105 protein-coding genes, 1 tRNA gene and 1 riboswitch (2 of these 107 cut by a window edge) are annotated in these 115,343 nt (G+C 44.8%); of the genes, 47 read left to right on the top strand and 59 right to left on the bottom strand.

All coding sequences use genetic code 11. The annotated features are described in order from the left end of the window. The 6 genes from recG to gmk all read right to left on the bottom strand — a co-directional run. Window positions 1–755: the 5' portion of an ATP-dependent DNA helicase RecG gene (gene recG / locus ACM0P2_RS00785; RefSeq protein ID WP_159118266.1), read on the bottom strand. Its footprint begins 1,318 nt before the window's first position; 755 of the gene's 2,073 nt are visible here — the first part of the coding sequence; the start codon lies at window positions 753–755; its stop codon lies off the left edge, out of view. A 185-nt stretch (window positions 756–940) separates the two neighbouring features. Then, window positions 941–1,648, bottom strand: coding sequence for a tRNA (guanosine(18)-2'-O)-methyltransferase TrmH (gene trmH, locus ACM0P2_RS00780; protein ID WP_159118267.1), 708 nt, complete (start codon window positions 1,646–1,648; stop codon window positions 941–943). 3 nt (window positions 1,649–1,651) lie between these two features. Beyond that, window positions 1,652–2,038, bottom strand: a complete 387-nt coding sequence (locus ACM0P2_RS00775; RefSeq protein WP_014975316.1) for a RidA family protein — start codon at window positions 2,036–2,038, stop codon at window positions 1,652–1,654. A 24-nt stretch (window positions 2,039–2,062) separates the two neighbouring features. Next, complete coding sequence (gene spoT / locus ACM0P2_RS00770) at window positions 2,063–4,174, bottom strand: bifunctional GTP diphosphokinase/guanosine-3',5'-bis pyrophosphate 3'-pyrophosphohydrolase (protein WP_105929872.1); 2,112 nt, start codon at window positions 4,172–4,174, stop codon at window positions 2,063–2,065. 151 nt (window positions 4,175–4,325) lie between these two features. Next, window positions 4,326–4,598, bottom strand: coding sequence for a DNA-directed RNA polymerase subunit omega (gene rpoZ, locus ACM0P2_RS00765; RefSeq protein ID WP_105929871.1), 273 nt, complete (start codon window positions 4,596–4,598; stop codon window positions 4,326–4,328). A gap of 170 nt (window positions 4,599–4,768) precedes the next feature. After that, the gene (gene gmk / locus ACM0P2_RS00760; RefSeq protein ID WP_105929870.1) at window positions 4,769–5,410 is read right to left on the bottom strand and encodes a guanylate kinase; all 642 of its coding nucleotides are present in this window, start codon (window positions 5,408–5,410) and stop codon (window positions 4,769–4,771) included. A gap of 283 nt (window positions 5,411–5,693) precedes the next feature. Here gmk and ACM0P2_RS00755 point away from each other — a divergent pair, with 283 nt between their 5' ends. Then, window positions 5,694–6,365 carry an alpha/beta hydrolase gene (locus ACM0P2_RS00755; protein WP_159118268.1) on the top strand — a complete coding sequence of 224 codons (672 nt, stop codon included), beginning with the start codon at window positions 5,694–5,696 and terminating at the stop codon, window positions 6,363–6,365. A 2-nt stretch (window positions 6,366–6,367) separates the two neighbouring features. On the opposite strand, the gene ACM0P2_RS00750 is transcribed toward ACM0P2_RS00755, so the two are convergent. Further along, window positions 6,368–7,429 carry a GGDEF domain-containing protein gene (locus tag ACM0P2_RS00750; protein WP_159118269.1) on the bottom strand — a complete coding sequence of 354 codons (1,062 nt, stop codon included), beginning with the start codon at window positions 7,427–7,429 and terminating at the stop codon, window positions 6,368–6,370. A 195-nt stretch (window positions 7,430–7,624) separates the two neighbouring features. On the opposite strand from ACM0P2_RS00750, the gene hemC reads away from it, so the two are divergent. From hemC to ACM0P2_RS00695, 11 genes are all read left to right on the top strand, one after another. Further along, window positions 7,625–8,563, top strand: coding sequence for a hydroxymethylbilane synthase (gene hemC, locus ACM0P2_RS00745; protein WP_159118270.1), 939 nt, complete (start codon window positions 7,625–7,627; stop codon window positions 8,561–8,563). Window positions 8,564–8,664: 101 nt separating this feature from the next. Continuing rightward, window positions 8,665–9,396 carry a uroporphyrinogen-III synthase gene (locus tag ACM0P2_RS00740; protein WP_159118271.1) on the top strand — a complete coding sequence of 244 codons (732 nt, stop codon included), beginning with the start codon at window positions 8,665–8,667 and terminating at the stop codon, window positions 9,394–9,396. Continuing rightward, the gene (locus tag ACM0P2_RS00735; RefSeq protein WP_159118272.1) at window positions 9,397–10,569 is read left to right on the top strand and encodes a uroporphyrinogen-III C-methyltransferase; all 1,173 of its coding nucleotides are present in this window, start codon (window positions 9,397–9,399) and stop codon (window positions 10,567–10,569) included. It abuts the gene before it with no gap. Further along, window positions 10,566–11,741 (top strand): heme biosynthesis HemY N-terminal domain-containing protein, encoded by a 1,176-nt coding sequence (locus ACM0P2_RS00730; protein ID WP_159118273.1) that lies wholly within the window; start codon window positions 10,566–10,568, stop codon window positions 11,739–11,741. Before ACM0P2_RS00735 ends, ACM0P2_RS00730 begins: the two co-directional genes overlap by 4 nt. Before the next feature lie 150 nt (window positions 11,742–11,891). Further along, a riboswitch (TPP riboswitch) is annotated at window positions 11,892–12,003 on the top strand. Between the two features lie 252 nt (window positions 12,004–12,255). After that, the gene (gene thiC, locus ACM0P2_RS00725) at window positions 12,256–14,172 is read left to right on the top strand and encodes a phosphomethylpyrimidine synthase ThiC (protein ID WP_159118274.1); all 1,917 of its coding nucleotides are present in this window, start codon (window positions 12,256–12,258) and stop codon (window positions 14,170–14,172) included. Further along, the gene (thiE, locus tag ACM0P2_RS00720) at window positions 14,169–15,728 is read left to right on the top strand and encodes a thiamine phosphate synthase (RefSeq protein WP_419227118.1); all 1,560 of its coding nucleotides are present in this window, start codon (window positions 14,169–14,171) and stop codon (window positions 15,726–15,728) included. The genes thiC and thiE overlap by 4 nt, the downstream gene beginning before the upstream one ends. After that, a complete protein-coding gene (locus tag ACM0P2_RS00715; protein ID WP_236547090.1) occupies window positions 15,721–16,560 on the top strand; it encodes a HesA/MoeB/ThiF family protein in 840 nt (279 codons plus the stop codon). Before thiE ends, ACM0P2_RS00715 begins: the two co-directional genes overlap by 8 nt. Next, window positions 16,547–16,756 carry a sulfur carrier protein ThiS gene (gene thiS, locus ACM0P2_RS00710; protein WP_159118276.1) on the top strand — a complete coding sequence of 70 codons (210 nt, stop codon included), beginning with the start codon at window positions 16,547–16,549 and terminating at the stop codon, window positions 16,754–16,756. Before ACM0P2_RS00715 ends, thiS begins: the two co-directional genes overlap by 14 nt. Before the next feature lies 1 nt (window position 16,757). Further along, window positions 16,758–17,528 (top strand): thiazole synthase, encoded by a 771-nt coding sequence (locus ACM0P2_RS00705; RefSeq protein WP_159118277.1) that lies wholly within the window; start codon window positions 16,758–16,760, stop codon window positions 17,526–17,528. Next, window positions 17,525–18,658 carry a 2-iminoacetate synthase ThiH gene (gene thiH / locus ACM0P2_RS00700; RefSeq protein ID WP_159118278.1) on the top strand — a complete coding sequence of 378 codons (1,134 nt, stop codon included), beginning with the start codon at window positions 17,525–17,527 and terminating at the stop codon, window positions 18,656–18,658. The genes ACM0P2_RS00705 and thiH overlap by 4 nt, the downstream gene beginning before the upstream one ends. A 230-nt stretch (window positions 18,659–18,888) precedes the next feature. Further along, window positions 18,889–20,115, top strand: a complete 1,227-nt coding sequence (locus ACM0P2_RS00695; RefSeq protein ID WP_159118279.1) for a threonine/serine ThrE exporter family protein — start codon at window positions 18,889–18,891, stop codon at window positions 20,113–20,115. 105 nt (window positions 20,116–20,220) lie between these two features. Here ACM0P2_RS00695 and ACM0P2_RS00690 read toward each other — a convergent pair whose 3' ends face one another. From ACM0P2_RS00690 to ACM0P2_RS00675, 4 genes are all read right to left on the bottom strand, one after another. Continuing rightward, window positions 20,221–21,333 carry a DUF697 domain-containing protein gene (locus ACM0P2_RS00690; protein ID WP_419227117.1) on the bottom strand — a complete coding sequence of 371 codons (1,113 nt, stop codon included), beginning with the start codon at window positions 21,331–21,333 and terminating at the stop codon, window positions 20,221–20,223. Next, window positions 21,330–22,721, bottom strand: a complete 1,392-nt coding sequence (locus ACM0P2_RS00685; protein ID WP_159118281.1) for a YcjX family protein — start codon at window positions 22,719–22,721, stop codon at window positions 21,330–21,332. Before ACM0P2_RS00685 ends, ACM0P2_RS00690 begins: the two co-directional genes overlap by 4 nt. Window positions 22,722–22,933: 212 nt before the next feature. Next, window positions 22,934–23,695: an MBL fold metallo-hydrolase gene (locus ACM0P2_RS00680; protein WP_159118282.1), complete on the bottom strand. Its 762-nt coding sequence runs from the start codon at window positions 23,693–23,695 to the stop codon at window positions 22,934–22,936. A gap of 167 nt (window positions 23,696–23,862) precedes the next feature. Then, entirely contained in the window at window positions 23,863–24,786 is a 924-nt protein-coding gene (locus tag ACM0P2_RS00675) for a LysR family transcriptional regulator (protein WP_159118283.1), read from the bottom strand. Window positions 24,787–25,019: 233 nt separating this feature from the next. On the opposite strand from ACM0P2_RS00675, the gene ACM0P2_RS00670 reads away from it, so the two are divergent. Beyond that, a complete protein-coding gene (locus ACM0P2_RS00670) occupies window positions 25,020–26,240 on the top strand; it encodes an acyl-CoA dehydrogenase family protein (protein ID WP_159118284.1) in 1,221 nt (406 codons plus the stop codon). 67 nt (window positions 26,241–26,307) lie between these two features. On the opposite strand, the gene ACM0P2_RS00665 is transcribed toward ACM0P2_RS00670, so the two are convergent. From ACM0P2_RS00665 to ACM0P2_RS00650, 4 genes are all read right to left on the bottom strand, one after another. Next, window positions 26,308–26,826 carry a hypothetical protein gene (locus ACM0P2_RS00665; RefSeq protein ID WP_159118285.1) on the bottom strand — a complete coding sequence of 173 codons (519 nt, stop codon included), beginning with the start codon at window positions 26,824–26,826 and terminating at the stop codon, window positions 26,308–26,310. 148 nt (window positions 26,827–26,974) lie between these two features. Further along, window positions 26,975–29,701 (bottom strand): TonB-dependent receptor plug domain-containing protein, encoded by a 2,727-nt coding sequence (locus ACM0P2_RS00660; protein WP_236547091.1) that lies wholly within the window; start codon window positions 29,699–29,701, stop codon window positions 26,975–26,977. 289 nt (window positions 29,702–29,990) lie between these two features. Further along, entirely contained in the window at window positions 29,991–31,712 is a 1,722-nt protein-coding gene (locus ACM0P2_RS00655; protein ID WP_159118286.1) for an amidohydrolase, read from the bottom strand. Window positions 31,713–31,901: 189 nt separating this feature from the next. Beyond that, window positions 31,902–32,414, bottom strand: coding sequence for a hypothetical protein (locus tag ACM0P2_RS00650; RefSeq protein WP_419227116.1), 513 nt, complete (start codon window positions 32,412–32,414; stop codon window positions 31,902–31,904). 322 nt (window positions 32,415–32,736) lie between these two features. On the opposite strand from ACM0P2_RS00650, the gene ACM0P2_RS00645 reads away from it, so the two are divergent. Then, window positions 32,737–33,273, top strand: a complete 537-nt coding sequence (locus tag ACM0P2_RS00645; protein WP_173359561.1) for a heme NO-binding domain-containing protein — start codon at window positions 32,737–32,739, stop codon at window positions 33,271–33,273. Window positions 33,274–33,281: 8 nt separating this feature from the next. Next, on the top strand, window positions 33,282–34,547 hold the full coding sequence (locus ACM0P2_RS00640) for a sensor histidine kinase (RefSeq protein ID WP_159118289.1): 1,266 nt from the start codon (window positions 33,282–33,284) through the stop codon (window positions 34,545–34,547). A gap of 101 nt (window positions 34,548–34,648) precedes the next feature. Here the strand turns inward: ACM0P2_RS00640 and ACM0P2_RS00635 are convergent, their stop codons facing one another. The 4 genes from ACM0P2_RS00635 to ACM0P2_RS00620 all read right to left on the bottom strand — a co-directional run bounded on the left by ACM0P2_RS00635 (window position 34,649) and on the right by ACM0P2_RS00620 (window position 41,801). Then, entirely contained in the window at window positions 34,649–36,742 is a 2,094-nt protein-coding gene (locus ACM0P2_RS00635) for a TonB-dependent siderophore receptor (protein ID WP_419227115.1), read from the bottom strand. Between the two features lie 149 nt (window positions 36,743–36,891). Then, entirely contained in the window at window positions 36,892–38,013 is a 1,122-nt protein-coding gene (locus ACM0P2_RS00630) for an ABC transporter permease (protein ID WP_419227114.1), read from the bottom strand. Window positions 38,014–38,016: 3 nt separating this feature from the next. After that, entirely contained in the window at window positions 38,017–40,749 is a 2,733-nt protein-coding gene (gene rbbA, locus ACM0P2_RS00625) for a ribosome-associated ATPase/putative transporter RbbA (RefSeq protein ID WP_159118292.1), read from the bottom strand. Beyond that, a complete protein-coding gene (locus tag ACM0P2_RS00620; RefSeq protein WP_159118293.1) occupies window positions 40,749–41,801 on the bottom strand; it encodes an HlyD family secretion protein in 1,053 nt (350 codons plus the stop codon). The genes rbbA and ACM0P2_RS00620 overlap by 1 nt, the downstream gene beginning before the upstream one ends. Before the next feature lie 189 nt (window positions 41,802–41,990). Between ACM0P2_RS00620 and ACM0P2_RS00615 the strand changes: the two genes are divergently transcribed. The 4 genes from ACM0P2_RS00615 to ACM0P2_RS00600 all read left to right on the top strand — a co-directional run bounded on the left by ACM0P2_RS00615 (window position 41,991) and on the right by ACM0P2_RS00600 (window position 48,168). Further along, window positions 41,991–42,593: a class I SAM-dependent methyltransferase gene (locus ACM0P2_RS00615; protein WP_419227113.1), complete on the top strand. Its 603-nt coding sequence runs from the start codon at window positions 41,991–41,993 to the stop codon at window positions 42,591–42,593. Further along, window positions 42,593–45,889: a DUF3427 domain-containing protein gene (locus tag ACM0P2_RS00610; RefSeq protein ID WP_419227112.1), complete on the top strand. Its 3,297-nt coding sequence runs from the start codon at window positions 42,593–42,595 to the stop codon at window positions 45,887–45,889. Before ACM0P2_RS00615 ends, ACM0P2_RS00610 begins: the two co-directional genes overlap by 1 nt. A gap of 90 nt (window positions 45,890–45,979) precedes the next feature. Next, entirely contained in the window at window positions 45,980–46,738 is a 759-nt protein-coding gene (locus tag ACM0P2_RS00605) for a restriction endonuclease (RefSeq protein ID WP_419227111.1), read from the top strand. Window positions 46,739–46,935: 197 nt separating this feature from the next. Further along, the gene (locus ACM0P2_RS00600; protein WP_419227110.1) at window positions 46,936–48,168 is read left to right on the top strand and encodes a tyrosine-type recombinase/integrase; all 1,233 of its coding nucleotides are present in this window, start codon (window positions 46,936–46,938) and stop codon (window positions 48,166–48,168) included. Here ACM0P2_RS00600 and ACM0P2_RS00595 read toward each other — a convergent pair. Continuing rightward, entirely contained in the window at window positions 48,163–49,116 is a 954-nt protein-coding gene (locus ACM0P2_RS00595; RefSeq protein ID WP_419227109.1) for a hypothetical protein, read from the bottom strand. The genes ACM0P2_RS00600 and ACM0P2_RS00595 overlap by 6 nt on opposite strands. Window positions 49,117–49,172: 56 nt before the next feature. Further along, the gene (locus tag ACM0P2_RS00590) at window positions 49,173–49,580 is read right to left on the bottom strand and encodes a hypothetical protein (protein WP_419227108.1); all 408 of its coding nucleotides are present in this window, start codon (window positions 49,578–49,580) and stop codon (window positions 49,173–49,175) included. 177 nt (window positions 49,581–49,757) lie between these two features. Between ACM0P2_RS00590 and ACM0P2_RS00585 the strand changes: the two genes are divergently transcribed. The 6 genes from ACM0P2_RS00585 (at window position 49,758) to ACM0P2_RS00560 (ending at window position 56,210) form a co-directional block, all read left to right on the top strand. Then, the gene (locus ACM0P2_RS00585; RefSeq protein ID WP_419227107.1) at window positions 49,758–50,552 is read left to right on the top strand and encodes a hypothetical protein; all 795 of its coding nucleotides are present in this window, start codon (window positions 49,758–49,760) and stop codon (window positions 50,550–50,552) included. Window positions 50,553–50,630: 78 nt separating this feature from the next. Further along, the gene (locus ACM0P2_RS00580) at window positions 50,631–50,867 is read left to right on the top strand and encodes a helix-turn-helix transcriptional regulator (RefSeq protein WP_419227106.1); all 237 of its coding nucleotides are present in this window, start codon (window positions 50,631–50,633) and stop codon (window positions 50,865–50,867) included. Then, a complete protein-coding gene (locus ACM0P2_RS00575; protein ID WP_419227105.1) occupies window positions 50,867–51,151 on the top strand; it encodes a hypothetical protein in 285 nt (94 codons plus the stop codon). The genes ACM0P2_RS00580 and ACM0P2_RS00575 overlap by 1 nt, the downstream gene beginning before the upstream one ends. Beyond that, a complete protein-coding gene (locus ACM0P2_RS00570) occupies window positions 51,138–52,778 on the top strand; it encodes a replication endonuclease (protein ID WP_419227104.1) in 1,641 nt (546 codons plus the stop codon). Before ACM0P2_RS00575 ends, ACM0P2_RS00570 begins: the two co-directional genes overlap by 14 nt. Before the next feature lie 137 nt (window positions 52,779–52,915). After that, complete coding sequence (locus tag ACM0P2_RS00565; RefSeq protein ID WP_419227103.1) at window positions 52,916–54,025, top strand: AAA family ATPase; 1,110 nt, start codon at window positions 52,916–52,918, stop codon at window positions 54,023–54,025. Continuing rightward, entirely contained in the window at window positions 54,018–56,210 is a 2,193-nt protein-coding gene (locus ACM0P2_RS00560; RefSeq protein WP_419227102.1) for a S8 family peptidase, read from the top strand. Before ACM0P2_RS00565 ends, ACM0P2_RS00560 begins: the two co-directional genes overlap by 8 nt. A 193-nt stretch (window positions 56,211–56,403) precedes the next feature. Here the strand turns inward: ACM0P2_RS00560 and ACM0P2_RS00555 are convergent, their stop codons facing one another. After that, window positions 56,404–57,399, bottom strand: coding sequence for a restriction endonuclease (locus ACM0P2_RS00555; RefSeq protein ID WP_419227101.1), 996 nt, complete (start codon window positions 57,397–57,399; stop codon window positions 56,404–56,406). A 244-nt stretch (window positions 57,400–57,643) separates the two neighbouring features. Between ACM0P2_RS00555 and ACM0P2_RS00550 the strand changes: the two genes are divergently transcribed. Further along, a complete protein-coding gene (locus ACM0P2_RS00550) occupies window positions 57,644–57,892 on the top strand; it encodes a DUF2960 family protein (RefSeq protein ID WP_419227100.1) in 249 nt (82 codons plus the stop codon). A gap of 60 nt (window positions 57,893–57,952) precedes the next feature. Here ACM0P2_RS00550 and ACM0P2_RS00545 read toward each other — a convergent pair whose 3' ends face one another. The 6 genes from ACM0P2_RS00545 to ACM0P2_RS00520 form a co-directional block, all read right to left on the bottom strand. Then, entirely contained in the window at window positions 57,953–58,582 is a 630-nt protein-coding gene (locus ACM0P2_RS00545) for a hypothetical protein (RefSeq protein WP_419227099.1), read from the bottom strand. 204 nt (window positions 58,583–58,786) lie between these two features. Next, window positions 58,787–60,556: a BCCT family transporter gene (locus ACM0P2_RS00540; protein WP_173359578.1), complete on the bottom strand. Its 1,770-nt coding sequence runs from the start codon at window positions 60,554–60,556 to the stop codon at window positions 58,787–58,789. Window positions 60,557–60,758: 202 nt separating this feature from the next. Next, complete coding sequence (locus tag ACM0P2_RS00535; protein ID WP_159118311.1) at window positions 60,759–61,076, bottom strand: DUF3240 family protein; 318 nt, start codon at window positions 61,074–61,076, stop codon at window positions 60,759–60,761. Beyond that, window positions 61,069–64,137, bottom strand: a complete 3,069-nt coding sequence (locus ACM0P2_RS00530; RefSeq protein WP_419227098.1) for an efflux RND transporter permease subunit — start codon at window positions 64,135–64,137, stop codon at window positions 61,069–61,071. The genes ACM0P2_RS00535 and ACM0P2_RS00530 overlap by 8 nt, the downstream gene beginning before the upstream one ends. Next, the gene (locus ACM0P2_RS00525; protein ID WP_419227097.1) at window positions 64,134–65,153 is read right to left on the bottom strand and encodes a hypothetical protein; all 1,020 of its coding nucleotides are present in this window, start codon (window positions 65,151–65,153) and stop codon (window positions 64,134–64,136) included. Before ACM0P2_RS00525 ends, ACM0P2_RS00530 begins: the two co-directional genes overlap by 4 nt. Next, window positions 65,150–66,340 carry a hypothetical protein gene (locus ACM0P2_RS00520; protein ID WP_419227096.1) on the bottom strand — a complete coding sequence of 397 codons (1,191 nt, stop codon included), beginning with the start codon at window positions 66,338–66,340 and terminating at the stop codon, window positions 65,150–65,152. Before ACM0P2_RS00520 ends, ACM0P2_RS00525 begins: the two co-directional genes overlap by 4 nt. A 104-nt stretch (window positions 66,341–66,444) precedes the next feature. On the opposite strand from ACM0P2_RS00520, the gene ACM0P2_RS00515 reads away from it, so the two are divergent. Then, window positions 66,445–66,954, top strand: a complete 510-nt coding sequence (locus ACM0P2_RS00515) for a helix-turn-helix transcriptional regulator (protein WP_015065878.1) — start codon at window positions 66,445–66,447, stop codon at window positions 66,952–66,954. Window positions 66,955–67,074: 120 nt separating this feature from the next. On the opposite strand, the gene ACM0P2_RS00510 is transcribed toward ACM0P2_RS00515, so the two are convergent. Next, a complete protein-coding gene (locus ACM0P2_RS00510) occupies window positions 67,075–67,518 on the bottom strand; it encodes a hypothetical protein (RefSeq protein ID WP_159118315.1) in 444 nt (147 codons plus the stop codon). A 137-nt stretch (window positions 67,519–67,655) separates the two neighbouring features. Between ACM0P2_RS00510 and ACM0P2_RS00505 the strand changes: the two genes are divergently transcribed. The 9 genes from ACM0P2_RS00505 (at window position 67,656) to ACM0P2_RS00465 (ending at window position 76,859) form a co-directional block, all read left to right on the top strand. Further along, complete coding sequence (locus tag ACM0P2_RS00505; RefSeq protein ID WP_159118316.1) at window positions 67,656–68,306, top strand: peroxiredoxin; 651 nt, start codon at window positions 67,656–67,658, stop codon at window positions 68,304–68,306. 62 nt (window positions 68,307–68,368) lie between these two features. Further along, window positions 68,369–69,232, top strand: coding sequence for an MBL fold metallo-hydrolase (locus tag ACM0P2_RS00500; RefSeq protein WP_159118317.1), 864 nt, complete (start codon window positions 68,369–68,371; stop codon window positions 69,230–69,232). Between the two features lie 8 nt (window positions 69,233–69,240). Beyond that, complete coding sequence (locus ACM0P2_RS00495) at window positions 69,241–69,636, top strand: rhodanese-like domain-containing protein (protein ID WP_159118318.1); 396 nt, start codon at window positions 69,241–69,243, stop codon at window positions 69,634–69,636. A gap of 48 nt (window positions 69,637–69,684) precedes the next feature. Beyond that, complete coding sequence (locus ACM0P2_RS00490) at window positions 69,685–70,092, top strand: hypothetical protein (RefSeq protein ID WP_419227095.1); 408 nt, start codon at window positions 69,685–69,687, stop codon at window positions 70,090–70,092. Beyond that, on the top strand, window positions 70,071–70,937 hold the full coding sequence (locus ACM0P2_RS00485; protein WP_419227094.1) for an alginate export family protein: 867 nt from the start codon (window positions 70,071–70,073) through the stop codon (window positions 70,935–70,937). The genes ACM0P2_RS00490 and ACM0P2_RS00485 overlap by 22 nt, the downstream gene beginning before the upstream one ends. A 154-nt stretch (window positions 70,938–71,091) precedes the next feature. Beyond that, complete coding sequence (locus tag ACM0P2_RS00480; RefSeq protein WP_159118320.1) at window positions 71,092–72,489, top strand: cytochrome ubiquinol oxidase subunit I; 1,398 nt, start codon at window positions 71,092–71,094, stop codon at window positions 72,487–72,489. Between the two features lie 2 nt (window positions 72,490–72,491). Further along, window positions 72,492–73,493, top strand: a complete 1,002-nt coding sequence (gene cydB / locus ACM0P2_RS00475; RefSeq protein WP_173359585.1) for a cytochrome d ubiquinol oxidase subunit II — start codon at window positions 72,492–72,494, stop codon at window positions 73,491–73,493. Between the two features lie 2 nt (window positions 73,494–73,495). Further along, a complete protein-coding gene (gene cydD, locus ACM0P2_RS00470) occupies window positions 73,496–75,187 on the top strand; it encodes a thiol reductant ABC exporter subunit CydD (RefSeq protein WP_419227093.1) in 1,692 nt (563 codons plus the stop codon). Window positions 75,188–75,194: 7 nt separating this feature from the next. Then, on the top strand, window positions 75,195–76,859 hold the full coding sequence (locus tag ACM0P2_RS00465; RefSeq protein ID WP_159118323.1) for an amino acid ABC transporter ATP-binding/permease protein: 1,665 nt from the start codon (window positions 75,195–75,197) through the stop codon (window positions 76,857–76,859). 32 nt (window positions 76,860–76,891) lie between these two features. Here the strand turns inward: ACM0P2_RS00465 and ACM0P2_RS00460 are convergent, their stop codons facing one another. From ACM0P2_RS00460 to ACM0P2_RS00440, 5 genes are all read right to left on the bottom strand, one after another. Continuing rightward, a complete protein-coding gene (locus ACM0P2_RS00460) occupies window positions 76,892–77,428 on the bottom strand; it encodes a DUF2938 family protein (protein ID WP_419227092.1) in 537 nt (178 codons plus the stop codon). A gap of 6 nt (window positions 77,429–77,434) precedes the next feature. Further along, window positions 77,435–79,513: a TonB-dependent receptor gene (locus ACM0P2_RS00455; RefSeq protein ID WP_419227091.1), complete on the bottom strand. Its 2,079-nt coding sequence runs from the start codon at window positions 79,511–79,513 to the stop codon at window positions 77,435–77,437. Between the two features lie 410 nt (window positions 79,514–79,923). Next, window positions 79,924–81,597, bottom strand: a complete 1,674-nt coding sequence (locus ACM0P2_RS00450; RefSeq protein ID WP_159118326.1) for a bifunctional protein tyrosine phosphatase family protein/NAD(P)/FAD-dependent oxidoreductase — start codon at window positions 81,595–81,597, stop codon at window positions 79,924–79,926. A gap of 11 nt (window positions 81,598–81,608) precedes the next feature. Beyond that, window positions 81,609–82,463: an MBL fold metallo-hydrolase gene (locus ACM0P2_RS00445; protein ID WP_419227090.1), complete on the bottom strand. Its 855-nt coding sequence runs from the start codon at window positions 82,461–82,463 to the stop codon at window positions 81,609–81,611. A 10-nt stretch (window positions 82,464–82,473) separates the two neighbouring features. Then, window positions 82,474–83,274: a sulfite exporter TauE/SafE family protein gene (locus ACM0P2_RS00440; RefSeq protein WP_159118328.1), complete on the bottom strand. Its 801-nt coding sequence runs from the start codon at window positions 83,272–83,274 to the stop codon at window positions 82,474–82,476. Between the two features lie 129 nt (window positions 83,275–83,403). Here ACM0P2_RS00440 and ACM0P2_RS00435 point away from each other — a divergent pair, with 129 nt between their 5' ends. From ACM0P2_RS00435 to ACM0P2_RS00425, 3 genes are all read left to right on the top strand, one after another. Then, entirely contained in the window at window positions 83,404–83,856 is a 453-nt protein-coding gene (locus tag ACM0P2_RS00435; protein ID WP_171337007.1) for an RrF2 family transcriptional regulator, read from the top strand. Between the two features lie 85 nt (window positions 83,857–83,941). Continuing rightward, window positions 83,942–84,370 carry a YeeE/YedE family protein gene (locus ACM0P2_RS00430; RefSeq protein WP_419227089.1) on the top strand — a complete coding sequence of 143 codons (429 nt, stop codon included), beginning with the start codon at window positions 83,942–83,944 and terminating at the stop codon, window positions 84,368–84,370. Window positions 84,371–84,390: 20 nt separating this feature from the next. After that, on the top strand, window positions 84,391–84,810 hold the full coding sequence (locus tag ACM0P2_RS00425; RefSeq protein ID WP_419227088.1) for a DUF6691 family protein: 420 nt from the start codon (window positions 84,391–84,393) through the stop codon (window positions 84,808–84,810). A 111-nt stretch (window positions 84,811–84,921) separates the two neighbouring features. Here the strand turns inward: ACM0P2_RS00425 and nhaC are convergent, their stop codons facing one another. Next, window positions 84,922–86,328, bottom strand: coding sequence for a Na+/H+ antiporter NhaC (gene nhaC / locus ACM0P2_RS00420; protein ID WP_159118332.1), 1,407 nt, complete (start codon window positions 86,326–86,328; stop codon window positions 84,922–84,924). A gap of 317 nt (window positions 86,329–86,645) precedes the next feature. Between nhaC and ACM0P2_RS00415 the strand changes: the two genes are divergently transcribed. Further along, window positions 86,646–86,825, top strand: a complete 180-nt coding sequence (locus ACM0P2_RS00415) for a hypothetical protein (protein WP_159118333.1) — start codon at window positions 86,646–86,648, stop codon at window positions 86,823–86,825. Window positions 86,826–86,892: 67 nt separating this feature from the next. Here ACM0P2_RS00415 and ACM0P2_RS00410 read toward each other — a convergent pair whose 3' ends face one another. The 3 genes from ACM0P2_RS00410 to ACM0P2_RS00400 form a co-directional block, all read right to left on the bottom strand. Further along, window positions 86,893–88,104 carry a type II toxin-antitoxin system HipA family toxin gene (locus tag ACM0P2_RS00410; RefSeq protein WP_159118334.1) on the bottom strand — a complete coding sequence of 404 codons (1,212 nt, stop codon included), beginning with the start codon at window positions 88,102–88,104 and terminating at the stop codon, window positions 86,893–86,895. Further along, window positions 88,094–88,342 (bottom strand): helix-turn-helix transcriptional regulator, encoded by a 249-nt coding sequence (locus ACM0P2_RS00405; RefSeq protein ID WP_159118335.1) that lies wholly within the window; start codon window positions 88,340–88,342, stop codon window positions 88,094–88,096. The genes ACM0P2_RS00410 and ACM0P2_RS00405 overlap by 11 nt, the downstream gene beginning before the upstream one ends. A 434-nt stretch (window positions 88,343–88,776) precedes the next feature. Continuing rightward, window positions 88,777–88,853: transfer RNA gene (locus ACM0P2_RS00400), tRNA-Arg, on the bottom strand. Window positions 88,854–89,117: 264 nt separating this feature from the next. On the opposite strand from ACM0P2_RS00400, the gene ACM0P2_RS00395 reads away from it, so the two are divergent. Both ACM0P2_RS00395 and ACM0P2_RS00390 read left to right on the top strand, forming a co-directional pair. After that, on the top strand, window positions 89,118–89,525 hold the full coding sequence (locus ACM0P2_RS00395; RefSeq protein ID WP_159118336.1) for a c-type cytochrome: 408 nt from the start codon (window positions 89,118–89,120) through the stop codon (window positions 89,523–89,525). A gap of 103 nt (window positions 89,526–89,628) precedes the next feature. Continuing rightward, window positions 89,629–92,229 carry an EAL domain-containing protein gene (locus ACM0P2_RS00390; RefSeq protein WP_419227087.1) on the top strand — a complete coding sequence of 867 codons (2,601 nt, stop codon included), beginning with the start codon at window positions 89,629–89,631 and terminating at the stop codon, window positions 92,227–92,229. A gap of 76 nt (window positions 92,230–92,305) precedes the next feature. On the opposite strand, the gene rep is transcribed toward ACM0P2_RS00390, so the two are convergent. After that, entirely contained in the window at window positions 92,306–94,321 is a 2,016-nt protein-coding gene (gene rep, locus ACM0P2_RS00385; protein ID WP_419227086.1) for a DNA helicase Rep, read from the bottom strand. A 111-nt stretch (window positions 94,322–94,432) separates the two neighbouring features. On the opposite strand from rep, the gene ubiK reads away from it, so the two are divergent. Beyond that, window positions 94,433–94,684 carry a ubiquinone biosynthesis accessory factor UbiK gene (ubiK, locus tag ACM0P2_RS00380; RefSeq protein ID WP_105929834.1) on the top strand — a complete coding sequence of 84 codons (252 nt, stop codon included), beginning with the start codon at window positions 94,433–94,435 and terminating at the stop codon, window positions 94,682–94,684. A gap of 120 nt (window positions 94,685–94,804) precedes the next feature. Here the strand turns inward: ubiK and ACM0P2_RS00375 are convergent, their stop codons facing one another. The 4 genes from ACM0P2_RS00375 to ACM0P2_RS00360 form a co-directional block, all read right to left on the bottom strand. Further along, window positions 94,805–95,110, bottom strand: a complete 306-nt coding sequence (locus ACM0P2_RS00375; protein ID WP_105929833.1) for a helix-turn-helix domain-containing protein — start codon at window positions 95,108–95,110, stop codon at window positions 94,805–94,807. 1 nt (window position 95,111) lies between these two features. After that, on the bottom strand, window positions 95,112–95,414 hold the full coding sequence (locus ACM0P2_RS00370; RefSeq protein WP_419227085.1) for a type II toxin-antitoxin system RelE/ParE family toxin: 303 nt from the start codon (window positions 95,412–95,414) through the stop codon (window positions 95,112–95,114). Window positions 95,415–95,710: 296 nt separating this feature from the next. Further along, complete coding sequence (gene ubiA, locus ACM0P2_RS00365) at window positions 95,711–96,568, bottom strand: 4-hydroxybenzoate octaprenyltransferase (protein WP_159118339.1); 858 nt, start codon at window positions 96,566–96,568, stop codon at window positions 95,711–95,713. Beyond that, the gene (locus ACM0P2_RS00360; RefSeq protein WP_419227084.1) at window positions 96,565–97,134 is read right to left on the bottom strand and encodes a chorismate--pyruvate lyase family protein; all 570 of its coding nucleotides are present in this window, start codon (window positions 97,132–97,134) and stop codon (window positions 96,565–96,567) included. Before ACM0P2_RS00360 ends, ubiA begins: the two co-directional genes overlap by 4 nt. A 147-nt stretch (window positions 97,135–97,281) precedes the next feature. Between ACM0P2_RS00360 and ACM0P2_RS00355 the strand changes: the two genes are divergently transcribed. Beyond that, window positions 97,282–97,695, top strand: coding sequence for a flagellar basal body-associated protein FliL (locus tag ACM0P2_RS00355; RefSeq protein WP_159118341.1), 414 nt, complete (start codon window positions 97,282–97,284; stop codon window positions 97,693–97,695). Window positions 97,696–97,943: 248 nt separating this feature from the next. On the opposite strand, the gene glpG is transcribed toward ACM0P2_RS00355, so the two are convergent. The 8 genes from glpG to ACM0P2_RS00315 form a co-directional block, all read right to left on the bottom strand. Then, complete coding sequence (gene glpG / locus ACM0P2_RS00350) at window positions 97,944–98,807, bottom strand: rhomboid family intramembrane serine protease GlpG (protein ID WP_159118342.1); 864 nt, start codon at window positions 98,805–98,807, stop codon at window positions 97,944–97,946. 145 nt (window positions 98,808–98,952) lie between these two features. Beyond that, window positions 98,953–99,264, bottom strand: coding sequence for a thiosulfate sulfurtransferase GlpE (gene glpE, locus ACM0P2_RS00345; protein WP_159118343.1), 312 nt, complete (start codon window positions 99,262–99,264; stop codon window positions 98,953–98,955). Further along, entirely contained in the window at window positions 99,264–100,289 is a 1,026-nt protein-coding gene (gene tdh / locus ACM0P2_RS00340) for an L-threonine 3-dehydrogenase (RefSeq protein WP_105929827.1), read from the bottom strand. The genes glpE and tdh overlap by 1 nt, the downstream gene beginning before the upstream one ends. After that, on the bottom strand, window positions 100,286–101,482 hold the full coding sequence (locus ACM0P2_RS00335; RefSeq protein ID WP_105929826.1) for a glycine C-acetyltransferase: 1,197 nt from the start codon (window positions 101,480–101,482) through the stop codon (window positions 100,286–100,288). Before ACM0P2_RS00335 ends, tdh begins: the two co-directional genes overlap by 4 nt. A gap of 151 nt (window positions 101,483–101,633) precedes the next feature. Then, window positions 101,634–104,078 carry a putative bifunctional diguanylate cyclase/phosphodiesterase gene (locus ACM0P2_RS00330; protein WP_419227083.1) on the bottom strand — a complete coding sequence of 815 codons (2,445 nt, stop codon included), beginning with the start codon at window positions 104,076–104,078 and terminating at the stop codon, window positions 101,634–101,636. Window positions 104,079–104,086: 8 nt separating this feature from the next. Then, window positions 104,087–105,262, bottom strand: a complete 1,176-nt coding sequence (locus tag ACM0P2_RS00325) for a hypothetical protein (RefSeq protein WP_173359598.1) — start codon at window positions 105,260–105,262, stop codon at window positions 104,087–104,089. After that, window positions 105,262–105,732, bottom strand: coding sequence for a hypothetical protein (locus ACM0P2_RS00320; RefSeq protein ID WP_159118346.1), 471 nt, complete (start codon window positions 105,730–105,732; stop codon window positions 105,262–105,264). Before ACM0P2_RS00320 ends, ACM0P2_RS00325 begins: the two co-directional genes overlap by 1 nt. 89 nt (window positions 105,733–105,821) lie before the next feature. Continuing rightward, window positions 105,822–106,826 (bottom strand): glycosyltransferase family 9 protein, encoded by a 1,005-nt coding sequence (locus ACM0P2_RS00315; RefSeq protein ID WP_159118347.1) that lies wholly within the window; start codon window positions 106,824–106,826, stop codon window positions 105,822–105,824. Window positions 106,827–106,919: 93 nt separating this feature from the next. On the opposite strand from ACM0P2_RS00315, the gene ACM0P2_RS00310 reads away from it, so the two are divergent. Together ACM0P2_RS00310 and coaD are read left to right on the top strand one after the other, a co-directional pair. After that, window positions 106,920–107,645 (top strand): 3-deoxy-D-manno-octulosonic acid kinase, encoded by a 726-nt coding sequence (locus ACM0P2_RS00310; RefSeq protein ID WP_419227082.1) that lies wholly within the window; start codon window positions 106,920–106,922, stop codon window positions 107,643–107,645. Between the two features lie 108 nt (window positions 107,646–107,753). Continuing rightward, complete coding sequence (gene coaD, locus ACM0P2_RS00305; protein WP_105929820.1) at window positions 107,754–108,242, top strand: pantetheine-phosphate adenylyltransferase; 489 nt, start codon at window positions 107,754–107,756, stop codon at window positions 108,240–108,242. 11 nt (window positions 108,243–108,253) lie between these two features. Here the strand turns inward: coaD and mutM are convergent, their stop codons facing one another. From mutM to rpmB, 4 genes are all read right to left on the bottom strand, one after another. Continuing rightward, window positions 108,254–109,063, bottom strand: coding sequence for a bifunctional DNA-formamidopyrimidine glycosylase/DNA-(apurinic or apyrimidinic site) lyase (gene mutM / locus ACM0P2_RS00300; protein ID WP_159118349.1), 810 nt, complete (start codon window positions 109,061–109,063; stop codon window positions 108,254–108,256). Then, a complete protein-coding gene (locus ACM0P2_RS00295) occupies window positions 109,064–109,528 on the bottom strand; it encodes a hypothetical protein (RefSeq protein ID WP_159118350.1) in 465 nt (154 codons plus the stop codon). Window positions 109,529–109,791: 263 nt separating this feature from the next. After that, window positions 109,792–109,947, bottom strand: a complete 156-nt coding sequence (gene rpmG / locus ACM0P2_RS00290; RefSeq protein WP_012516577.1) for a 50S ribosomal protein L33 — start codon at window positions 109,945–109,947, stop codon at window positions 109,792–109,794. A gap of 11 nt (window positions 109,948–109,958) precedes the next feature. Beyond that, entirely contained in the window at window positions 109,959–110,195 is a 237-nt protein-coding gene (gene rpmB / locus ACM0P2_RS00285) for a 50S ribosomal protein L28 (protein ID WP_012516576.1), read from the bottom strand. Between the two features lie 383 nt (window positions 110,196–110,578). Between rpmB and ACM0P2_RS00280 the strand changes: the two genes are divergently transcribed. After that, on the top strand, window positions 110,579–111,370 hold the full coding sequence (locus ACM0P2_RS00280) for a glycosyltransferase family 25 protein (protein WP_159118351.1): 792 nt from the start codon (window positions 110,579–110,581) through the stop codon (window positions 111,368–111,370). A gap of 33 nt (window positions 111,371–111,403) precedes the next feature. Here ACM0P2_RS00280 and ACM0P2_RS00275 read toward each other — a convergent pair whose 3' ends face one another. The 4 genes from ACM0P2_RS00275 to ACM0P2_RS00260 form a co-directional block, all read right to left on the bottom strand. Next, the gene (locus ACM0P2_RS00275) at window positions 111,404–113,506 is read right to left on the bottom strand and encodes a YjbH domain-containing protein (protein WP_159118352.1); all 2,103 of its coding nucleotides are present in this window, start codon (window positions 113,504–113,506) and stop codon (window positions 111,404–111,406) included. Beyond that, complete coding sequence (locus tag ACM0P2_RS00270) at window positions 113,503–114,252, bottom strand: capsule biosynthesis GfcC family protein (RefSeq protein ID WP_419227081.1); 750 nt, start codon at window positions 114,250–114,252, stop codon at window positions 113,503–113,505. Before ACM0P2_RS00270 ends, ACM0P2_RS00275 begins: the two co-directional genes overlap by 4 nt. Next, window positions 114,252–114,941, bottom strand: a complete 690-nt coding sequence (locus ACM0P2_RS00265) for a YjbF family lipoprotein (RefSeq protein WP_159118354.1) — start codon at window positions 114,939–114,941, stop codon at window positions 114,252–114,254. Before ACM0P2_RS00265 ends, ACM0P2_RS00270 begins: the two co-directional genes overlap by 1 nt. A gap of 92 nt (window positions 114,942–115,033) precedes the next feature. After that, window positions 115,034–115,343, bottom strand: partial view of a hypothetical protein gene (locus ACM0P2_RS00260; RefSeq protein WP_159118355.1) — the 3' portion only. Its footprint extends 50 nt past the window's final position; 310 of the gene's 360 nt are visible here — the last part of the coding sequence; its start codon lies beyond the right edge, outside the window; the stop codon is at window positions 115,034–115,036.

Below are 115,343 nucleotides of genomic sequence, written 5' to 3'. Positions count from 1 at the left end.
TGATTCACTTGAATGGGAATACCGGGCTGAGCGTCAGACAGCTTACGCACTTTAAGCACGCTCAAGTGATGCGACAGTAGCTCTTCTAATATCAACCGATACTGAGCAGGGTGAAGCCCCTCTTCCATCTCATGTACGTCTACATCAGGTGGCGGACGATGCACTAAATGCAGAGCTTCGTTGAGGCTTATCTGCTCGTCATAAATGCCTTCAGGTAATAAATCTGCAAGTGCGCCTTTATCTAACAGCGCTAACGCTTGGTCGGTTAAATTGCGAAGGGTTAACTGCTTAACCCCGTCGGTAGTGGGGTAAACCGGCGTAAGCGACTCTTCGGTAGGTGGAGCATCCTCATCAACCAATTTAAATTCTGGGTGCATCATTTCAATGCCCCATTTCCCGGTGCGCACTTCACCAAAGCAGCGCACTGTGTTACCTGGTGTCATCATCGACCGCTGTACAGCACCGAAGTGAAAAAAACGCAGCGTAATAGTGCCCGTGCCGTCGCTTAGCTTAACCACTAACATGCGCTTTTTACCATACTGGATATCGGCGCTCATTACCTCGCCCTGCACGCTAACGTGAGTAAAGGGGCGACATTCGGCCACACTGTATATACGAGTTCTATCTTCGTAGCGATGTGGCAGATGAAACAAGATATCTTGAAGGGTAAACAAGCCAATTTTGTTGAGCTTTTCTGCCACCTTTGCGCCTACGCCTTTAAGCGCAGTTATGGGTGTAGTGGCCAGTGCTTGCATCAAGCGACATCCTTCTTTTAAACATTGCTTGCTTAAACGCTTTAAAGCTCAAGCAAATGTTATTCAACGTGTTATTGGATAGGAAGTGTAAAGGATTGTTGAGGGGTTGGCGAGTACGCTTTAGGCCAGTTTGTTAGGCTGGCCCCTATACAAGTGAGAGCAAAAGTAAAAGCAAAACCAGTGACTTAGTCAACTTCTAGTGCGTTTGCTTCTGCCTGGGTGATTTGCATCTCTTTCCACCAGTTTTCATCGGCATCAACTTCGCCCAATGAATTGATAGGAGGCAAAGGCAAACCCTTTCTCTGACATAGTTTGTATAAACGGGGATAGCCGTTTTGAAAAGCCAATGCCTGACATTCTTCTTCCGGCAACTGCTGGGTGCTATACATACCGGCAATAGTGCGCTGGCGCTGAGCCTCGTAAAGTACGAGAGCGGCTGCCACTGAAACGTTCAACGACTGCACCATGCCCATCATAGGTATAACAATGTCATGGTCGGCCATAGCCTTTGCTTCATCCGTTGCGCCATACTTCTCTTGACCAAACAAGATTGCTGTAGGCTTGGTATAGTCGATATCACGAAAATCTACCGCAGTCTCAGATAAATGAGTGACCAACACCTGCATGCCTTGGCCTTTTAGTTCAGCCATCGCATCGTTGATATTGTCGTGGTTGGTTTGGCGCACCCACTGCTGGCTCCCCATAGCCGTACCGCGACGAAACTGGTATTTCTTTTCCCAAACGGTATGAACGCGATGAATGCCTACCGCATCACACGTTCTTACTACCGCCGAAACGTTATGCGGCTTGTGCACATTTTCAAGGCAAACCGTAAGATCGGTTTGCCTTCTTTCCAGCACCTGTCTCATGCGCTGGTAACGCTCAGGTGACATGGCTTACTCCGGTAATTCCATTACACCGTCAATTTCAATTTGCGCACCTTTAGGCAGCGCTGAAACTTGAACGGCAGCACGCGCTGGGTAAGGTTTCGTGAAGTAACGGCTCATGATCTCATTAACCGTTGCAAAATGACCAAGGTCGATAAGGAAGATGTTCACTTTCACCAAATCGTTCGTTGTGCCGCCCGCCGCGTCACACACCGCTTTGATATTTTCAAAAACTTGAACAGCTTGCGCTTCAAAATCATCGGATACCATTTCCATGGTTTCAGCAACCAGCGGGATTTGGCCTGAAAGGTAAACAGTAGTACCCGCTTTTACCGCTTGGCTGTAAGTACCAATAGCAGCAGGTGCCTTATCGGTCTGAATAATAGACTTAGACATAGTAGTTCCTAAATAGTGTAGTAATTAGTGTCGAGATTGACTATGACGAGACACTTTCTGAACTTCCGGCATGGTGCGTATTTTCTTCATCACGCGCGCCAAGTGAACACGATTGTGAGTGGTAAGTTCAAGGTCGATAAAGTAGATGTTACTCTCTTTTTCTTCAGTTTGCAGGCCAATGATATTGGAATCGCACCCTGAAATGGTGTTCGTTAATGTTGCCAGTGTCCCTTGATGGTTAAACAATTCAATGCGAAGCGACGCCTTAAATTCACCTTGTGGATTATCGTCCCACTGCATGGGCAGTACGCGCTGAGGCTCTTCACGTGTTAGTTTGCGAATATTATTACACCCAATTTGGTGAATAGTCATACCGCGACCTGGGCTTAAAACCGCTACAATTTCATCGTCTGGAATAGGATGGCAACAACGAGAATAATGAACAAGCAGGCCTTCGGTACCCCTAATAGCAACATTGCCTTTCTTATCTGATAAATCAGTTGTGCTCTCGCCAAGTAAACGACGAGCGACAATAGCGCTCAATTCGTTGCCAAGCCCTATATCAACAAGTAAATCATCAAAACTGTCGTGTTTAGTCTCTGCAACAACCCGTTCGATATCTTCGTTCGGAATATCATCTAGCTTAACGCTTCCTAACGCATGGCGAAGAAGGCGGTTCCCCATGTTGACCGCTTCTTGAGAATGCTGTTTACGCAGATACTGACGAATACGCGTACGCGCACGAGCACTTACTACAAAGTTAAGCCAGTTCGCATTCGGTTTTGCTTTAGGGGAAGTAATGATTTCAACGGTTTGACCGTTCTCTAGCGGCTTGCTCAAGCTAAAGTTTCTGCGTTCTACACGTACACCTACACAGGTATTACCAACATCAGAGTGAACTGCATAGGCAAAATCGACGGCAGTTGCACCAGTTGGTAATTCAATAATACGGCCGTCTGGTGTGAAAACATAAATTTCATCGGGGAAAAGGTCGGTTTTCACCGATTCGATGAATTCAAAAGACGAACTGGCCGATTGCTGAAGTTCAAGCAAACTTTGCATCCACTTGCGTGCGCGAAGCTGCGCAGTAGTGCCATTGTCGCCTGGCTCTTTATAAAGCCAATGTGCGGCTACCCCTTTGTCAGCCATTTGGTCCATTTCCTGTGTTCGAATTTGAATTTCAACAGGAATTCCGTGGGGTCCAATCAATGATGTATGTAGCGACTGATAACCGTTAGTTCGGGGGATCGCAATGTAATCTTTGAAACGATTTTCAATGGGTTTATAAAGCCCATGCATAGCACCGAGTGCGCGATAACAGTTATCTACCGAATCCACCACTATGCGAAATGCGTAAATATCCATTACCTCGTTGAACATCAGTTCTTTGTTTTTCATCTTGCGGTAAATGGAATACAGGTGCTTCTCACGCCCTAGCACGTTCGAGTCGATTTCGTAGGCGTCTAAGCGGGTATTAAGCTCTTCACGGATATTTTCGATGATTTCTTTGCGATTACCACGCGCTTGTCGAACTGCCGATTTTAGGGCGCGATGGCGCATCGGATACATGGCTTGGAAACCCAGGTCTTCTAGCTCGTTTTTAATATCGTGTATACCCAATCGATGGGCTATCGGCGCGTAAATCTCTAAGGTTTCAAGAGCGATACGTCTACGCTTATCTGGACGCAGCGAACCCAGAGTGCGCATATTGTGCGTGCGGTCAGCAAGTTTGATGAGAATAACCCTGATGTCTTGCACCATGGCCATCATCATTTTACGAAAGTTTTCGGCTTGCGCTTCTTGTTTGGTACTAAACGCTAGCTTATCTAGCTTACTTACGCCCTCAACCAGTTCTGCAACGGTATCACCAAAGGCTTCAGCCAAGTCTTCTTTGCTGTAATGGGTGTCTTCGATAACATCATGAAGCAGCGCCGCCATGATCGTTTCATGATCAAGGTGCATATCCGCCAGAATACCAGCAACAGCAACAGGGTGTGTAATATAAGGGTCGCCACTTGAGCGCATTTGTCCATCGTGCGCTTCTTGCGCAAGCACAAAAGAATCCTGAACCAGCTGCACGCGCTCGGCCGGCAAGTACTCTAAAACTTTCTGCTTTAAACCTTCAAACAAATACACAGCGAAGCGTTACCCTAATCACTTTTACAAAACGTTATAACACTAAGAATACGTTTTATTGTGCAATAAGCCAATACACCAAAAGCAAAGCGCCAGTGCTTTTTTCAAAGCACTGGCGCCAAATTACAGCTAAAACCGTTGAAAGTAAGTTTTACTGATCAGATAAAATGTTCGCAACAGAGGCAAACTCAGCGTGTTCTTGCTGTTCTTGAGCTTGAAGATCCGCTTGTTCTAGCGTAGCAGCAGTCACTAAACCTTCTTCAATTTCGCGAAGTGCTGTCACAGTTGGCTTATCGTTTTGAACGTCAACCATAGGATCTTTTCCTCCAGTGGCAATTTGACGTGCACGGCGTGCAGCAACAAGCACTAGGTCAAAGCGGTTACCAATTTTATCTACGGCATCTTCTACAGTTACGCGAGCCATGTATTTCTCCGGAAATTAGGTTGAGCAATTTATTCAAAAAACGGCCGCGTAGTATACACAAACACACTGCGCGATCCTAGTGTTTTGTTTGAAATTGAAGCAGTCAGATCTAGGCGGCGTATTGCTGATCTTAAGGCCTTCAAGCAAACGCCATACACGATATGGTAAACCTACGCGTTACCCAGTAGTTCGTCTAATAGCACTTGATGTCGCATTTGCTGTTTCATTGTGCGAAGGCGTCGTGCTGTAACGATAGACTCTAAGTCATTTAACGCGGTAGCAAAATCGTCGTTAATAATTACACTATCGAACTCGTTAAAATGCGACATTTCAGCCACCGCTTGTGCCATACGGCCCGCGATGACCTCTTCAGAATCTTGCCCGCGACTATTTAAACGCTGCTCTAGCACCTCTAATGATGGAGGTAAGATAAATATCCCGCAAGTATCTGGCATAAGTGCTTTAACTTGGCGTGCGCCCTGCCAATCGATATCTAGAAACACATCTATTCCGCGGTGCAACGTCTGCTCGATAGTCACGCGAGATGTGCCGTAGTAGTTACCGAAGACTTCCGCATACTCGAAGAATACGCCTTGCTCAATAAGCGCTTCAAACTGCTCACGACTGACAAAGTGATAGTGGACGCCATCAACTTCACCTGGACGAGGTTGACGCGTGGTATGAGACACAGACACCTGCATAGGCGCGCTTTCATTGCCTTCGTACTTTTCCATTAGTGCCTTTATAAGGCTTGATTTTCCTGCTCCAGACGGAGCTGCAAGAATGAATAAGTTGCCAAGTAGTGAAGCCATAGGATATTAAAATTTATCAAAATGTGGTGATTTCAGGTGGCAATGATAGCATATTAAGCCATTGCGCCGTAACTCTGATTATTCAGTTTATCCATCAATGGAAGATGTATACCTTCGTTTAAATCGAAGTACGGTAGTAGCAAAATAACTAAAAATAATAAGTTTTTACATGGTTGGGTCAGAATCATAACTCTGCCGCCACCATTCGTAGAAACATAGAGATTGCCTGTGAGAAAGGAAAACCATTGGTGATAAAGCAACAAACTTAACTAGGAAATAAAGAATGACTCAGCAACTTCTGCCGTGCGTTGAGATTAATCCATCTGCTGCGCCCGATGCCTGTGTTATCTGGCTTCATGGCCTTGGCGATTCAGGTCACGGTTTTGCTCCTATCGTGCCAGAACTTAAACTTCCCGAATCTTTGTCCGTTAAGTTTCTTTTTCCCCATGCCCCAGAACGCCCTATCACTATTAACAACGGTATGCGTATGCGAGCTTGGTACGATATTAAGTCATTAGACTTCGAAAGCCGCGCAGATTTAGAAGGTGTTAAAGCATCAGCAGAGCAAGTTGAACAGCTCATAAAAGCGCAGATTGAAAGCGGCATACCATCAGAACGCATCATACTTGCTGGGTTTTCACAAGGGGGAGTTATCGCGCTTCATTTGGCGCCTAGGTTTGCACACAAACTTGCCGGTGTACTTGCGCTCTCTACTTATATGTGTGAGCCGTCATTGTTAAGTAATGAAGCAAAAGATATCAATCGCGACACACCGATTATGATGGCTCACGGCGAACAAGATGAAGTAGTGCCTGTGTTCATGGGAAATGCAGCGTTTAAAACGCTAAGCGAATGCGGATTTAATGCCACGTGGCAAACCTATACCATGCAACACAATGTGTGCATGCAAGAACTTAACGATATTAGCGCGTGGCTTCAAACCCGTTTGAAATAGGGCTACTCGACAACGCGGTTTCTACCTCCGTTTTTAGCTTTGTAGAGGTTGTCGTCTGCCTGCTTTAAGCATGCATGCAAGCTGGTGTCAGTGAGTGCGGTCGCTACACCAAAGCTTGCTGTAATAGGGTGATTGATGTCACCCTCTACAAAGGGGTTGGCCTCAATCGCTTTTCTCATTTTTTCAGCTAACTTTACGGCTTGACTAAGTGATGCATGGGGAAAGAGCACTAAAAACTCTTCGCCGCCTGTTCTTGCAACAACGTCGGTCGCTCTAACGGTTTCTTTCATCAAGCTGGCAAGGTGAATCAACACCTCGTCGCCTATATCGTGACCGTAGGTGTCATTAATCTTTTTAAAGTAATCGATATCAACCACTACAGCGCTCAACGGAAAGTATGCTGCTGGGTCTTGCATCGCCTTTTCAAAAAACACTGCTTCAAGAAAACGCCTGTTGGGTAATTTTGTTAGCGGATCGGTGTTCGCCTGACGCATTCTTTCAAAATTCTCACGTAGCATTTCTTTACGGCTTTGATGCCAAAAATTTTCGCCTATAAATGCCACGCAAATGAAACAGAATGTTGCAATCAGAAAGCGTGAAACATGCTCGTCGGGATAGACTGCCAGAATATGGTTTTGGTTATAAAGCATGAAAATGGCTATCCCCACCGTAATCGCTACGTAGGCCAAGGCAGGTTTAAATTGCACCACGACAATCTGAACGAAAAGCAAAGGGAAGATAAAATAGAGGCCCGTATTATTAAGCCCGCCCGTGTAAATTAAGCCGTTTATCGTAAACATCACCACAAGCCCGGCAATGTAGTAAAAGATATCTGCGCGCGGAAATATGTGAGAAAGCATGACATTCGCGTACACAAACGCAGCAGACCCCGCTAGCATGCCCACTAAAAGTGGGTTATCCGTACCCACGTTGAGCCACGCCATGAAGGCCATAATTGTGCCGCCTACATAGGAAATGAAGTATAAGGTTGCTCTTCTGCGTTTCCTTTCTGCTTGATCTTGCTGGGCGCCTTTAAGAAGCTGCCTCAGCGATGCATTATCCATAAAAGAATGCTCTCCATAATTGCTCAAATACTTCGTGACAGTTCCTAGCATAGACTGTTTACTTACTAATAACAAAGAAGAAAACTACTGCTATTTTCAAACATTAATTCAGAAAATGCGTATACTACGAGTATCTCGTATGACGTTCAGTGATACGTCGCTTTAGTTCATCTTTTTTACTAGTTTGGAATAATCATGAGTCACCTCAACACCACCCGCACCGTTCGAATTGCTACTAGAAAAAGTGCGCTAGCACTTTGGCAAGCAGAGTATGTGAAGGCTAAATTGTTGGAGCATTATCCCTCAATGACTGTTGAGCTTGTTCCCATGAGTACGCAGGGCGACAAAATATTAGATACGCCTTTGGCAAAAATTGGCGGTAAAGGCTTGTTTATAAAAGAGCTTGAAATTGCCATGCTTGAAGGTCGCGCTGATATTGCCGTGCATTCAATGAAAGATGTACCTGTAGCGTTTCCAGATGGATTTGGTTTGCATGCCATATGCGAGCGTGAAAACCCGTTCGATGCCTTCGTATCCAATCATCACGACAGTCTAGACGCCCTGCCCCAAGGTGCGGTGGTTGGCACATCAAGCCTTCGCAGACAGTGTCAAATTCGCAAACACCGTCCTGACCTTGTCATTAAAGACCTGCGCGGCAATGTAAATACTCGTTTAGCAAAACTGGATGCTGGTGAGTATGACGCCATCATATTGGCCTCAGCTGGTCTTATACGCCTTGAAATGGAATCTCGAATTCGCATGCCGTTACCGGCGGATATTTCATTACCCGCAGTGGGGCAAGGTGCAGTAGGGATCGAATGCCGCAACGATGACGAAGAGCTAATCGCTTTACTTCAAGCCTTAAACCACGTCGACACTAATACCCGAGTTACGGCAGAACGCGCCATGAACGAGCGACTAGAAGGCGGATGTCAAGTACCGATTGGTAGCTTTGCTACACTTGATGGTGACGTGCTAACGCTAACCGGCATGGTAGGTAAACCAGACGGCACTGAGCTTCTTTTTGCCTCAGCGACAGCGTCTAGAAAAAACGCCAAGGACATAGGTGTTGAAGTTGCTGAAGCCCTTCTAGAACAAGGTGCAGGAGAAATTCTTAAGGCGCTTTACAACTAAAGCGCTTTTTACTCACATTGGGAAGCTATGTTTAATTTGCCCATGCGCTGTTTTATTTCGCGCGGTATGGCGAAAACCAAAAAGGATGAAGCTTCGTTTACATGCTACTGTTTACTCGCCCCTTACCGAAATTAAAAGCCAGTGCGATAGCTTTTGAAAAAGCTGGCTTAGATGCCGTGGGCATAGCCACCTCAGATATTACGCCGGTTTCTTCAGAAAGTAGCGCTGCCGCTGAATTTCTGCGGAATAACCCCGTTAATGTGGTAGTAGTGACCAGCGTATACGCAGTTAAATCTGCAGTAACAGGCCTTAATAAAGCGTTTGATAACCCACCGCTCATTGTGGCAGTGGGCGATGCGACATTGCGTAAACTACAATCTGAGCTAGACGTATTTCCGCTAGATAAAATTGTTACGCCTGACGTTCATACATCGGAAGGTATATTGGCAATGCATCAACTCAATGAGGCAAACTGTCAACAGGTCGTTATTATTAAAGGCGAAGGTGGGCGAAGTGCAATTGCCGACGGATTAAACGAACGAGGAATTCTAGTAAATTGCTTTAACGTTTATAAGAGAGAGCTACTTAGCCGTCCAATTTACACAAAACGGTGGAAAATGAGCGACGTTAGCGGCATTATCGCTACAAGCGAAGCAATGGCACTACAGCTGATAGCACACTATGGTGACGCATTATTCGACTTTCCATGGTTAACAGTAAGTAGTCGTATTGCCAACACCCTGACTGTTAAAGGTATTAAAAAGGTTGGCGTTTGTCAGCGAGCCACCGATCAGGCGCTCATCGCCTGGGTAAAGGATAACTGGGAGTATTAAATGGCCAATAATAACGAAAATAGCCCACAAGTAGAGGAACGCGTAAACGTGGATGCTGAAAAAGAAGTAATTGAGTCTTCTGCCACACAGAGCGAATCGACAAAGTCTGGCGCTAAGCAAAAGAAATCATCAGGCAATGGCCTATTATGGTTCGTTGTAATCATCCTATTTTTAATTGTGTTGGGCATGGCTGGCGCTGGTTATTGGTATTATATGCAGCAGCAATCGGCAAGCGCTGACTCTGCCACTACCCAGCAAAGTAACGCGACTAAATTGAACGCCATTGAACGTGAGCGCGCAGACATTTTAGCGACGCTACAAGACGTAGCGCGAACAAACCAAACCTTACAAAGCACTGTGGACGAACTGAAAACGCAGAACGAACAACTCTCTCTGCAAGCTGAGTCTACACTGCAGCAACTTAACAATATGGAAGGTCGCCGCCCCGCAGACTGGTTAATAGCCGAAGCCGACTATTTAGTGCGTATGGCAGGCAGAAAGCTGTGGCTGGAAAACGACGTACGCACCGCCATTTTACTTCTTGTTAATGCAGATAAGCGCTTAAAGTCTTTAGCAGACCCTTCGGTACTGCCTGTTCGCGCAAGCCTAGCGGAAGACATTCAAACACTGCAGCAGCTTAACCCTGTCTCTCAGAGTTCGGTCGCCCTTGCGCTTACCGGCATGATGGCACAAATTGACAAGCTTCCCCTTGATACCTTTGAAAAACCAGAGGACGCGAGCGCCGAAGACACCACCTTGTCGGAATCTGCTGACGATTGGCAAGACAACCTTGCTAAAGTATGGCGCTCTTTGGTTAATGATTTCTTAACCGTTAAAACCATTGAGGGCCCTATTGAGCCAGTACTTTCTTTAGAAGCGCAATTTTTAGCGAAAGAGCAGCTTCGACTGCAGCTCATGCACGCACAAACTGCCGCGCTTCAAGGCGATGCAGGCTTATATAATCAATCACTGCAATATGCCCAAACGCTAATTATCGAAAAATACGATACAGAAAAAAGCCAAGTGACCGGCTTTGTAGAAGCGCTACAAAATCTTATTGCCACTGACATTTCCCGTCCTATTCCTACTGAGCTGGCCTCGCAAAAGCCTTTAGAGCGTTTGCTAGATAGCCGTGTTAAACAGGTATTTGGACAAGGAGCAAGCGCACTATGAAATGGTTAGCTATTGCCCTTGCGGTATTAGCCGCATTCGTTGTTGCACTCATTGTTGGACCAATGCTACTTGGCGATAAAGGTTACGTGCTTATTTCTCTTGGCAGTACTGCCATTGAAATGACGGTAATCAGCTTTTGTATTTTGGTGATTGGTGCCGTTATCGCTTGGTATGTACTATCGAAACTTATTGTGTGGGCGTTAAGCCTGATAACGGGCTCTCACAAGTGGTTTGGTACACTGGGTGAGCGCAAGCGCAAACGCGCTTTTTATGATGGCCTTCACGCTATGGCGTCTGGTGATTTCGACAGCGCTCAAAAGTCGTTAAGCAAAACTACAAACGGAGATTTTGAAGGCGTTAACTATTTAGCATCAGCTCAAATTGCTCTTGCTAATAATGACCTGTCTAAGGCCCGTTATTTCTTAGTACAGGCCTCTGATTTCCCCAACGCAAGAGTAGCCGCTACAGTCATGCACGCCCGTGTCGATATGGCCGAAGAGAAATACGACGCGGCCCTTGAAAAGCTTGATGAACTTGAAGAAAAAGAGCGCGAGAACAAGCAAGTTGTTCAGCTTAAAGCGCGTATTCTTGCCAAGCTGGGTAAGTGGCAAGTATTGCAAGACAATCTTTCTGCCTGGCGCAAGGCGCTACCTAAAGACGATTACACAGCGTGGAGCCAGCGTATTGCCAAAGGTAAATTTGCAGAAATTGCCAGTAAGCAAGGTGCTGTTGAGCTTAAATCATATTGGGATACGCTGCCGCGCAAACTGCGTCACGACGATGCATATCGCGCTGCGTATGTTCAGCAGTTACTTGACCAAGGCATGCATGCAGACGCGCAGCAACTGTTGGTTGAATGGCAAAAACGTGGCCCGAATAGCACCTTGTTCCCGCTGTTCACGCAGCTTAATATTCCTGATGCATCGCCGTCATTACGTTTGTTAGAAAGCTGGATTAAACAAGACGACCAAAATGTTGAACTGTACTCAACACTAGGCCAAGTTGCGTTTAACTCAGGCGACGATGTGTTGGCTGAAAAAGCCTTGCTTAAAGCGACAAAAATGAAATCGCGCAAAGAAGACTTGCTGTTGCTTTCTGCTATCAGTGAGCGCCAACAAGATACAGCTACAGCCCTTCAGCTTTATAAAGAGGGTCAGCAGTTAGCTGGTTAGATGACGTTTCATTTAACTTAGCTGGTAGTACTTGTATTATGTGTAAAATTGAAGATATAGTAAAAAGGAACAGTAAATTCGTGCTCCAAACTTGCGTTTAAAAACGCTCAGTTTTAGTGAGCAGACCTTGTTTTAAGCGCGAATAAAATAAATTACTTGTCGGAGTGCTTCACTGGTAATCCAGTAAGCTGAGACCGCGAAAGTGGGATCCGTAGAACCTGATCAGGCTAATACCTGCGAAGGGAACAAGAAAATGCAATGCACACAGTGCCTACAACACTGTTGCTCGTTTGTGTAATAAAGTGAGTGATGAAAAAGTTAGGATAGGTTAAGCGTAGAAAGCGAACGCAGACAGCGGCGCAAGCATCTAGGCTAAAGCAACGATAACGCTCATCACACAATTGTTATTACCCTCGAGTTGAAAGCTGGGTTTAAAACCTTAACCCTCGCACATTGTATTCTCCTTCACTCCTGACAAGCATTTTTAAACCTAAACTCAAAAGGCCAAAATGCTATGTCGAACAGACGCGAACAGCGCCAACAGGCGCAACAATTCATCAACGAGCTAGCAGGCGAAGCTTACCCCAATTCCACACGCCATTACGAAAATGGAAGCCGAGATGACATCCGCGTTGCCATGCGCCTTATTCATCAGCACGACAGCTTAGTCGGTGGCACCGAAGACAACCCTATTTTAACACCAAACCCGCCGATTCCCGTGTACGACACTTCCGGCCCCTACGGCGACCCCGACGAAAACATTGATGTTCACAAAGGCTTAGCGCCTTTGCGCAAAGCGTGGATTGAAGAGCGTGGCGATACCCATGCTCTTGATGGTGTTTCATCACATTTTGCTAAAGCGCGTGAAAACGACATTTTTACCGAAGATTTTCGCTTTATACGCAACCGCAAACCGTTAAAAGCGAAAGCGGGCAAAAACGTAACGCAACTGCACTACGCCAGAAAGGGCATTATTACCCCTGAAATGGAATACATTGCCATTCGCGAAAATATGGGTCGCCAAGCAATTAAAGATGCAGAACTTACGCAGCAACACAAAGGCGAACACTTTGGCGCAAATTTACCCGAGACTATAACCTCCGAATTTGTGCGTCAGGAAGTGGCTGCAGGGCGCGCCATTATTCCGTGCAATATTAATCATCCTGAGCTAGAGCCAATGATTATTGGCCGCAACTTCTTGGTGAAAATTAACGCCAACATTGGTAACTCAGCGGTGACCTCTTCCATTGAAGAAGAGGTAGAAAAGCTGGTGTGGTCGACCCGCTGGGGCGCCGACACAATAATGGATTTATCCACCGGCAGAAACATTCACGAAACCCGCGAGTGGCTTCTGCGAAATAGTCCGGTTCCACTTGGCACCGTGCCCATTTATCAGGCCCTTGAGAAAGTAAACGGCGTTGCCGAAGACCTCACATGGGAGATGTTTAAAGACACGCTTATCGAGCAGGCCGAGCAAGGGGTGGATTATTTCACCATTCATGCTGGTGTACTGCTTGAGTACGTGCACCTTACGGCAAAACGAGTTACCGGAATTGTATCTCGCGGCGGGTCAATTATGGCGAAATGGTGCTTAAGTCACCACCAGCAAAGCTTTTTATACGAGCACTTTCGCGATATCTGTGAAATTTGCGCCAAGTACGATGTGGCATTATCGTTAGGAGATGGCCTGCGCCCGGGCAGCGTTGCCGATGCTAACGACGACGCACAGTTCTCTGAGTTACGAACCCTTGGAGAACTGACAAAAATTGCGTGGGAATACGATGTTCAGGTAATGATTGAAGGCCCCGGGCATGTGCCAATGCACATGATTAAAGAGAACATGGAAGAGCAATTAAAGCACTGCCATGAAGCGCCTTTCTATACCCTTGGCCCCTTAACTACGGATATCGCACCGGGCTACGACCACTTCACATCCGGCATTGGTGCCGCCATGATTGGTTGGTTCGGCTGCGCTATGCTCTGCTATGTAACACCTAAAGAGCACTTAGGTCTTCCCAATAAAGAAGATGTAAAACAAGGCCTAATCACCTACAAAATCGCCGCTCATGCCGCTGATTTGGCCAAAGGTCACCCAGGTGCACAAATTCGCGACAACGCCATGTCGAAAGCGCGCTTTGAATTTAGATGGGAAGATCAATTCAACTTAGCCTTAGACCCGCATACGGCTCGTGCCTATCACGATGAAACCCTTCCTCAGGCTTCCGGCAAGGTTGCTCACTTTTGTTCAATGTGCGGTCCTAAGTTCTGCAGCATGAAAATTTCCCAAGAGGTACGGGATGTCGCTAAGCAGGCGGAACATCATGCGCATGAAGAAGAAAAGGAAAAAGGCATGAAAGACATGGCAAACGCGTTCAATGAATCTGGCGCTGAACTCTATCATACCGCCGACAGCAAGGTTGAATTGCCATGACAGACAACGCTTTGCAGCAAACGGCGGTTAAACAGCCAGTTGTATGGTGTATAGGCGGCATAGACTCTAGTGGCGGCGCGGGTATAACCCGCGACGCCATTACCCTTGCCGACTTAAAGGTTCACGCCTGCGTTATTACTACACAGGCCACGGCGCAGTCAAACACGGTGATGCTTAGTAAAGAAAGCATGACGGTCTCGGCGCTGAATCAGCAGTGGCAGGTGCTAAGTGAAAGTACTCAAGCTAGCGCCATAAAAATAGGGGCTATTGCTAACGATGAGCAGGCGTTATTACTGTGTGCCCGCATTCAATCTCTGGCTATGCCACGACCGTTTGTCGTATGGGACCCGGTATTGCGCACCTCATCAGGTGGAAAGTTAAGTGAGCTCTCTGAACCAGTGGTAGAAGCACTTTTAAACACCGTAGACTTGGTTACCCCTAATACCCAAGAGCTTTCCTGGTTAACTAATATGCCAGTAAAGACCGATGATAGCCTGCGCGCGGCGGCATACCAGCTTATTGAAAACGGCGCACACGCTGTTTATGTGAAAGGTGGGCACGCAAGTTGGCAAACACAAGCATGTGATACTTTTGTGAGCCCAACACAAACTATACAGCTCACTCAGCCAAGAAAAAACACTGGCAAGCTTCGCGGTACAGGGTGCATGTTAGCCAGTGCTATTGCTGCATTTGTTGTACATGATTACTGTATTGAGGATGCGCTCACCCTGGCAAACGCTTATGTTAGCCAGATCAGAAGCGACTCTTGCTCAAGCTCAGCACATACGCCTGCTTTTGGGCGTTGCGTTGGCTTTCTGCGTAATCCAGCGAGCTTCCCTTTAGTAAAATTTTCTCCTCGAGAACCACTGGCAACGCAAACCTTTTCATTAGACGCAGAAAAAACGCCTCTGCCTCAAAGCAATACAGTAATAAGCCCTTTCAAAACCCTTACCCAAACGCATCTAGGTTTATATCCTGTGGTCGATAGCGTTGAGTGGATAGAACGATTATTACCTACCGACACTAATATCATTCAGCTTCGTGTAAAACAGGGAACACAAGAAAACATTCGCCAGCAGATAAAAGAGGCAATAGCACTCACAAAGCACACACACTGCCAATTATTCATTAACGATTATTGGGAGCTGGCTATTGAGCTAGGTGCTTTCGGTGTGCATTTAGGGCAAGAAGATATCGATACCGCCGATTTGCACGCTATTCGAAAGGCTGGTACCAGGCTGGGTATCTCAACCCATGGCTTTGCAGAAATTCAGCGAGTGCGACAACTGAAGCCATCATATATCGCACTTGGGCACATATTTCCTACCAATACCAAAGAAATGCCTTCTAAACCGCAAGGCATAGAACGCTTATCCAAATACGTTGAACTCTGTGAAGGCATTCCTACCGTTGCTATAGGTGGTATTAACCTAGCGCGCATTGCCGATGTAGCTAAAACAGGAGTTAGCGGCATAGCGGTAGTCAGTGCGATTACCCAAGTCGATGATCCCCTACACGCGTTTTATGCTTTGTCTAAGGAGGCGGGTTTTGCATAGCCATTCATTCACCCAGACCACTGCTTACTCGGCAGGCCAAACCGTTAGCCATATAGCAGGCCAAGTATTTGAGCACTCATTAAACACGCAAGACATAAGGCGCTACAGCAGACAACTCATGCTTGATAGCGTTGAAGATGAGGGACAAGCAAAGCTTGCCAGCTCCCATGCAGTGGTAATTGGCCTTGGCGGATTAGGTAGCTTAGTCGCCCGGTATTTAGCTGGGGCCGGTGTAGGAACCATTACATTAGTTGACGGCGACACCGTAGATATAAGTAATCTGCAGCGCCAAGTGACTTACAATGAAATGCACCTTGGCGAGCTTAAAGCCAAATCGCTATTTAATGAATTACGCAAAGTTGACTCCAAACTTAACATCATATTTAAAAGCATTTACGCTGATAGTAAGAACTTACCAACATTAATTTCTACTGCCGATTGCGTACTTGATTGTACCGATAACATCGAAACGCGTAAGCACATTAATGCCGTTACCCATCGTGCTTCTATTCCGCTTTTTATTGCGGCGGCAAGCGGACTACGCTGGCAGGCATTGAACTTACCTCAAAACAACAAACGCATCGGTTGTTACGCCTGTCTTGTTGAACACATAGACGTGCGCGAAGACTGCCTAAGCAAAGGCGTGCTAGGCCCAGTAGTAGGTATGGCCGCCTGCCATCAAGCTACACAGGCTTTGCTGTATTTAGCTAAAAGATTCAACGCCGACATAAAGTGGGGCCATTACCTAACCGGGAATGCCAGTCAAGGCTCGCTCCAAAGCTTCATACTTCCCCCTTCTTCAACCTGTGAGGTATGCCATGACCCAAATTAAGGTAAATGTGAACAATCATCCTTTAACCGTGATTGCACCCATCTCGTTAAGCGAACTCATTGCGCTTAAGCAAATTGACGTAGACGGCACTGCCATCGCTAAAAATGCGGCCATCGTGAGCAAACGAGAGTGGCCGACTACTTACCTCAACGACAACGACACCGTTGATATCTTTACCTTAGTGGCAGGAGGCTAATATGCTAACGCTAGCAAACCACACGTTTACATCACGTCTTTTAACCGGTACGGGGAAATTTAGTAACGCCACCATCATGAAAAATGCGGTGGCTGCCGCACAAAGCAATATCGTTACGCTAGCCATGAAACGCGTAGCGAGCAGCAGCGGGCAAGACCAAACGTTAAAAGCACTTCGAGAATTAGGAGTGACTTTATTACCTAATACATCTGGGGCTAAAAATGCACAAGAAGCTGTGTTTGCGGCTGAGCTTTCCTACGAAGCATTAGGTAGCCCTTGGATAAAGCTCGAAATTCATCCTGATCAGCGTTATCTATTGCCCGACCCTATCGAAACGCTTAAAGCCGCTGAGATTTTGGCAAAAAAAGGGTTTCACGTCTTACCCTATTGCGGCGCAGACCCTGTTTTATGCAAGCGATTAGAAGATGTAGGCTGCGCCGCGGTTATGCCCTTAGGCGCACCTATTGGGAGTAATCAGGGTTTACAAACCAAACCTTTCTTACAGATTATTGTTGAGCAGGCGTCAATTCCTGTAATTGTTGATGCTGGAATAGGAAAGCCCAGTGAAGCCATGGCTGCCATGGAAATGGGCGTAGATGCCGTACTGGTAAATACCGCCATCGCCACCGCCCAAAACCCTGTGGCCATGGCAGAAGCCTTTGCCAGTGCGGTGGAAACGGGCCGAAAAGCGTTTGAAGCAGGGCTTGGCGCAACGTTTAATCAAGCACAAGCTTCCAGCCCATTAACTGCATTTTTGGAGCCGGCGGTATGAAGGTAGCGCAAGCGCTAATTCAGCAGGATTTGTCGCATTTAGCTTTGTCGATAAACAGTAAAACCGACAGTGATGTAGAGCGAGCGTTAAACGCTAATACACTATCGCTAGACGACTTTATGGCATTGATTTCCCCCGCTGGCGTACCCTATCTTGAAGCCATGGCAAGTCGTGCGCAGGCGCTTACCCGCCATCGCTTTGGCAATACTATGCAGCTTTTTGTGCCTTTGTACCTGTCGAACCTATGTGCCAATGAATGTACCTACTGCGGCTTTACCATGAGCAATAAAATAAAGCGCAAAACCCTATCTATAAGTGAAGTGCTTACCGAAATTGAAGCCATTAATGATATGGGATTTTCCCAGGTGTTACTGGTGACTGGTGAACATGAAACTAAAGTGGGCATGGACTATTTCGAACGAACCCTGAGCGCTATTCGTGACAAGGTAAGCTACCTTATGATGGAAGTGCAGCCGCTAAAAAGGGAGCAATACGAAACCCTGAAATACCAGGGGTTAGATGCTGTTTTAGTGTATCAGGAAACCTATTCGCCACAGCATTACGCCAGCTTCCACACCCGGGGTAAAAAACAGGATTTTTTATGGCGCTTAGAAGCCAGCGATCGTATAGGGCAAGCCGGTATAGATAAGATAGGTATAGGTGCGCTACTTGGTTTAGGTGACTGGCGGGTTGATAGTGCTATGACCGCTCTTCACGGCAAGTTGATACAACAGCACTATTGGCAAAGCCGCGTGTCTATTGCCTTTCCTAGGCTTCGAAGTTGTGAGGGTAACGATACTGGCGGTAACGCACTTACCAATAGCAAGCTACCTAATGAACGTGACTTGCTTCAGCTGATTTGCGCCCACCGATTGTTTAATCAACAAGCTGAACTATCGCTTTCTACCCGCGAATCGGCCGCATTTCGAGACGGCGTAATGCCGCTGGGGATAACATCAATGAGTGCAGCTTCCCAAACGCAGCCAGGCGGCTATAGCGAGCCTTCACAGGCGTTAAATCAGTTTGATATAGACGACAACCGTTCGGTATCAGACGTGGTAAACGCGATTGCAGCGAGAGGATTAGAGCCCGTTTGGAAAGATTGGATGCCCTTTAAAGCCCGCGCCTAGCCGTTCAACTCTGTTTGAATACATGCATGCAAAGCGCAATAAAATGGCAGCTTTGCAATCGGTTAAACGATTAGTTTTTTTAAGGCAAAATAAATAAAAAATTTGTTTTGCTTTCCCGTAAAACCCTCCGTAGAATCCGCACAAATTTTAGCCAGACCCTTTTCTTATGCGTCTGGCTTTTTTGTCTTATTTATCTCATATTAAAGTTATCAAAACTTAAGGGCAGTGCGTTGGATACCGTTGAATTTATTCAAATTCGTAGATTTATAGTGAAGCTAGGAAAAATGCTGCACAAGTACGGTACCCCTGCGTTCCGTCTTGAAGCTTACCTTGGTGAAGTCGCCAAATATTTGGGCGTCCACGCTTCATTTATTTCAACGCCCACGTCACTAACTTTTGTTATCTGGAGCGACCGTCACGAAGACGAATACAATCATGCGGCCCGTTTGTTACCTGGCGATCTAGACATGAATGCATTATCCCTCACCGACGAACTAGCCAGCGAACTCCTATCGGGCAAATTAACACTAAGTGAAGCAGACAAGCGTTTAGACGAAATTGACGCCATGGGTAGCCCCTACGGGAAATGGGTAACCGGCATAGCCTTTGCCATGGCTACTGGTGCATTTGCCATGCTGATGGGAGCTAGTTGGAGTGAAATTGGCTGGTCGGGCGCGCTGGGTATTGTGGCCTATTTATGGACCTTATGGGCACAGCAGTCTAAACGCGTAAACTTAATGCTAGAGCCAGTTACCGCATTTGTAGGCGGTATTCTTGCCTGCGCTATCGGTCAGTACGTTGACCCAGGCATCAACATTCCGCTGGTTGTGCTTTCATCGGTCATTGTGTTTGTGCCAGGTCTTGCCCTAACCATGGGCCTTGCAGAGCTGTCATCCCGTAATATGGTGTCGGGTACCGCCCGCACCATGGACGCTATCATGCAGCTGTTTAAATTGTACTTTGGCGCGTTTCTGGGTGTATCTGTGGGCTTTAGCGCGTTCGGTGAAAACGTGTATACGCCAGCAGAATCATTGCCTTACTGGGCAACGTGGCTCGCGGTATTCTTACTGTGTATTGCCCTAGTTGCGATATTCAGAACGCGTATTAAACATATTCCTTGGGCGCTGGCAGCCGCGTTTATTGCCTACAGCGCTACCGCATGGAGCTCAGATTACATGAGCCCGGGGCTAGGTGCATTCGTGGGTGCATTCGCATTAGGTATTTTTGCTAATGCGTTCACTCGCATTGCCAACCAACCAGCTACCATTGTTGCCATGCACGGGCTTATCGTGTTGGTGCCGGGGTCTAAAACCTATATTGGTTTGAACTCGTTTATGACCGGCCAAGACTTCGTGAAGGCCGATCATTTAGGCCAGGAAGTGTTTCTTATTTTTATGTCGCTAGTAGCGGGGCTTATTTTTGCTAACGTGGTTGTACCCACTAAAAAGGCGCTATAACACTGTTACGACAGCGAGTAGATTTCGCGCTAAATTACGTAATGCACCACTGGCAGTTAGGATGCACAACGTCCATAGCGCAGCCTAACAAATGGTAAAGTCGCGCTACTTAAGCAGCTTAATTAGCGCACGCCCTAAACGGGCGTTAAGTGCGCCTGCTGCTATGGCTTCGGCCGAGTTTTCCATAAACTTGGCCGACAAGCTGCCACCAATTTGATTGGCAACTTCATCGGTAGCCAAGTCAAATACGCCCTGCGCCGCAATGTTTTGAGCCAGCACTTTTAGCAACTTCCAGTTTCCTGCTGTGCTCGGTCTGAGCCCATATACACGGGCCATACGGCGAATGGTTCGAAAGCTAATCCAAATCACAGCAAAGGTTTGAATAAGGTTGTTTGGGCTAATAAACGCTAGGCTTCCAGCCGTTACCGACTCTTTATTGAGTACCTTATGGGCCTTTTCCTGAACAGGTTTTAACACCGTATCTTCGTAAAGACCAAGCCGTTCTGGCCCTGTCATATCGTCTTGAAGTTGCTGTTTATAGCGGTCGAAGCAGTGCGCTGCGTAAGAGCCCCGGGAAAAGCGTTTTCCGTGCTGACTTAACACCCGGTCTATTTTTTGTGGTGAAGTTTCATTTCGCTTATTAGCCAGCAAATTTCGGATAACACCAGCATCTTCCATCGCCGTATTCACTTGCTTGTAGCCGCGCCACTCTTTGAAACTTAAAAAGCTAAAACAGCTAACAAACCCCACCAGTAGCGCACCTAATACGCCTGTTCCAATGGGATGGTCAGAAACGTTAGCAGCAAGGGTGGTATAGGCTTCAAATACAAAAAAGCCAATTAACGAAACAACACCAAACCCCAAGGTTGCCGCACCTAAAGAAATGCCATCTTTATTTACATCTACTTTCCACACGTCTTCACTAACTTGCTGTGGAAGCTTGGTCTTAGGCTGTGCAATATCTAAGGTTTGTGTTTTTACCTTAGTTTTGTACTGCGGTTTATTCACGGAGCCTGATTTGTGCATTGGCTCGCCATCTTGATAATCATTACCGTCATCAGCAGTTGTTTCATTTAGCTGCTCATCGTACTTATCACGTTGTTGAGACACGTGTTCCGAATAAGCCGTGCCGTCTTGCTCGCCAAACCCATTATTTTTAAGTGTAGACGGGCGCGTAGGCTCTGGGCTTTCATCAAATTTATAAGGTTTATCGCTCATTCTTGCTCTCCTTTGCCCAGTAAAAACTGAAGCAGTCTGTCTACGCCCTTACCCGCTAAAATACGCGCCTTAAAATCGTTGGGCACAGTCACATCAGGTACTGGAAAATGGCTGCCTTCTTCCATTTCTTTCAGCGTGCTTGGAATGGGTTCAAACATAGATTCGACATAGCGGCCATCGGTGTCTTGATAGCGAATAGCATCTTCGTTACTGCCATCATCGGTCACTTGCATGCTAGATACTAAAAAGTGTTCGAATTGAATAGGCTTATCATCGAACCGGGCTCTGGCCCCTTCAGTAATTTGGGTAAGTAAACTGAGTAAGTTTGCACGCTGACTTACTGGCACGAGATCTGACTTGGTCGCTACAAACGCCACTTTGCCTATTTGTTCTTTTTTCAGCACATTGCGCGAAAACCACGTGCTTTGCCCGTACACAAAAGTGTCGGCCAAATGGCTTAAAGTTTCCTTTAACTGATACAAGTGCTGCCTGCTGTGGTTAAGCCCTTCAAACAAATCCACCAGAATAATTTGCTTATCGGTTTCCTTAAAAATGGACTGTTTTAACGGCGTTAACCATCGACTTTGAAACTTCGAAAAATGCTTATCAAAAATTTTAAACCATGGGTGCGATACATCACTGGTAATGCTAGACGGTAGTGGCGTGAAACCAAACGCCTGCCAGTCGAAATCGCTCGACTCTAATAAAAAGCTGCCTGGCTGAAGTAGTGATATACCGTTCGCTTTGGCGTCAATAAGGTAATCCCGATAGGCGTTAACGAGTAGCTTAATACGCTGCTCTGTAGGCTCTTGCTCGAAATCGAATTGATTAACATACGCTTTCCACTGACTGGCAAAATACTGCTGGGGCCCGCTGCTTAACTGCGCCCACGCAGAGTCTGACCAATGGGCGTAGGTTTTACTTAGCATAGGAATATCGGTCACCCATTCCCCTGGGTAATCGATAAACTCAAACACTACATCGCTATGAGGCAGTACATGACGTTTTAGCGAGGCTGTTTCTTTAAGTCGTACTACTAGTTTAAAACCAAATGCTTCTTCGGTAGCTTTCGGCCACTGGCCGTTTTCAAGATCAGTAATATTCTGCAAATGAGGAAAGGGTTTATAGCCTTCAATGGGCTCTATTCGCATGTCTAGCACTTGAGAAGGCGGTAAATAACGTAGTAGGGGCAAACACGCATAGCCTTCTTCACTGCGGCTTTTTAGCATAGTGATAAGGCTGGTAAACAGCATGGACTTACCGCTTCGGCTAAGCCCGGTAATAGTGAACCGGTGGGTTTCTTTATTAAACGCACTACTTAGCTTGTCGCCAGTTAGCGACGCCATTGCCCGAGTTTTGTCAAAAAGCGTAGCGATATTCTTTTGCATTATTTTTGTTTGCTGCCTTTGCAGTTCCTGTTCCCTTAAACCTATAGCTTAAAAATAACGTTCTGAGAGCGCGCCTTTCGCTTGATTGCTCTCACTTCACTGCTCTCACCTAATTTTAGGTACGACCTAAAGAGTAATGTGGTTATTAAGAGGTAAAAGCAAGGGCAGTGCCAGCTAAGTTATCACTGTGAAACAAAAAACGCGTTGTTTATTTAATGCTCGCGGGTTTGGTTGAAGAGCTTTTTCTTTATGCGATTTTTACTGGAATGCCAGTGATTCTTTGGCTTGCGCGGTGCATTTTCGATAACGTGTTCAAAATCGATATCTGATTTTTTGGTGGGCGGAACGTGGGCGCAAAAGAATGTATCAATTTGTGACTGCGCCAGCCTTTTCAAGCTTTCACGGTATTGATTCGGATGACACAACGGATACGGTGGAACGAGTTCGCCCTTCACCTGCACCAGCACGTCAGCAATGTAAGCCTGCTGCGTAGGAATGTGCGCAAGGGTTAAATCATGATCGGTGTGACCCGGCGTGTAGATTACTTGCCAGTCGGGAAAACCAGGCAACGTTTGGTTGTCTTTGAGCGTCATGTCTGGCGCTAAAATTGGGTTATACCAAATGGGCATTCTTGGTTTGCCAATACGATTTGCCACCCACCAGGTTAACAGCAAATCGATACCGTGAGCAGTACGCCCTGCAAAACCAGCGTACCAATTGACCGCTTTAGGATGAGACGCCACTTGCGCGCCTGTGCGCTGACGCAACTTAATAGCACCACCTGCGTGATCGGGATGCATGTGGGTAACCACAATAAGCTTTAAGTCAGTTAACGGTCGGCCCAAGGTTTGGGTAATGTATTTGCACACATTGTCTGCGTCGGCTCGGCTACAGCCATCAAGCAACAGCAAGCCATTGCTGTCTTCAACAAGATAAATATGCTGTATGTAGCCTGATAATGTATGAATTTTCATTACTGCTTCCTGTTCACCAGTACGTGCGAGCTTACCAACAGTGACAACTGCTGCAACTGTGAATTTGTTCTCTAGGCGCTTTTTGATACACGGTTACATAGCGTATTACACCCGTTTACTACTGGCAGCGGGTTAGAGCTCATAATTACACCAAATCCTATCAGAACCTATCTGGTAAGACCAGATTCAGCGAACAAGTGTAGCATTAAATCGCGAAGCCACATCAGCCCAGGTTCGCCTTCTTGCTGGCTATGCCAGTAAAGGTGCGTTTCCAGTGCAGGTATTTGATAAGGCAGCTTAGTGCTTATCAGTTTATCGTCGCTTACTGCATCGGCTACAGAACCCGGCAAGGTTAATAGCGCTTCTGTATTAGCCACCACATCTGCTGCCGCCCGGTAATTTTGGCAACGCCATAAAGAGGGCCGACTTACGCCTAATTGTTGCAGCGCAATTTCTTCTACCGACGCGCCTTTAGCGCGGTTAGATACTGTAATATGACGTGCAGCCACGTACTTTTTCTTATCTAAATTCTGCGCTAAGGGGTTTTGCTTATTCATAAGCACCTTGTAGGTATCCCGACGTAATAGAGAATGGGAAATTGGTGCTGCAACGGCGCGGCCAATATCAATAACTAAGTGAAGGTTTCGGTTGGTTAAATCAGCCAGCATGGTGTCACGATGTAAGCGAGTGCTTACTATTTCGATATTAGGCGCCTGTTTTTCAAGGGTAGAGAGTAAAACTGGCAACACACCTAATTCTAACGACTCTTGCATGGCGATAACAAAGCGCTGATGGCTGTGTAACGGGTTGAAGTCAGCAAACTCCCCTAGCGCTTTTCGAATATCGCTCAAGGCTTTCAATATAGCGGGGGCTAAACGTTCGCAGGCTGCAGTGGGCAGCATACTTTGCTTTTCTTTTACAAAAAGCGAGTCGCCTAAAATATCCCGAAACCGGCGCATGGCATGGCTAACTGCCGACGGCGTAATGTGCAGCGCTTCAGCCACCCGGGTCATGTTTCTATGCTGCCAAAGGGCTTCAAACACCTTCAGCAAATTCAAATCGAGCTTTTCAAATTGTCTGTTTTCAAGCATTCGCCAAACCATGAATAAAATTCACACCATTTAAGGATTATATTTCATTTCATTCACTGAGCAAGTTTCTCTAGTATGAGCCTAACGAAGTACATTCGCGCGCCCTATTCGATGATCACAGTACATGGTTTTGCGCGCTTGGATAAACAACCCGACCATGTGATGCGAAACTCAAATACGCTGTTTCTAAGCATTACAAACGAAAGCGAACAATATAAAGATAAAGGTACCCTATGGATTTCTCACATAACGACAAAACCAAAGCCTTATTAGAAAAACTTGATAACTTCATTGCTGAACATATCGCGCCAATTGAAAATGAAGTTTACGACTTTCATCATAAAGAAAATAATCACGGCGATTGGAAAAACTGGAAGCTACACCCTGGCACCGAGGCACTTAAAGCCAAAGCACGTGAAGCAGGCTTAGCGAATTTATTCTTACCCGATGCTAAGCTAGGCCAAGGCCTGACTACGCTGGAATATGCGCCGATGGCTGAGCGCATGGGGAAATACCTCTTTGCCCCTGAAATATTTAACTGTAATGCACCTGACACCGGCAACATGGAAGTGCTGTATCACTTTGGTAGCGATGCACAAAAAGAAACGTGGCTAACACCATTACTGGCTGGCGAGATCCGCTCGGTATTTGGCATGACCGAACCTGATGTTGCTTCGTCTGATGCGACCAACATGGCCGCCACCATCATTGAAGATGGTGACGATGTCGTTATTAACGGCAAGAAGTGGTGGTCGACAGGCCTAGGCCATCCTAACGCGGCATTCACGATATTCATGGGTCTTAGCAACCCAGAAAATGACAAGCACAGCCGCCACAGTATGGTAATAGTGCCGCTAGACACACCCGGAATTACTATAAAGCGTATGCTAGATGCCTACGGCGATTATGATGCGCCATACGGCCATGGCGAAATGCACTTTGATAATGTTCGTGTAAGTAAAGACAACATTATAATGGGTTTAGGCAAAGGATTTGCGATAGCACAAGGTCGCTTAGGCCCAGGCCGCATTCACCACTGTATGCGCGCTATCGGCATGGCCGAAAAAGCATTAGAGCTAGCGCTTAAACGCGGTCACGAACGGGTTGCTTTTGGTAAGCCCATCATCCGTTTAGGAGGTAACCTAGAGCGCGTTGCTGATGCTCGCATGGCAATAGAGCAAGCGCGATTACTTACCCTTCACGCAGCATGGAAAATAGATAATTTAGGCGTTAAACACGCTATGACAGAGATCTCAGCCATTAAAGTGGTTGTGCCGAACATGCTGCAAAGCGTGGTGGATATGGCACTGCAAATTCACGGCGGCGCAGGTATGTGTAGCGACTTCCCACTAGCACGCTTTGCGGCTGGCGCAAGAGCCCTTCGCTTAGCTGATGGCCCAGACGAAGTGCACAAAGGCATGGTGTCGCGCCTAGAGCTTAAAAAATATCAGTAATAAAAACTAACACAAAAAAATGCGGCTTAATGCCGCATTTTTTATAGTTTCGAAGAAGCGCAAAGAACTAGTTGCCCTCTTTGCGCTGCTCAATGCGCTGATGCAGCGCGTCTAGCTTTCTGAAGCTGTCAAACAGTTCTGGGTGTGTGGCAACGAGCGCGGCAACATGCTCAAAAGCTTCTTCTCGCGTGTCGTTAGTAAGAAAACGAATATCATCGTCGCTAGGTAAGCGATTGAGTTCGATACCCGGGACTGTAGAAGAGGTTTGAATCTTCATGGCGCGAAAGTCTTTCACATAGCGGGGCTCACAGCTTTTACGGGCAATTTTGCTTCCAATGGACTTTTGATATTTGCAGATAACATCGAATTTCGCAGTTTCATTGATACTGTTGTACAGTTCTAAGAATTCGAAGCGCTGATTATCGAATGCTCTTTTTAATTGCGGTGTAGTCTTTTGGCCGAATACTTCAATTTTTTCAACGCGTTCTTTATCGTTTTGCGCGGCTACCTGAAAGCTTGCTGCAAGCGCTAGCGACAGCGCAGCTGTTTTTATGGCATGAAGCCCGTATTTACGTAGGTTTATCATAGTTAACTTCCTCGTTGTTTTACTTGTACATTTCTCAACTTAGCACTTGGATAAATTTCAGTCAAAAAAAACCGCTTCTTATAACAAGAAGCGGTATTCAATTTTGTTTATAAACTAGTTAGTTAGCTTTTTATCTGGCTAAAATGGCTTAGTAAGTATAACGTGCCTGCACGTACCACATACCACCATTGAAACCAAACGGACTAGCTTCTGAGTAAAGCTGACCTAAGCTTCCCGCACTTGGATTTTCTTCTGGATATTCGTCGAACAGGTTGTTCACACCAATAACAAGGTCGAGATTTTCGCTGTAAGAGTATTTAGCTTCAACGTCTATCAAGATAGCCGCATCAATACCGTCTACACCGTTACCTGTGTCGTCCCAACCTCCGTAGTAGTTAGCGCGAACTAGAGTGCGAAGTGCGCCTTGCGTGTGCGTCCAAGAAATATTACCGCGAAGGTTTGGCAGTAAGTCTTCAATAGCTGCAACACGACCTTCACCGATAGGGTTAAGTGTACCTACATCGTCTACTTCGGTTTCGTTGTAGTTTGCCGCTAGCGTAATACGTGAGTTACCTTCCCATAAATCGAAACTGTAGTTACCTACAATGTCGATACCGCGTGTAGTAGTGTCAAAGCTGTTCGAGAAGAAACGGAACTGCGACAAATCATCAAGACCAATAAAGTCTGAACGGTCGATAATACCCGACGCATCAAGCTCGGTAAGCGCTTCAGATACGGTTGCGTAGTTTGTACCGCCACCGGCGAAGTTAAGCGCATCTAGGAAGTTTACGTTGGCACCTAGCGCAACACGGTTTTCCATTTCGATGTTGTAGAAATCGATGGTCCAGCTCATGTCTGCCACATCAATTGATGCACCGAATGAGAAGTTCACCGCTTCCTCTGGCCCTAGGTCTGGACGACCGTTGCCTTGGCTTTCAATGAAGTCAGCCGCTAGTTGACCTGCCGCCGATGACAATGGCAGTGTACCTTGGTCAATCAATACGCCGTTCACGTTTTGCGTTGTAACGTTAGTAATGCTTGCCTGCCCCGCTGTTGGCGCGTGGAAACCGGTTGAGTACGCTCCGCGTAAACGGAAGTCGTCAGTTACGTGGAAAATACCCGCAAGTTTAAAGTCAGTGGTATCACCGAATTCGCTGAAGTCTTCACGACGCAGGGCTGCTTGTAGGGTAAGTTGCTCTGTTACGTCGGCTTCCAAGTCAATGTAAACCGCGTTACTGTCTTGCGACGAGCTAGTATCACGAGGGAAACCACCAAAACCGTTCGAGCTAGATGAGAAGCCTTGGCTTGCTAGCGGACCAAGCGCATAAGACGCTTCATCACCGGCAAATAAGTCAAACTCTTCTTTACGGTATTCTGCACCAAACGCAACGTTTAAGTCAGACGCTAAACCTACATCAACACCGTACACAAAGTTAAGGTTAACTAGTGTTTCGGTTTGCTCTTGACCACCAGGTACAAAATCACGCGGAGTAGCTGGGCCTAAAGATGCGTTAATGGTGTTCTTAATGAAGAAATCTGTGCGGTTAGAGCCACGCTGCGCACTGAAGTCGTAGCCTAAGCCGTTACCTACTTCTAAATCGCCACGCACACCTACCGTAAACGCCATGTCTTCGTTATCGCCACCAAAGCGCGGCACAAAGCCGGTAGGAATGGTTTCAATAAACGAGAAACAGTTATCGTCGGCTTGAACCTGAGCAAGGAAAGATGGGTCAGGGAATACATTACCATTACCGCCAATTGGAATACCGTCGATACAGCTTCCACCTACACCTACGCCGTCAAGGTCGCCTACAAGCACTGAGTGTACACCGTCTGGATCTTCTAAACCCGTTAGAGGGTCAACCAGTGGGCCTGCATATACACCACCGCGCTGGCTGCCCTCGGTTACCGGGTTACGGTAGAAGAAACCGCCGGTTACTGTACGCTTGCCGTAGTTACCGAATAAGTACAGCTCGGCTTTGTCGTTTAACTCGTATGCTGAGTTAATAAACACTTTATAGTCGTCTTCTACGTCTGGCTGGCCCCAGTACTGTGGCACTTCATTGGTGTAGGTGTTAATGGTCGAAAAATCTGCCTGAGTTAAGTAACCCGCATCAACCATGCCCTGCACGTCGTTACGTACTACTGAGCGCACAGTACCTTCAACGTCACGAATTTCACCTGTGATGTTTACAAAGCCATCTGCGCCTAGCGAGAAACCAGCGTTAGCAGAAATGGTGTAGTTGTCACCATCGCCTTCATAGGTAGAGCCATAGTTTGCACGGAACTCAAAACCTTCATCGTCATCGCGGAGCAAGAAGTTAAGCACACCTGCGATAGCGTCTGAACCGTACTGTGACGATGCACCGTCACGTAGTACTTCTACTTGCTTCAGGGCGAGTGATGGAATTGCCGAAATATCAACACCCTGCGCCCCATCAGAAATACCGCCACCAAGGAAAGAAATGATAGAGCCACGGTGACGGCGCTTACCGTTTACCAGTACCAACACGTTATCTGGCGACAGACCACGCATGTTAGCCGGGCGCACAATGGTAGCCGCATCACTGATTGGCTGTGTGTTTACATCGAACGACGGTACATTCGTACGCAACATATCTTGCACGTCGCTTGACGAGTTCTGGCGGAATTCCTCACCCGTAATAACATCTACCGGTACTGGCGAGTCGGCTGCAGAGCGGTTGCTCATGCGTGTACCCGTTACAATAATATTTTCAAAATCTTCTGCTTTCTCTTCCGCTTCTTGTGCAAAAGCAGGTGCTGACATTGCCGCAAAAAACGGTAATGAACTAGCAATAATGGCTGAGGTTATTCGATTAAGTTTTTTCCCTTTAGGAAAGTTACCTTGATCCAATGTGTTTCTCCTTCAAGACTTGTGGTTTTTTAAGCGTTTTAAGGTTTTTGATTATTTTTATTATTGGCGTAGGCAACACTTATTAGCGGTTGTTGAATAGAATGTGATACAACCAAACTAATATGCATCTTTAAATTAGAATAAATTCACTAAAAAATACACCTTATTCAGATAATTATCACTCATTAGACGAATATTATATTAGCCTTTAGGATAAAAGAACGCTTTGTTATTAAGAGGAGCGCAGAAAGTGCCGCACGCAACAGCATGCAGCGCTTATAAGAACAGATTAATTATTGGTAAGATTTTGAAAGACTACCTTGCCGTTTACCACCGTCATTACAACGTTGGCCTTCAAAATATCGCTAGGTTCTGCTGTCATAAAATTAGTGTCGAAAACGGAAAAGTCGGCATATTTGCCCACTTCAATAGAGCCTAAATTATCTTCTTGAAACGACGCATAGGCAGGCCATAGGGTGAACATGCGAAGCGCATCTTCCCGAGATAACGACAATTCTGGGTGCCAACCTTTATCTTGCGTACCGTTAAGCCTACTACGGGTAATAGCTGCGTAAAACTCAATGCGTGGGTCGCCCACTTCAACTGGCGCGTCTGATCCGCCTACCAAGATCACACCTTTATTCACCAGCGATTTCCAAGGGTAAGCGTATTCTAAGCGGCTGTAGCCCAAACGGCTTGGCGCAAAGTTTAAGTCACCTATGGCATGACTTGGCTGCATTGATGCCACAATATTCATGTCTGCCAGTCTGTCTTGCTGATTGGGTGGAATAATTTGCGCGTGCTCTAAGCGCCAGCGCAGATCATCTGATTTCCACTGGGCGGTGGGCAACGCCTTCCACGCCTCTTCGTACCAATTAAGCGTTGAATATAATGCGCGATCGCCAATAACGTGGGTCATTACTTGAAAGCCCTGCTTTAACGCCTGTTCCAACACGGGCATAAGCTCAGCTTTTGTGGTGCGGTTCATAAAACCGCTATGATCAGCATCGCTGTAAGGCGCAAGAAGCGCAGCACCACGAGAACCTAAGGTGCCGTCGATAAACACCTTTATCCCATTTAAATAAAACAGCCCTTGTGCAAGCGTTTCAGTGCCATTTTGAAAAAGCTTATCAGACTCGCTAATAGGTATGGCAATATAAACCCGGTGCAGCATTTCGTCATCGTTGGCCAGTTGCTTTAACTGCTGAACCTCTCGCCACTTCATGCCAGCGTCGTGGGTTGCCGTCCACCCTTGCGACACATTTACCTGCATACCGCGCTTTAAATTTTCTTGTATATATTGATTGGACTCGGGGGGTAAAATATTTCTAAAGAAGTCCATTGCCGTTGCCAAAACATAGCCGGTAGGCGTGCCATCGTTATAGCGTTCAAACTTACCGCCTTCAGGGTCGGGGGTGTTTTTGGTGACACCCGCAAGGGCCAACGCTTTTGAGTTTACCACGGCTGAAACACCGTCGGCGCGGGGCATAAACAGCGGCTTTTTTTGAGTGAACGCATCGAGGTCGGCAGCGGTTAGAAAACGTTGTTCATCTTGCCACTCGCGCTCTATCCACCCGCGACCTAATACCCATTCACCTTCTGGCACGGTTTGAGCAAAGGCTTTAATTTCAGCCACTGTGGCCTTTAACGTAGGTATACCGAACAAACTGAGGGTGCGCGTGCGTTTGCCTACCCCTTCAAGATGCTGATGGCTGTCGGTAAAGCCAGGGAAAAGCGTGCTGCCCTGTAAATCAATGCGTTTTTCAGCACCGCAGTGCCACGGCGCGGCGTCAGCATCTTTGCCCACAAACGCAATACGCCCGTCTTTAACTGCAACCACTTCGGCCTGCCAATTCTTATCGTCAGCCGTATAGATAACACCGTTATGAAATACCACATCAGAACTGATGCAGGTTTCCGTCGCTTGCGCTAAACAAACGTGAGATACACAGACTGTAGTGGCAATAAACCCTTTGAGTATTGTGCGCGATAGCGCGGTTGAAAACGTCATGTTCGCCTACTTTATTCCTCGTTGCATTTATCAGTAGATAAACGCTAAATGCGGCCAGATAAGTGAACATGCGCTTGATAAACACACGTCATTAAAAGTCCTTTTTTATGGGGTATCAAGACACTAGCAACTGCATTAATTTTAATCAAGGCAGTTGCTTGGTTTGCGAAAAAATAACGATGGTGTTTATTAGTTATCGGCTTCGCTGCGCGCTTTAATTCGCTCATGAAGCGCATCTAATTTCATAAAACTGTCTAGCAGCTTTTGGTTGGTTGCCACTAGAGCAGCAACATGTTGATAAGCTTCTTCCCGAGTATCTTTCGTTAAAAAGCGCAGAGTGTCGTCGTTGGGCAGGCGATTAAAATCAATGCCTGGCTGAGTAGACCAGGTTTGAACCGTTAACGCCCGAAAATCAATCATGTATCTGGGTTCGCATAACTTGCGCGCAATTTGGCTGCCAGTAAATTTGCGCCATTTACAAATTACGTCGAACTGGGCATCCGTATTAACGGAATTGTATAACTCAATAAAGGCCATTTGCTGCTTTTTAAACGCGCGCTTTAATTGAGGCGTAGCTTTCTCGCCCTGCACGTCAATAGTTTCCACAGACTGCATATCGGGTTGAGCAAATACCGCCGAATTCATGGTTAGACTTAAAACGGCTGTACCAAAGAGCAAAGACACTTTTTTCAATGATTGCATGACGTTTTCCTTAATAAGTCTCACTTTCATAACAGTAGTCATTGGTTAATTTGCAATCAAATTAATTAAGGTTAAGTCTGCGGTTTTCCATATCCATATTTTAAAACGCTGCGGAATATAAATCGTCTACACTTTTGCTCTAAAACTTTTTGTTTTAATCTCTTTATCTTAAACTTTTTACCTCAAGGCTTTGGGTCCATAACGCAATAAGTACATAAAAAAACGGCGTAATTTTTAATAAAACGCGTCGCTCTCTCGCAGTTTCTGAACCCTGTGCTATGTTTTTTCATAGGTAGTGTAAAGGAGATGCCCCGTGTACGGCATGATAAACAAATTTATATCCACAACAGTGATTAATCGATACGGCCAATCTGCATGGGATGAAATAAAAACATCCTTGGGAGATTACGAGTCGACCTTTCTAGAAGTGCAGCCATATAGCGATGAAGTGACGTTCGGTATTGTTGGTGCTTCTGTTGAGCATTTAAACGTAGACTTAGCCGTATTTCTTCGTCAAATGGGAGAAGACTGGGTAAAAGAAACATCGCAAGGCAGCTACAAAGAAATGTATTCGCTGGTCTCAGGCGGCGCATTTGAATTTATTTCCAACTTAAACAACATGCACCAAGTAATTTCAGCGCAGCTGGAAGAGCTAGTGCCTCCATCGTTTTTATGCGAGAAAAACGACGATGGCAGCATCACTATCCATTATCACTCATCACGAGACGGCCTCGAGCCTTTTGTGGAAGGCCTGTTAATGGGTGTGTGCGAACACTTTAATCAGCCGGCAACAGTCTCAACCGTTAAACTGCGAGACGAAAACAACCCGTTTAGCACCTTTCGCATCGACTTTAAATGAGCTAGCCAGTGCAATCACAAACGTTTCAATTAGATTTAAATGACAAGCTCAACATTGTTAATTTCAGTAATGCGTTTGGCAAAGTATGCCCTGAGCTTACGGTAAACGCGCCGTTTTCAGAGCTGTTTAAGCTTGTGGCACCACAGCTGCCTTTAAGCACCCAAATTATAAAAATGTTCAACGGGCAGCTAATTACTCTTTGCCCCATTAGCAGCCCCTCCTTTGTTTTTGGTGGCGCGTTCTACGAAGTAGAAGACAACTATTGCTTTATCGGTTATCCGCAGCTAACCAACATGGGGCAGCTGTCGAAAATGAACTTGGCGTTAAACGACTTTGTGCATCACGACCCCATCAACTTTTACATTGGCACGCTTCAGCTAAAAGAAAGCATGTATCAGGAAATGATACAGCTTAATGACGAGTTAAAAGCTAGCGCAAAACATTTAGAGAAATTGGTAGAACAGCGCACACAGGAGCTATTGCATGCAGAGAAAATGGCGTCGCTTGGTGTGCTGGCAGCTGGAGTAGCCCATGAAATAAATAACCCGATAGGCTTCTTGTTAAGCAACTTAAATACGCTAAAAAGCTATATGGACGATATCGCTCCGCTTCTTACCAAGCTTAACAACTTGCCGGACAAAGAAAAGGAGCAACTCGATACGCTCACCAACATATCGGTGAACTGGGATAACATTGATTTCATTTGCGAAGATATAGGGCCTTTAATCGACCAAAGTATTGATGGCAGTAAACGGGTAAGTAAAACCGTAGCGGGGCTGAAAAACTTTGCCCATCCGTCAGACTCAAAACAAGAAGTCATGTCGGTTCAGCAGGCTATCGATTTAACCCTGTCGCTACTTAATAACGAGCTAAGGCACAATGTAACCCTTCACTATGAACGGGAAAACGATGTATATATCACCGGCAATTTAACCGAACTAAGCCAAGTTTTTATTAACCTTGTAATGAACGCTACCCAGGCAGTAGAAAAAGACGGCGTTATTTCAATTAAAACTGAAGAACTTGAGAATTCGGTAAAAATTTACATCGCCGACAATGGCTGCGGTATTTCATCAGATAACCTACCCAAGCTATTTCAGCCATTTTTTACAACAAAGGAAGTAGGCTCAGGCACAGGACTGGGTTTAGCCATTAGCCACGGCATTATTGAAAATCACAATGGCAGTATTTCAGTGGAAAGTAAGGAAGGCGTGGGCACCACGTTTACTATTGAACTACCGCTTGCGGATAGCCAAGCAATAGCAGAAAGTTAACTGGCGACGCCTTCGTCACAATCGTTAATGAATGAAGAAGGCACAATACGCCCACCGCATTACGCTAAAACACGCATTAACACGGCGGGCGTATAGCGTAATTAAAACGTATACGACGCACTTAGCTGGGCGTTAATACCCGCGCCGTAATAACCCACGGTATGCAGGCTATTAATGTACTTCTTATCGAAGATATTGTTGATGTTCATGCGAACGGTGAGGTCTTCAGTAAACGCACGTGATGCATACACATTCCCCAAGAAATACGCACCTTGCTCAACGTTGTAATCCACATTACTTATTTCAGACTGCCAGCGACCACCAAAGCCTACTTCCACCTCTGGTGCTTGGGGAATGGTATACCCTAGCTGGAACGTAACCACGTCGCGCGGTGCCCATAAGTTAGCATCATTACCCTGCTCGTCTTCCACATCAATATTGGTGTAAGACGCATTAGCACGCAAAGCATCGGTTACCTGCCCGGCCACTTCAATTTCAAAACCGTTAGACTCTACCGACACGCCTTTGTAGTAAAACTGAAGCGTATCTGGGTTAGTGCCTGCGTAAGCTGCCAAGTTATCTTGCTCTGCAGTAAAGTAAGCAAACGTGGTTAATAAACGGTCGTCGAACCACTGGGCTTTCACGCCGGCCTCAAAGTTTTGGCCTTTGGTTGGGTCTAGGTACTGGCCGTTAATGTCGTACTGCTCTTGCGGCTGATACACGTCTGAATAGCTCACATACGCGTTAATATCTTCAGTTACCGCATAGGTAGCACCCACATAAGGGCTGGCTTCGCTTTCTGAGTTATCGATAACCGCACCAGCGTTTTGCCCTGTACGTTCAAAATCAATAGCGTTAAAGCCAGCAATAATATGCATTTCATCGGTAATGCTAAAACGGGCTGAACCGAAGTAACGAGTTAGGGTTTGTTCAATGTTTGAATACTCGGAAGCCGCCAGCCACTCTGGCTCGGCAATCGCATCTAGCGCATAAGGGAACGCTGGTGTGGGGCCGTAAGCAGGGGTAGTAGCATAATCAAAGGCGTGAACGAAAGACACGTCATCGCTGGTAGCGTGGCTTACCCCAAAGTTTACTTCGTGATTACGACCAAATAGGGAAAAGTCACCAAATACACGGCCTTCAACAAGATGAGAATCGCGCTCTGAGTCGTAACGACCCGGCCAGCCAACCAGGCCTAATCCAGTATCTTTATCAATAGCGCCATAGGCGTAAAACAGTTTGCTTTGATCTTCAAAGTCGCGGTAGTTATAGCTAAGCAGCAATTGCCAATCGTTATCGAATACGTAGTCTAGCTCTACAAAGGCATTGGTGGTTTCCGTATCCCACTTCGTCCACTCTTGAGACGTGGTATCGCTAATGTCCCACTCGGCTTGGGTGCCATCAGTGTAGTTAAACACTAGCCCGCCCCAGGTGTTGCCGTCGGTATTCGCATCTTGGTAAGACAACCCAAACGTTACGGTAGCGTTGTCGGTCAACTGGCCGTCGATAACACCGTACACAAAGCTGCGATCGTTTTCCAGGCCATCTATGTGCGACTCTTTATCTTCAACGCTTGCTACTACACGGGCTGCCCAGCTGCCATCTTCGGTAAGCAGCATTGAATAGTCGCCCTGAACGCGCTTAAAGTTATACGAGCCAATGCTTGCACCAATTTCGCCACCTTCTTCGTTGGTGGGGCGCTTGCGCACATAGTTAATGGTACCCGACGCATTACCCACACCGGTTAACAGGCCGTTGGCACCACGAATAACTTCAATTTCTTCATAGCCGTAGGCTTCCACAGCACCGGTAACAATGCCCCAGTCGTTCGGCAGGCCCACGCCGTCTATTTGCGTGTTTTTAATTTCAAAACCACGGGCGGTGTAGTTAGTACGGTTGGTTTCCCACTCTTCTACGTTAATACCCGGCGCAAGCTTTAGCGCATCATTAATATTAAACGCACCAAACGACTGCATTAAGTCTTCAGAAAGAATACTAATAGACTGCGGCGTTTCGCTTATTTCCATGGTTAAGCCCGTTGCCCCACGGCTAACGCGGTTTTGACGAACGCCAACAATACGAATTTTTTCAACGTCTGCTTCTTTAGCTTCTACCGTATCGCTTTGCGTAGTTTGCGCATTTACCGACAATGCAAACGCGATAGGCGTTAGTGCAAATAAACTGCTTAATTTCATGGTGTTCTCTGCTATTGGTTTTGAAGGGTTTGTATGTTTTCGGGGCAGGAGTATAAAACAGCTTAAACTTAATTTAAATGATAATTATTACTATTTACACTGAAAATGGAACAACAAAACAGAGATGGATCCAAAACTAGATAACGCTTCTAAGCCATACTACCAATGGTGCTTTTAAATCTTTTAAGCGCTATGAAATAAAACGCGCAACCAATGGCTAAAAGCGTCAATAACTGAGGATATATAACGCTAACGCCCGCCCCTCGATACAATACCCCTTGGGAAGCCATTACGAAGTGCGTATTGGGCATTAGCAACATTGCGTATTGAATGAATTCAGGCATGCTTTCTCTTGGTGTTACACCACCAGAAAGCAACTGTAGAGGAAGTAATACTAAGATAAGTAACAATCCGAACTGGGGCATAGATCGCGCAATAGTGGCCATAAAAATGCCCATACTCGATACGGCAAACAACTGTAAAGCAGCAGCCACCATGAAAAGCCATATTTCGCCATTGATTGGTACGGCGAGAACCCACTGAATGATTAGATACACCGAAAGCAAGGTAGTAACCCACACAACTACCCCCGAGGCCAACAGCTTAGAAAGCATAATTTCACTGTCTGACACTGGCATAGCTAACAGGTGCTCTATAGTACCGCGCTCTTTCTCTCGAATAAGCGCAGCCCCAGACAAAATTATGGCTATCATTGTTACAGCATTAATAAGCTCCATAACAGAACCAAACCAAAAGCTTTCAAGCGCGGGGTTAAATCTGGCTCGCATGATCAATTCGACAGGATAAACAGTGTCAGACTTGTAACCCTGTATATAAGCATTTACTTCATCGGTGATTATTTCGGTAATATAAGCATTGCCGGTAAACGCCTGACTGATACGTGTGGCATCAACGTTAATCTGAACGTCGGGTTCTATGCCAGCCATTATGTCTTTTTCAAATTCAGGGGGAATGGTAACCACAAAGGTATACTTACCAGTGTCTAAATACGTGTCGGCTTCATTGCTTTCAATAACATCTGGCGCTAGAAAATAGGGAGGGTAAAAAGCATCTATCACTCGATTAGATATTTGCGAATTGTCGTGATCGACAAAAGCAATGGGCGCATTGTGCAAAGATTCGGGTACCGCAGTAGCTGCTGTGTAAATGTTTACCGTAAACACATAAATAATAAGGATAAGCATGGCCGGGTCGCGCCATAAACTCCAAAGTTCTTTTATACTCAACTGGGCTACATTTTTAATTTCCACGGTTTAGCGCTCCTGCTTGCGTAACAAAACAGTGGCAAGCCACAGTGTAACTGGAATAGAAATAGCAATGGCAAACACTGCAAAATCAAGCGTACCAAAGCCTAACCCTTTGCTGAATATTCCCCTGCTAGCAGTTAAAAAATAACTAATGGGATGAAGCTCTCCTATTACGCGCCCTGCCCCTTCTAAGGCAGAAACTGGCGTTATCATGCCTGCAAACTGCACAGCCGGAACCATGGTGCCGATGGTGGTAAGCAAAATGGCGGCAATTTGACTGTTCGTAAAAACTGAAGCCAACAAACCAAAGCTGGTAGAAAAAGTAACGAATAACAACGTTATAAAGCAGAGCACCAACATATCCCCTTTTAATGGGATATCGAAAAGCCACACCGCCATTGCAACTAACAGCAAGAAGCTAACAAACGAAGTAACGATATAAGGTAGTTGCTTACCCAACAAAAACTCTATGCGTGTAACTGGCGTGACGTACAAATTGATTATCGAGCCTAACTCTTTTTCACGCACCACCGCCAATGACGTTAAAAGCGCAGGGATCATCAACAATAACATCGGCATTACCGCAGGTACGATTGCCACTAAGCTTCGAACATCTGGGTTATATAAATAGCGTGATTCAATATTAATATTACTGGTCGACTGCACTTGGCTGGCTTGCGAAGCTTGCTGTAATAGCCACTTTAAGTGAATACCTGTTACATAACCCTCAATAGTTTCAGCCCGTGATGGCATAGAGCCATCAATCCATGCCCCTATTTCCACTTGTTCGCCCTTATGCAGTTTTTGGCTAAATTCAGGGGGAATTTCCACGGCTAATGAAAGCTCGCCGCTTTTCATTCGACGGTCCATATCGGCGTAACTGGTTATAGCAGGCTGCTCATTAAAATAGCGGGAGCCCGATAAAGCATTGCGATAGTTAAGGCTAGTAGAAGTTTGATCGCGGTCGAATACAGCATAGCTTAAGTCATCGACATCCATGGTAATGCCATAGCCAATCACCACCATTAACACCATGCTGCCTAAGAACGACATAGTTAAGCGGATAGGATCGCGAATAAGTTCGAGTGTTTCACGTGATGCGTAACTTAACAACCGTCGTAAGCCTTTTGCACGTTTGCTTGGTGATGCGGTTTTATCTGCACTAAAACTTTCTTGCGCGTTTTGCTCTGGCTTTTGGGTTTGGTTTGTAGGCGTTTGTGCTTCAACCAAGTAATCGATAAACGCACGTTCTAATGTATCGGCAGATTTAGACGCTTTTATGGCCTCAGGTGTATCGGTTACTAACACTTCGCCTGCATGCATTAGTGAAATTCTATCGCAACGTACTGCTTCATTCATAAAATGAGTTGAGATAAAAATGGTTACGCCGTCTTTTCGCGCTAAGGAAATAAGCAACTGCCAAAAGTTATCTCGGGCAACTGGATCTACGCCAGAAGTGGGTTCATCTAATATCAATACTTCAGGTTTATGAACCATGGCCACGGCCAATGACAAACGCTGGCGAATACCTAGTGGAAGGTCGTTAGGTAGGCTGTGTTGATGATGGCTTAAGGCAAAGCGGTTAAGCATTTCATCTACCCGCGAATTTAGTATTTTGCTAGCTACTTTGAATAGCTTGGCATGAAGCATGAGGTTTTGCCGAACGGTTAATTCGGTATACAAAGAAAAGCTTTGCGACATATAACCTACGCGGTAGCGGGTGTTAATATCGTTAGCAGCAAGCGGGCTACCCAGTAAACATGCCTCGCCAGAGGTTTGCGGTAACAAACCAGTAAGCATTTTCATGGTGGTAGACTTGCCGCAGCCATTCGACCCTAGAAAGCCAAAAATTTCACCCTTACCAATAGTGAAGCTAACGTTATTTACCGCCGTAAAATCGCCAAACTTCATAGTAAGGTTTTTAGCTTCAATAGCGGTTTGGGTATGCTCACTAGCTTTATAAGGCTGCACAACTACGTTGCGATGCTGATGCTTTGCGTCTGCGGGTAAAAGCGCAATAAATGCAGCTTCTAAATTGGTGGTTTGCGTTTCCTCAAGCAATGACGTTGGCGAGCCGCTTGCCAGTATTTCACCTGCATTTAACGCTATTAGATGATCGAACTGTTGGGCTTCATCCATATAGGCCGTAGCTACCAGTACCGTAATATTCGGCTGGGCTTTGCGGATATCTTTAATAAGCGACCAAAATTGACTGCGGGCAAGGGGGTCTACCCCTGTGGTGGGTTCATCTAAAATAAGTAAGCGGGGGTCGTGTATTAAGGCACAGCATAAACCGAGCTTTTGCTTCATACCACCAGACAACTTACCAGCTGGGCGTGATAAAAACGGGTAAAGCCCAGTTCGTTTGGTAAGGTTATCTATGCGGGCTCGACGCTGTGCGCGATTGTGCCCAAAAAGTTTGGCGAAAAACTGTAAGTTTTCTTCGACCGATAGCGTGGGGTATAAGTTTTTACCTAATCCTTGCGGCATGTATGCAATGTCGGAACATATAGCGGCGCGGTGCTTTTCATCACGCATATCGCCACCAAGTACCTGCAGCTGCCCCTTTTGCATAACTCGCTCGCCGGCAATAAGCGACAGCAACGTAGATTTCCCCACACCGTCAGGCCCAATAACGCCTACCGTTAGGCCTTCGGGAATAGAAAGGGCAATATTGTGAATAGCAGTAGTGCTTTTGTAACGAACCGTTAGCGCATTGCACTCAATAATATTGCTCATTAGTCGACAAGCTCAGGTAGGTCGCTAGGCCATTCAGCGTTGTCATTTAACTTTACCCATACTTCACCTGGCAGCCCTGTTTTCACTTTTTCAATGTGCTGCTTTAACAAATCAACAGGAATTTGAGCTTTAACCCTGAACATTAGCTTTTCTCGTTCGCTTTGGGTTTCAACCGATTTAGGTGTAAATTGCGCCACATCGGCAACGTAAGAAATGGTAGCCGGGATAGCTATATCGGGCGCAGCATCAAGCACAATGCGAGCTTCACCGCCCATTGTTAGCTTGCCCACCTGCGTGGCAGGTAAAAAGAATGTCATGTATACGTTTGTTAGGTCGACCAAACTAAGTACACGGCCACCTGCGCCAACAACTTCGCCAGGCTCTACAACACGGTATTGAATGCGCCCACTACGTGGTGCTTTTAACACCATATCGTTAATTTCTGACTGAATTTGCGCAATAGTGGCATCGGCCGCACTTACTGCCGCCTGTGCAGAGTAGTATTGCGCACGCGACGCTTCTATGGTGGCATCGGCCGCTGTTAAACGAGCATTAGCAGCATTTACCGCTGCCTTTGCGCTTTCAACAGTGGTTAGATTATCTTCTGCCAATTGCTTAGACACTGCGCCTGTTTTTGACAATTCATTAGTACGGGCAGCATGCGCTTCGGCTGCTTTTAGCTCAGCTTTAGTTTGTAGCAATGCAGCTTGAAGTGCTGACTTTTCGCTTTGGCGCTGTGCAACAGCCATATTTGCAGCTTCTACCGCACTTTTAGCTTGCTGGCGCTGCGCCTTGGCCTGCTGAAGCTGGCTATTAATGGTAGTAGTATCGAGTTTAGCGACCACATCACCCGCCGTTACTCTGTCACCTTCGTTCACGTAAATTTCTTCTACACGACCTGCCACTTTAGCTGAAATACCAATTTCAGTAGCTTCAATACGCCCGTTCCCCGACACCACATCAACATTTTCAGGGCCACTAAAAATAGTGCTAACAACCACAACCAAAAACACAACGAACATAATAGATAGAATAAACGGCGTTTTTTTCACAGCGGCGCTCCCTGTGGTTTAAAAATAAAGGTGAGGAGTGGCGAAAACGCCAATGCTAATAAATTAAGTATACTGAGTAGTGCACTTTAGACTTTGCGCTGGATCAATGTTTTGGTAGGTTGGCCTTACTAGCCGAGCTTTAAGGCATGCTGTAAGTTAGACTAAAACAACGAATGGACTCTGTTCACAGTGACAAAAACAATTGAACACTACAGTGAAAAAGCACAGCACTATTACGATTTGTACAACTCGGTAGACGCCGAAAGTGTGCACAGCGATTGGAAAGCGTTTCTACAAAATACCAAAGCAGGCACCGCGCTTGATGTAGGCGCTGGCAGTGGCCGCGACGCCAACTGGCTAGCCGAACAAGGCTGGAAAGTTACAGCAGCAGAGCCTGCCGATGAGCTAAGAAACCTTGCACAAGCCAATTCACATAACAGTGTTACATGGTGTAACGCCAGCCTACCCGCGCTTACCGCCCTACCCCAAGCACCAAAAACATACGACCTAATACTGCTTTCAGCGGTATGGATGCACTTGCCGGAAGCGGAACGACCACCTGCGTTAAAACGGTTAGCAGAATTGCTTTCGGAAAACGGAGCCATGTACATAAGCCTTCGGTTCGGCCCAAACGATGAAGCACGCCCCATGCACCCTGTAAGCTACGAGGAATTGGCGACTTTAGCGCAAAGCAATGGACTAACTGCACGCAATTTAAACCCTGTTCCGAGCCAGGATGGTTTGAATCGAGATGATGTGAAGTGGGTTACGGTTGAAGTGGTGAAGGGATAATGACTGCTACAAATTATTTGGTTACCGGTAGAAACCAGCAATACCTTCTACATGAAATTCGCGATGCACTGAAAAACGCGACAAGTATAGAAATAGCAGTTTCGTTTATTCGTATGTCAGGGCTAAGCCTCATCATTCAAGACATTGAAGATGCGATGAATTCAGAAGAACGCGATGTGAAGTTGTCATTGCTGACTTCAGACTATATGAACATAACTGAACCACAAGCCTTAAAGCGTTTGATGTTGCTTAAGGAGCGAGGCGCTGACATCCAAATCTTTGAAAGCAAGCAGGCCACCAGCTTTCATTTAAAGTCATACATTTTTGTCAAAAATAGTGGCGAAGCACTAATTTCAGCCAGAGCATTCGTTGGCTCTAGTAACATCAGTAAAACTGCCCTTACCGACGGTATAGAGTGGAACTATCGAATTGATTACCCAAATGATAACGACAAAGAAGCCATTGCCCGAATTGAAGAAATTCGAGCGCAGTATCACTACCTCTTAACATTGCCCCAAGTTAAACCATTAACTTACGACTTAATAGCTGACTACGAAATTAGATACAACACAGCAAGGGTTGTTACGCCAATTCAATCTGCAGCGTCACTGCCGAATGAAAAAGAGCATGAAATTCCGGAGCCAAGAGAACACCAAGTAACTGCACTAGCAGCACTTAATCAGGCCCGAGAAGAAGGTGTTCAAAAAGGTTTAGTAGTACTAGCAACAGGTATGGGTAAAACCTACCTAGCTGCCTTTGATGCCGCGCAGATAAATGCTAAAAAAGTACTTTTTGTAGCACATCGAGAAGAGATATTACTTCAAGCTGAGGCTAGTTTTCTTAAAATACACCCGAACAAAAAGGTAGGCAGATACAGCGGAAAACAGAAAGATGAAGAGTATGACTTTTTGTTTGCCTCTATCCAAACCATCGGTCAGCTCACTCACCTAGCTAAGTTTCCTGTTACTGCTTTCGATTATATTGTTGTAGACGAGTTTCATCACGCCGCAGCGGGTGGTTATCAACGTTTGCTGGAGCATTTCACGCCGTCATTTTTGCTAGGCTTAACCGCTACGCCGAACAGAACTGATGGGAGCGATATCCTCAAGCTATGCGACAACAATCTTATTTACCAGCAAGACCTGTTTGATGGCGTAAAAGCAGAGGCATTGTGCCCTTTCACTTACTTCGGAATATTCGACAAAGAAGTAGATTACGAGCACCTACCTTGGCGCAATGGTAAATTCGACCCTGAAAAGCTTTCGAATAAACTAGCAACTAAAGGCCGTGCAAAGCATGTTCTCACTGAGTGGAAAACTAAGTCGCAAGATGTATCACTGGCTTTTTGCGTCTCTCGCAAACACGCCGATTACATGGCAGATTACTTCAATCAACAAGGTGTCGCAGCAGCTAGTGTTCACTCAGATTCTTCACTTACGCGCAGCGAAGCCTTAGAAAAGCTTAACAACGGCGAAATTAAAATACTGTTTTCGGTAGACCTATTTAATGAAGGCGTCGATTTACCGAAGATCGATACCGTATTAATGCTTAGACCTACTGAATCAAAAATTCTATTTTTACAGCAAATGGGCCGCGGCCTTCGTAAAAGCGAAGGAAAGGATAGGCTTATTATTTTAGATTTTGTGGGCAATCATCATAGCTTTTTAAACCGCCCAGAAATGTTGTTTGCTAGCATTATAGATGGACCGCAAAACCGCAGAAAAATAGTCGACCTTGCAAAAAATGCAAACAAACTTCTTCCAGCCGGTTGTTACGTTAACTTCGACTTAGAGTTTATCGATTTCCTTACAAGCATTTCTAAAGATGAACTTGATATCCAATACGACAGGTTGAAAGAAACGCTAGGCAGAAGACCCACCTACACTGAGTTCTATAATGCGGGCGCGAGTCTAGAAAAGCTTAGACGAAATCGAGGATCATGGTGGGAGTTTGTTGATAGTAAGGGCGACCTTAAAGCTGACGAACTGGAAGTGCTTGAAGTTCACCTACAGTGGTTTAAAGATTTAGCTGCTACCAAAACTTCGAGGTGCTACAAGTTGGTATTACTTACCACGCTGATTGAGCATAAAGTTTTTCAATCACAGGTGAGTGTTGATGATTTAGCAGAGTGGGCACGACAGTGGTTTTTAGATAACCCTGAATGGATTTCAGATTTACCGGAAAGCAAACAACAATTGGCCTTGTTAAGTAAATCAGAGTGGCGAGCGCATTGGCGCAGTAACCCGATTAAGTTTTGGTGTACTGAAGAGCCTGAATCGAAGATTGCTTGGTTTGATATTAGTGATAAGCAATTCCATTTCAAACAAAGTATTTCAGCAATTCAACATGATTTGTTTTTATCAATGACCGTTGAGATTAATAAACAGCGCCTTGCTAGTTACAAGCACAAAAGGTTATCTATAACTACTCCTTCTACAAGTAATGTCGTCCAGTTTCCCGATAGTGTACAACTACCATTTTTCCCAAATATTAAAATAGCTTGCGGTCATTTCAAAACGGGTAATGCCGAGGTATCTGAGCTGGTAAATGCGCCATTTGGTTATGGAAATATAGATAACTCTCGCCACTTCATTGCTCGCGCATCTGGAAACTCGATGAACGGTGGCAAGAACCCTATTTACGATGGTGACTATTTGCTATTGGAACAAATCACGCCAAATAACGCTGGCAGTATTAGTAATACGACAGTAGCTATCGAAAGGCAGGATGAAACTGGCGACAATCAATACTTGCTGCGGAAAGTACTTAAAAATCCAGATGGCTCGTATACCTTGAGAGCAGCTAATCCAGATTATGATGACATGATAGCGAGTGAAGAAATGGTGACATTCGCGCGCTTAAAAGGAAAAGTCGACCCACTGGAGCTATTTGTAGGACACGAGCTAATGCGAGAAGAGATACCGCCGCTTTTCAACGAAGAGTTTAACCCTGGTAATTGGCAATCGGGTCATGTCGTACTCAAAGAAAAGAATGTTCAAATTTTGCTGGTTACCCTAAACAAACAAGGGAAAGGCAGCGAACATCAGTACCACGATTATTTTATTGACGATAAACATTTTCATTGGCAGTCGCAAAATAGCACTTCACCAAGTAACAAGCGTGGAAGAGAAATAGTTGAACATCAGAAATTAGGTAGCCGCATTTACCTTTTCGTTCGAGAGAGCAAATTGAGAGGAAAAACAGCCTCACCTTTTATATTCTATGGCGAAGTGAAATACGTAAAGCATGAAAGTGAAAAACCGATGAATGTGACCTGGGAGTTATTAAATGAATAAGGTTTAATACCTACTGCTGAATTTAAATACCCTATGAAAGGTTAGCTGGTATTAACCTACAGGAGTTTACTAGAACAAGGATGTTTAGTTATGCCCCAAAAAAGCCATTCTATTTCAGGGTTTCTTTTACAAGCTCCATGGTGGGTATCTGTTGTAACAGCTGCAGTCGTTTATATTGTAATGGGACTTATCATCCCATCTATAGAAACTGATAATCACTTTTTAAATATTGTTTTAAATGCAGTCGCAGTGCCTGCTCCCTTTTTCAGTATTGTATTCCTACTTTTAGCGCCTCTGGCGTTTCTAAACACCCGCAGAAAAGTAGAATTGTTAGACCAGCAAACTAACTTAAACTCAATTCGACAACTTCACTGGAGAAATTTTGAAGAGCTTGTTGCAGAAGCTTACAGAAGACTAGGGTACCAGGTTACTGAAGGTGGATTCGGACCAGACGGCGGTATCGATTTAGAGCTAAGAAAGAACGGAAATATCTCACTTGTTCAATGCAAGCAATGGAAAGCCCAGAAAGTGGGCGTAAATGTTGTTCGTGAAATGTATGGTGTACTTGCTGCCAGCAATGCTAATCAAATCAATATCATTTGTTCGGGGAAATTTACGCAGGAAGCGTATAGTTTTGCAGCCGGCAAGCCTATATTTCTTATAGGTGGAAATGAACTTTCAGCGTTAATTCGAGATGTTCAATCGCCTGTTGCCATACCCGAAGAGAAACAAGCTTTTTGCCCTCGTTGCGGAAGCAACTTGATTGAGAGAGTTGCAAAGCGGGGCGTAAACTCGGGCAAAACATTCCTAGGATGTGCTAGTTTCCCTAAATGCCGTTACACAGAGTAACCCGAACACACAATCTTTGCCTCCGGAGCCTGATTTTGGGGTATTTCTTGGTAAACAACCATGAACAAGAATGCATCAAAAAGAACATCAAACCATTGATTAATATAGATTAAACATATTCAGGGTTTGTTATACTTGTTCATGTAAACTCACCCAAAATCACTCACTTTGCTACATATTTGCTACATATTTTGCCTATGGCTATCAAGAAAAAGATAACGAACAGCAGCATTAATGCACTTAAACCTGAAGATAAAAGGCTAAATGACACAGAGATTTCAGGCTTTCATGCGCGTATTTCTCCAAAAGGTAGGGTGACCTACTTTTTGTATTATCGCCATAATGGAAGGCAGCAGAATGTTAAGCTGGGTACACACCCAGAAATTACGCCAGCACAAGCACGAGATGCTGCAAAAATGGCTAGCGCGTCAATTGTGCAAGGTGTTGACCCACACGAAAATAAAAAAGAGTTAAAAGCACAAGAAAAGCTAGCAAGGCTCACCACACTTCAAGCATTCATCGAGCTGGAGTTTGAAAAATGGTACACCGCGCAATATCCACGAACGGGCGAGCGTGAGCTAAAAAACTTAAGGGTCAACTTCCCTACTCTTCTTCCAATGCAATTGCGCGATATTAATGCTTCTTTGCTAGAAAAGTTACGCACTGAAATGCTTAACCAAAAGAAAAGCAATGCGACCATTAACAGGCGATTTACCACTTTAAAATCTGTATTGAGCAGGGCTGTTGAATGGGAAGTTATACCTAGCCACGATTTAAAAAAGTTAAAGCCATTAATTGAAGACAATAGCCGTATTCGTTATCTAAGCTTTGACGAAGAAGAACGTTTGAGAAAAGCATTAACAGCAAGAGACATTAAAATAAAGCGTGAGCGAGACAGCGGCAACAAACATAGAGCCGAACGGGGCTATCCACTTCTACCGAACTTAAGTGCACGAACATTTGCCGACTACCTAGAGCCTTTGGTGATATTGGCAATGAATACCGGAATGAGAAGGGGTGAACTATTTTCACTTAGATGGCAAAACGTGAACTTAGAGCGAGATTTTCTAACGATTGAAGCGGCAAATGCTAAAAGCGGAAAAGCGCGGCACATACCTCTTAACCAAAAAGCTAAGTCTGCACTAACAAACTGGAGAAACGACTGTGAAAGCCCATTGTGGGTTTTTGAGGGAAAGCCAGAACAACCCCTTAAAGATATAAAGAAAGCTTGGTCTACGGTCTTAGAGGAAGCGAGAATAAAAGATTTTCGTTTCCATGACCTACGCCATCATTTTGCAAGTAGACTGGTAATGGCTGGTGTTGATTTAAATACAACTCGTGAGTTGCTTGGGCACGGTTCTTTAGATATGACGCTCAGGTACTCTCATTTAGCACCTGAGCATAAGGCGAACGCTGTAAACCTATTATAATTGTTCTTCAAAAAATAGAGCTGATACAGCTCTTACATTTGAGTCTAACAAATAATTTGCAAATGATTCGAGTCTACGAGTGTGGCCCATCAATATTTTCGCTTTGACAAAGTTATACTCAAACTGCTGCATAAACCAATCTTTGTCTACACCAAGTATCAAGTTTGCTAGTTCGTTTAAGGATTCATTACAAGAATTGCAACTATCAAACTCTCTAACTGCACCCTCAAAGGGCATTGAATTGTACTTACCAGCTAAAATTGATTTATAGAGCTTTGAGTAATGAAGTTGTATATCAACTTGTTGGTCGAGATAGTCCTTGATCTTTCCAAGTGCCTCATGGCTCTTTTCCTGTTCTCCACTAATCTTCATATATCCAGGAGAAGCATAACTTACTGCATCTAGCTTGCATCGGTCTCGTTGAGGAATCGCATTCTTTATTCTTTCATAGAAGTGAACAGTGCTGGCTCCATCTTTCCAAGGAAAGCTAGAGTTAATAGTGCTTCTATTTGACACTAAGTAATTAAAATCAAAGATCTGCGAGAACTTTTTGAATAAGTCTCTTAAGGAATCCATACTCCAATCATTTTCAAATATGAAAGCAGTAGTATCTTCTATTAAAAGTGAATCATGTAAACTTAAGTAAGAGTCTTCTTCTGGAAGATAGTCGAATGGGATTGAACCATTATCAACAATGTAATTTACTGAATCGCTTTCTGACTCATCCGAGAAAAAAACAAACCTGTCAGGCTGGTCTTTAAGGCAATCAATTAAAGACTTCTCTCCTACCAACAAACGTAGTCTATCTTTTTCATAAATTTTAAAATACATCCACCGGTTTGAGACATCATCGCAGTCACACCATAATTTTAAATAGTATTCATTGTTTTTGTGCTTTAGTTGCGATAAGAGAGGCCCATCATAGTAAATTAAGTCATTCACCCACATCAGATCACCTAATGGCAACTCTCTAATCTGAAAACTACTTAGATCCTCCATTGGCATCACAATACGCTCACAATTTTAAACTTATTTTCTAAACAAGAATTTTTTGAAGGGTGAAGATCAAAGTGCTCGCATTTAACAGCGCTCTGAAGGCCATCTTTGGGGTCTAACGTCCCTTCTGCCAAGTGACTGCCAATTCTTGCCTTTTTGTGTTTTTTGATCATCTTAATATTATTGTAAACTCTAACTGCAGCTACATCAGATGTAAAAAAAGACAAACCTGTGAGACTGCATTTTTGTACTGGGTCATTGGTTGCACTCATTCTTGTCGGTTGAGTTAACGCCTGTGGAATAAAGCTTTTTATGCAAACAGGATCAAAAACAAAGCGAAAACTATCAGTCACCTTAGCTTCCGCATCTTTTGGTGGGCATTGAGGTATGTTGTCCAATTCCTTTTGGTATTTCATATTTTATATTCAGTTTAATATTTATTAACACCTATAAAGAGTACACAAAACAAACATTTTTGTACATAGGCCGCAACTCTCGGAGATAGAAGCGTAAAAATGAAAGCTGATGATTACTGATAAATGCGTCATCTTTAGGCCAATATTTAAATATTCAATGGAAACACGAAAATTTCAATGATTGAAAAACTCTACTACCGTATGCAAGAACTTGAAAAAGCGTTCAATTTTAATAAGTACGATTTTCAATATCTGTGTGAGAATACAAATGTACCACTTCATACATATACCTATTCTCGCTACTTCATCCTTGCCGAACGTGTTCCACGCTCACTCAAAAAAGTTGTTCGTGGTGTTGCGTATTATAGCGGAGTTGTCGAACTCCCAATACACTGTAGAAAACAACTTTTAAGGGATGGCTATACATCCTTGAGCTTTTCCTATCTAGATAATTTAATTGGAGTCCATACACTCGAGTCGTGTTCAGAGCAGTTACTGAAGCAGCTATTTGAAGATAAATATCAAATAGAGTATGTGACAGCAGTCGGGAAGCTTGACCTCTCTCAATGCGATGCATACCTCATCGATGAAGAAAATAGAGAGCTACTTCATAATAACGATACACCTTTACCCAAAAGCTTGGATATCACATTTGAAGACTTGGTTTTAAAGCACGAATTGATAGATTGGTGCAAACTGCAATTGAATATCGATACCAGTGCCACTCGTGAACATATGATGAAAGAGCAAATAAAACTAATTCACAGAGCGAATCCCCATATGGGCGCGACAAAGCTTTATAAACTAATGTTGGAAAATTTTGAAAATGATACTGATACCACCGACCCCCTTAGCATACTAATTAGTATGGATAGAAATGAAATTATTTGGGGCAAAGCAGGAGTAAAAGAGCACACCATGTCACTCAAAACATTTCAAAATATCTTTTCTGAGGTAAAAAAATCCAAATAATCTTTCCTTCCTAAACTCCCGGGAACTATGGGAAAGATAAATTAACCCTGTACTAAAACAAGCAAACAGGGTTAATCCATGACTAATAAAATCAAGAGTAGAGTGCTATCTGAAAAAGAAGCCTCTCAATACATCTGCATGAGCCGTTCTTTCTTGCGACAGGCAAGAATGGACGGTAATCGCGAAAATCGTACACCTGCCCCACCCTTTATCAAAATTGGTCGAGCCGTTCGTTATCTTCGAGAAGACCTTGATGCTTGGCTAGAGAGCTTCGTACGACGCACCCACCTTTATCAAGATGAAGGTGTAGCGTAGTGAAGAAACTATCAATACACCAAATCGAATTGCTCACCTTCTTCTATAACGGCGGAATTGTTGAGTTTTGTACCAGTGTGAGCCCAAAATTAGGGGATTATCACTTCCCTACAGAAAAACCGATTAAATTTTCTAAGACAGTCTTCTTTTCGTTAGCTCGTATCGGGCTGTTAAAAGAAACCAAAGAGGAAATGGAGTTCGGTATTCGTTGGAGCAATTTTTCGATTTCTGAAAAGGGAATAAAGCTGCACAACGAACTGGAGGGTCGCGATGAAAACGTATAAAGAAACTCCAATGGCGCGTTCACTTGATGAGTTAGATAAAATTAACGGTGAATTTTACCGTTCCCTATCAAAAGAAGATCGGCTGTTTGTAAAAAAAAGAATTTCTCATTTTAATGAATCTATTCAGCGAATACTTATCAACCAGTATCAAACCTATGATAAGCCGTATAACGCAAACAGCTATTTGCGTAAAACAGTTGAGACGTTAAATGCGCTTATTCCAGAAAAAATCATTCCCTATTTTGATGCTAGCGAGTCTGAACTAAGAGAACTCTCAGATGAAAATGCAAAACGCTGCAAACGTCTTGAGCTCTATACTCATTCACATGTAAACCGTAACGTAACGGGTGAAAAACCCGTTAACGGGAATATAACGCTTTACCATGAATGTGCGCAGTTCGTTAACGGGTATGGTATAAATCCTCCAGAGCTAAACAAACCCGTTAACGTTAACGGGGCAATCAAAAGAATGCAGGACAAATACTGGTGGCATCGGAAATTACGGAAGGTGCTACGCCGTACAGAAGAAAAAGTGCAAATTCACCTAGGTCAGGTAAACAGTAGAAAAGGAAAGTACTGTAGTGATAACACTGTAAAACATCGCTTAATTCAAAAAGAACTACAGAGGCAAATGCTCGAAAATCTCGTTATCGTTAACGAAAATAATGAGTCGTTTTCGCTTGCTGAACTGTCGGATAAAAATGTATCTAACCCCGTTAATCGTAAAAATGAACTTATGACACGTATGGCTGGTTATGAAGAAATAGCCAAAGAACTTAACCACAAAGCCTTGTTTGTGACGATTACATGCCCTTCTCGCTTTCATAGTACTCATGCAAGCTCTGGAGATAGAAACGCTAAATGGGATGGTTCAACGCCTTATGAAGCACAGCAGTATTTAAACGATATGTGGGCGCTTGTTCGCGCTGACTTAAACCGTAAGGATATTAAGCTATACGGCTTCCGCATTGCTGAACCACAGCATGACGGAACACCTCATTGGCACATGCTTGTTTTCATAGAGCATCACCAATCGAACGAGTTTAAAGCTGTTATCGAACACTATGCACTTAGAGAAGATGGTGATGAAGCTGGCGCCAAGAAATATCGTTGTGATTTTAAAGATATTGATTATTCAAGAGGCAGCGCAACGGGCTACATTGCTAAATATGTAAGCAAAAATGTTAATGGTGCAAACCTAGGTAGTGATATTGACGGCGGCAATGCTGTTGAAGCGGCGCAACGTGTTGAAGCATGGGCTAGTTGTTGGGGAATACGTCAGTTTCAACAATTAGGTGCAGGGGCTGTTACTGTTTGGCGCGAACTAAGAAGGCTTAAAGCGCTTTGCAACGAAACTGAACTCTTTTCTGATATTTTCGAAGCAGCAGATAAAGGCAAGTGGGCAGACTTTGTAAAACTTATGGGTGGAGTATTCTGTAAGCGCAATGAACAGGCCATTAGGCCTCTTTATAAAGAAAAGCTTGATACAGGAACAGGTGAACTTAAACAAAGTTACTTTGACGGAGAGGTTTCAATTTCGCTTCGAGGAATAAAGCTAGGTGAAAAAGAAGTTATTACTAGAATTCACGAATGGCGCTTAGAAAATCGAGGCACAAGAGCCGCATAGCGGCTCAGATGCTTTTACTTGGAGTTCTGTAAATAAGTGTACTAAAAATATATTAATTCACTAATTAGGAAATTTTGTGATAAAAATAGTAAAATGAAAACCCAAGATAAGACACAAATATAAAAATAGGGTAAATAATGGACTACATAGTAGAATTATCCAAAATTATAAAAGGGGCACTCGCTGGCGACCAGAAATCTGTCAGTGCCTATACAGAGCTGCTATCTGTCAAGCTTGAGGAGTCTGGCGAGAATAGAGCAGCTAAGAGTCTTAAAGCGCTTTTGAAGCATACAAGTCCTTCAAAAACTTTTAGCCCCAACTCACTAAATCGACCAGTTCCAGTCGAAAAAGACAACCGTTTCTCTTTAGCAGATAAGACTGATCCATCTGGAAGCGTTGTTTTCATGGCAGATAGAGACGATAAACTTATAGACTCCTTCATTAGGTATATAAATAATAAAGAAAAATTAGCATCTGCTGAAGTACCTATAAACCCAACACTGCTTTTATACGGACTTCCTGGTACTGGAAAGAGTAAGCTTGCTGCTAATATAGCTCAGCGACTTGAACTTCCACTCGTGACTGCCCGAGCAGATGCGTTAATATCTTCTTATTTAGGCTCAACATCTAAAAACATACGCAGTTTGCTTGAATATGCGAAAGAGGAGCCATGCGTTTTATTTTTAGATGAATTTGATGCAATTGCTAAAGCTCGGGATGACAAAAACGAAATAGGCGAATTAAAAAGAGTTGTTGTCAGCTTACTCCAAAATATCGACAACCTCGAAGATACGATTTTAGTTGCTGCTACTAATCATGAACACCTTTTAGATCCCGCGATTGGCAGACGTTTTCATTACAAAATACACATGAAACTTCCTGATGTATCTGTAAGAGAAAAGATCATAAAGTATCTTTTAAGAAATTTTCCTTTGGATGAGTATGAATACCAAACACTTTCTCAAGTCTCTAAAGGTATGTCCGGAGCTGAAATAGAAATAATCATTCACGATTATTTGCGCGAAATTGTTATCCACGATAGGACTATAGACTTACTAGAGTTACTTAAGCGATTTGTTAAATCATTAAATTCTAAGATTACGTTCAATAATGAAAATAAGAGTGAAGAGATAAAACTGCTTCGTGACATGAACTCGGACTTCTTTACTGGTAAAGTAATCAGTCAAATTTGGGGGATATCCCCTAGCTATGTTAGCAAGATATTAAAGGGAATTAAGAATGACTGAAAAAAAGAATAGTATTAAACACGTTCAATTTTCAGACATAGATTATATCAGACCTGAAAGGGGTGGGTTTAGTAATTCAAAACCTCATAAAGAAGTGACTGATAAATTTATCGAAAAATTGCTGAACTCTATAGGCGAATTGAAAGCTAGTATCGAGAATAGCGATGATTCACTCACCACCGGAGTCACCGCAGCAGTCGTAGAATTAGAAGAAAATGCCATTTCAAAATCCAACAGGCCTAAGTCAATCTTCTCAGATAAGACTTGTCCTTTCTTCGGCGATATTGGGCATTCAAAATTTTTAATAAAAGTAACCAAATCAGGCTTAGACTCATTATTCTCTAAGGTAAGCCAATCTAGAAACACAAAAAAAACCAATAGGGATATTTCAGCTGTAAAGTCTATCCACCCGTATAAACCTCGGATCGAAATCTCCGATGAATCTGGTCAGCTTAGCGTGAGACTCTTCCGTTTTGACACACATGAAGATAATGTCGCTTTAGACTCAAAGTTTGAAGAATTTCTAAACTCTTATGATTTAGGTTGGTACAAACACAAATCTAACGTAGTGCGATTATATAGAGTTGAGGGGAATCCAAATCAAGTAGCCTCTAAGCTGAATCATTTCATGGGTGTACAGAGCGCCACCTCCAGCAAATGCATAAAAATTAAGCCTATGATTGGAGGAGTAAACTCAGATCAGGTAGTGGATATAGCTCCCCCATCTGAGGAAACGGATTATCCAATTGTAGCCGTTGTTGATTCGGGAATTAGCGACAGTTGTGACATGCTCAAACCTTGGCTAATTGGCCGGAGCTCTTTCGTTGCAGATCCTTACAGAGAAGCATCTCACGGCACATTTGTCGCAGGGTTAATATGCGACTCCCATAACCTCAACGGATATGACAATCGCTTTCCACTATGCCAAGCCAAAGTGTTTAGTGTTGAGGTTTTAGGTAACGAGAACGGAGACATGTATGAGATAATCAATGCAATGTACGAAATTGCAGAGCACAATCCAGAAATAAAAGTATGGAACCTTTCTTTAGGTAGCTCTTCTCCTGTATCGATGACTGAAATATCTGCCATGGGCATACTACTCGATGAATTTCAGGATAGATATGACTGTATTTGCATAGTAGCTGCAGGAAATTTTGAAGAAGAAGTCAGGGCTTGGCCGCCAACCAAATTTTTGAATGATGGAATATCGAGCCCGGGAGATTCCGTTAGAAGTATAACCGTAGGCTCCTTGGCTCATGTGGACGGGTTCGTAAAAAACGAAGAGCCATCTCACTTCAGTAGAAAAGGGCCTGTATCTAATTTTGTTCAGAAGCCAGAAGTTGTGCACTATGGGGGCAATATCACGTTTGTTGGTGGGCGTCCTGTAATTCTAGGCGTTAACTCTATTGATGTTAACGGATTCTCTCGCAATGACATTGGGACGAGTTTCTCTACTCCAATTGTTTCTGCTATTGCAGCAAACTTGTTTCAGACTTTGGGAAACAGAGCAAATGTAAACCTCGTTAAAGCGTTAATAATACATAGTGCAAATTCTTCCTATCCCACACAATCTGAGTATAGACCTTATTTCGGTTGGGGGGTTCCACAAAGTTCTACCTCATTACTTTCGGTCAGTGACTTTGAAACCACTATAGTTTTCGAGGGCTTCGCGAAGGAGAGTTTTGAAGTCAATAAGTTGCCATTTCCAATTCCAGAATGCCTTAGGACAAAAGACAGAAAAGTTCGAGCGGAATTCTTTATAACTCTTGTATATCAGCCAGAGTTAGATCCCAACAAAGCATTTGAATATTGCCAAGTAGATTTGCAGTTAGGTTTAGGCAAGTTCGATAGTACAACAGGGAAATTCAATTCAAGAGTTCCACTTCAGACTTCACAAAACTTATATGAACATGAACTTGTCAAAAATGGTGACAAATGGTCACCCGTAAAAGTCTATCATGCACGCTTCCCCCAAGGCGTAGATATCGACACTTGGAAATTAAGACTAACTGTTTTAGGTAGAGATGGATACACTGCACCAGACGTATCAATACCATTTTCCGTAGTTTTAACTATGAGGGATTTAGACGGAGAGCAGCCCGTATATAATGAAATGGCTAGATTAATGGATGAGTACAACTGGGAAGTATCAGATTTGGTAGTAGATCAAAGAATTCCAGTTTAGATTGCTACACATTTGCTACATATTTCAAAAAAGAGATTTTCAGGAAAATAAAATCAGGCTACAGCCCTTTAAAAATTGCACACCCGGCGCGATTCGAACGCGCGACCTTCGCCTCCGGAGTGCAAAACACCTCGCTGCATAGAGTTTTGTATTGTTAGAGGCTAGGGATCTTTACATCAATCAGCTACGGCATTTAAAAAACAAGTTGCGGCACCGAAGCGATACCAAGCTTTTGCTGGGTCGAAGGGGATAAATCTTGCCAGCGTTCGGCTAACCAATCCACAAGTTGATTTCCATTCATTAAGTTAACGCTCAATCTGTCCGCGTGCTGTGTTACATCTTCGGTAAAATCACCTAATGATACTACCCACCTGTAGCAATCGTCTTTTCTCTTAACTTTCGCTATCTGGTCGATGGCATGCTTATCGGTATAGCCTACGTGATCTTTCACTTGAATCAGTAGATCTTGCGTAATGAATGGGTTACGTGACTGTGCCTCTATATCAACATCAACGCCAACTTCATGGCTTCGTTTACTAGGTATAACGGCTGTGTAACCCTCAAGTTCGAGCAGTTCTTTCACAAGGTGTTCTAACCCTTGCCCACCAGCTTCCAAGTAATGATTTCTATTTCGAAGGTTATCTAACAGTTTTGCCTTAAATTGTTCTAATACTTCACCGCTCTGCTTATTAATTTTTGATAAGGCACCGCTGCTCACATTGTTTTTAATGTCGTTGTAACGCTCTATTATTTCATCTTTGAAGTAGTCTAAATCAGCAACCGTTAAACGTATACGCAGCCTAGACTGTAAACCCTGTTTCAAGTCTGTACGTGCGATTGAAATTGGCTCGTTTTCAGCATCGCAAGGGAAATCTACTTTTATTTGGTTTTCGCCCCACGGTTTGTCTGCGCAGAATCGTTTCTCGCCAGTAGCGATTCCTATGTATATACGGGCAGGCGCTGGCACCACGATGAAATCGCCTTGCTTAACTTCAATAAATCGACGCAATTGATTACCACTACGCCCCACACTTTGCTGTGTGCTATCGAGATGTTCATAGAACTCATCAGCAGTGGTAAAATTCCGAAGCTGAAATTGCCCCCACCCGATTCCAGCATATCCCTCGCTGATCAATTCAACAGGTCCCCTCATCAGGAGTACTTTACTATTTTCGAAATCAGGCCCCATACATCCCTCGTATTTTAGGTAGGTTATATCAATGTTTAGTTTAGAACATCATAGCAATCTAAAGTATTTATCCTTTATCCACAAACCCATTAAAAGCCTCAATCGCCCTATCAAAGCTTTCATTGGACACCTCACGCTGTGGTTTTACCACCCGCTTTTTGTAATGCATTAATCATTGGCGCTAATTGAGTTTATAATAGCGGTTAAACCGTTTTTGAATTACATCGACCAACGTGAGTAGAACATGGCCCATAAAGTACGTTATAAGTTTAAAGGTGTGGAAAAAGAGATAAATTTTTCTTACAGCCGCCATCAAAATATGCATGAAGCTGTGGCCGATGCTGAGGGAATAGACCTTTCCCAGTTCCTGCAAACTGAACAGCAACTTGCCGCTATCAGTAAAGACAAAAAAACCGTAAGAAACTTCAGAGATACCGAATTTGTAAAAATGGGGTTTTCTGACTTGTACTTCTTAAAGAACGGTCAAGAATAATGGTGGCCTCGATAGGGTTCGAACCTCTGACTACGGAGCGCAAAACCAGAAATTAAATTATCAGGGCTTACCCTCAACCAACCCATGAAAAGCCTCAATGGCCCTATCAAAGCTTTCATCGTTGTCGAAATAAAGCTGGCTTAGTCGGCTCTTCTTTATTTTGTAGGTAGCACTGGCAAAGGCTAGCGCTTCTCTAAAACTGCTAAATTCTTCATCGAATACTTTGAACACCTGGTGCTGGGGCTTTGCTACCCGCGTTATGCTGCCGTTTACTTCATAGTCGAACCCAGCAAATTGAAGGCGTGACAAGGTTTCTTTGCCCAATCGCATACCGCCTTTCAGGCTTATTTGAAATGCGACGTCCATTTCTTCAATTTCTTCCATGCTCCAGTGGTTAAACACCCTAATGGCCTTTTTGTACTTTTCTGCCAAACGCTTTTTTAAGGTGTTTATTCTGGGCTCTAGGATACCGTGGTTTTCATCTTTTAGCAGGTCGAAGCATTCATTGCATGAAGGTACGGAAATAAAGTCGGCCTGCAGGTGCCCGCTTTGCCAGTCGTGAATGAATTTAATGGGCGGGATAAAGTCTTGGCGTGCAGTTTCGCAGCCGCAATAAAAACAGCGGCCGAAGTCTTCTGAATTCACGGCTCTTAATGGCTGGTAGAATTTTTGGTAATTCTTTACTGACATGCTGCTATTTGCTTGAACGTTGTTGCTAAAAAACAGGGCTATTTATGGTGGCTACGTTAACACAGCAAGCCTTTTGTGAAAGTTAATTGTGGCGCTTCAAGATGAAAAAAGCGCCACCTTTTGGCAGCGCTTTGCTCTATAACTTACGGGTCACTTAATCACTATTTATAAGTGAACTATTATTTATGACCTGTTCGGTAAAGCCTACAGTCGCGACGGCTTGCTATGTGGGTCGCCTTCAATGTGATCTTTCGGCCCGCGCGGTTTGGGTTTTGCGGCTATGGGCACGTCGTCTTCGGCTTCCTCACCGTCCTCATCAATATCCCACGAGCCCTCTTCGCTCCATGGGTCGTCGTCTGGGAACTCGCCTATGTTAATTTCTTTTACCGAGTAGTCGGGCTGGTAACGCATGTCGTAGTTTGCGGCCCGTACAATTGAAATACACAGCATAAAGGCAACAGCTAATAGCGGTACGCCACCTATTATCGAAGCGGTTTGCAGTGTTTCTAACCCACCCACAAACATAAGCACTATAGGCATGAAAGATAGCGCAAAGGCCCAGAATAAACGGTTCCAGCGCAGTGGCTCTTCGTCTACTTCTTTTTGCACTACGGCTGCCAAAATGTAAGAAATGGAATCGAAGGTTGTGGCGGTAAATATAAGTGCCAGTAGCGTAAACACTGCAATAACTAAGTAGTCTAGCGGCAGCGTGTGCAGCATGGCAAAAATGGCTGCTGTTGGGCTTTGTTGATTCAGTATGGTAACTACATCCAGTTCGCCAGATAGCTGTAAATACAGGCCGTAGTTCCCCATTACCATGAAGAACAAGAAGCAGCCCATGGTACCGAAGAACATAGAGCCTGCCACCATAGTACGAATGGTACGGCCCCTTGAAATACGGGCAATAAATAAGCCTACACTTGGCGCGAACACCAGCCACCAAGCCCAGTAGAAAATAGTCCAGTCTTGCGGAAAGTGAGTGTCTTCAAAGCCGTTGAATTCGGCGAACGGCTCTAGCCATGTGGCCATTTTAATGATGTTACTCATTACTCGGCCAAGGGCGTCTAGGCCGGTATTGGCCATAAATAGCGTGGGCCCAACAATGAAGATAAATAGCAGTAACCCTACGGCCAGCCAAAAGTTAATGTCTGACAGCAGCTTAATGCCTTTTTTAAGGCCAACATACGCGCTGTAGCCAAATATAGCTGTACAGGTTATTAGCACCAGCACCTGCGTAGTCAGCGATTTAGGTACACCGAATAGTTCGTGCACCCCTTCGTTTATCATAGGTGCCGCCAAGCCTAGCGTGGTCGCCCCGCCGCCTAGCATGCCGAAGATAAAGCTGATATCGATAATTTTACCTAGCCAGCCGTGAGCCATTTTCTCGCCTATTACCGGCATTAGGGCTTCGGATATTTTAAGTACGCTGTGGTTACGTACGTAATAAAAGTAGGCAATAGGTACCGCAGGAATAAGGTAAATAGCCCAGGCTAACGGCCCCCAGTGGAATATGCCGTAGGCCGCGGCCCATTTGGCGGCTTCAGGGGTTTCGCCTTCTATGTGAAACGGTGGGGCTTGGTAGTAGTACACCCACTCAATCATAGACCAGTACAATATAGACGCCCCAATACCGGCACAAAACAGCATGGCAGCCCAGGATACAGGCGAGAACTCAGGCTTTTCTTCAGGCTCGCCCAGTTTTATTTGGCCGATATCGCTGAACATGATGTACACCATGAAGCCACCAGCGCCCACACCGAGTAGAAGGTATAAAACGCCCAGTTTGCTTGTAACGAATTCTTTGGCCGTGGCTACCCACTGTGCGCCTTGATCGGGCCAAATAATAAGGGGAATAGTGACGGAAAGAAGAAGGAAGAGTGAGCCAAAAAACGTAGGCTTATCAATTACGCTAAATGCGGTTTCCTGTTCTGTGCTAGCCTTTGATGAGGCTGCATCTCGGGTGTTACTACTCATACACGATCCTTTGTTTTGTTTTTATAGATGCCATTATGCTGTACCGCTTTAAACGGGCGATCTTCGAAAACAGTTTATCAGAAAAGCGTTGTATGTGTGGCGATGGTTACTTTTATGCGCATGCAGTTTAGGCGCGCTTAGTCGCTGCAATGTTATAAGCAGGCCGCACTAGCGACGTATATCTCTTAGTACACATGCTGGCTTACAGCGTTTTTTGAACTATGTGGCCCTCATCAAATACTGGCGTTATGGTATAGCGTATGGCATTTCGGCCGTTAAGTGCCTTTAGCGCTTGCAACATTGCTTGCGCGTATTCACTGTTATGGACTACCTCTACCTTCAGCATGTGCCGACCTCCAGCCACTTTCTCGGCCTTGTTCAGATGGGCGCTCTCGCGGCTAAAGCCAAAACAGGGGGATACAGTAAAACCGCTCACACTATCAAACTGAATTAGGCAATCTACCACATCAGCTTCCATTTCTTTGTCGATAAACAACGTTAATAGCTGGGATTTATCCATTTTGACGGCGCTCCAAATAGTGATAGCCAATAGGTAGAAGATATAATGTGATAAGCGTGGATGAAATTAACCCGCCGATTACGACTATCGCCAGCGGCTTTTGAATTTCTGCACCAGGCCCTGATGCAAACGCCAAAGGTAGTAAGCCAAACATTGCCGTGGTAGCGGTCATTAAAATAGGGCGTAAACGCGATACCGCCCCGCTTGCTACGCGCTCAGATAGCGATAACGACTGCCTTTTCAATGATTCGTAATGCGACACCATTACCACACCGTTTAGCACTGCCACTCCGAGTAGCGCTATAAAGCCCACTGAAGCCGGAACTGAGATGTATTCGCCGGTAATAAACAGCGCGTAAACACCGCCCATTACTGCAAAAGGCACATTAGCCATAACCAGTGCAGCCAGTTTCAACGAACCAAAAATAGTAAACAATATCAGTACAATTACAGCGATTACCAAAGGTATTACCGTAAGCAGGTTATTCGTTGCGCGTATTTGGTTTTCAAATTCGCCGCCGTACTCTATGGCATAGCCTGATGGTAAAGACACGCTAGAACGAACAGCTTTTTGCGTTGCCTCAACAAACCCCACTAAATCTCGGTCTTCAACATTTGTGGTTACAACAGCAAAGCGCATAGCTTTTTCTCGTTCAATAACTGCTGGGCCCTGTGTGCGGGTAATGTTTGCAATATCAGAGAGCATTAGCTCTTGGCCCGAGGGCATAAGTACCATCATGCTGTTAAGTACATCTGGTGATAGGATAGCGGCCTGCCCCTGCTCTAACTCGCCAAAGTAGATTGGCGTGCGCACTCTGCCTTTTATTACTTCTCCCACCTGAATACCGGTAACCTGCATTTTTAGATAGCGTGAAAGTGCCGCGTTAGTCATTCCAAACGCCATGGCCACACCTGGTTTGGGAATAATGCTAAGGAAGTCACCGCCTTCAATTAGCGTGGCATTCGTGTCTACTGCGCCCTCTTGCTTTCGCACAACGTTAGCCACGTTATTCGCGATATCCGACAGTGTTTGCATGTCAGCACCAAAAATTTTGATGGCCACCATACCCGTTGTGCCGGTTAGCATTTCAGACACGCGCATTTGTATAGGCTGCGTAAAGCCAACGTTTATACCCGGGTAGGCCTGAAGCGATTCTCGTATGGCCGCTTCCAGCGCTTGCTTATTGCTGAAGCGCCAGGTATCTGAGGGCGCAAGCTGCATAAAAACGTCGGTTTCATTTAAGCTCATGGGATCTAGCCCCAATTCGTCTGAGCCAGTTCGCGCTACAACTTGCTCTATCTCTGGAAACGACGCTAACAGCATGCGCTCTATTTGTTTGTCTATTTCAAGTGATGATGAGAGCGATATGGTTGGCGACTTTTCAAATTGCACAATAATATCGCCTTCATCCATAACCGGCATGAAGGTTTTGCCCGCTATCGAGAACAAAAGACCGCTTAAAACCAGTAAACTAAGTGCCACTACGCCTGTTAATTTAGCGTGATTAAGGACGAACGTTAAAGAGCGTCGATAGGCTAACTGAAGAGATTGCAAATACCCCGGCACACCCCCGTCTTTGGACGAAAGTAAAAACGAAGCAACCACGGGAATAAGGGTAAATGCAGTGACCAGTGAGGCAATCATGGCGTAAACAATGGTGGTAGCTACCGGTGAAAACAATTTACCTTCTAGCCCGGTTAACGTTAGAAGAGGCATGAATACCACGATAACAATAATGGTACCTGCAATTACTGGTATCGCTACCTCGCGGGTGGCACGATACACCAAATGAAGGCGAGGTAACGGTTTATTCGCACCAAGCTGCGATAGGGTATTTTCAACCACAACCACCGACGCATCTACCAGCATACCGATTGCAATGACTAACCCGCCAAGGCTCATCAAGTTTGCTGTAATGCCCGTCATACTCATAGCAAGAAACGTAAGCAGCACAACAATAGGAATAACCAGCGCAACCACGAAAGACGCGCGCACATTGCCAAGGAACACAGCCAATACAACAACAACGATAAGTACAGCTTGAGTGAGCGCATTGGTAAGGGTGCCAACAGCGGTATCAATTAACGTTTTACGGTTGTAAAAAACGTTAAGCTCGGTCCCCTCTGGCAGCGTAGCTTTCAGCGCATTTAGCTTTTCCATCACCCCTTCAACAACGCTGGCTGTGTTACTGTCTTTTAGCGCTACGATTAACGCTTGAGTAGTCTCTTCTCCGTTTCGGGTTACCCCGCCATAGCGCGTAAGGCTGCCAAGGGAGAGCGTACCGAGATCAGACAGTCTTACCGGCTGCCCGCCTACATTGCCTACTACTAACTCCGCGAGCTCTTCAAGGCTTGTGGCGCGGCTTTGCGTTCTGATCACAAGTGAGTCGGCGCCTGCTCGCACTCGCCCAACGCTTCCATTCATATTGGCTTCGGCCAGAGCTGTTTCGAGTTGATTTAAACTAAACCCATAGGCAACTAAGCGCGATAAATCGGGCGCGAACTGAAATGTTCGAGTAAACCCGCCTAATACGTTCACATCGGCAACGCCGGCTACGGTACGAAGTACAGGGCGTATTTGCCAATCGAGAATATGCTTGCGTTCTTGCAGTGAAAGATTTGGGTTTTCAATGGTGAACATAAACATTTCAGACAAAGGGGTACTCATAGGCGCGAGCCCGCCTTCGGCAATGGCTGGCAGTAAATTGGCCACACTTGCTAAGCGTGCACTTACTTGCTGCCTGGCCCAATATATATCTGTACCTTGTTCAAAATCTAGCGTTATGGATGTAATGGCGTATTTCGTGGTTGAACGCAAAATGGTTTGGTGTGGAATACCTAGCAGTTCAGTTTCTATGGGCTGGGTTATTTGCGCTTCTACTTCTTCTGCGGTCATGCCATTTGCTTTCATGATGACCTTAACTTGTGTTGGCGATATATCAGGAAATGCATCGACAGGCAGGTTCAACCACGCGTTAATTCCAAAAGCAGTCAGCCCAATGAAAGCGCTAAGTACAAACAACCTCTGTACAAGCGAAAATTGTATAATTCGGGCTATCACTCCATCTCTCCTAGTCCAATAAGCACACCTTGCACTGCGCTTACCGATGAGGAAAGCACCGGCTGGTTATTAAGCTGTGGCGTTGCTTTGATTAAGAGCGCGTCTGCACCACTTTGCCCAACCACCTCTACGGGGATAACGTTAAGCACGTTACCAGAGCGCACGAATACCGACGATTGGCCGTTCAGGTAAAACACGCTTTGTGCTGGAATTTTCAAAGCTTTAAGCTGAAAGTGACCGCTGACTTGCGCGCGCTGGCCTAATTTCAGGTTGCAGCTTTCAGGCAGTGGCTCAGACCACACTGAAGTAAGATACTCGTTAACTATTGCGTCTGTACGCGCAACTTGAACCTGGCAGTTCGCGGTTTCTATTGCTGATATTAGGCTTGCTTCATCGGCGCTTACCATGGTCTTAATTCTGAGTGAATTATTGCTAATTATGCTGCCTAGCCGCGTTGCCTCTAGGTCTTTCTCACCGTTTGCGTATAAAAATAAGCCCGCCTCTGGGGCTACCAAATATCCAATATCATCATCTTCGTCTGACTCAAACATTTCAGCAAAATGGTCTAAGTGCCCCCAGGCAAGTTTTGCGTCGTAATAAGCTTGTGCGATAGAAAACCAGGTAGACTGTGATATGGCGTTCGCTTCAAATAAGGGCTTGTTCGCATTAAACCGTTTTTGGCTGATTTTAAGCAAAGCAGTTTTGGCTTTTAAATTTTCAGTAAAATGATGTACTTCACTGCCTTTTAGCATAGCTAACTTCTGCCCTTTGCTTACGGCTGTGCCATCGGCTACAAGGTACTGCACCTGCTGCGGCGTCATAGGCGCCATAAGATGCAGTTGCGATCCCGGAAAAGGCGCTACAATGCCCGTCGATACTGCCTTTTGCACGCTTTGTGAAGGCGCTGCGTTGACGTAGGTTAAATTCAACTTCCCAAGGCTATCGATTGGGACTTCGGTCTGAGCAATAGCTGGCAGCAGAAACAAACTTGTGAAAACAAAGGTGAATAATTTCAAAGCGTAACTCCTGCGATTTGATTAACTTTTGATATCGCTTCAGCGCGACGTAGACGATTAAGTGACAGCGTTAGCTTAAGCTCCTGCTGGGCGATAAGTTGCTCTAGCCAAAATGTTTTGGGCAACACGTTACCCTGCTGTTGGTACAGGTCGGTGATCTCTACACCCAATTCAACCTGCTCCTCTATATTGTTAATGGCTTCAGTAAGGTAGTTAACCTGTTGCAATGCGTCATTGAGCTGCGTTTGTAGGCGTGTGTACGTTTCTGCCAGTGCTTCGGTAAGTTCGTCGCGTGTTGCTTTCCATGAGGCATAATTGTTTGCAGAGTTGCCTTCGCCCATTGGCAGCGGAATATTAATACTCACACCAAGCAGGTTCTCATTGCCCGTTGGCCCCCTAAGTTGCCTTGCTATAACGCCTAGCACCCAAGGAGAAAGTGATTGATCAGACTGCGCCAGGTTCATATCAATCTGAGATTGACTCAGGGTAAGTAGCCTTAATTCAGGGTGTGTTTGCAGCTTGTTTTCAAGATCACCAGCTAAAGCTTCGATAACTTGCTCTGGTAATACATCAGTACCCGTGACCTGTTTGTATTGTTTCCGCGCCTTCTCTAACGCCATTTGCGCTTTTTTCAACGCCAATTGCTGTGAAAGCTTTTCCTGCTGCCACCTTAATGAGGCGATGCGGTCGAGCTCGCCAGTTTTTGCTAAGCCTGCTATTACACCGTCTAACGACGCAATCCACTCTTGCTTTTTTAAAAGCCCATCTACTTCGGCTTTTGCAAAGAGACGCTGCCACAGTGCCTCTCTTATTAAACCGCTTGTCATGAGTCTGAACCGCGTTTCCTGAAGGTTATCCAGCGCGTTGGTAATAGACAACTGCTGAGCGTCTAGCTCTCTGCCTGCAGGTGACCGAAAGGGAAAAAACACCCCTACTTCATATTCATCGGTACCGCCTTGTGTATTGCTTGGCAGTGCAATAAGCTGCAAAGAGGCTGGCCCTTGTAACCAACGATTGATGCTTTTAACGTTATCCTGCAATTTTTCGGGGTTAACGTTATAGATTTGCTTTAAGCGCTGTGTAGTATTGTTGGTGATAGCACTTAACGTTTCAGCCGCCACGCTGCTGATTGAAAATAAGCTCGACACGAGAAAACTTAAAAGGATGAACAGATAACGGGTATTCATAAGCAGACGCCAGAGAAACTAATACCTTTAGTATTCTCCTTTATATGTCTCATCGTCATTAGACATATGTCCCATGAAGCCTTAACTAACTGTTTTTAAAGAAAATGAAAGATAAAGTAATTACTAGCCTTTTATTGCTTATCATGTTTTTAAACTTCAGAGATGTCATGGTCGATTTGTCACTGAATGTGCCTACTTCACACATTATCGAAGAATCGATGATTGTGTTACTTGCGGGTTTGATGGCTGTTTATCTTATCTTTGATATGCGTAAACGCACCCGAAAAACGAAGCTGTTACTCGCCGAGCTGAATACCGCCAATGCACGATTGAGTTCTATGAATAACAAGCTGCGAAATGTGAAAGCGCAATACTTGCACGAGGTCGAAAATCAGTTCAATGATTGGAGCTTAACCCCGAGCGAAAAAGAGGTAGCCTTATTCATGCTAAAAGGCTTAAGCACTCAAGAAATTGCAGCGGCAAGAAATACAAAAGAGAAAACCGTTAGACAACAAGCATCGGCAGTTTACGCAAAGTCTCAACTTGAAGGGCGCTATGCACTAGCCGCTTGGTTTTTTGAAGATATTCTTCAACAAGAAGATAAAGCGGCATAGCATTTCAAGTAAAGCCTGAAACTTTCAATATTGTTTAGACCCCTTACGAAAAAAAGCTTACAACAGTAGTGATTAAGCGGAAGCTTGGCAACTAAAAGCCAAGGCTTCCATTTCGCTACACTAATACGTTAAGTTCTTAAAATTGCTATTTAGTAAGCGCTCCGCTACCTCAACGGGTTTAGCAACGGTAATTCCTTCTATTAGTGCATTGTCAGAACCCGGTTTATTAGGGAGATAAAGTGGGCAAAGCTCTACTTTTGCTCCTAACTGAATTAACTTTTTAAGCATCATCGACGGTGAGGCGTCCATTGGCTTCATCGGTTTTGTTTCAGTGCTGCTTAGTGCTAAATCGCCCGCAGAACCACACAACGTTATATGTGCCTCTTTTCCATGCGCCTTTATCGTTTGAAGCGATAGCACCATCGCCATCATCTGAGCTTGTTCATTTTCTGATGTAATGACTACTGCTAGACCGTCTACTAAGTCGCTCTCTTTTGCCTCAACGAGGCCTGAAGCGCTAGCTAAGAGCGCTCCTACAACAAGTGCTTTAAAAAATTTTTTCATCATTTCATTCCTATCTAATTTCATTAAACGATTAATCCGATGAAGCTATTCTAAAAAATATATTAGAAAAACCTCATGACTCACTATACATTAAATGTGTAAGTTAAATACACCTTTAAACAAAAGAGAGCTTAATCATGACGACAGAAACTCAAAACAACGTGACTTTTCCGCAACTTAACCGCCCTGCACCTGACTTTTGTGCAAAGACAACGCACGGTCAAAAGTCACTTTCTGATTACAAAGGCAAGTGGTTAGTACTTTTCTCTCACCCTGCTGACTTCACTCCAGTATGTACTACTGAATTCATCGGTTTTGCCAATGCTGCTGACAAGTTTGCTTCACTTAATACTGAGCTACTTGGCCTTTCTATTGACAGTACGCATTCGCACATTGCTTGGGTTCGCAACATTAAAGAGAAGTTTGGCGTAACAATTCCTTTCCCAATCATTGCTGATTTGTCGATGGAAGTAGCGAAGGCTTACGGCATGGTTCAGCCTGGTGCGAGCGACACGTCTGCGGTTCGAGCAACGTTCATTATCGACCCAGAAGGTATTCTTCGCGCTATGGTGTACTACCCAATGAGCAACGGTCGAGCAGTCGATGAATTCGTAAGATTGGTTGAAGCGCTACAAACCAGCGATGCAAACAGCTGTGCTACCCCTGAAAACTGGAAGGTTGGTGAAGAAGTAATTGTACCGCCTCCTCACACTATCGAAGATGCCGAAGGTCGTGAGTCTGCGGGCTACAACTATGTCGACTGGTACTTCTGCAAAAAAGCGCTGTAAGTAAAACGCTTTTGTTGGTGGCATGAAAGCATGCCACCTTTTTCAAAATTTAGGAGATCACCATGAATATTGAAATTACTTCTTTCTTAGATAATGACAGTGAAACCTTCACTTACGTTGTTGAGGATAAAGCTTCTTCAAAAGCGGTAATCATCGACCCAGTATTAGACTTTGACTATAGCGCGGGCCGCGTGCATACCGCCAGTGCACAGAAAATTGCAAATTTTGTAGATGAACGGGGCTTGTCAGTTGAATGGGTTTTGGAAACCCATGCTCATGCTGATCACTTGTCAGCCGCTCCATTTTTTAAACGCAAATATAACGCCAAAATCGGCATCGGCGCACGCATTACTGAGGTACAAAAAATATTTAAAGCGCTGTTTAATTTAGAGAAAGAGTTTTTACCTAACGGTGCTCAATTCGATAGATTATTTGAAGAGGGTGATGTTCTTGAAGTGGGTAACATGCGCTTTGAAATCATGCATGTTCCGGGTCATACGCCAGCAGACGTTGCCTACGTACTTAATAACGAGTCGGTATTTGTGGGTGACACTATGTTTATGCCTGATGTGGGCACCGCAAGATGTGATTTTCCAGGTGGAAGTGCAACTACCCTCTATGACTCTATACATCGCATTTTGGCATTACCCAAAGAAACCAATATCTACGTTTGCCATGATTACCCTACTCAACATCGCACCCATGAAAGTAAAGTAACGGTTGGCGAACAGCGGGAATACAACATTCACGTCAAAGACGGCGTTTCAAAGGATGAGTTTGTAAAAATGCGTGAAGCTCGGGATGCGACGTTAAGTATGCCCAGACTTATTTTGCCTTCTATTCAAATTAACGTAAGAGCCGGTGAGTTACCGCCGCCTGAAAGCAATAACGTTAGTTATATCAAAGTACCTATTAATCAGCTGTGAGGTGAATGATGAAAACGCCAAAGGTATTCATTAGCGAAGTGAAAGCTGCGGTTGAGGAAGTAACGGTAGACGATTTAATGGTGGCACTGACCCAACCAGACGTCATTTTGATTGATGTTAGGGAAAGTGAGGAGTATCAACACGGTCATATTAACGGCTCGGTTAATTTTCCTAGAGGCATACTTGAAGCAAAAATATGCAGCCATCCGCTCCTTGTACATCATTGCGAGGAGCAAGATGCGATTAACGACTTGGCACAGCGCAGTGTTTACTTAATTTGTAAGACAGGCGGCCGGTCCGCGTTAGCCGCTAAATCGTTAACTGATATGGGCCATAAGTATGTGTTTTCTGTGGCAGGGGGCATGGATGAATGGCAACGTAAACAGCTGCCAATAAGTCATTAATGTGCACGGTACAGTTGAGATACCTGATGAGACAGCAGTTCAAGCAAAATGTCTTTAGTTAAGCTTTCTACCCTGTCGTTGGGTTTAGTTCTCATATTCTTACCTAACACTGTAATAGCAAATAAAACACCCGAACATAGCGTTAGAATAACGACTAATGTTCGGGTTAGATACGAATACGTAAATAATCAATTGCCTGAATCTAACGCAGCTGACGATGCGGTCGTAACAAGAATATCCACACATGCTGCTTACCAATATGGTCCACTTCAGTTTGAGGCTGAACTCATGGACAGCCGGATTTTCAAACAGGGCCAATATACGCCAGTGGGTACAGATGATTCTAATGCGTTAGAGCCCGTACAACTCGCTGCGTCTTGGCGAGGTGTAGTAGACGACGAAAATTTAGAAACGATTGCGTTAAAAGCATGGACGTGGGAAGCAGGCGCCTTATAGCCAGAAATAGATTCAGGAATACGCTCAATACCTTCGACGGCGTAAAAATTGATGCCTCTCTATCAAACCTATCAATTACGGCGTTTTATACCTTCCCTGTTACCCGAAAACCTACTTTAGATATTCATCAAAGCATTAATGATAGGGAGCTCGACTCATCAAGTTCAGACGTGCGTTTCTATGGAATTCATGCCAGCCTAAAAACATCTGTTGGTGACGTCGAATTTTACGGGCTTCAAGATCAAGACTCACTAAATAGAACACAAAGACAAACCTTCGGTAATCTGGCCAACATAAAACTTTCACAACAATTAGGTATAAATTACGAAGTAGCTCTACAGCGCGGAGATTATCGATCACAACCCATTAGCGCTAACTTTTTCCACATAGCGCTATCTTCAAGGTTCAATCGAGCTAACGTGAGTGTGTTTTATGATTTTGCATCGGGTGATGACACGCCAACAGACTCGTTTGAAGGTTTCAGCACACTGTTTGGTGCAAGAAGGTTCGAGTATGGGCCAACAGGTATTTTTGGCTTATTTGCGCGCAGCAATATGGCATCGATGGGCGTTTCGTCTGACATTCAATTAAATGAACGCAATCACCTTTTTATGCAGATACGTGCGTTCGATATACATCGAAGTAGCGTTTCAGGTCGTTTGAACGGCGAATTACTCGGTAATGGTGACTTTCTAGGTACGCTGTCTGAGCTACGTTTTCGAAGCAAAATAGCTGAAAGCGTGCAATTTGAGTCAGGAATAGCGCTTGCCAATCTAAACAGAAAAGTGGTCACAGGCGAACGACTCACTAGTTACGCCTATCTGCAGGCTAGCTATGCTTTTTGAGAGCCCCAACAAAACATTAAATATAGTTAACACACAAATTAATATGTATATTTAAAATATACATTTAAGAAGTTAGAGCGTAAAATACCGTTATCAGTCCTAAATAGGGTGAATTAAAAACCCTGTTGCGTTTATCTCTAAAGAGGCCAGCATTATGGAATTAGATCCTCTCGTACTGTCGAGAATACAGTTCGCATTTGTGGTGTGTTTTCACGCCATATTCCCAGTGTTTACGATTGGTCTGGCAAGTACTATTGCTGGATTTGAAACACTTTACTTCAAAACTGAAAACCCAATTTGGCAACGTTTGTCAAAATTTTGGATACAGGTTTTCGCCGTTGTTTTCGGCATAGGCGTGGTTTCCGGTATTGTTATGTCGTTCCAGTTTGGCACAAACTGGAGTAATTTCTCGTACGCCACCGCTAACTTCTTGGGGCCCGTTCTAAGCTACGAAGTTATCACTGCTTTCTTCTTAGAAGCGGCGTTTCTTGGCGTTCTGCTTTTCGGTCGAGAAAAAGTACCGCAAGGCGTTCATCTTTTTGCCGCTATTATGGTGGCAACAGGAACGTTTATTTCTTCATTTTGGATATTGTCAGCCAACTCTTTGCTACAAACCCCAGATGGCCTAGAGCTTATAAACGGCATTTACCACGTTAAATCCTGGGCTGACGCATTATTTACTGCTTCTTTTGGTTATCGTTTTGCTCATATGGCGCTAGCGTCATTTCTTACGGCCGCCCTTGTTGTTGCTGGCGTAAGTGCATGGTTCATTTTGCAAAAACGCGAACTAGAAGCGAATAAAAAAGCGCTGTCAGTAGCTTTATGGTTCTTATTGTTCCTTGCACCACTTCAAACTGTAGTAGGAGACTTCCATGGATTAAACACTATGAAACACCAGCCTACGAAAGTTGCTGCGATGGAAGGTAACTGGGAGACCAGCACTGGAGTACCGCTACTTCTTTTTGCTATTCCAGATAAAGAAGCGCAAACCAACCACTTTGAATTAAAAGTTCCTAAGTTAGCCAGCTTCATACTCACCCATGACTGGGACGGTGAAGTACCCGGATTAAAAGCAGTGCCAAAAGAAGAACAGCCGCCTGTGTTTGTCGTATTTTGGTCATTCAGGGTCATGGTTGGGCTTGGACTGCTGATGGTGTTGTTCGGTGTGTGGGGGCTTATTTATAGAATGGGCGGCAAAATTTATACATCGCCAGTGTTCTTACAAGGCCTTAGATTGATGAGTATAAGCCCATTCTTTGCGGTTCTAGCCGGATGGATAGTGACCGAAACAGGAAGAGCACCTTGGCTCATTTACGGCCAAATGACGCATGCAGAAGGATTAACGCCTTCGTTAACCGGTGGCATGGCATTATTCTCTCTAATTGGGTATGTGGTGGTGTACGCACTGGTATTCAGCGCGGGTATTTACTATTTGCTTAAAGTGTTCAAAGGCGGACTTGAAAAAGCTAACGCCCCTCATGAAATGGATGAAGTAGAGCGTCCTGCACGTCCATTTTCAGCTGGCCACGTGGCTATTGATGGAGACTTATAAAAATGGAACCAACATTTGATTTAACCTTAATTTGGGCAGGCATCATTGGTTTCGGGATCATGATGTACGTGCTAATGGATGGCTTTGATTTAGGCCAAGGCATTTTGTACCCCTTCGCACCCGACGAACAAGCACGTGACAAAATGATGAATTCTGTCGCCCCAGTGTGGGATGGCAACGAGACTTGGCTAGTATTGGGAGGCGCGGGACTACTCGCGGCCTTTCCGTTAGTTTATTCGATCTTTTTACCCGCTCTTTATATTGGCGTGTTTTTAATGCTAGCAGGCCTTATTTTCAGAGGCGTAGCCTTTGAATTTAGGTTCAAGGCGAAAACGTCTAAGTACTTATGGAGCTATTCATTTTCTATAGGGTCATTCGTTGCGTCGTTCGCGCAAGGAGCGGTAGTAGGCGCCTATATTCAGGGTTTCGAAACTGAGGGTTTCGCTTACTCAGGTGGCCCCCTTGATTGGTTGACGCCGTTTACCGTATTAACAGGTTTTGGTCTTGTTGTAGGCTATGCGCTTCTAGGCAGCACCTGGCTTATCATGAAAACAGATGGTGCGGTACAACAATGGGCATATAAAATTACGCCTAAGTTGCTTATCGCTCTGCTTGTTGTATTTGGTGTAGTGTCTTTCTATACACCATATGTGGATAGCACAGCAATGGTCAGATGGTTTGAAGGTTTTAGTATTATTTGGGCACTTCCGGTATTGGTATTATGGTGTGCCTATGTAGTATTTCGTTCGGTTAAAAAGCAGCAAGATGGTATGCCTTTCGTTGCTACCATGGGCATCTTCTTGTTCAGTTACCTTGGTTTACTAGTTAGCAAATGGCCTTATATTGTTCCACCAAATTTTACTATTTACGACGCCGCGTCTTCTTATAATTCGCAACTGTTTCTGTTGTTAGGTTTCTTGTTTGTTATTCCCATTGTATTAGCCTATACCAGCTGGACCTATTGGGTATTCAGAGGAAAAGTGGGCGACGCTGGTTACCATTAATCATGACTAGTAGTACCCGAAGCGCGCCTGACAAAAAAGCTGTACCAGGCGCGCAGTTTTTAAAAGAGCAAGTAGCCAGCCAACGCTCCCTTTTGAATCAATCAGTGTTTTTTGGTTCGATAGGGTCAGTGCTTATGATAGTGCAGTGGCTGTTGGTTGCACTAATTGCACACGACACGCTGGTTAACCAATCCCTTCTCAGTAGTATGCCTGGCTATTGGCTGTTTCTTCTTGTCGTGAGTGTTGTGAAACCATTATTCACATGGAAACAAACTAACCTAGCGCAAGACGCAAGCGCCAATGTAAGAAACCATTTAAGGAAAACATTGCTTAAACGGTGGAATACTACCAGCCCCATGGCGTTACAGAGTTTGTCTAGCGGTGCGTTGGCATCGCAATGGGTTGAAGACATCGAAGCTACCGACGGCTATTTTTCCCGTTATTGGCCTCAACAAATGCTTGCTGTTATAACACCTCTGCTCATTCTTGTTACTGTCGCCTATTTGAATTGGCTTTGTGCCGTTTTGCTCTTAGTATCGGCGCCTCTCATTCCACTTTTCATGATCTTGGTTGGCATGGGCGCTGAACATGTGAATGAAAGGTATGCGTTGTTACGCCAGCGATTAGCTGGGCACTTTCTCGATCGTGTCGCAAACCTTTCAACTATTGCGCTTTTGGGGGCTCAGAAAAGTATGTCTGATGAGGTCGCTAAGCGCGGTGACACGTATCGTAACATTGTTATGAAGACACTTAAGCTGGCGTTCCTTTCTTCAACCGTGCTGGAGTTTTTCACCAGCGTAGCCATTGCAAGCCTTGCTATTTATATTGGTTTTTCACTTTACGGGGCAATTAATTGGGGGCCAGCACAGTCGTTAACGCTATTTTCAGGGCTTGGCATTTTACTGCTTGCTCCCGAATTTTTTAAGCCTCTGCGCACGCTATCTACTTACTATCATGACAGAGCCAGCGCTTTAGGCGCCGCCAATAATATGGTGTCTTCACTTCAGCACTTGGAAGAACAAGAAGTGGTATTAGGCTACAGCGATGGCAGACAGGTTACAGCTTCAAGTGAAGTTACTCGCTTAACACTTAAAGACGCCGTAATTGGACATAACGGCAATAAAGAGAAAAGGTCTGCCCTCGATTTTTCTTTTTCCGGGCGAGGTTTACTGGTTTTTTCTGGCGAATCGGGGTGTGGTAAAACCACCCTTCTCAACACCATTGCAGGTTATTTACACCCAATGTCGGGCAGTGTTGAACTAACACTTAAAGAAGTGCACTCCATTGCCTATTTGCCTCAGAAAGCATGGATTAAAAACGCTACCGTTCGAGAGAATTTATCCGTTTCGTCCTCCTCTGCATCAGATGAAGATATGTTAAGGGTTCTTAAAAAGCTTGAGTTGTCAGACGAGCTTTTAACGCATCATAGCGGGCTAGACACAGTGATAGGTGAACACGGACAAGGATTATCTGGCGGGCAAATGCAGCGTATTGCGCTAGCGAGAGTACTATTAGACCCACCCGAACTCATTTTGCTTGATGAGCCCACGGCAAGTTTAGACATAAAAAGTAGGCTCGTAATTATAGAGGCATTAGACGAGCTTAAAAGCCGCGCCCTTGTAGTGGTTGCAACACACGACTGTGAACTTGTTGCAAAAGCCAGTAATCATTTTGACTTAACCAATAAGGCCTAGCGGTAATATGAAGTTTTGGTTTTCAATTATCTTTAAGAATGAACGTAAACGCCTGCTAATTGGGCTCTTTTGGTCGTTTTTTACCATGCTTTCTGGCGTGGGGTTACTGGCGCTTTCTGGTTGGCTCATTACTGCCACGGCGTTAGCTGGAATAGCCATAGGTGCGGGTTTAATTGTAAAGCTTGATATGTATATGCCGGGCTCTGGGATCCGTTATTTTGCCCTTAGTCGGACCATTGGCCGATATATTGAAAGACTATACAATCACGATACTATATTGAGACTAATTGCGACATATCGCGTCACGATATTTAATGCGCTCTCCCATAGGCCACTTCACGATGTTAGGCAAACATCCGACAGTGAGTGGCTAAGCCGGCTCACCTCAGACTTAGATGCCCTTGATAGCATATTAATTCGTTACACTATTCCAACCCTAGCCACAGGGCTTCTTTTGGGTGTGATAAGCGTATTTTTGTGCTTTATCTGGTTTGAGTTTAGTGTTGTTTTTCTAATTGCTTCAACGCTAGCCTGGTTACTTCTTATATTGTTTTCAATACGGCAAACCAAAACCGCTGCCTCGCAAGCCATTTCGCACTTAAATCACACGAGAGAAACCTTGATTAGCCATCTCAAGGGCGCATTTGTGCTCAATAGCCAGCATTTGATGAGTTATCACTCACAAGATACTACCCAGGCACTCTCGCTATTTGAGCAGCATCACAATAATTTGCAAAAACGTATTGCTCGAATTCAGATGATAACCGATTCAATATTTGGTGTTGCCCTAGTAGCTACTCTTTATGCCAGCTTATGGGCTGTAAACCACCACGTTATTGAGGGGCCAACAGCTATCATGTTGGCACTTTTGTTCGTTGGCGTGGCTGAACTATTACAAGCCACACCAGAGCAGTTCAGTTCGTGGGGAAAAACCGACTATGCAAGTAAGCGACTATCCACATTGGCCAGTGAAAGCTGTGATAACGATAGCACTGATATTACGGCAGTAAGCGAGGTGTCATGCGAGGTAAGTAATCACCCACATATTCCCGCGAGTGCGTCACGCAAGATAAGTTTTAATTTGAATGATAGCCCCCCTCTTTTTATCACAGGCCGATCTGGATCGGGCAAGTCAACATTAGCGAAGCTTATGTTTAAGCTTGTACCGTTAGATAAATCGAACGCTAGCGTAATGATAAATAATATATCAGTACAAAATATTTCGTCAGACAGCTTGTATCGCCACTGTGCCTATCTAGAGCAAACCTCTTCATTACTGTCTGGCAGTTTGTACTACAACTTAACATTGGGTCTTGAAAGCATAGAAGACAGTAGAGTGTTCGATGTACTCTCGCTAGTTGAGCTACAAACGTGGGCTGATTCGCTTCCCGAGGGATTGAATACTTGGTTAGGTGAAGGTGGAGCAAAGGTCTCAGGTGGACAAGCGAGACGTATTTGTTTGGCTAGGCTACTACTTAGAAGCCCTGAGCTTATTGTATTAGATGAGCCATTTAATGGGCTTGATAGCGCTATGGCAGAGCGCATTTTCATGCGTATATTGCCTTGGCTTACGGCACGAAAATCTATTGTTTTACTTCATGAAGCACCCTCGTTTATCGAGCAGCAAAGTATTGATTACCATTCACTTAATGTGGATTTATCAGCAGCGTAAAACATGAGCCGTCTTTTATTTAATTTCCCCTTTTATGCATTATAGGCATCTTGAATCCGCCTGCTTAGAAGCCAGCCTGCGGCATAAAGACCCACTGAGAAAATAAAATGGGATAACAGTACCTTCGACTGAAGCATGGCGGGGTTAGGTGTGTGTAAGCCTGCGATACCATATCCCATTCCTGGATACATAAGAAAAAAAGGAATACTGCACGTTGCAAAACCCACAATAAACGCTGGCAAGAAAGATGGTTTCAGCACCCATTTAACGCCGGTAAAAATGAGCATAAGCAAAGCGAACCCGATGCCGATTGCGTAATGCCCAACCCACCCCAACATTAATTCACCTGCTTTTGGTGGCGCGGCTTTAATTGATTGATGAGAAAATACGCCATCTGTCATGTAAATAACCCACCGTCCGATAAATTCATACCGCGTTAGTGGCTTATCTAGAATAATGTGTTGTAGATAGTTCACAGCATCCAAAAAAGCGGTTGCTGCTATACCTAACACTACCGATAGAATAAGAAGTGAGGTTCTGTCATCTTTGTTTGCTAAAGTGATACTCATGGTCAATTACCTAAGTTGAGCCGACAGGCTAAGCTGAATATTCCTACCCATACCTAATGCATAGCCCTTGTAGGTATCTAAAAAGTCTCGATAAGCCTCATCAGTTACATTATTTACTTTTACGCTAAGCGTAACTGGATGCTTGTTTATCTGTAACTGTGTTGAAGCACTGAGGTTTATCAAATGATATTGTTCTGTCGATGCGGTACCAAAAGGGAGAAAATCGTACTGAGCAAAGGGTTCAAATTTTCCTGCAATCGACTTGTTGTTTTTGTATTCGTGCTCGATAACCAAATTTATATCGCTAAATAATGATAGTTCGCCAAAACTGTAGTTAATTCGCTGATAAAAGCTATTTGCTGGCATTAGTGGCAGCTCAGTACCAACACTAGCTAGTTCACTGTTGATAATATTGGCGTTAAACTCCCAGTCGATATGTTGGGTTATTTTGAAGTTTGCGCCTATCTCAACGCCCTCTATTTGGGCGTCTCCCTGCCTCATTTCAAACAGGGGCAAACCAGACGGCTGATGCGTGGTGCCGGTATCAGCTTGGTAAATGTAGTCTTGAAACTTATTTTGATAAAACGTGATAGATGCCTGTATATTTTGACTTATGTAGTTCAACCCAACTTCTTTGTTGAACGAGTATTCTTCTACTAGTTCGCTGTTGCCAGTTTGATAAGCCGCAACACCACCATGTACACCACCCGCATATAAATCAAAAATAGATGGGGCTCTAAACCCTCTTCCTATTCGTTGAATGAACAGCCAGTTATCACTGAGTTTCCAACTTAAACTCATAGATCCGGTTAGTGCCCTCCAGACTCTACGGTCAAAGTTATCAACCCACTGCTGACTTTCGTTCTGTGGCTCCAATACTATTTTGTCCCATCGGACACCCAATTCGGCAATGAGAAAATCATTTTCAAACTTCTCGTAAGCATATAAGGCTATGTAGTCTATCGACGCATCTGGGACCAAGGTGCCAACGTTGGTTGTCTGATCTTTGTATATGTATTCAGCACCGAATTGACCTTTCCACGCTGTACTGTAATCATGCTCAAAAAGCAGCTTACTTTGGGTGCGCACTAACTCAATGTCTAAATCGCTGTTGGCGTTGCTTAACTTTTCGAATGATATTCCTGTGCCAGCAGCGCGCTCATTCTTCTGCCAATTAAGAATAAAATGAACATTCCATTGGTCAGAAAGGTGAAGGGCCATATCAGACAAGACATTCTTGTTGTCTAGATGCTGGCCTGTTGGCACATTATTAGGTTGAAGAAAATTCTGCTCGTTCGAAAAACCGGTGTACCTTACCGTCCAATCGAAAGCATCTGAAACGAACCCGCTAGCCAAACTGATACTTTCAATATCAAAGTTAGTAAACGGTATTTCGCCTGAAAAGCGAGGGAGGCTGCTGACACTCGTTGAATTAATATCTGCAGAAGGTGTTTCAAAGTTATCAGCTTTTTCACGGTGATATGAAGATGCCCACCCCCACTGTGCTTTACCGCCTTCTGCGTGTAAAGACGTACCGAGCTGATCGTTATTAGTGCCGTATTTAAAGCTCAGAAGGGCAGAAGACAACATTGATTCGCTGTACAAGGGAACTTGAGCGCTTATTACATTAACGACACCACCCATAGCATCTGACCCAAAAATAACACTCATAGGCCCGCGTACCACATCTATTCTGTACGCATTAACCGGATCAACAGTTGGTGCATGTCTAATTCCAAACTGTTGAAAGTCTTGAGGCACGCTATCTTGCAACACTCGCACGCGGTTCCCTGTTAAGCCCCTTATCACTGGCTTTCCCGCTTGCCCGCCTGTACTTACCGTATCTACTCCGACCATATGTGCAATTGAGTCGCCTAAAGAAAGGCTGTGATGCCATAACTTGCTTTTACCACTTAAAATAGACGCGGCTATTGCAGTTTCTTCTACTTTCAGTGCCATTGGCGAACCCGTAACGCGGACCCGTTCGATCTCATGCAGATGATTATGAGATTGTGGGGTATCTTGTGCATTTACAAGAGAGCTGATTATTAATCCGATCACGCTCATGGTTACTTTCTTGCTCATTTCACCCTCTCAAACGTTATAACATATCAATGCATGGAAGCGGCTTATCGAAAAAAAGTGCCACCTCTGAGAGGTGGCCAAGTAGTTTCGACCATATCCAAAATGGAAAAGACATGAAGTGCCTTGTAATAAGTTAGGCAACTTCCTGTTTTGAACTGCGCTAACTCACTACGCCTCTATAATATATATCTCAAATACACATTACAATATTGAATAAAGAATTATTTATATTTTTGCTTTTAGTTTTGAAAATTGGAGGAGTGTGAGAGATAGGAACAAGCAGCATTTTATTTAGCATCGCCCTTTAAAAAGCGGTGCTTACGTAAAACTCAAGTGCAGTCCATTTTCTAAAATAAAAAAGCTCTAGCCTTTCTAACGGGCTAAAGCTTCCTGTCGAATTTAATGGCGAGTTACTTATTAATATGCTGAGTTTCTGGTTTAGCCAGCCATTCTCTGCCTTTCAGCATGCCTTCCCAATAAATGGGTGGAAGCAACTTTTCTTTTAAATACCATGCTAGGCGCGACGGTTTCGTACCGTCAAGCACCCACGTCGGCATACTGTTAAGGATTTTTCCGCCGTAGCCAAATTCGGCCAATATCACTTTACCTCGCTCTACAGTAAGCGGGCAGCTGCCATAACCGTTGTAGATGGCTTTATCTGTTTGCACACCGCGCTCGTAAAGCAAGTTATTGGCAACCACTGGGGCTTGCATGCGCGCCGCCGCGGCTGTTTTAGCATTAGGCGCGTTTATGGCGTCGCCAAGGGCAAAAATATTTTCAAACGACTTGTGTTGCAGCGTTGACTGGTCGACATCAATCCAACCAGTGCCATCAACAAGCGGGCTAACTTTGATAAAATCTGGCGGAGACTGGGGCGGAACCGCGTGCAGCATGTCGAACTCAGTTTCAACGAGCGGGGCGTCTGGGTCTGCCACCTTCTTGAATGAAGCCACTTTTGCTTTACCATCAACCTTTACCAACTGGTGTTCAAAGTTAAGCGTTGCGTGGTATTTTTTAACGTATTCCATAAGTGCCGGCACGTATTCTTTTACACCAAAAAGTACGGCACCCGTGTTGTAGAACTCAACGTTAATATCGTTTAACACGCCTTCTTTAAACCAGTGGTCGCACGACATATACATGGCTTTTTGCGGCGCACCTGCACACTTAATTGGCATTGGCGGCTGTGTAAATACTGCCTTCCCCTTTTTAAGGTTTTTTACCAATTCCCATGTGTAGGGCGCCAAGTCAAAACGGTAGTTTGACGTCACACCATTTTCACCTAGGGTTTCGCTTAAGCCTTCCACTTTATTCCAATCTAGCTTAATGCCGGGGCAAACCACCAAGTGTTCATATTTAATGGTACGGCAACCGTCTACCACTATCATGTTTTCTTTTGGTGCAAAGGCCGCTACGCCGGCTTTTATCCATTTAACATTATTAGGAATAACAGAGGCCACAGTGCGCACGGTGTCGTTAGCGTTAAATACGCCCCCGCCTACTAGCGTCCAGCCAGGCTGGTAGTAGTGCACTTCATTGGGCTCTACTATAGCGATATCTAAATCTGGGCATCGCGATTTCAAACTAGATGCAACAGCAACACCCCCCGCGCCCGCCCCTACAATCACTACCGCATGAGAGTGATCGGCATGGTCGCTGGGTGTTTCACCGCCGTTTTTTAGGCGTCGCACTACCCCGCTTAAGTCATAGCCGGCTTTCTGCGACATACAGAGTATGTCTTCATAAGAAAGCGTTTTGGTTGCGGTCATGGCCCATAGGGTAATAGAGCGTGTGCCTGTTCGGCAGTAGGCAAATACGGGGCCTTCTAGCTTTTGTAAGTTCGCTTCAAACGTTATTGCGTCTTGCTGGGTTACTTTTCCGCTAACTACTGGCTGATATACGCAGGGTAAACCCAGCGACGATGCTTTTGCTTCTATTTCCGCAAAGGTAGGCTGGTCTGCCCCTTCACCATCAGGGCGGTTACAGATAATAGATTTAAACCCTGCTGCTTTTATTGTCTCCAGATCATCCACTGAAATTTGAGGGCAGACAGATAGCTGTTGTGTTACGTTGGCATATTGCATAACTCACCCCTTCAAATGGCATTCACAGGAATTTTAATGAACTGCTTACCGCCTTCAGATTTTTCGCCGAACTGGCCGTTGCGAAGGTTTGCTTGAATGGCGGGTAACAGTAATTTGGGTACCGCAAGGGTTGCATCTCTTGCTTCGCGCTTTTCCACATATTCCTGCAGTGTTACTTCTGGTCGAATTTGCTTGTTCGTTTCCTTGGCCTCTTTAATAGATACCGTTGATAGCGGGGCGGCACCCTCTTTAGGATAATCATGACCAAGGTAAACAGTAGTATCGTCAGGCAGGGTGAAGAAGCGCTGAATAGTGTTGTAAAGTTGCTCTGCGCTGCCACCCGGGAAGTCGCAGCGCGCCGTCCCTAAGTTAGGGGCAAACATGGTGTCGCCTACAAATATTTTGCCGTCTACAAAGAAGCTTGCGCAGGCTGGAGTGTGCCCCGGCGTGTGCCATACTTTCACTTCATATTCGCCGATATTGAAGGTGTCGCCTTCTTCGAACAGCACATCGAACTGACTGCCATCGCTCGGCGTGTCGTTGGCCGTCTCAAATACATCTAGCCAGGTATCTAGCACTGTTTTAATACCTGAGCCAATACCAATTTTGCCGCCAATTTTAGATTTTAAATAGTGCGCCGCGGTAATGTGATCGGCGTGCACGTGGGTTTCTAAAATCCACTTATTTTTAAGCTGGTTTTGGTTAATGAAGTCGATAACTTTGTCGGCGCTTTCCATTGACGCGCGACCCGAAAAGATATCGTAATCGGCAACCGAATCTATCACGCCACACTCTTTGGAAGCGGGGTCGAATAGCACGTAGGTAAACGTGGCCGTTTTGTTATCGTAAAAGGTTTCAACGTTCATGGGTGTTCTCCTAAAGAAGTTCTTTGGTCATGATGAAAACGGCAATAACTAAAGTGAAGAATGCAAAGAACTTCTGCAAAGCTGCACCGTCTAGTTTTCCCGCTACCTTCGTGGAGACAGCCATCCCAATAAACGTGGCTACCAGCATAAGCGGCAGCAAAGGCATCTCCAATTGAATTCCGGTTTGTAGGTCGCCAATGAAGCCAAGCAACGACTTTAGGGCGATAATGAATAGCGACGCGCCCACCGCGTTCTTCATGGGCATGCCTAAAATAAGTACCAAGGCAGGTATAATTAGAAATCCCCCGCCCGCGCCGAGTATGCCGGTAACAACACCAACTACGGCGCCTTCAATAACTATCAGCCCAACGTTGGGTTGTTTATTTTCAATAACCTGGGTTGCTGGCGCCGATTTGCTGTAAGCCTTCTTTAACATCATGGCAGCGGAGGCCAACATCAGCATAGCGAACAGCACCATGATGCCCAGATTTTTATCTATGGTTAGCGATTGAAAAGCGATAGTTTCGGGAATGGCGGGCATTAGGAAAGCCCGTGTTAGATAAACAGCAATGATGGAAGGCACAGCAAATAAAATAGACGCTTTAACGTCAACTAAACCCTCTTTGAAATACCTTACTGCGCCGAATGCGGCTGTGGCCCCCACAATAAGCAATGAATAGCCGGTGGCGACGTCTGGCGTAACGCCCATTAAGTAAACGAGGATAGGCACGGTAAGGATTGAGCCCCCTCCGCCTATTACGCCTAAAACCATTCCCATAAGAACAGCAGCGATGTAACCAAGAATAATCATATCGACACCTTATTTCATTTTGATATATGATAGAACAAAATATACAATAAAGTATATTCTAAATATATATTTAATTTTTATGGTGCGGTAAAATTCAACGATTGAAACAATCGCTTTTTTAGATAACCCATGAAAATCAATACTTTTAGTAATTTAGCGTTTCGCGTTTTGATCTATCTCGCGTTACGAAAAAATCAATTGGTAAAGACAGGTGAAATTGCAGATGCGTACTTCGTATCTTTTAATCACTTAAAAAAAGTCATCACCTTGCTGATCGACAAGGGATACATTATTGGCACAAAGGGACGCGGGGGCGGCATTCGTCTGGCAAAAGATGCCAAGCTTATAAATATAGGTGAAGTGTTTAGGTTAACCGTAGAAGACGTGGCATTGGCGGAGTGTTTTGCATCACCAACGAATAAATGTGTTATCTCGCCCACATGTCGCTTGAAAACAATTCTTCAAGACGCAGCTGATAAGTTTATTAGCGAGCTTGACCAATTTACACTGCACGATTTGGTGAAAGACAGAGAAGGCGCGCTGGCGATGCATCTTGCCATCGATTTTATAGAAGTTGAATAGAAGTTTTAAGGCTTCTATCTGTACTGTGTTTATCCGCGATAGCGTTACTAACAGAGCATCGCACGAGTAGATTTAGGAGAGAGAATTGGAAAACTGGACATCAACTCCCTTTGAGCCGTTTGCCGGCTTGGCAGGCGGGCTGCTTATTGGTTCATCGGTGGTTTTATTACTGCTTACCCTAGGCCGTATCGCGGGTATTTCAGGTATTGCCGCAGGCGCAATGACAGAGCGCGGCGTTGAACGCTACTGGCGGCTAGCATTTTTAATAGGTGTTGTGCTATCTGCCGTATTTTATATTGGGTTTACCGGCGGTATGCAGGTTCAAACTCAAATGAGCTCGGCATGGCTAGTTGTAGCTGGCTTACTCGTAGGTTTTGGTACACGCCTTGGCTCTGGTTGCACATCGGGTCACGGAGTGGCTGGCCTTTCAAGGTTATCACCCCGCTCTATTGTTGCCACGCTCACGTTTATGGGTGCGGCTGTACTTACCACCACAATTATCAGACACCTGTAAATTAACTGAGGAGAGAGAACATGAGAGTAATTATCGCCTCGCTACTTTGTGGGCTGTTGTTTGGCTTAGGCCTGTTAATTTCAGGTATGAGTAACCCTGCTCGCGTGCTTAATTTTTTAGATTTAAGCGCCAACTGGGATGCCACGTTAGCATTTGTAATGGGCGGCGCCATTTTGGTGGCTGCGCCAGGTATGTATTGGGTGCGCAAGCGCAACAAGCCTTTGTTTGCCGAGAAGTTTGATATACCAACTAGCAAAACTATCGACGCTAAGTTGATATTAGGCTCTGCCGCTTTTGGTATTGGTTGGGGTATCAGTGGTTTTTGCCCAGGCCCTGCCGTAGTTGCTATTGCGTCGCTTCAAACTGCTGTGCTGATGTTTGTAGGAGCGATGATCATTGGCATGCTGGCGCAGCATTGGTTGAAGCCTAAATCGGCTTAAAACATAACTGCCTCTTTATGCGGCTTTATCCCCTAGTGGGGATAAAGTCGTAATTGTCCCCACCAAGGGATAAACCGTGGCTGCCACTTACAAAAAGTGCAAATGGCTCACTTAACGATTTGCGGTTTTCCCTTTCAATAAGCCCACACCCAAAGCGGCCATGGTTACGGCAATAACGCCGTTTAGATAGTTGAAAAAGGCATAGGGTGCATAGTCGAGAACCTCAACCCCAAGGGTGGCAGAATAGAATGCTCCCGCTGTTGTCCAAGGAATAAGCCCTGTGGTCATGGTGGCGCCTTCTTCCACTGACCGAGACAACACGGCAGGGTCTAGCTTTTGTTGTTCATATTTTGCTTTGAATAACTGGCAATTTAATATGATTGAGATGTAGGCTTCGCCCATAGCCACATTGCCCAAAAAACCAGAGGCTATGGTTACCGCTATTAAGCTTGCTGTGCGCTTCACCCGTTTGATAATGCCCGCCAACAGCGCCGCTAAAAAACCCGCGCCGTGTAATATACCGCCTAGTGCTATTGCCATTAAGGCCAGAAGTAAAGTCCAGCTCATACTGCTGATGCCGCCCCGCCCTAATAGGGCGTCTAAATTCGCGATCCCGGTATTTTGCGGGGTGTTCTCCCAAAGAGCATTAAGCACATTAATGGTATTGGTGTTTTGGTAGAAAATAGCGATGATGACCGCAAGTAAAATGCTGAATGACATGGTGACTTCAGCCGGGACTTTTTTGATGCTTAGTACCGTAAGTAGCGCCAGAGGTAACAGTGTTATGTAGGGTGCAAGGTTATAGTGCTTGGCAAGCGCTGCTTTAATTTCAAATACCTGACCTGCGTTTAAACTTTCGCTTGCGTAGCTAAAACCTATCACTAAAAAAATGACCAGTGCGAGAAGGAAGCTAGGCACCGTTGTAAACAGCATGCCATACATATGCCGATAGAGGTTCGTGCCCGCACTCATTGCAGCGAGGTTAGTGGTATCAGAAACCGGCGACATTTTATCCCCAAAGGTTGCGCCACACACCACCATTGCCGCCACAATGGGAGACGGTATGTTCATGGCTTCACCAATGCCCGTTAGCACCACGCCCATAGTCCCTACGGTTCCCCACGATGTGCCTGTTGATACCGACATTACCGCACAAAGAATTAACCCCACTGCCAAGAAAACAGTGGGATTTAGCCAACTTAACCCATAATAAATAAGCGTTGAAATAGTGCCGCTTTGCATGAAGCTGGCGATAACCATTCCAATGAGTATGAAGATATAAATTGCCGGCATAGCCCGCGTTAATGCGCTTGTCATTAATTCGCGAATTTGCAAGTACGTGTATCCCAAACTAAAGGCATTCGCCCCAGCCCATAGCAAACATAAAAAGATAAGGGCGTGCAGGCTAATACCCAAGCCGAACAACCCACCTGCTATTAGCGCAACAATAGCGCTAAAACAAAGCAGTGACTGAGCAAAACTGGGATTACGTAAAGACTGAGGCGATGTTAGTGACACGTGGGTACGCTTAAAAGTGAAGTATTGAATTTCAGTATAACGACTTTGCGATGCGTTGTGATGACTTTCACATGCTTTAAGCTTGAGGGGAAACGTTCATGCCTTTTAAAGAAAATGGCCCGCCCTAGAGGATTCGAACCTCTGACCTCGGCCTCCGGAGGGCTAGCAAATAAAACATCACTAATTATCAATAACTTAAACAGCGTCATCGTTATCAAAAAAGCAACGACCACTCATGGTTTACAGAAACTGAAACGCCTAATAAGTAGGTTTCGCATTTTAATAGCGCAGAACCACCAGCACCGGAAGAAGTTGCTATGTTTCACTCTACTACCACCGCCACCAATACCTTGCTCAGCGCTTACGATGAGGGCGACGATATTATAGTGGTAATCAGCGGCAATAAGCCAAAACCTGATGAACGCTGTTTTAGTCGATACACTGGCCGTGGCGAGAGCTATCGTGAGCGGGGGGAGCGTGTTTACCCAGCTGGCTGATGAGATGGGGACCACCATCATGCCGATAGTCTGAGGAGGGGCAATCGCCCCCCACTCGCCTTATGACCTATTCGTATTTTTTCTTTTTGTCATGGCGATAGGCTGCCTGGATAGAATGCTGTTCCATGACGCTGCCAACATGCCTTTCTATTGACTCGCGTAGCCCTTCCATGGCGTTTACTTCATCCAGTGATGCCAGGCAATCAAGAATCCCCTGCGCCATGCTATCGACAGTATCGCCGGCTATAGAACGGCTTACCCCCACCTCAAAGGCGAATTCAATCAAATCTCGGCGCGTCGGGAAAGCTTTGCTCTTTCGCATTTTCAGCGCCATGGCGTTATCGATAGTCGGGTATATGAGCGTGTGAGTAACGTCATAAACTGGGCTCAGTTTTACATCAGTGTGATCTCGGTTGTATTGCAGTGAGAAGTTTTTAAGGTGGGCGTCACCGTTACCAATCAGACAATTAAAGGCCACCAGCGCAAACATCTTGTCTAATTCTTCAGTAGAATGCGTATTGCGGAGTGTAGCCTTCATAACATTCTCATAGGTGCCTCTGTACTTCTGGTCGCCGGTGCGCCCCATGAGCGAGGCATAGTCCTCTATACCGATTTTATTGCCTTCATCGTCGACGTCGAAACGTTCTACCAGGTAATGCTGCAAATCATCCGAGAGCCATACTCGGGGCGTAGTAAGGCCACAGTATTTAGCGCATTTCATACAGACGAACTCGTTTACCGTCAGTAGCGGGAACTCATCATCAAACGTTTTAACGATAACGTCTTTTTGTAAGATGGTAGAGCGGGATACCACCACTTTAGGCTGAACACCGGATGCCATCCCATTGAGGTAATAGCGTTCAAGCAGCTGAGGGAATAGGCTGTCTTTGCCATCCCAATGCAGTATGTCATCGATGGCGATGGGTTCGGGTTCTGGCAGCGCAATGCCAGCATCATAAGATAAGTGGCCGATACCCTTCGCCCCCATCAGCGCCAGCAGGTACATATCATCAACGTTGGCATACCGGATAAGTTTTTCCGAGATATACCGGCGCAGATAGCCCTCTGGCAAGTTTTGCGTGAATATCGGGTGTAGTGCGCCCCGCGTATACGGCTCAGGTTGATAAGGCATCGTTAACGATACCGGTAAATCCTGCCGGGTATATGTGTAGTTAAACTGGGCAGTCCGATTTAATATACCGGATAATTGCCCGGCCACATTGACCTTCAACTGGCGAACCTGTTCGGGCAGTCCGGCGAGAATGGAATTAGTCGTCATCGTAAATAGAATCCAGTTCATCTAATGTCGGGCGGCGATTAACGGGGGTGGCTGTTAATTCTAACCCCATGAGAGTTAAGTACCGCTCCAGCAGCTGCAGTGATCCCTGGTACCGGCCATTCTCGATACGTGATATTTGGGACCGGTCTACTTTAAGTTTGCTGGCAATGTCACCCTGGCTAAAATGCCGACGTTTGCGCTCAGCCATTAACTGGTTACCGATTGATTCTCTGCTCATCTTTTACACCAAAAGTGTGTTTATATATGCACAATCAGTACTATAAGCCAAAAGTGTGCATATATAAACACAATGAAACAAAGTAAAATGAAGTTTTTTGGGGGCAGCTTAGGTTAGTTCATGCTCTGGCTTTACATTGTTCAGCCAGTCCGCCAAGTCGTTCTGAATTTGCTTTAACGTATAATTACCGCTCGCATAACGGTCTTTCCCGAACGTTCAGATACCAACAATGAAGCAGGTCGCAATCAGCGAAAAATTAAAGAAAGCGGCGAGAAGCAAACTGGAGAGTTTGACTAACACAAAACTATCGGAAATATGGCCTACACGATGCCGTATGAAATGACGTCATCAAGAGACCTTTGGTCACAATCTGGTCACAGACTCATTTCTAAGGCTTTATGACCAAAAAAAGCAAAGGGCAAAAAAGAGGGAAATGGCCCGCCCTAGAGGATTCGAACCTCTGACCTCGGCCTCCGGAGGGCCGCGCTCTATCCAGCTGAGCTAAGGGCGGTTTGTACGAACAGTGTAGTCACTGTGTGGCACTTGCATTAGTGCACTACGATATTACACATAGGATGCTAACGGGCGTAATGATACTTATGGCACAGGCTGGCATCAACTCATTTATTAAAATCTCTTTAGACCGCTTGGTTCTAGTGTTAAAAATCCTTACTTTTTATAGGTAATTGGCCTCAAATAGTTGTTCAGACCCAATTTACCGTTATAATCTGGTCAGTTATATTTTAAACAAATTCATCCTTGCCTGGAGACAGATGTGAAATTAAAGACTTGGTTAACTGTGGCTGCTACTGCGCTAACTGTTTTTGCAGCACAAGCACAAGAAATGAGTAATGATGAAATTGCCGAGCGTATTAAACCGCTAGGTCAAGTACACGTTGCAGGTGCAGCAGCACAAGGCAGCGCGGCGGCAGCAGGCGGCGCAAAATCTGGTGAAGACGTTTACAACTCAGCGTGTGTTGCATGTCACGCAGCAGGCGTATTGGGCGCACCTAAGCTTCAAAATGCAGCTGACTGGCAGCCTCGTCTGGATGAGCGCGGTCTTGACGGTGTATGGCAAAACGCATTGAACGGTATTAACGCCATGCCTCCTCGCGGAACATGCGGAAACTGTTCTGATGACGAAATTAAAGCAGCGATCGAGTATATGATTGAGGGTATCTAATACCCGCACAATCCCTACAACTTGATGGAAAAAGTAGCGTTTTACCTGCTATTCGGGTAATTTAACCTGTTGGGGTAACGTTACTTTTTAACTGGCGAGCGGAATGTCAAAAGATTCGACGCAATATGAGTTGACGGAAGAAGAGTTGCGCGAACTTATACCGCAGCTTCAGCAACTCACCGACAAGTATAAGCGCGCTGAACGTGTTCAGAAGGCGCTTTTTGATATTTCTGAACTTGCCAGTTCTGTAAGCCACCTAAACCGCCTTTACTCCGCTATTCATGAAATCATTGCCGACTTCATGAACGCAGACAACTTCTTTGTTGCCTTTTACGAGCCAGAAACCCACGTTGTCGATTTTGCTTACTTTGTTGATGAGTTCGACGAAAAAACCGTTAGGCAATTACCCGCTGAACAGCTCATGGATGGCATGACCGGTTATATTCTGAAAACCGGCAATCATTTATTCTACAAACGCGATGACGAGGAACGTTTAGCTGCCGAATACGGTATTAAACTGGTAGGTTCACAACCCGTTGAATGGCTGGGCGTACCGCTAAAACGCGGCAGTCAAGTCATTGGGGCAATGGTAGTGCAAACCTATGATGAAGGCGTGCATTATTCACAAGAAGATTTAGAGGTCCTGCTTTTCGTTTCACAGCATATTGTGACCACGGTAGACCGAGTAAAAAATAGAGAGCTCACCGAGCGTACCATCCGCGAAAGAACCCGTCAGCTGCGAAAAATTAATGATGACCTACAGGAAGAAATTCTTGAGCGCCAGAAAGTAGAGTCGTTGCAACAAGCACTTTTCGAGATTTCTGAGCTTGCCGCTAATCTTGAAGGGGATATGGATGCGTTTTATTCCAGTTTGCATGAGATTTTGGCAAGGCTAATTAGTGCACCCAACTGCTATATAGCGATTCACAATAAAGAAGAGGACTTGTTAGAGTTCCCTTACTTTAGCGATACTAAACAAAGTGAAATTAATACCAGGCCCCTTGGGTTGGGGCTGACCGAGTTTGTATTGCGCTCTGGGCAGGCAGAGCTTATCAACCCGCCAAGGGTGCTGGAGCTTGCAGAGTCAGGAGAGATTGACGTCTCTGTAGCGCAAACGATGTTGAATAGCGCAAACTCATGGCTAGGCTCGCCACTTGTTGTTGATGGTGAAATAGCGGGAGTGATCGCAGTACAAACCTACGGAAAATTAGCGAAATACAATTTACGTGATCAAGAGCTTCTCCGTTTTGTATCTCACCATATTGCCGTTGCCATTGAGCGTAAGCGCAACACAGAATCAATGCAGCGCTATAACGTGCAGCTTGAAGAACGTGTTAAAGAGCGCACTGCCGAACTTAATCGCACCAACAAGTTCTTAAAACAGCAGATTGAAGAGCGTAAAGAAATTGAGCTTAAGCTTATTCACGATGCGCATCACGATGCCTTAACTGACTTGCCTAACCGTTCCATGTTTACCAGCCGCTTGGAGCTTGCCATAGCCAGCAAGCAACGTTACAGCGATAGCATGTTTGCGGTACTGTTTATTGACTTAGACAGATTTAAGGTTATTAACGACACCCTCGGCCACCACGCTGGCGACGAGTTCCTTATCGAAGTAGCCCGACGTATAACGCTGTGTATTCGCGGCCATGACTTGCTGGCCCGTTTAGGCGGCGATGAGTTTGTTGTGCTTCTGGATAACTTTGAAGATGAGGCTGACGTAGAAGAAGTCGCTAACCGCATTATTTCGTCTATTTCTGAGCCGTTTTTACTTGATGGCCGAGAAATGTATTCTGGCGCAAGCATAGGTATCGCTCATCTAGAGAGCTATTATCGCAGCGCAGATGAAGTATTACGTGATGCTGACGCTGCCATGTATCAAGCAAAGACTCTCGGCCGCGGTCGCTTTGTGATGTTCGATAAAAGTATGCGAGACAGGCTTATTGAAGAGCTTGAGCTTGAAAATGAATTTAGGCGAGCACTACGAGAAGAAGAGTTCGACTACTTTCTGCAGCCTGTCATCAAGCTTAACGATAACAGCACACTTTACAGAGAGATGTATGTCCGCTGGTCACACCCCGCTTATGGAAAGATAGCCAGAGAGCAATTCAGGCAAGTGGCCGAGCAAAGTGGGCTTACGTTAGACCTCGATCTGTTCCAGCTCACAAAAGCCTGCGAGTTGCTTAACCACTACGCTACGTCCGATGAGCCTATCAACAAGATTGCGGTGAACGTTTCAATAAACCATTTATTACAAGCCTCTATGGTGAACCAAATGCTAAATGTAATAGAAACCTCTGGCATCACTCCGAATCAATTAGTGCTCGAATTTGATGAAAACGATTTAAACCGACGCTCTCAGTTCATCCTTCCTGCTATTAAGAAATTAAAGCGTGCAGGCGTGACTTTGGTGTTAGACAACTTCGGAAGTGGCTTGGCCTCGCTAAGTTACTTGTTTGCCTACCCCTTCGACTTTATAAAAATTGATCATCGGTTTGTGAAGTCACTTCCCCGCTCTCAACGTAATTTGAAACTTATTCAGTCTGTCATGCTTATTTCTGAGCATTTGAAGTTTCAGGTTATTGCAGAGGGTGTTGACTCTCAAGCCCAGCTTGATGCCCTTAATGACATTGAGTGTATTTATGGGCAAGGCAAAGTATTGAAGCATGCAAGAGTGCTTGATATGGCTTCACTAGCAAGTTAAAAGTAAGCATTTACTATTATCTAACAGCATTAAATTAGCGCTCCTTCTCTAATTTTTACTTTTTACTTTTTACTTTTTACTTTTTACCAAGAATATCTCGAAGATTAGCGATACCCACCTGCCCTTTTTGTTGACGCTCTTCTTTGGTAGCTTTGGGCTTTTGATTTTCCCACTGGAGATCATCGGGCGGAAGTTCGAATAAGAACCGGCTCGGCTCTGGATTAATGACTTCTCCGAACTGCCGACGCTCTTTGGCATGGCTGAAGATGAGCTCACGCTGTGCTCGGGTAATGCCTACATACGCAAGCCTACGCTCTTCTTCAACATTATCCTCATCAATACTGCTTTGGTGAGGTAACAGTCCTTCTTCCATGCCCACTAAGAATACAATAGGAAACTCCAAACCTTTGGAGGCATGCAGGGTCATGAGCTGAACTTGGTCCCCTTCCCCGTCGTCTTCGCCTCGCTCCATCATGTCACGAAGAATAAGGCGGTTCACCACCTCAGTTAGCGTCATAGGCTGATCTAGGTCGTTACCTTCCAACATGTCGTTAACCCAACCAAATAACGTACTCACGTTGGCCATGGCCATTTCAGCGGCTTTGGGGCTGGCACTCGTTTCATACAGCCACTCTTCATATCCCATGGTGCGGATCATCGTCCGAACGGCTTCTGCGGTATTGCCACGTTGTGCGTTATCCGATAACTCAACCACCCAGCGTGCAAAGGCAGAAACTGAATGAAAGGCTTTATCGGGCAGCACGCTATTTAAGTTAGGGTGCGTCGCCGCTTCGAACATTGACACGCCTAAGCTATTGGCAAAGTTACCTAGTTTTTCAAGCGTGGCGCGGCCTATACCTCTTCCAGGCGTATTAATGATACGCAGCAAAGCGTTATCATCGTCCTGATTCACTAATAGCCGCAAATAGGCCATGATGTCTTTCACTTCGGCCCGGCCAAAGAAAGACATACCGCCGCTTATCTTATAAGGGATGCGGTTACTCATGAGCAATTTTTCGAAGATACGGCTTTGATGATTTCCGCGATATAAAATGGCGTAGTCTTTAAATTGAGTGCGGTTCATAAACTTATGAGCCAGCAATTCTGCCACTACACGCTCGCCTTCATGCTCTTCGTTTTTCGCCTCAATAACTTTTAGCGGTTCACCGTACTGCAGCTCTGAAAATAGGGTTTTGTCGAACAGGTGCGGATTGTTTTGGATAAGAATATTCGCGCAATGCAGGATACGGCCTGACGAGCGATAGTTTTGCTGCAGCTTAATAACGTTTAAACGGGGAAAATCCTGCTGCAACAAATGCAGGTTCTGTGGCTTTGCGCCCCGCCACGAATAAATAGACTGGTCGTCGTCGCCAACCACGGTAAAGCGTGCACGCTCGCCCACCAATAATTTTACTAGCTCATACTGGCTGGTGTTAGTGTCTTGATATTCGTCTACCAGCAAATAGCGAATTTTACTTTGCCACTTTGCTCTTATTGCTTCACTGCTTTTTAGCAGTAGTGTGGGAAGCAAAATAAGGTCGTCGAAGTCGAGCGCGTTATAGGCCTTTAAATTGTCTTGGTATCGCTTGTAGGCTTCTGCAAACTCTCGTTCACCCGTGCTGGTTGCCGACCGTAGTAAGGCATCGGGCAAGATAAGGTCATTTTTCCAATTCGAAATGCAGCTTTGTAAAAGCTGAAGCTGATCTTTGTCGCCATCCAAAGTGTCAGACGTTAAATCATTAAGCAGAGCAAACGAGTCTTTATCATCGAACAACGAAAAGCCTGGTTTTAACCCTAAGTCTTTCACGTGGGCTTTGATAATGGTTAAGCCCATAGTGTGGAAGGTAGACACTTTGAGCCCGCGCGCCTCGGGCTTGCCCAGAGTCTGCGCCACACGTTCTTTCATTTCACGAGCAGCTTTGTTAGTAAAGGTAACAGCCGCGATATACCGGGCTGGCATATCACAGTTTCGCACTAAATGAGCAATCTTGTTGGTAATTACACGGGTTTTACCACTGCCTGCCCCAGCCAGTACCAAACATGGCCCAGACACGTAGGTTACGGCAGATTCTTGAGCTTCATTTAGTTTCATTTAATTCCTAAAACAACGTTCACGAGGGTTCAACACAGTTTTCATTGCATGTCGTGTCGATACCGATAGAATAGCTTTAATATTTTGAGCTGCGCATTATAAGGGAATTCCATGTTGGATCCGAAGAAACTCGAAGATTTAGCGAAACAAATTGCTGATGCCGTACCACCCGGCGTAAAAAACATGGCTGAAGAAGCTGAAGCCCGCGTAAAAACTGTTTTGCAGTCGCAGTTATCTAAGCTTGATTTAGTGACACGTGAAGAATTTGATATTCAAAGCCAGGTGCTTATTCGCACCCGTGAAAAACTAGACGCGATGGAAGGACGTATTGCTGAGCTTGAAGCAAAGCTAGCAGAAAAGTAGACATTGGTACTTCTAGAAACCTGAAAGCGCCTTTACGGCGCTTTTTTGTTGAACTATATGAACCGAAATATTAAATCTATAACTGCTCTTTTTTCCAAGGTTTTTTAAGCCCTTGGAAGGCTACATCAAGATCTCTAAACCTTTCTGTTCAACAAGGTTTAAAAGCTTTAGAGATGTGCCTCGAGGCTTTTTGCTTCCTTGCTCCCACTGCTTTATGGTCGAAGGCGTAATATTTAGATAGGCAGCAAAAACGGCTTGGCTTACTCTGGCTCTTTCACGTATAGCTTTTATCCGCTGTCCGTCATATTGCTCAACTTTAGGTAAACATAATGCATCGAATTGATACATGGTCTGCTTATCCATAATTCCAGCTTCGCTCAGATCTTTTGCCGTACGGTGTACTACATCTAAAATGCCATCTTTCATCTTATCTCACCTCTTCAACACTACCTGAATCAATAGCTTTTTTAAGCTGCTCATCGCTATAGTTAAATAGCTCTTTAGCCAAGAGTTTTAAAGCCTTCATGTCTTTGACACTAACGTTTGAACGAGTACTTTTGGAAAAGCCGTAGATAAAAAAGGCTTTAGTATCAACTTGAAATGCTATTAGGGTTCTTAAACTTCCACTTTTACCTCGCCCACCACTAGGTACGCGTTTCTTAAAAACATTCGCACCTAAATCTGCGTCAACTAATCCCTGTTGCATCTCTGCAATTGCTACTTTTAGCAAGCTATCTGATAAGCCTTCTTTGCTCGCCAATCTCTTAAACCACTTTAATTTATATATGCGTATAGATTCCATTCGACACCAAAAGTATAACACTTAGTATCACACTTTGTGCACAAATTTTAAAATACTCAGTGAGTAAAGCGTGTACCTGTTTAAGCTAGCAAACACTTTAAACGGGCTATCGATAAGGAAAAATGGGACTTTGGTACAGGTTGAAGCAGGCTTTTAGCGCTGTAATTTATAAAAATTATACCAGCGCTAAATAGCTACCAATGTTGTTGATAAGTTTTACCTTACTAAACCAAATAAAAATGAAAGGCTGTACCTAGGGTAATGGCTAAGCCGATATAGTGGTTTTCAATAAACGCGGTAAAGCAGCCTTCACGCTGGCGGCGTTTAATAAGTTGATATTGACGCACACATAGTAAAGCCGAAAACAGAACGGCGAGATAGTAAGGCCATGTGGCATTAATAGCGCAGCCTATAAACCATAGAATGGTTAGCGCCAAGGCTTGCAGCAGCATGACTATCAGCACGTCGTTTTTACCAAACAATATGGCGGTAGACTTAACACCTATTTGCAAGTCGTCGTCGCGGTCTACCATGGCGTACATGGTGTCGTACGCTACTGTCCATAGTAAGTTGGCAACGAACAACCACCACGCGTAGGTAGGTACAGTTTCCAACACTGCCATAAAAGCCATAGGAATGGCCCAGCCAAAGGCGGCACCTAAAACCACCTGCGGTAAGTGGGTATAACGCTTCATGAAGGGATAGCTTGCAGCCAGAAGCAAAGCAATAACCGACAGCGCAATGGTTTGCCAATTGAGAAACAGCACGAGCACAAATGCTATGGCGATAAGCACGCCAAATAGCTGAAGCGCTTGTTTAGATGTGACCTCTCCGGTTGCCAACGGTCGCTGCGCCGTGCGCTTTACACTTCCGTCCACTTTTCTGTCTGCATAGTCATTAATCACGCAGCCTGCTGAACGCATTACGATAACGCCGGCCACAAAAATTAGCGTTATACCTAACGAAGGCAAGCCCTGAGCAGCCATTAAAAGCGCCCACAGGGTTGGCCATAGTAGTAAGTAAATACCTACGGGTTTATCTAAGCGCATGAGTCGCGCGTACGCATTCCAATTGTGCTTCATAATTGTTTTTCGCTTTGTATGTTGCTGCCCGCGGGCTGACGATAAGCCGGACAAGCCGGAAGGAAAACCTCGGCCACTATCATGCTGTAACTGTCTAACGTAAACAACGACCGTCTGCCCCACAAAGTTTCATTGCTGCTTATACCAAATTGCGAAGCCGAAACCTGGCATACTTCAAAGGCAGAGCGGATAAAGCGCGCATCATTAAAAAGACGCTTTCCCAACGGCTCTTGACCTAGGTTCGATAACTCACTATCAACAAATGCCTGGGGAATGATAGAGCGCGCAAATACCCAAGGGGTGTGATCGCCACACAGCAATATTTCTCGGGCTTGATAGCTGGTTTCTCCGTTAACGTGCAAAAGAGACAATTCGTTACTATGAGGGGTTTGAGTTTGTTGACCTAGTAGCTCTAACGCAAAATGTTCGCTTGATGATTGCACACGCTCGGTAAGTGAACCCGTGTCTAATAGCCAGCTGTTAAGCTGTAAATGAGGAATTGTGACGTCTGACGGTACTTGCCAGTTAACCGGCAGACCCACTGGAAAAGTGGCATTAAAACTCACACGAAAAGCCCGAATAATGAATCTGTTAGTATGATAACACGTCATATTCAAATATTTTCATTAGGTTAAACTTTTGCAGTAGTGTGTTTAATCTGAGTTTTGCTAAACTACTAGAGAATTTTTAACTTTGGTGTTCCGGACTTCACTATGCTTAAGTCGTTAGTTTTACGTGTTTTTGCACTTGGTTTGTTGGTTATCTGCAGTAACGCGGCAGTGGCACAAGATAAATCCAATTTTGCCTATTTAAGTTTAGAGCCAGAAATTGTTACAAACTACATTAGCGACAGTGCACAAAAGCTAGGCTACGTTCGCGTATCTGTGGAATTGATGATCAACGATGTGAGTCAATTGGAAATTGCCGAGCACCATCTACCTTTGCTGCGTTCGACAGCAATTGAGATATTCGGCCAGCAGCCAGCGGAAAAGGTCAAATCACTTACCGGCCGTGAAGACATCCGACGCGCCATTCTGAAAGCTCTTCAAGAACATATGGTTCAAGAAACCGGTGGCGAAGTGGTGAAAAACGTTATCTTCACGAAGTACCTATATCAAGGCGGTTAAGCTATTGAGCTATTGAGCTATTGAGCTATTGAGCTATTGAGCTATTGAGCTATTGAGCTATTGAGCTATTTTCAAGATTGTACAAAAAAGCGAGCTTTCATTGGGCTCGCTTTTCTGTATCTATTGAAGCTACCAGTCCGCATAGATAGGATTGTTTCAGCCTTTGACTGTAAAACGACCCATTCGTAATAGGCGTCACTGATAACGGTTTTCTATTGCTATCGCTAACGCTAACGCTAACGCTAACGCTAACGCTTTTCAGAGCCTAAGCTTAACGCCCCTGCCAGTAAACAGCCTGAAATAAGACCCGCCGTATGTGCCGCATTTGCCATATTTACCCAAAGAATGTCAGCGTAACCTAAAACTAACCATACCAGCATAAAGCCAACTATCGAGTTTGGTAACGACAAGCCCCAGCTTGGTCGTAACCAGCCCAACCACCAGACGAAGCCCATTACGGCATAAACCACACCCGACAGCCCGCCAAACAAATATAAATTAGCCTGAACCGGGTCGCTAAAGATAGCTTGAGCGGCGTTTGATATAGTTGCCGAAACTAAGAACACGATAAGTAACATACTCACCCCAAGCGTACGTTCTATCTTGGCGCCTAGCATGCCCCACCAAAGCAAGTTAAATATAATGTGTAATGCTGAGAAGTGAATAAACGCCGGTCCCAGCAGTCGCCACCACTCATGATTTTCCGATAAGACTGAGAATGGCTGCATGAGCAGATGTTGCGCAATAGGCGCAAATAGCCCTAATAACGACAACGTATAAACCGCAACACAAAGAAGAAACACGACTGAGGTAAAAGGAGCTTTTATTGCATCGTTAATGATGTTTTTCACTGAGAAGCCGCTACCAGAAGGGGCTAACTGAACATTTTTACCACTGTCCCAGGCTGCTTGCTGATATTTAGGATTTGTTGGGTTTGTCAAAAAGTCTTCTGCAATAACTTTTGCGCGATCGACATGTGCATGATCATCAAGTACAACAACAAACTCTTTATCACTTTGCATTACCGTTGCCGAGATACTCTGGCTGGTTAGGTAGTTAGCCAGAAGGTGCGCGGGACTTTGTTGGTTAAACGCAATTAAAGGATGGCCCATAAGCTACTTATTACCCTGAAGCATGAAATGAATTAACGCGATATTACGTTGAATGAAGGTGTGATACATAACACCTTTATACTGGAATGTATTACGTGTGAAAAGCATAAAACAAAGGTGCACATTGTGCACCTTTGTTAAATGATTAGGCCGTTTCTACCGGGTTAGCCAATCGCCAGGCTTCAAACCCACCATCCATACTATAGACGGTTTCAAAGCCCTGCTGAGCTATTACCTGCGCAGCCTGTTGACTACTTACACCGTGATAGCAAACAACCACCACAGGCTTGTCTTTAGGCGTCTGCTCGATAAACGCAGCAAAGTTGTCGTTGTTTAACGGCGAAGCATTCGGCATATGCCCATTAGCAAATGATTGAGGATCGCGTATGTCCACAATGGCAACGTCGCCTTGAAAATTTGCCACATCGTCTACGCTAATGTGTGTAAATGTTGTCATTATTGCCAGTCCAGAATAACTTTACCTGATTGTCCTGACCCCATGGTATCAAACCCTTTCTGAAAGTCATCAATAGAAAAGGTATGAGTGATAATGGGTGATAAATCTAATCCACTTTGCAGCAGGCTTGCCATCTTGTACCAGGTTTCAAACATTTCTCGACCGTAGATACCCTTTATCACTAAGCCTTTAAAGATAACCTGATTCCAGTCAATAGCCACGTCTTGTGGCGGAATACCTAGCATCGCTATTTTGCCGCCGTGGTTCATTTTGTTAAGCATGTCTCTGAACGCAACAGGCACACCTGACATTTCAAGGCCTACGTCAAAGCCCTCTGTCATACCCAGGTCGTTCATCACATCTTTTAAATCTTCTTTGCTGACGTCAACAGCGCGGGTCGCGCCCATCTTCTTAGCAAGCTCAAGACGGTATGGATTGATATCGGTGACAACAACGTGACGTGCGCCAACGTGCTTTGCTACTGCCGCTGCCATGATACCAATTGGGCCAGCACCAGTAATAAGTACGTCTTCACCCACTAAATCAAAGCTTAGTGCGGTATGAACCGCATTTCCAAATGGGTCAAAAATAGACGCGAGATCATCACTGATATTGTCTGGTATTTTAAATGCGTTGAACGCAGGAATTACCAAATATTCGGCAAAAGCACCTGGACGATTCACGCCCACACCTTCAGTGTTACGGCATAAATGCACACGCCCAGCACGACAGTTACGGCAGTGACCACATGTAATGTGACCTTCACCAGATACGCGATCGCCAACGTTAAAACCTTTTACTTCTTGGCCCATGCCGACCACTTCGCCTACATACTCGTGACCCACTACCATTGGCACTGGAATTGTATTTTGCGACCATTCGTCCCAGTTGTATATATGCATGTCGGTACCGCAAATAGCGGTTTTGCGAATTTTAATCAGCAGGTCGTTATGACCTACCTCAGGCTTTGGCGTGTCTTGAAGCCAAATGCCTTTTTCTGCTTTCGCTTTAACTAGCGACTTCATGAAATCACTCCCATTTCACGACCAACCTCGATAAACGCATCAATAGCTTTATCAACGTGTTCTAAGCTGTGGCCTGCTGACATTTGGGTACGAATTCGGGCTTGTCCCTTCGGCACCACCGGGTATGAGAAACCAATAACGTAAATGCCTTTTTCAAGCAGCTTGTCTGCCATTTCGCTTGCTAAACGTGCATCGCCTAGCATAACTGGGATTATCGCGTGATCTTTACCTGCAAGCGTAAAGCCCGCCTCTTCCATACGGTTACGGAAATGGTTGGCATTGCGCCATAGATTGGCGCGAAGCTCATCGCCGTCTTTCATCATTTCAAACACTTTAAGTGATGCAGAGACGATAGGTGGCGCAACAGAGTTAGAGAAAAGGTAAGGACGAGAGCGCTGGCGTAACCATTCAACCACTTCTTTCTTGCCCGACGTGTAACCGCCCGATGCTCCGCCTAGCGCTTTACCAAGAGTACCAGTGATAATGTCTACACGGCCCATTACGCCACAGTATTCGTGGCTTCCTTTACCATTTTCACCAAGAAAACCTGTAGCGTGACAGTCATCAACCATTACCATGGCATCGTATTTGTCAGCTAGGTCACATATTGAGGCAAGGTCGGCAATTACACCGTCCATTGAGAACACACCGTCTGTGGCAATTATCTTAAAGCGCGCGCCATCAGCATTCGCTTGCTTAAGCTGTTCTTCTAGCGCCGCCATGTCATTATTGGCATATCGATAACGCTTCGCTTTCGACAACCGCACGCCGTCAATAATACTGGCATGGTTTAACGCATCAGAAATAATGGCGTCTTCAGGGCCAAGCAGGGTTTCAAACAAACCGCCGTTTGCGTCAAAACACGAAGGGTAAAGAATTGTATCTTCGGTGCCTAAGAAGTCACTAATGGAGGCTTCAAGTTCTTTGTGAATGTCTTGAGTACCGCAAATGAAACGTACGGAAGCTACACCGAATCCATGGCTATCAAGGCCGTTTTTAGCCGCTTCTATCAAGCTTTCATTGTTTGCTAAACCAAGGTAATTGTTTGCACAGAAGTTAATAACGTGCTCGCCACCAGCAACACCGATATCCGCTTGTTGTTGCGACGTGATAACACGCTCTTTCTTGTACAAACCATCTTCTTTCGTGGCTTCAATTTGCGATTGCAAATGAGAGATAAATGCCGCAGACATGCCATTCTCCGAGTGTAGGTATATAAAAACCTGTAGTGTAATGAAAGCAGGTTGAAGGGTATACACCCATGCGTTGTATTTAATGGGTTTGTCGACTAAGTTTGTAAATTATTCAACACACTTGAATGTACAGACATCTGCTAACGCATTGCTACGCGAAGTCTTTCCAAAGGTTGTACTCTACTTTGCTGTCCAGCACGGTCCAGATATCTGTTTCTGATACCGGCTTACTAATGAGGTAACCTTGCCCAATATCGCAGTCAAAGCGACACAGCAGTTCATACTGTTCACTGGTTTCTATACCCTCTGCAACAACCTGCATGCCCATGTTACGCACCATAGATATAGTGGAGTGCACAATATTTCTATCGTCGGCGCTACTGGCTATGTTGGCGACAAATGAACGGTCTATCTTAATATAGTCTGCGGGCAACGATTTTAAATAGCTTAGCGATGAATAGCCGGTGCCAAAATCATCGATGGCAAGCATACATCCCATGTCTTGAATGGTTTTCATAATACTGGTTGCACGCTTGATGTCAGAAACGAGCACGGTTTCAGTCAACTCTAAACACACTTGGTTTGGAGCAATGTCGTTTTTGATAATCTGCTGCTGCAAAAATTCAGGCAGCGTGGGATCAAGAAATTGGCCTGCCGATAAGTTAATTGCAATCTTGATATCCGCATATCCATTGTTTTTAAACTCGCGTATTAAATGGGTTGAGCGTGCTATAACCCAGTAATCTAATTCAAGCATAAACGAGGTACTCTCAAGCAACGGAATAAACTCCGCCGGTGAAATTTGACCTTTGGTTGGATGGCACCAACGCAGTAGCGCTTCAAACCCTACTAACTTACCAGTATGCATCTCTATTTGAGGCTGAAGCGCCAGACTGAACTGATTGTCTCTAAGAGCTTCTCTCGCCTCAGATTCTAATTCCACCTTTTGCATGACTTTTAGGTTCATGGTGGCATCATAAACTCTAAACCCTGCGCCTTTTTTGGCTTTGGCTTCATACATAGCAATATCAGCATGGCGTAAAAGCTCAACAGGTGTGGCTCGTGCATGACTGGTTATGGCAATACCAATGCTGATAGAGACATAAAACGTCACACCATCAACCATTATCGGCTCTTTGAACTCGTCGATAATTTTTTGCGCAACCTTATCAATGTGCTTCTTGCTTTCGATATTCGATAACAAAATAACGAACTCATCACCGCCAAATCGTGAAGCGATATCAGATTCTCTAATGGGCCGAGAAATGCGCATAGCTGCAGCTTTTAATAACTTATCGCCCACGTCATGACCATGACTATCATTAACTTTTTTGAAATCATCCAAGTCCATAAACATAAGCGCCACTAACCGTTCGTCTCGGATAGAACCCGCCAACTGCTTCTCTATTTGAAAGGTCAGCATATTTCTATTAGGCAAGCCTGTAAGCACATCGAACATAGCCATTTTTTCAAGTTTCGCTGTATTGATGGCCATTTGACCGTCAAAGCTTTCGAGTTGACGGGCTAGGTCGTTGGCCGCCTCTTCTACAACATCTAGCTCATCAGTCAGTTTGAAAATAGGAGACGTTCTACGCTTAGCCGCACTGGTGTAAAATTCACTGAATTTGTGCTCAGCTAACATGGGTAACCGCTCGCTTATGCCTAAAAGCCGAGTGCGATATTGATTTAAGAACAGATAAAGGAGCGATGAAAAAACTAAGAAAAGCGCGGTCGCACTTGAAATAACCACATATTGATACTGCTCATTTTGACGCACGGTAGCAGATACATCTTGTACTATTAGCAAATAAGGCCGGTCGCCCGTCGCATGTTCAAACGGCAACAAACTCACTAGCAGCTGTTTGTTTTCAAGCTCTGTGTTGAGCCCTTTTATCACCAAATCATCAATACGCCACGCCGGTGGCAAAGCGTTGAAAAGCGACTGCAGATACTGACGGTTTGCTGCGGAGACTTGGCTAGCTATGGTAAGGGCTACCGATTTATTCTGTGTTTCTCTTGCTTGAACGATGGCCACTTTGTGCACATCCGTTGCGCGGCTGAATAAATAAAGTAATTCACGCATGGATGTTGATACAACAACGATAGGAATAACATCACTATCAGCCATAACCGGAATTGAAATGTGGTGAGTACACACATTGTCACACGTCAATAGCGAGCGACTTTCAAAGGTGGCTCGTGTGGTATCTACGAGGTTTTTAATTTTAGTATCAACAGCACGGCCAGGACTTCCTACCACGCCGCTTTCGTCGAACAACAATAACGACTCAACTTGGTACGTTAAGGTGAGATATTCATTGAGATCACTTAACGACTGTTGTAGTTCATCTACGCTGGTTGTGTAGGCATCATTTTTTCGGCTAATGAGGTCGATAAGGGTGACCATACGTCCGTGAAGTATGTCTTCAAAAAGCTGGACGCGACGATGGTTGGCTATTTGACTCTCGCGCTGCTGAAGTAGCACTCGAGCGTCAGATTCTTGGATCAAAACAGCCGATATAACGATAGCAACGGTTAAAACCATTGCCAGCAAGATGAGGATGGTTTTGGTAGTAAAAGATACCTGAACCTTCATTTTATCCCTTAAAACCAATACATCAGTTGCAAAGACCACATTTCCCAATGTTTGTCAGCATGGGATGCAACGTCCATGTTCAACAAACTTACCACACGTGTCGCTCCCTCAACCCAATGATATTCCCCTTGTAGTCGCCATTTAGGCGCAATATCCCAACGCAAGCCTAATGTATAAGTATCCTGATAGCCAAAATAAGCCGGTATTAACCCACCTGACATCGCCTCTAATTGTTTTCCGTTTCTGTCTGACGTGTCATTAACGTATGTATCGAAGCCAATAAGCCCGCTTACGTCGTTGTTAAACAAATACCTAAATTGGAAGAAACCACCTTCACCTGTGCGTTTTGAAACAAAGTTAGGAGAGAATAGGCCCTGACTGTCTTGCGCTTCCCTTATTAGTTCAGCAGAGATTTCCCAACTTTCGGCAAAATATTGCCCTGAGAGCATGATTCGTTCAATGTTTGCCCCACCTGCTAGCCGATTGTCGTCTTCAGAAGGCATATATCGAAAATCTGAATTCAACCAGCTTGCACCTAGCTTCCATGTCATTGATGACGGCTGCCAAAACACGCTAGCTTGATGAACGAAATCCTGTTTTATTTTTCCCTTGGCCTCATAGCCTAGCAAAAAGTCTCGTTGCGAGTCATTGATATTCGACCGTCCATAGCTCCAGTTCAGTTCCCAGATATTATCTTCTCCAAAGTGGGAAAAGCTTGTTTGGATTCCGTTACTGCCAAGGGCGACATCTCGAAAACCATCGAAGTAGACCGATTGAGGAAGTACAGAAGTATAGCGTGTCTGTGGTACGTCTCGCGTTACCGAGTACAGCCAATGCCTATTTTTAAAGCGACCCGCATGGATTTGGCCACGCCATCCGCCGGGCAAGTTTGGCAGTTTCCAATCAACAAACAAGTAATCGAGACGAGCCCCTTGCTCAAAGCGATTGCCACCATCTAGGTAGTTAATTTGTCCAGCAATAGAGATATTCTCAGCCAGCTGATAGTAGCCATTGAGTCCAATCTCAGTAAGCTCCCCTGTGACATCGTCATTATCGGTGATAAAACTGCTGTCTTTTGACTGGGTAACACCTTGGGAAATATAACCATGCCAAGAAAAGTCGGAGGACGAGGCAAAGGTATTGAAGCTGGCGAACCATAACGCGAACACAGACCATTTTTTCATTATAAATTAACCTCTACCCGTCTTAGCTTCACAATATCAGTGCGCTCGACATAGCCAATAGCGCCAGGGGTATTTTCTAATGCGTCAATTAACGCTTGATACGAGATCACTCTCACAGGGGTAACTCCCTGACCTGAATAGGTGATTTGGTCCCACAAGCGAGACAATTGATAGGGAAACATTTGAAGTATGTCGCGACAAAACTGTTTATGCAGCTCGTCTCTGTCTTGAAGTACGAATACGGTAATTTTAGTGCCGTCGTCCCAATATTGACGCTGCCCCGTAAAAATTTGGCGAAGCTCAGAACGGCTTAGCTTTGCTATCATCACACTTTCGTTAACCATAACGTTAGGCTCTGATGCATAAGCTTCAGGCACACCTAAACCCAGCCCTGCTATTATGAGCAGCACAAGTTTAAGCTTCTTTAAAGCAAGCAAGTGAGTGAGCCATCGCAACGCTGGCTTTTTCATTCAGTAACGACTCCCTGTTATGTCGGAGGTACACTTTGCAAAGCTAAGTGTAGATAATAGCTGATTGTTTTACCTTACAACAAAGTAAATCACCGGATAAATGGTTCAACTTTCTTCTTCACCATCTCTACTGAAATTTTTTCCATTAATGCACTGCCTTTAGCACGCGCTCCCCACGGAAGATTTTCCCACGACTTCCCTTTTTGCGCTTCGATACACTCGTCGTATACCGACACTACCTTATCGAGGTCCAGATAAGGTCCTGTACGTCGTGGATTAGAGTGCGCATAAAGCCCTATTACTGGCGTACCAACGGTCGTCGCCATGTGGGCAGGTCCTGTATCAGGAGCGATAACAAGGTGGGCATGCTTTAACAGCATCAGGAGTTGATGCAATGACGTTTGCCCAGTAAAGTCTTTTAGCGGATATTTTACGTTAGCTTTAATTTCATCGGCGGTTTGCCGATCTAATTTTCCTGGACCGCCACATAGTATCACGCTGACTCCCGCCTGTTGGATATAGTCAGCGATACTTGCGTATCGCTGTGGTAACCAATTTCTTTCAGCCTTGCTGGCGGCAGGAGAAATAACCACATATTTCCCAAGTACATTGGCCTGCTCAGCCCCCCACCCTTCGTCTTCTGCACTTACAGGTATATTCCACGTCAATGAGTCTGACTCAGGTACGCCTAGTGCATCGGCAAAGTCCATAAAACCTTTAAGAACGTGAGCGTGTTTTGTTGCGGCAATACGCTTATTGGCAAACAACCAGTGCAATTCTTTACTTCGGGCCCAGTCAAATCCAATGCGCTGTTTGGCGTTAATCACTCGCGACGCCATATTGGCGCGCAAGGCCACCTGCATCATCAAAAGCGCATCAAAGGTCTCATTTGCCACGGCAGCCTTTAACGATTCAACGGCAGCTTTTCCCTGTGATTTATCGAAAATAATAAACCGTATATTTGGCATCAGCTTAACCAGCTGGAACTCCACTTTTCCAATAACCCATGTGATTTCAGCATCGCGCCACTGTGTTTGAATTCGAGTGACCATGGCGACGGCATGACACACATCACCTATGGCTGATAAGCGCATTAAACAAATCTTTTTTCCCACAGAAGCTCTCTCGTTGCTGAAAAACTAAAATAAATCGTTAGAATGTGAAATTTACCATAAGTTGTGGGCAACATGGCGACAATACGACGAGGCATCGGTGCTGGACACCACTTTATTTTCGACGACACTTTAGTCAAGCAGCCCAACACAGATATGTTTAACCCCGAGTTTTGGCATGCTCAGAGCAAAGTAACCGGTCAGGCGAAAGGGCGCGGTACCACCATCTTTATTGAGCACGAGAGTCAACAGTGGGTTTTACGTCATTTTAAGCGCGGTGGGTTGGTTGGCAAAATACTTAGCGATCAATACGTGTTTCTTGGTGTGGAACGTTCACGCCCCTTTGAAGAGTTTAGACTACTTGAACTTATGCAGGCCCAAGGTTTGCGTGTTCCTATTCCGGTGGCCGCACGCATTCATCGCAGAGGCCTCATTTATCGCGGCGATCTCATTACGCAGAACATCCCTAATAGCCGGGATTTGCATCATGTGCTTTGCCATCAATCCCTTCAAAAAGAAGAGTGGTATACAGTAGGACACGCACTTGCGGCCATGCATAACTGTCAGGTGTATCACCACGATGCTAATGTCAGAAATATCATGATTGATGATGACAAGCAGATATGGCTTATCGATTTTGACCGCTGTCATAAACGAGAAGGTGAACACTGGAAACAGAGTAATTTAGACCGTTTATTGCGGTCTTTACGAAAAGAAAAAGGTAAAAATACGGTTTTTCATTGGGAAGAGATACATTGGCATTGGTGTATGGAAGGTTATAGAGCCGCCATCGCTAATTAGTAGGTGCTTATGTGGCAGTCTTGCCAGCAGCGCACTACTTCCGTGATTATTATGCTACATTAACCACGGTCAACACATAAATCACCTACAACGATAAGATTTTACCTTATGCACACACGAGCACTTTATCCAGGCACTTTCGACCCAATTACTAATGGGCACGCCGACCTAATCGAACGCGCATCGCAGCTATTTTCCCACGTCATTGTAGCTATTGCGTCTAATCCAAGTAAAAAGCCGCTATTTACGTTAGAAGAACGCGTAGAAATGATTAAGAAGGTCACCGCCGATTTACCCAATGTGGAAGTCGTTGGTTTTACCGGCTTGCTCGCTGATTTTGCCGACGAGCAAAATGCTACTATTTTAATTCGGGGTCTACGGGCTGTGTCTGATTTCGAGTATGAATTTCAATTAGCAAACATGAATCGACGCTTGAACCCGAAGCTTGAAAGCGTGTTTCTTACGCCTGCAGAAGAAAACTCATTTATTTCTTCTACATTGGTTAAGGAAGTTGCATTGCATCGAGGAGCGGTAAACGGTTTTTGTCATCCGGTTGTAGAGCAAGCGTTAAGAGATAGACTGGGTAAAAAAGACTAAGCGTCTTAAAATCAGCGTTGGCAGCGGGTACAAAAGAATGTATTGCGCTGCCCAATGACCTTGCTTTCTATTGCCTTACCACACACCTCACAAGGTTCGCCTTTGCGTCCATATACGTTGAGGTGCTGCGCAAAGTAGCCTGGTTTACCATCGGTCTGCGCAAAATCTTTTAAGGTGGTTCCACCTTGCTCAATGGCTTTGGCTAATACTCGTTTAATTTTTGCAGTGAGCACTTTATAGCGGGCTGCACTTATATTGCCAGCCGCTCGTCGCGGATCTATACCGGCCAAAAACAATGCTTCGTTTGCATAGATGTTTCCCACACCCACAACAATGGCATTATCCATAATAAAATTTTTGACTGGGCCTTTTCGATTGCGCGATAACGTAAACAAGCGTTTATCGTCGAAATCGTCTGTAAGTGGCTCTGGCCCCAAGTTATCGAGCATAGCAACTTGTGCATCAGGAGCCTGATACAACACTGCACCGAAGCGCCTAGGGTCGTTTAAACGCAAGCATTTGCCTGTGTTTAAAACAATGTCTACGTGATCGTGTTTGATTACCGGTGTCGATGCATCAATGACCCGCAACTTGCCCGACATGCCCAAATGTAAGATTAGCGTACCAGTAGCCGTTTCAATGAGTAGATATTTCGCTCGCCGTTTAACGGCCGTAACCTTCTGTCCTTCAACGAGGGACACCTCGTTGGGTATTGGCCAGCGCATTCTTCGCTCACGAACCACCACTTCGGTAATCGTATTACCAATAAGATGTGGAGAAACGCCCAAACGGCTCACTTCAACTTCTGGTAACTCAGGCATTCATTCAATCCAGGGTAAAAGTTTATCAAGTTCTGTATTGGCTAATGTGTACCAATTATTTTCAAATTTGATCACTGTCGGTGAAGTATTTGGATAGATGGCATATACAAGGCCGTTAGCATCACCCGCCAACCACACAACAATGATATAAGGCTCAACGTCGGATAACGCTTCAGGAATAGAAGTCGCCGGTGTTAATACGCCGCGCTGCCAATGAGAGAACTGCATATCTGGGGCCATGGTTAAGTTGTCAATTTGTCCCTTTTGACGCCACTGCTGCCCCACTCGCTCTAAGCTGTTTCCATCGTGCTCTATTTTTAACACGTAAGCATCTTCTGGCAGTAAACTGCGAGTCTGCACAATATTGCTTTTAGGGCGGAGACTGTCTAGATTAAACAGCGCGATCATTATAAGCATAGCGATTATTACAACATTATTCATCGCTCGCTGTGAAAGTCTAGCCACGCTTTATACCCATCCAAATTACAGTAATCCATATCGCCATATACTAATACCTCATTCGAACAGACGCTAATTCAATTCGATAAAAGTCGTCAGTAGGATAACCCGTTCGTTTTTCAAGATGGTAAATTGGTATTAGACTGCGATCTATCTGGCGTTTTGAGAAGGATCTACTTAGATCTTATTAGAAAATTAGGTTTAAGCGGGTATGTAAAAGCAAAAAACCCAGCAAAAGCTGGGTTTTCGTGGAGACAAAAGCAAGCTAATTACTTGATTTTGGCCTCTTTGAACATAACGTGCTTACGCACAACGGGATCATACTTTTTGATCTCCATTTTGCCAGGCATGTTACGCTTGTTTTTATCAGTGGTGTAGAAGAAACCTGTACCTGCTGAAGAAACTAGTTTAATTTTATCACGCATTGTCGGCTTCCTTAGATTTTCTCACCACGGGCACGGATATCAGTTAGTACTGAATCAATACCTTTCTTATCGATGATACGCATGCCTTTAGCAGACAAACGTAGTTTTACAAAACGGCTTTCGCTCTCAACCCAAAAACGGTGTGTTTGAAGGTTTGGTAAAAAGCGACGACGAGTCGCATTTCGTGCGTGTGAACGGTTATTACCAACCGTTGGACGCTTACCTGTTACTTGGCATACTCTTGACATTGTATTTGTCTCCAGAACAACGATAACTGTCGCGTCAGTTAATCCCAAGCGCTCAAACAGTGGTTGGGTCAAATGACGTATTACTATAAATTAGAGGGCGCATTTTATACAGCAAAGGCAGGATCATTTCAATAAGAAAGTACAAAAAGGTTACTTTTACGTACGATTTTTGCGCAAAATACCACCAACACTCTTTTTCGTGGCGTGTATTGTACTTTTCTCTCGCAAGTTAAGCTACGAATAAATTTACGCTTTGCATTTTAAAATTTTTATTCTTAATTGATCTCACCAGACATAAATATGTCACCAAAGCTTAGCAAGCTTGTCATGTTTGAACTCTAGCATCAAATTACCTGTAGTAGTTATCAGCAACTTTGCTATCTATGACCAATCGTAAACACAACACGCAAACCATGCCCCCGGTTTACCTTATTAATTTAGATAGAAGTACAGAGAGACTTCAAAAATCTAAGGCGCTTTTGGAAAAACACAATATATTGTTTGAGCGCATTCCCGCAATTTGTGGTCGTTCGTTATCAGAGGATTCTTGCCTAAAGCACTATTGCCCTGATTTAAACAAGGCTCGCTATTATTATAATTTGACACCTGCTCAAATTGGCTGCTTCTTAAGTCATCGTGAAGCGTGGCGTCGCATCGCCGAGGGAGATGCTGATTACGGCATTGTTTTAGAAGATGACTTTCTCGTAGAGGGCGACGTGCACAAAGCTTTTGCCACGCTAAATGGCCTTACCCATGAGTGGGATTTAATTAAACTCAGCGCTTATGCAAACAGAACACGGCCGATCGCCAAACAATTTTCTATCAACGACGAATTCAATCTAGTCGTTCATAAAAAGCCAATGAGTGGTGGCGCAGCGACAGCAATTTCTAAAAAGGGAGCGCAAAAGCTCTACGCCTCTACCACTAAATTTGGCAGGCCTTGCGATACAGAAATTCAACATTTTTGGGAGCATGGCATTACTGTTTTATCACTAATGCCTTATCCATTTGCGCAAGATGTAACTTGTGACAGCACTATAGCGTGCAGTAAGAAATCAAAAGACGACAGACGTCCTCTAAGCAGGCTTTCACAACAAGGTTATCAATATTTGCGCAATAAAAGCGAAGTGAGTAAGCAACTTAGAAACTTAGCTCTTCAATTACACGCTGAGTAAACGAAAAAAACGCCACATTGTGGCGTTTTTTGTTTAATCGTAAAAAGGTGACCTGGTTTCTGTGAGGTCTATTAACCTTGAAGGACGACGCAATAACTGCCCACCATCGCGAGAAATAGGCACCCAAGGGAATAACCCACGGCCTTTAGACGGTTCTAGTAAGAACAAGTCTGTAGGGATGGAAATATAAAAGCCTTTAGTAAAGCTTCCTTCTCCGTACTCCTCTGAAGACACATCTGTGAACGCGGCATAAGCTCCAACGATAATGCCGCTGTCAAAGCGCTTGGCGTAGTCGATATTTACGCCTTTGTCCTTTGCTAAGAACTGACCCGCACTTACAGTAATTTGCGTACCATCTAAGAATTCAGGCTGCCAATATACGCTCGCATGTCCCGTGATGGTGTCGTAATCCTCCAAGCCTGTTTGACTGTATGGATCACGTTGTTTTACGTAGTTAATATCTACGCCATAGGCAACATTACTATCAACAGGGCGATACAATACTTCACCACCTACACCAGCGAACATGGTTTCGAGATAACCAGCATACGCCTGTACAAAAATATCGTCAGCGACATTGTCTTTGTAATGCAGAATGGCCGTGTCTAACCACACATCGTTTTCAGACACGTATTCACGAACCCGTGTACGAACACGAGGTAACGATACGTCTTCGCCGTCAACTAGGTAGTTAAACTTGTCAAAGTTATCAAGAAGCGTGACTCGCGCACTACTCATAACCGAGAAGTTTTCATTGAACGCATAGCCACCGTTTAACAGCAAACCGGTCTGATATAAAAAGAAATCTTCCGGGTTGCCAAACGATTGAGTAAAGAAGAAATCAGCGCCATAGAATATCCCTGAGGTATTTTCAGGGTCGTACGCGCTTCTGATCTCTTCAGATGGTGACGTTCTTATATATGTTTCTTTTATGTCGGCGTCCACTGACTCATAGCGCGCTGCAGCGATAAAGGCTTCCGCATCTATTTGTGTATCGACCATCGGCAGACCACCGCGGTTATCCACAATATGATAAGTTTTTACGCTGTCAGGTAATTCTGAGGCAGCGACACGACCCACACGTTCAATGGCTTCGTCTTCGTCGCGATATTTTAGCTGAGTTCCGTAAAAGATTGCGCTGTCTTCTTTAATTTCAGCATCAGATAAGATAAAGCCACCTGAATTATACAAATCGTTATAAAGTCGAGGTTTATCGACGTCTTTCACCTTAGAAGGCGCGTTTCTACCCATCAAATTGCGCGGGTCTTTATCAAATTTTATCTGCGATGCTGTATTCATATTAAAGCGATAGGTCACACCAAAACCAATCGTATTACCTCGTTGGTAGTTCAACGAGAAATCGAAGTCTTTATAGCGGTAAACCGCGCCTACATTCCAGCGAGAATCCTGCTCTAAACGACCCGCTCTGTCACGAGAGTAATCGTTACCCTCAAACTCTAGTTTAAGCGTTAACGGCTCCCATGGTGTTTGATACTCTACTCCCCCAAAGAAGGCGGTAGTGCCTTTGAAGAATTGGTCGTAATCAACCTTGCCGCCACGGCCTGAAAAGCCGCCTGGACGTTCACAGAAGCTATCTTTAACTTCACAAAAAGGATTAGTAATATCGTCTGCTGTACCTAAATATCCCCAGCCCAAGCCTAAGTGAAAATCAAATGGTCCTACAGACTTACTGGCGTTTACGTATTCGCTTTCAAAAAAGCCCGTTCCGCCAAAATCCCGAAAGCCTACGCTGATATCTGGTAGGTAGTAACTTTCTTTCCACAGCCTGAATTTAACATCTAATCCTTTATCTTTAAGAGTTTGATCGCCACTGAACGAGTCTACTTGGCTATATAATCGCGTACGCACGTCAGTATAACGAGCGGTGGCTTCCATCCAATCATACAGCTGTATGTTTACCGACCAAAAACGATACTCGCCGTTATCGGTATAGTTAATTGCCATTCCACCTTCGTCGCGCATACGAGCGGTTGGCGTTTGGATTAGACCGTTACCGCCTTGCACCATTTGCGACGGCGTAACCCGAATTTGCGTGTCGGCAAAAGCGGTGGAAGAAAGTGCGCTTCCAATAACAAGCGCAAGTGTTTTTTTAGTAAAAAGTTGTGGCGCACTCATTGAGGTAGAACCCTATGTACTGCTAACGCGGCGACGCGCTTATTTAATTGCTTAAGTTTATCGCTGAAAAGCTCTGAAGATATAGGCACATAAACCTGACTACCCGGCATAATTTGGGCAAAGTCTAAATTCCAATAAGCAATCCCTTTTTCTTCAATGTTACCCATTGGGTCGATTACATAAACATGACTTCTGTCGGCATCAACTGCCTTTTTAACCGTGTGCACTGCCGTATAAACCGAGGTATCACTTTGATGCTTGTAAGCGCCGGGCTTTACAACTGCACCAGAGAAATGCACAACATTCGGTCTACCATTTAAACGAATCCAGTATTTTCCGGGCTGGAACATTGGGTTATCTTCAAAGAATAACCGAGCACGGTTGTAGGAGATTGGCATGTCGATTCGGGTAGACACTGTCCATGATGCAACCTGCTCGTACAAATTCTCAAGCGCTTCGTGAGTTTTAGAATCTTTATCAAATTGGGCTAGAAGCGTTCTAATTTCAGACAACGCAATTTCTTTCTCGCGTTCCGCTTTAGGATTAGATAAATCAAACGCAGATGCACTTGGCCAATACCAGTCACCATTGTCGGCAACAATAGATAGTGCACTAGACAGTCTTATAGGCCTGTCAAACTGATATGTTTGCTTGTTTATCATTATGCTAACCATGTTGTCGTCAGCATACAGTGAACCCGCTGCAGTAATGCTTAATGCAGCAATTAGCGAAGAGATAAACTTCATTATTGTGCCGCTCCTTGCTTAGTCATTTCACGCACAATTCGACTCAGATAGACCATGTCGTACACATCCCCTTCTGGGCTAAACTGCTGCGTTGAGGCCAGAAGCTCTTTCGAATACTGATGCAAAAAGTAAGTATTTTCCCAAGACAATCCCACATCGATAAAAGGGGTATATTCTGAAAATGACACGTGCTCAACGACTTTAATTACAGGCACAGAAAACCCAAGGTATTCACGAGTCTCTTCTCCCTCAATTCTCCACGATGAGTCTATTGGTATGCCATATCCAATGGCAGCAATGTCAACCTTGCGATCCCAGCTAAACGGTAAAACGTTATTAGTTGCAAGTGGGTTATGCTGCAGGTTGCCCATGTAATAAAGGTCGTTATCTAAACCTTCTGTTTTGACGATGATACCGTGATGCATAGTGAAAATTACTCTGTCACCTGATACCCATCTGTACTTGTCACCATCAATGTAGGCTAATGCAAGCGAGGCAGTATCCCGTTCACCCGCTTTAATTTGCATAATATCTGCTTTACTCGCCGCTATTTCCTCGACCGTGTACGAGACACTTCGGTCTTTCAAAGCGAGCTTGAGCGTATTGTAATAAGCGAGTGTTGTGGTTGAGCACCCTGAGAGAGAAAAACAAAGAAAGCCTAGAATGACTAATAGAATGTGTAGTTTCATTGAGGTACGCCGACTAAAACTAAAAACAAATAATTTTGCTATATAAATAAAAAAGCCGCTAAAAAAAGCGGCTTTTTCGAATACTCTTAGATTTACTGTACGGTCGGCGCGTAAGTAAATGTAACAGGCACAGTAATTGTCTTAGTTACCGTGCTAGTACCAGAAGTAGTTACAGTAACAGTGTTAGTTGTACCAACACATACGCCGTCTACTAGTGGATCGTCACCTTCACACGTAGGTTGAACTGGATCAGTTCCACCATTTCCAGGCGCGTCTGCAGAGTTGTTGTTTGCAACACCAGCGATAATACCAGCAGCAACAACACCAGTAGCGATTAGACCACCGCTAACTGCGCCTGCACCACCTGCACCAGCACCACCTTCACCATCTTGTGCGTTAACA

This window comes from Alteromonas sp. OM2203 (assembly GCF_048517045.1).
Taxonomy (GTDB): domain Bacteria; phylum Pseudomonadota; class Gammaproteobacteria; order Enterobacterales; family Alteromonadaceae; genus Alteromonas; species Alteromonas gracilis.
The sequence above is the reverse complement of the archived record's forward strand: the minus strand, read 5'-3'. Positions and strand labels throughout refer to the sequence as shown.

Excerpts from the sequence above, each read along its gene's own strand:
- ACM0P2_RS00735 (WP_159118272.1), top strand. The coding sequence starts at position 9,397 with ATGGCCAATAATAACGAAAATAGCCCACAAGTAGAGGAACGCGTAAAC.
- ACM0P2_RS00265 (WP_159118354.1), bottom strand. The coding sequence starts at position 114,941 with ATGAAACTACACATTCTATTAGTCATTCTAGGCTTTCTTTGTTTTTCT.
- ACM0P2_RS00565 (WP_419227103.1), top strand. The coding sequence starts at position 52,916 with ATGGACTACATAGTAGAATTATCCAAAATTATAAAAGGGGCACTCGCT.
- ACM0P2_RS00655 (WP_159118286.1), bottom strand. The coding sequence starts at position 31,712 with ATGACGTTTTCAACCGCGCTATCGCGCACAATACTCAAAGGGTTTATT.
- cydB (WP_173359585.1), top strand. The coding sequence starts at position 72,492 with ATGGAACCAACATTTGATTTAACCTTAATTTGGGCAGGCATCATTGGT.
- ACM0P2_RS00500 (WP_159118317.1), top strand. The coding sequence starts at position 68,369 with ATGAATATTGAAATTACTTCTTTCTTAGATAATGACAGTGAAACCTTC.
- ACM0P2_RS00685 (WP_159118281.1), bottom strand. The coding sequence starts at position 22,721 with ATGCAAAAGAATATCGCTACGCTTTTTGACAAAACTCGGGCAATGGCG.
- ACM0P2_RS00545 (WP_419227099.1), bottom strand. The coding sequence starts at position 58,582 with ATGTCAGTAAAGAATTACCAAAAATTCTACCAGCCATTAAGAGCCGTG.
- ACM0P2_RS00510 (WP_159118315.1), bottom strand. The coding sequence starts at position 67,518 with ATGAAAAAATTTTTTAAAGCACTTGTTGTAGGAGCGCTCTTAGCTAGC.
- thiH (WP_159118278.1), top strand. The coding sequence starts at position 17,525 with ATGAAGGTAGCGCAAGCGCTAATTCAGCAGGATTTGTCGCATTTAGCT.
- thiS (WP_159118276.1), top strand. The coding sequence starts at position 16,547 with ATGACCCAAATTAAGGTAAATGTGAACAATCATCCTTTAACCGTGATT.
- ACM0P2_RS00750 (WP_159118269.1), bottom strand. The coding sequence starts at position 7,429 with ATGGATAATGCATCGCTGAGGCAGCTTCTTAAAGGCGCCCAGCAAGAT.
- ACM0P2_RS00280 (WP_159118351.1), top strand. The coding sequence starts at position 110,579 with ATGACCAATCGTAAACACAACACGCAAACCATGCCCCCGGTTTACCTT.
- glpE (WP_159118343.1), bottom strand. The coding sequence starts at position 99,264 with ATGACAACATTTACACACATTAGCGTAGACGATGTGGCAAATTTTCAA.
- ACM0P2_RS00550 (WP_419227100.1), top strand. The coding sequence starts at position 57,644 with ATGGCCCATAAAGTACGTTATAAGTTTAAAGGTGTGGAAAAAGAGATA.
- ACM0P2_RS00425 (WP_419227088.1), top strand. The coding sequence starts at position 84,391 with ATGAGAGTAATTATCGCCTCGCTACTTTGTGGGCTGTTGTTTGGCTTA.
- ACM0P2_RS00645 (WP_173359561.1), top strand. The coding sequence starts at position 32,737 with ATGATAAACAAATTTATATCCACAACAGTGATTAATCGATACGGCCAA.
- ACM0P2_RS00740 (WP_159118271.1), top strand. The coding sequence starts at position 8,665 with ATGCTACTGTTTACTCGCCCCTTACCGAAATTAAAAGCCAGTGCGATA.
- ACM0P2_RS00600 (WP_419227110.1), top strand. The coding sequence starts at position 46,936 with ATGGCTATCAAGAAAAAGATAACGAACAGCAGCATTAATGCACTTAAA.
- ACM0P2_RS00490 (WP_419227095.1), top strand. The coding sequence starts at position 69,685 with ATGTCTTTAGTTAAGCTTTCTACCCTGTCGTTGGGTTTAGTTCTCATA.
- ACM0P2_RS00330 (WP_419227083.1), bottom strand. The coding sequence starts at position 104,078 with ATGAAGGTTCAGGTATCTTTTACTACCAAAACCATCCTCATCTTGCTG.
- rpmG (WP_012516577.1), bottom strand. The coding sequence starts at position 109,947 with ATGCGTGATAAAATTAAACTAGTTTCTTCAGCAGGTACAGGTTTCTTC.
- thiC (WP_159118274.1), top strand. The coding sequence starts at position 12,256 with ATGTCGAACAGACGCGAACAGCGCCAACAGGCGCAACAATTCATCAAC.
- ACM0P2_RS00465 (WP_159118323.1), top strand. The coding sequence starts at position 75,195 with ATGAAGTTTTGGTTTTCAATTATCTTTAAGAATGAACGTAAACGCCTG.
- ACM0P2_RS00535 (WP_159118311.1), bottom strand. The coding sequence starts at position 61,076 with ATGGATAAATCCCAGCTATTAACGTTGTTTATCGACAAAGAAATGGAA.
- ACM0P2_RS00595 (WP_419227109.1), bottom strand. The coding sequence starts at position 49,116 with ATGTGGGTGAATGACTTAATTTACTATGATGGGCCTCTCTTATCGCAA.
- ACM0P2_RS00605 (WP_419227111.1), top strand. The coding sequence starts at position 45,980 with ATGCCCCAAAAAAGCCATTCTATTTCAGGGTTTCTTTTACAAGCTCCA.
- ACM0P2_RS00515 (WP_015065878.1), top strand. The coding sequence starts at position 66,445 with ATGAAAGATAAAGTAATTACTAGCCTTTTATTGCTTATCATGTTTTTA.
- ACM0P2_RS00440 (WP_159118328.1), bottom strand. The coding sequence starts at position 83,274 with ATGATTATTCTTGGTTACATCGCTGCTGTTCTTATGGGAATGGTTTTA.
- ACM0P2_RS00415 (WP_159118333.1), top strand. The coding sequence starts at position 86,646 with ATGTTTCACTCTACTACCACCGCCACCAATACCTTGCTCAGCGCTTAC.
- ACM0P2_RS00275 (WP_159118352.1), bottom strand. The coding sequence starts at position 113,506 with ATGAGTGCGCCACAACTTTTTACTAAAAAAACACTTGCGCTTGTTATT.
- ACM0P2_RS00540 (WP_173359578.1), bottom strand. The coding sequence starts at position 60,556 with ATGAGTAGTAACACCCGAGATGCAGCCTCATCAAAGGCTAGCACAGAA.
- ACM0P2_RS00570 (WP_419227104.1), top strand. The coding sequence starts at position 51,138 with ATGAAAACGTATAAAGAAACTCCAATGGCGCGTTCACTTGATGAGTTA.
- ACM0P2_RS00610 (WP_419227112.1), top strand. The coding sequence starts at position 42,593 with ATGACTGCTACAAATTATTTGGTTACCGGTAGAAACCAGCAATACCTT.
- ACM0P2_RS00325 (WP_173359598.1), bottom strand. The coding sequence starts at position 105,262 with ATGAAAAAATGGTCTGTGTTCGCGTTATGGTTCGCCAGCTTCAATACC.
- ACM0P2_RS00460 (WP_419227092.1), bottom strand. The coding sequence starts at position 77,428 with ATGAGTATCACTTTAGCAAACAAAGATGACAGAACCTCACTTCTTATT.
- ACM0P2_RS00390 (WP_419227087.1), top strand. The coding sequence starts at position 89,629 with ATGTCAAAAGATTCGACGCAATATGAGTTGACGGAAGAAGAGTTGCGC.
- ACM0P2_RS00585 (WP_419227107.1), top strand. The coding sequence starts at position 49,758 with ATGATTGAAAAACTCTACTACCGTATGCAAGAACTTGAAAAAGCGTTC.
- ACM0P2_RS00755 (WP_159118268.1), top strand. The coding sequence starts at position 5,694 with ATGACTCAGCAACTTCTGCCGTGCGTTGAGATTAATCCATCTGCTGCG.
- ACM0P2_RS00590 (WP_419227108.1), bottom strand. The coding sequence starts at position 49,580 with ATGAAATACCAAAAGGAATTGGACAACATACCTCAATGCCCACCAAAA.
- ACM0P2_RS00445 (WP_419227090.1), bottom strand. The coding sequence starts at position 82,463 with ATGAACGTTGAAACCTTTTACGATAACAAAACGGCCACGTTTACCTAC.
- mutM (WP_159118349.1), bottom strand. The coding sequence starts at position 109,063 with ATGCCTGAGTTACCAGAAGTTGAAGTGAGCCGTTTGGGCGTTTCTCCA.
- ACM0P2_RS00335 (WP_105929826.1), bottom strand. The coding sequence starts at position 101,482 with ATGTCTGCGGCATTTATCTCTCATTTGCAATCGCAAATTGAAGCCACG.
- ACM0P2_RS00375 (WP_105929833.1), bottom strand. The coding sequence starts at position 95,110 with ATGAAAGATGGCATTTTAGATGTAGTACACCGTACGGCAAAAGATCTG.
- ACM0P2_RS00775 (WP_014975316.1), bottom strand. The coding sequence starts at position 2,038 with ATGTCTAAGTCTATTATTCAGACCGATAAGGCACCTGCTGCTATTGGT.
- ACM0P2_RS00480 (WP_159118320.1), top strand. The coding sequence starts at position 71,092 with ATGGAATTAGATCCTCTCGTACTGTCGAGAATACAGTTCGCATTTGTG.
- rep (WP_419227086.1), bottom strand. The coding sequence starts at position 94,321 with ATGAAACTAAATGAAGCTCAAGAATCTGCCGTAACCTACGTGTCTGGG.
- ubiK (WP_105929834.1), top strand. The coding sequence starts at position 94,433 with ATGTTGGATCCGAAGAAACTCGAAGATTTAGCGAAACAAATTGCTGAT.
- ACM0P2_RS00410 (WP_159118334.1), bottom strand. The coding sequence starts at position 88,104 with ATGACGACTAATTCCATTCTCGCCGGACTGCCCGAACAGGTTCGCCAG.
- ACM0P2_RS00675 (WP_159118283.1), bottom strand. The coding sequence starts at position 24,786 with ATGCTTGAAAACAGACAATTTGAAAAGCTCGATTTGAATTTGCTGAAG.
- ACM0P2_RS00435 (WP_171337007.1), top strand. The coding sequence starts at position 83,404 with ATGAAAATCAATACTTTTAGTAATTTAGCGTTTCGCGTTTTGATCTAT.
- ACM0P2_RS00270 (WP_419227081.1), bottom strand. The coding sequence starts at position 114,252 with ATGAAGTTTATCTCTTCGCTAATTGCTGCATTAAGCATTACTGCAGCG.
- ACM0P2_RS00680 (WP_159118282.1), bottom strand. The coding sequence starts at position 23,695 with ATGAAAATTCATACATTATCAGGCTACATACAGCATATTTATCTTGTT.
- ACM0P2_RS00555 (WP_419227101.1), bottom strand. The coding sequence starts at position 57,399 with ATGGGGCCTGATTTCGAAAATAGTAAAGTACTCCTGATGAGGGGACCT.
- tdh (WP_105929827.1), bottom strand. The coding sequence starts at position 100,289 with ATGAAGTCGCTAGTTAAAGCGAAAGCAGAAAAAGGCATTTGGCTTCAA.
- ACM0P2_RS00320 (WP_159118346.1), bottom strand. The coding sequence starts at position 105,732 with ATGAAAAAGCCAGCGTTGCGATGGCTCACTCACTTGCTTGCTTTAAAG.
- rpmB (WP_012516576.1), bottom strand. The coding sequence starts at position 110,195 with ATGTCAAGAGTATGCCAAGTAACAGGTAAGCGTCCAACGGTTGGTAAT.
- coaD (WP_105929820.1), top strand. The coding sequence starts at position 107,754 with ATGCACACACGAGCACTTTATCCAGGCACTTTCGACCCAATTACTAAT.
- trmH (WP_159118267.1), bottom strand. The coding sequence starts at position 1,648 with ATGTCACCTGAGCGTTACCAGCGCATGAGACAGGTGCTGGAAAGAAGG.
- ACM0P2_RS00505 (WP_159118316.1), top strand. The coding sequence starts at position 67,656 with ATGACGACAGAAACTCAAAACAACGTGACTTTTCCGCAACTTAACCGC.
- ACM0P2_RS00495 (WP_159118318.1), top strand. The coding sequence starts at position 69,241 with ATGAAAACGCCAAAGGTATTCATTAGCGAAGTGAAAGCTGCGGTTGAG.
- gmk (WP_105929870.1), bottom strand. The coding sequence starts at position 5,410 with ATGGCTTCACTACTTGGCAACTTATTCATTCTTGCAGCTCCGTCTGGA.
- ACM0P2_RS00315 (WP_159118347.1), bottom strand. The coding sequence starts at position 106,826 with ATGCGCTTATCAGCCATAGGTGATGTGTGTCATGCCGTCGCCATGGTC.
- hemC (WP_159118270.1), top strand. The coding sequence starts at position 7,625 with ATGAGTCACCTCAACACCACCCGCACCGTTCGAATTGCTACTAGAAAA.
- ACM0P2_RS00560 (WP_419227102.1), top strand. The coding sequence starts at position 54,018 with ATGACTGAAAAAAAGAATAGTATTAAACACGTTCAATTTTCAGACATA.
- ACM0P2_RS00635 (WP_419227115.1), bottom strand. The coding sequence starts at position 36,742 with ATGAAATTAAGCAGTTTATTTGCACTAACGCCTATCGCGTTTGCATTG.
- ACM0P2_RS00650 (WP_419227116.1), bottom strand. The coding sequence starts at position 32,414 with ATGCAATCATTGAAAAAAGTGTCTTTGCTCTTTGGTACAGCCGTTTTA.
- rbbA (WP_159118292.1), bottom strand. The coding sequence starts at position 40,749 with ATGAGCAATATTATTGAGTGCAATGCGCTAACGGTTCGTTACAAAAGC.
- cydD (WP_419227093.1), top strand. The coding sequence starts at position 73,496 with ATGACTAGTAGTACCCGAAGCGCGCCTGACAAAAAAGCTGTACCAGGC.
- ACM0P2_RS00520 (WP_419227096.1), bottom strand. The coding sequence starts at position 66,340 with ATGAATACCCGTTATCTGTTCATCCTTTTAAGTTTTCTCGTGTCGAGC.
- ACM0P2_RS00730 (WP_159118273.1), top strand. The coding sequence starts at position 10,566 with ATGAAATGGTTAGCTATTGCCCTTGCGGTATTAGCCGCATTCGTTGTT.
- ACM0P2_RS00355 (WP_159118341.1), top strand. The coding sequence starts at position 97,282 with ATGCTTAAGTCGTTAGTTTTACGTGTTTTTGCACTTGGTTTGTTGGTT.
- ACM0P2_RS00670 (WP_159118284.1), top strand. The coding sequence starts at position 25,020 with ATGGATTTCTCACATAACGACAAAACCAAAGCCTTATTAGAAAAACTT.
- ACM0P2_RS00405 (WP_159118335.1), bottom strand. The coding sequence starts at position 88,342 with ATGAGCAGAGAATCAATCGGTAACCAGTTAATGGCTGAGCGCAAACGT.
- ACM0P2_RS00665 (WP_159118285.1), bottom strand. The coding sequence starts at position 26,826 with ATGATAAACCTACGTAAATACGGGCTTCATGCCATAAAAACAGCTGCG.
- ACM0P2_RS00690 (WP_419227117.1), bottom strand. The coding sequence starts at position 21,333 with ATGAGCGATAAACCTTATAAATTTGATGAAAGCCCAGAGCCTACGCGC.
- ACM0P2_RS00450 (WP_159118326.1), bottom strand. The coding sequence starts at position 81,597 with ATGCAATATGCCAACGTAACACAACAGCTATCTGTCTGCCCTCAAATT.
- ACM0P2_RS00705 (WP_159118277.1), top strand. The coding sequence starts at position 16,758 with ATGCTAACGCTAGCAAACCACACGTTTACATCACGTCTTTTAACCGGT.
- ACM0P2_RS00580 (WP_419227106.1), top strand. The coding sequence starts at position 50,631 with ATGACTAATAAAATCAAGAGTAGAGTGCTATCTGAAAAAGAAGCCTCT.
- ubiA (WP_159118339.1), bottom strand. The coding sequence starts at position 96,568 with ATGAAGCACAATTGGAATGCGTACGCGCGACTCATGCGCTTAGATAAA.
- thiE (WP_419227118.1), top strand. The coding sequence starts at position 14,169 with ATGACAGACAACGCTTTGCAGCAAACGGCGGTTAAACAGCCAGTTGTA.
- ACM0P2_RS00455 (WP_419227091.1), bottom strand. The coding sequence starts at position 79,513 with ATGAGCAAGAAAGTAACCATGAGCGTGATCGGATTAATAATCAGCTCT.
- ACM0P2_RS00310 (WP_419227082.1), top strand. The coding sequence starts at position 106,920 with ATGGCGACAATACGACGAGGCATCGGTGCTGGACACCACTTTATTTTC.
- rpoZ (WP_105929871.1), bottom strand. The coding sequence starts at position 4,598 with ATGGCTCGCGTAACTGTAGAAGATGCCGTAGATAAAATTGGTAACCGC.
- glpG (WP_159118342.1), bottom strand. The coding sequence starts at position 98,807 with ATGGGCCATCCTTTAATTGCGTTTAACCAACAAAGTCCCGCGCACCTT.